This is a genomic window from Microbacterium sp. Beta (assembly GCF_005502545.1).
Taxonomy (GTDB): domain Bacteria; phylum Actinomycetota; class Actinomycetes; order Actinomycetales; family Microbacteriaceae; genus Microbacterium; species Microbacterium oxydans.
Genome location: NZ_SCOG01000009.1, coordinates 1 through 112,863, shown reverse-complemented (window position 1 = coordinate 112,863; position 112,863 = coordinate 1). Strand labels below are relative to the sequence as shown.

113 protein-coding genes and 5 tRNA genes (1 of these 118 only partly in view) are annotated in these 112,863 nt (G+C 66.7%); 45 read left to right on the top strand and 73 right to left on the bottom strand.

Annotation, left to right across the window (positions count from 1 at the left end; all coding sequences use genetic code 11):
• From trpB to FFS56_RS11270, 7 genes are all read left to right on the top strand, one after another.
• Positions 1–488, top strand: partial view of a tryptophan synthase subunit beta gene (gene trpB, locus FFS56_RS11300; RefSeq protein WP_046747124.1) — the 3' end only. Its footprint begins 781 nt before the window's first position; 488 of the gene's 1,269 nt are visible here — the last part of the coding sequence; its start codon lies off the left edge, out of view; it ends in the stop codon at positions 486–488.
• Positions 485–1,288, top strand: coding sequence for a tryptophan synthase subunit alpha (trpA, locus tag FFS56_RS11295; RefSeq protein WP_046747123.1), 804 nt, complete (start codon positions 485–487; stop codon positions 1,286–1,288). The genes trpB and trpA overlap by 4 nt, the downstream gene beginning before the upstream one ends.
• A gap of 10 nt (positions 1,289–1,298) precedes the next feature.
• Positions 1,299–2,324: a prolipoprotein diacylglyceryl transferase gene (lgt, locus tag FFS56_RS11290; RefSeq protein WP_046747122.1), complete on the top strand. Its 1,026-nt coding sequence runs from the start codon at positions 1,299–1,301 to the stop codon at positions 2,322–2,324.
• 143 nt (positions 2,325–2,467) lie between these two features.
• The gene (gene gltB, locus FFS56_RS11285; RefSeq protein WP_127012969.1) at positions 2,468–6,991 is read left to right on the top strand and encodes a glutamate synthase large subunit; all 4,524 of its coding nucleotides are present in this window, start codon (positions 2,468–2,470) and stop codon (positions 6,989–6,991) included.
• Positions 6,984–8,450, top strand: coding sequence for a glutamate synthase subunit beta (locus FFS56_RS11280; RefSeq protein ID WP_046747120.1), 1,467 nt, complete (start codon positions 6,984–6,986; stop codon positions 8,448–8,450). The genes gltB and FFS56_RS11280 overlap by 8 nt, the downstream gene beginning before the upstream one ends.
• A 58-nt stretch (positions 8,451–8,508) precedes the next feature.
• Positions 8,509–9,957, top strand: a complete 1,449-nt coding sequence (gene pyk, locus FFS56_RS11275) for a pyruvate kinase (RefSeq protein WP_046747119.1) — start codon at positions 8,509–8,511, stop codon at positions 9,955–9,957.
• A gap of 109 nt (positions 9,958–10,066) precedes the next feature.
• Positions 10,067–10,723, top strand: coding sequence for an alpha/beta hydrolase (locus FFS56_RS11270; RefSeq protein ID WP_231589651.1), 657 nt, complete (start codon positions 10,067–10,069; stop codon positions 10,721–10,723).
• Between the two features lie 51 nt (positions 10,724–10,774).
• On the opposite strand, the gene FFS56_RS11265 is transcribed toward FFS56_RS11270, so the two are convergent.
• Positions 10,775–10,857 (bottom strand) — tRNA-Leu (locus tag FFS56_RS11265).
• A gap of 101 nt (positions 10,858–10,958) precedes the next feature.
• Between FFS56_RS11265 and FFS56_RS11260 the strand changes: the two genes are divergently transcribed.
• Both FFS56_RS11260 and FFS56_RS11255 read left to right on the top strand, forming a co-directional pair.
• The gene (locus tag FFS56_RS11260) at positions 10,959–11,579 is read left to right on the top strand and encodes a response regulator (RefSeq protein ID WP_017830602.1); all 621 of its coding nucleotides are present in this window, start codon (positions 10,959–10,961) and stop codon (positions 11,577–11,579) included.
• Positions 11,580–11,581: 2 nt separating this feature from the next.
• Complete coding sequence (locus tag FFS56_RS11255) at positions 11,582–12,157, top strand: GNAT family N-acetyltransferase (protein ID WP_046747118.1); 576 nt, start codon at positions 11,582–11,584, stop codon at positions 12,155–12,157.
• On the opposite strand, the gene FFS56_RS11250 is transcribed toward FFS56_RS11255, so the two are convergent.
• Entirely contained in the window at positions 12,132–12,560 is a 429-nt protein-coding gene (locus FFS56_RS11250) for a hotdog fold thioesterase (RefSeq protein WP_127012183.1), read from the bottom strand. The genes FFS56_RS11255 and FFS56_RS11250 overlap by 26 nt on opposite strands.
• A gap of 45 nt (positions 12,561–12,605) precedes the next feature.
• Between FFS56_RS11250 and polA the strand changes: the two genes are divergently transcribed.
• From polA to FFS56_RS11215, 7 genes are all read left to right on the top strand, one after another.
• Positions 12,606–15,239: a DNA polymerase I gene (gene polA / locus FFS56_RS11245; protein WP_171010944.1), complete on the top strand. Its 2,634-nt coding sequence runs from the start codon at positions 12,606–12,608 to the stop codon at positions 15,237–15,239.
• Positions 15,240–15,280: 41 nt separating this feature from the next.
• Positions 15,281–16,957, top strand: coding sequence for a DUF885 domain-containing protein (locus tag FFS56_RS11240; RefSeq protein WP_046747115.1), 1,677 nt, complete (start codon positions 15,281–15,283; stop codon positions 16,955–16,957).
• Positions 16,958–17,011: 54 nt separating this feature from the next.
• Positions 17,012–18,046: an LLM class flavin-dependent oxidoreductase gene (locus FFS56_RS11235; protein ID WP_137771836.1), complete on the top strand. Its 1,035-nt coding sequence runs from the start codon at positions 17,012–17,014 to the stop codon at positions 18,044–18,046.
• A gap of 47 nt (positions 18,047–18,093) precedes the next feature.
• Positions 18,094–19,446 carry an MFS transporter gene (locus FFS56_RS11230; protein WP_137771835.1) on the top strand — a complete coding sequence of 451 codons (1,353 nt, stop codon included), beginning with the start codon at positions 18,094–18,096 and terminating at the stop codon, positions 19,444–19,446.
• 61 nt (positions 19,447–19,507) lie between these two features.
• Entirely contained in the window at positions 19,508–20,263 is a 756-nt protein-coding gene (locus tag FFS56_RS11225) for an SGNH/GDSL hydrolase family protein (RefSeq protein ID WP_171010943.1), read from the top strand.
• Between the two features lie 25 nt (positions 20,264–20,288).
• Entirely contained in the window at positions 20,289–21,035 is a 747-nt protein-coding gene (locus tag FFS56_RS11220) for an SUMF1/EgtB/PvdO family nonheme iron enzyme (protein ID WP_127012184.1), read from the top strand.
• An 81-nt stretch (positions 21,036–21,116) separates the two neighbouring features.
• Positions 21,117–21,929, top strand: a complete 813-nt coding sequence (locus tag FFS56_RS11215) for an arginase family protein (RefSeq protein ID WP_046747110.1) — start codon at positions 21,117–21,119, stop codon at positions 21,927–21,929.
• A 27-nt stretch (positions 21,930–21,956) separates the two neighbouring features.
• On the opposite strand, the gene FFS56_RS11210 is transcribed toward FFS56_RS11215, so the two are convergent.
• Positions 21,957–23,282, bottom strand: a complete 1,326-nt coding sequence (locus FFS56_RS11210) for an MFS transporter (protein WP_127012185.1) — start codon at positions 23,280–23,282, stop codon at positions 21,957–21,959.
• A gap of 72 nt (positions 23,283–23,354) precedes the next feature.
• On the opposite strand from FFS56_RS11210, the gene FFS56_RS11205 reads away from it, so the two are divergent.
• Genes FFS56_RS11205 through FFS56_RS11195 form a run of 3 tightly spaced genes read left to right on the top strand, consistent with a single transcriptional unit; the run spans position 23,355 to position 24,630 of the window.
• Entirely contained in the window at positions 23,355–23,723 is a 369-nt protein-coding gene (locus tag FFS56_RS11205; protein WP_046747108.1) for a VOC family protein, read from the top strand.
• A gap of 48 nt (positions 23,724–23,771) precedes the next feature.
• Positions 23,772–24,059, top strand: coding sequence for a hypothetical protein (locus FFS56_RS11200; RefSeq protein WP_127012186.1), 288 nt, complete (start codon positions 23,772–23,774; stop codon positions 24,057–24,059).
• A gap of 31 nt (positions 24,060–24,090) precedes the next feature.
• The gene (locus FFS56_RS11195; RefSeq protein WP_061015923.1) at positions 24,091–24,630 is read left to right on the top strand and encodes an MOSC domain-containing protein; all 540 of its coding nucleotides are present in this window, start codon (positions 24,091–24,093) and stop codon (positions 24,628–24,630) included.
• Between the two features lie 104 nt (positions 24,631–24,734).
• Here the strand turns inward: FFS56_RS11195 and FFS56_RS11190 are convergent, their stop codons facing one another.
• Genes FFS56_RS11190 through FFS56_RS11175 form a run of 4 tightly spaced genes read right to left on the bottom strand, consistent with a single transcriptional unit; the run spans position 24,735 to position 28,425 of the window.
• On the bottom strand, positions 24,735–25,205 hold the full coding sequence (locus FFS56_RS11190; protein ID WP_127012187.1) for an NUDIX domain-containing protein: 471 nt from the start codon (positions 25,203–25,205) through the stop codon (positions 24,735–24,737).
• A gap of 4 nt (positions 25,206–25,209) precedes the next feature.
• Entirely contained in the window at positions 25,210–27,567 is a 2,358-nt protein-coding gene (locus FFS56_RS11185; protein ID WP_127012188.1) for an excinuclease ABC subunit UvrA, read from the bottom strand.
• 43 nt (positions 27,568–27,610) lie between these two features.
• Positions 27,611–28,021 carry a VOC family protein gene (locus tag FFS56_RS11180; protein WP_046746992.1) on the bottom strand — a complete coding sequence of 137 codons (411 nt, stop codon included), beginning with the start codon at positions 28,019–28,021 and terminating at the stop codon, positions 27,611–27,613.
• A 5-nt stretch (positions 28,022–28,026) separates the two neighbouring features.
• Positions 28,027–28,425 carry a helix-turn-helix transcriptional regulator gene (locus tag FFS56_RS11175; protein WP_046747086.1) on the bottom strand — a complete coding sequence of 133 codons (399 nt, stop codon included), beginning with the start codon at positions 28,423–28,425 and terminating at the stop codon, positions 28,027–28,029.
• Positions 28,426–28,620: 195 nt separating this feature from the next.
• On the opposite strand from FFS56_RS11175, the gene FFS56_RS11170 reads away from it, so the two are divergent.
• Positions 28,621–29,217, top strand: a complete 597-nt coding sequence (locus FFS56_RS11170) for a DUF308 domain-containing protein (protein ID WP_046746993.1) — start codon at positions 28,621–28,623, stop codon at positions 29,215–29,217.
• 67 nt (positions 29,218–29,284) lie between these two features.
• Here FFS56_RS11170 and FFS56_RS11165 read toward each other — a convergent pair whose 3' ends face one another.
• Complete coding sequence (locus FFS56_RS11165) at positions 29,285–30,049, bottom strand: SDR family oxidoreductase (RefSeq protein ID WP_046746994.1); 765 nt, start codon at positions 30,047–30,049, stop codon at positions 29,285–29,287.
• Positions 30,050–30,172: 123 nt separating this feature from the next.
• On the opposite strand from FFS56_RS11165, the gene FFS56_RS11160 reads away from it, so the two are divergent.
• The 4 genes from FFS56_RS11160 to FFS56_RS11145 all read left to right on the top strand — a co-directional run bounded on the left by FFS56_RS11160 (position 30,173) and on the right by FFS56_RS11145 (position 32,865).
• Positions 30,173–30,646 carry an NfeD family protein gene (locus FFS56_RS11160; RefSeq protein ID WP_046746995.1) on the top strand — a complete coding sequence of 158 codons (474 nt, stop codon included), beginning with the start codon at positions 30,173–30,175 and terminating at the stop codon, positions 30,644–30,646.
• A gap of 9 nt (positions 30,647–30,655) precedes the next feature.
• Positions 30,656–31,585: an SPFH domain-containing protein gene (locus tag FFS56_RS11155; protein ID WP_046746996.1), complete on the top strand. Its 930-nt coding sequence runs from the start codon at positions 30,656–30,658 to the stop codon at positions 31,583–31,585.
• A complete protein-coding gene (locus FFS56_RS11150) occupies positions 31,582–32,358 on the top strand; it encodes a glycerophosphodiester phosphodiesterase family protein (protein ID WP_046746997.1) in 777 nt (258 codons plus the stop codon). The genes FFS56_RS11155 and FFS56_RS11150 overlap by 4 nt, the downstream gene beginning before the upstream one ends.
• A gap of 123 nt (positions 32,359–32,481) precedes the next feature.
• Positions 32,482–32,865: an RNA polymerase-binding protein RbpA gene (locus tag FFS56_RS11145; protein WP_021200565.1), complete on the top strand. Its 384-nt coding sequence runs from the start codon at positions 32,482–32,484 to the stop codon at positions 32,863–32,865.
• Here the strand turns inward: FFS56_RS11145 and lnt are convergent.
• From lnt to FFS56_RS11100, 9 genes are read right to left on the bottom strand one after another with little or no spacing between them, the layout of a single operon-like run.
• Positions 32,862–34,385 carry an apolipoprotein N-acyltransferase gene (gene lnt / locus FFS56_RS11140; protein WP_233437417.1) on the bottom strand — a complete coding sequence of 508 codons (1,524 nt, stop codon included), beginning with the start codon at positions 34,383–34,385 and terminating at the stop codon, positions 32,862–32,864. The genes FFS56_RS11145 and lnt overlap by 4 nt on opposite strands.
• A 10-nt stretch (positions 34,386–34,395) precedes the next feature.
• Positions 34,396–36,870 (bottom strand): DEAD/DEAH box helicase, encoded by a 2,475-nt coding sequence (locus FFS56_RS11135; RefSeq protein ID WP_127012190.1) that lies wholly within the window; start codon positions 36,868–36,870, stop codon positions 34,396–34,398.
• Complete coding sequence (gene tatC, locus FFS56_RS11130; RefSeq protein WP_045265395.1) at positions 36,867–37,625, bottom strand: twin-arginine translocase subunit TatC; 759 nt, start codon at positions 37,623–37,625, stop codon at positions 36,867–36,869. The genes FFS56_RS11135 and tatC overlap by 4 nt, the downstream gene beginning before the upstream one ends.
• Before the next feature lie 57 nt (positions 37,626–37,682).
• A complete protein-coding gene (gene tatA, locus FFS56_RS11125) occupies positions 37,683–37,919 on the bottom strand; it encodes a Sec-independent protein translocase subunit TatA (RefSeq protein WP_021200561.1) in 237 nt (78 codons plus the stop codon).
• Between the two features lie 44 nt (positions 37,920–37,963).
• Entirely contained in the window at positions 37,964–38,947 is a 984-nt protein-coding gene (locus FFS56_RS11120) for a WYL domain-containing protein (protein WP_046746999.1), read from the bottom strand.
• Positions 38,944–39,936, bottom strand: coding sequence for a WYL domain-containing protein (locus tag FFS56_RS11115; RefSeq protein ID WP_127012191.1), 993 nt, complete (start codon positions 39,934–39,936; stop codon positions 38,944–38,946). Before FFS56_RS11115 ends, FFS56_RS11120 begins: the two co-directional genes overlap by 4 nt.
• The gene (locus FFS56_RS11110) at positions 39,936–40,847 is read right to left on the bottom strand and encodes a hypothetical protein (protein WP_046747001.1); all 912 of its coding nucleotides are present in this window, start codon (positions 40,845–40,847) and stop codon (positions 39,936–39,938) included. Before FFS56_RS11110 ends, FFS56_RS11115 begins: the two co-directional genes overlap by 1 nt.
• A 10-nt stretch (positions 40,848–40,857) precedes the next feature.
• Positions 40,858–41,877 carry a tRNA (adenine-N1)-methyltransferase gene (locus FFS56_RS11105; RefSeq protein ID WP_046747002.1) on the bottom strand — a complete coding sequence of 340 codons (1,020 nt, stop codon included), beginning with the start codon at positions 41,875–41,877 and terminating at the stop codon, positions 40,858–40,860.
• Positions 41,874–42,557, bottom strand: coding sequence for an HAD family phosphatase (locus tag FFS56_RS11100; RefSeq protein WP_330998334.1), 684 nt, complete (start codon positions 42,555–42,557; stop codon positions 41,874–41,876). The genes FFS56_RS11105 and FFS56_RS11100 overlap by 4 nt, the downstream gene beginning before the upstream one ends.
• An 89-nt stretch (positions 42,558–42,646) precedes the next feature.
• On the opposite strand from FFS56_RS11100, the gene FFS56_RS11095 reads away from it, so the two are divergent.
• Entirely contained in the window at positions 42,647–43,495 is an 849-nt protein-coding gene (locus FFS56_RS11095) for a PAC2 family protein (RefSeq protein WP_046747004.1), read from the top strand.
• A gap of 7 nt (positions 43,496–43,502) precedes the next feature.
• Here the strand turns inward: FFS56_RS11095 and FFS56_RS11090 are convergent, their stop codons facing one another.
• Together FFS56_RS11090 and FFS56_RS11085 are read right to left on the bottom strand one after the other, a co-directional pair.
• Entirely contained in the window at positions 43,503–44,327 is an 825-nt protein-coding gene (locus FFS56_RS11090) for an undecaprenyl-diphosphate phosphatase (RefSeq protein ID WP_017830635.1), read from the bottom strand.
• Between the two features lie 41 nt (positions 44,328–44,368).
• A complete protein-coding gene (locus FFS56_RS11085) occupies positions 44,369–45,664 on the bottom strand; it encodes a M20/M25/M40 family metallo-hydrolase (protein ID WP_058631168.1) in 1,296 nt (431 codons plus the stop codon).
• A 111-nt stretch (positions 45,665–45,775) separates the two neighbouring features.
• On the opposite strand from FFS56_RS11085, the gene FFS56_RS11080 reads away from it, so the two are divergent.
• Positions 45,776–45,858, top strand: a tRNA-Leu gene (locus FFS56_RS11080).
• 112 nt (positions 45,859–45,970) lie between these two features.
• Here FFS56_RS11080 and FFS56_RS11075 read toward each other — a convergent pair.
• Complete coding sequence (locus FFS56_RS11075) at positions 45,971–47,068, bottom strand: VIT1/CCC1 family protein (RefSeq protein WP_058631167.1); 1,098 nt, start codon at positions 47,066–47,068, stop codon at positions 45,971–45,973.
• Between the two features lie 146 nt (positions 47,069–47,214).
• Positions 47,215–48,957: a DEAD/DEAH box helicase gene (locus FFS56_RS11070; RefSeq protein ID WP_058631214.1), complete on the bottom strand. Its 1,743-nt coding sequence runs from the start codon at positions 48,955–48,957 to the stop codon at positions 47,215–47,217.
• A gap of 147 nt (positions 48,958–49,104) precedes the next feature.
• On the opposite strand from FFS56_RS11070, the gene FFS56_RS11065 reads away from it, so the two are divergent.
• Positions 49,105–49,932, top strand: coding sequence for an SGNH/GDSL hydrolase family protein (locus tag FFS56_RS11065; RefSeq protein WP_127012193.1), 828 nt, complete (start codon positions 49,105–49,107; stop codon positions 49,930–49,932).
• Positions 49,933–49,935: 3 nt separating this feature from the next.
• Here the strand turns inward: FFS56_RS11065 and FFS56_RS11060 are convergent, their stop codons facing one another.
• Positions 49,936–50,736 (bottom strand): RNA methyltransferase, encoded by an 801-nt coding sequence (locus tag FFS56_RS11060; protein WP_046747008.1) that lies wholly within the window; start codon positions 50,734–50,736, stop codon positions 49,936–49,938.
• A gap of 120 nt (positions 50,737–50,856) precedes the next feature.
• Here FFS56_RS11060 and FFS56_RS11055 point away from each other — a divergent pair, with 120 nt between their 5' ends.
• Both FFS56_RS11055 and FFS56_RS11050 read left to right on the top strand, forming a co-directional pair.
• Positions 50,857–51,690, top strand: coding sequence for a Sir2 family NAD-dependent protein deacetylase (locus tag FFS56_RS11055; RefSeq protein ID WP_231589650.1), 834 nt, complete (start codon positions 50,857–50,859; stop codon positions 51,688–51,690).
• The gene (locus FFS56_RS11050) at positions 51,687–52,274 is read left to right on the top strand and encodes a histidine phosphatase family protein (RefSeq protein ID WP_046747010.1); all 588 of its coding nucleotides are present in this window, start codon (positions 51,687–51,689) and stop codon (positions 52,272–52,274) included. The genes FFS56_RS11055 and FFS56_RS11050 overlap by 4 nt, the downstream gene beginning before the upstream one ends.
• Here FFS56_RS11050 and FFS56_RS11045 read toward each other — a convergent pair whose 3' ends face one another.
• The 5 genes from FFS56_RS11045 to FFS56_RS11025 are packed head-to-tail and all read right to left on the bottom strand — an operon-like array spanning position 52,275 to position 58,223.
• Positions 52,275–53,081, bottom strand: a complete 807-nt coding sequence (locus FFS56_RS11045; RefSeq protein WP_127012194.1) for a CoA ester lyase — start codon at positions 53,079–53,081, stop codon at positions 52,275–52,277.
• Complete coding sequence (locus FFS56_RS11040) at positions 53,078–53,566, bottom strand: MaoC family dehydratase (protein WP_061015221.1); 489 nt, start codon at positions 53,564–53,566, stop codon at positions 53,078–53,080. Before FFS56_RS11040 ends, FFS56_RS11045 begins: the two co-directional genes overlap by 4 nt.
• A 9-nt stretch (positions 53,567–53,575) precedes the next feature.
• Positions 53,576–54,730 carry an acyl-CoA dehydrogenase family protein gene (locus tag FFS56_RS11035; RefSeq protein WP_269430547.1) on the bottom strand — a complete coding sequence of 385 codons (1,155 nt, stop codon included), beginning with the start codon at positions 54,728–54,730 and terminating at the stop codon, positions 53,576–53,578.
• Positions 54,727–56,658, bottom strand: coding sequence for a biotin carboxylase N-terminal domain-containing protein (locus FFS56_RS11030; protein ID WP_127012195.1), 1,932 nt, complete (start codon positions 56,656–56,658; stop codon positions 54,727–54,729). Before FFS56_RS11030 ends, FFS56_RS11035 begins: the two co-directional genes overlap by 4 nt.
• 11 nt (positions 56,659–56,669) lie before the next feature.
• On the bottom strand, positions 56,670–58,223 hold the full coding sequence (locus FFS56_RS11025; RefSeq protein WP_127012196.1) for a carboxyl transferase domain-containing protein: 1,554 nt from the start codon (positions 58,221–58,223) through the stop codon (positions 56,670–56,672).
• 112 nt (positions 58,224–58,335) lie between these two features.
• Between FFS56_RS11025 and FFS56_RS11020 the strand changes: the two genes are divergently transcribed.
• On the top strand, positions 58,336–58,944 hold the full coding sequence (locus FFS56_RS11020; protein WP_127012197.1) for a TetR/AcrR family transcriptional regulator: 609 nt from the start codon (positions 58,336–58,338) through the stop codon (positions 58,942–58,944).
• Here the strand turns inward: FFS56_RS11020 and FFS56_RS11015 are convergent.
• Genes FFS56_RS11015 through pdhA form a run of 3 tightly spaced genes read right to left on the bottom strand, consistent with a single transcriptional unit; the run spans position 58,937 to position 62,426 of the window.
• The gene (locus tag FFS56_RS11015; RefSeq protein WP_058631158.1) at positions 58,937–60,301 is read right to left on the bottom strand and encodes a dihydrolipoamide acetyltransferase family protein; all 1,365 of its coding nucleotides are present in this window, start codon (positions 60,299–60,301) and stop codon (positions 58,937–58,939) included. The genes FFS56_RS11020 and FFS56_RS11015 overlap by 8 nt on opposite strands.
• Positions 60,298–61,308: an alpha-ketoacid dehydrogenase subunit beta gene (locus tag FFS56_RS11010; RefSeq protein ID WP_046747090.1), complete on the bottom strand. Its 1,011-nt coding sequence runs from the start codon at positions 61,306–61,308 to the stop codon at positions 60,298–60,300. The genes FFS56_RS11015 and FFS56_RS11010 overlap by 4 nt, the downstream gene beginning before the upstream one ends.
• 2 nt (positions 61,309–61,310) lie before the next feature.
• Positions 61,311–62,426, bottom strand: a complete 1,116-nt coding sequence (gene pdhA, locus FFS56_RS11005) for a pyruvate dehydrogenase (acetyl-transferring) E1 component subunit alpha (RefSeq protein WP_127012198.1) — start codon at positions 62,424–62,426, stop codon at positions 61,311–61,313.
• A gap of 171 nt (positions 62,427–62,597) precedes the next feature.
• Between pdhA and FFS56_RS11000 the strand changes: the two genes are divergently transcribed.
• Positions 62,598–63,071 carry an Lrp/AsnC family transcriptional regulator gene (locus FFS56_RS11000; RefSeq protein ID WP_045265266.1) on the top strand — a complete coding sequence of 158 codons (474 nt, stop codon included), beginning with the start codon at positions 62,598–62,600 and terminating at the stop codon, positions 63,069–63,071.
• On the opposite strand, the gene FFS56_RS10995 is transcribed toward FFS56_RS11000, so the two are convergent.
• Positions 63,043–63,942 (bottom strand): alpha/beta hydrolase, encoded by a 900-nt coding sequence (locus FFS56_RS10995; RefSeq protein WP_046747019.1) that lies wholly within the window; start codon positions 63,940–63,942, stop codon positions 63,043–63,045. The two genes, FFS56_RS11000 and FFS56_RS10995, sit on opposite strands and share 29 nt — an antisense overlap.
• Before the next feature lie 138 nt (positions 63,943–64,080).
• Here FFS56_RS10995 and FFS56_RS10990 point away from each other — a divergent pair, with 138 nt between their 5' ends.
• Both FFS56_RS10990 and FFS56_RS10985 read left to right on the top strand, forming a co-directional pair.
• Entirely contained in the window at positions 64,081–64,992 is a 912-nt protein-coding gene (locus FFS56_RS10990) for a helix-turn-helix transcriptional regulator (RefSeq protein ID WP_046747020.1), read from the top strand.
• A 197-nt stretch (positions 64,993–65,189) separates the two neighbouring features.
• Entirely contained in the window at positions 65,190–65,507 is a 318-nt protein-coding gene (locus tag FFS56_RS10985; RefSeq protein WP_046747021.1) for a hypothetical protein, read from the top strand.
• Between the two features lie 94 nt (positions 65,508–65,601).
• On the opposite strand, the gene FFS56_RS10980 is transcribed toward FFS56_RS10985, so the two are convergent.
• Together FFS56_RS10980 and FFS56_RS10975 are read right to left on the bottom strand one after the other, a co-directional pair.
• Positions 65,602–65,862 carry a DUF6458 family protein gene (locus FFS56_RS10980; protein WP_046747022.1) on the bottom strand — a complete coding sequence of 87 codons (261 nt, stop codon included), beginning with the start codon at positions 65,860–65,862 and terminating at the stop codon, positions 65,602–65,604.
• Between the two features lie 116 nt (positions 65,863–65,978).
• Positions 65,979–67,223, bottom strand: a complete 1,245-nt coding sequence (locus tag FFS56_RS10975) for a globin domain-containing protein (protein WP_267901488.1) — start codon at positions 67,221–67,223, stop codon at positions 65,979–65,981.
• Positions 67,224–67,329: 106 nt separating this feature from the next.
• On the opposite strand from FFS56_RS10975, the gene FFS56_RS10970 reads away from it, so the two are divergent.
• The gene (locus tag FFS56_RS10970; protein ID WP_164734095.1) at positions 67,330–67,959 is read left to right on the top strand and encodes a helix-turn-helix domain-containing protein; all 630 of its coding nucleotides are present in this window, start codon (positions 67,330–67,332) and stop codon (positions 67,957–67,959) included.
• Here FFS56_RS10970 and FFS56_RS10965 read toward each other — a convergent pair.
• Both FFS56_RS10965 and FFS56_RS10960 read right to left on the bottom strand, forming a co-directional pair.
• Positions 67,957–68,030 (bottom strand) — tRNA-Ile (locus FFS56_RS10965). The genes FFS56_RS10970 and FFS56_RS10965 overlap by 3 nt on opposite strands.
• Positions 68,031–68,060: 30 nt before the next feature.
• The gene (locus FFS56_RS10960) at positions 68,061–68,597 is read right to left on the bottom strand and encodes a gamma carbonic anhydrase family protein (RefSeq protein WP_046747025.1); all 537 of its coding nucleotides are present in this window, start codon (positions 68,595–68,597) and stop codon (positions 68,061–68,063) included.
• A gap of 130 nt (positions 68,598–68,727) precedes the next feature.
• Here FFS56_RS10960 and FFS56_RS10955 point away from each other — a divergent pair, with 130 nt between their 5' ends.
• A complete protein-coding gene (locus tag FFS56_RS10955; RefSeq protein ID WP_127012201.1) occupies positions 68,728–69,213 on the top strand; it encodes a DNA starvation/stationary phase protection protein in 486 nt (161 codons plus the stop codon).
• Positions 69,214–69,288: 75 nt separating this feature from the next.
• Here the strand turns inward: FFS56_RS10955 and FFS56_RS10950 are convergent, their stop codons facing one another.
• The 5 genes from FFS56_RS10950 to FFS56_RS10930 are packed head-to-tail and all read right to left on the bottom strand — an operon-like array spanning position 69,289 to position 74,176.
• Complete coding sequence (locus FFS56_RS10950; RefSeq protein ID WP_171010942.1) at positions 69,289–70,785, bottom strand: amidohydrolase family protein; 1,497 nt, start codon at positions 70,783–70,785, stop codon at positions 69,289–69,291.
• Positions 70,782–71,429: an FMN-binding negative transcriptional regulator gene (locus FFS56_RS10945; RefSeq protein WP_127012202.1), complete on the bottom strand. Its 648-nt coding sequence runs from the start codon at positions 71,427–71,429 to the stop codon at positions 70,782–70,784. Before FFS56_RS10945 ends, FFS56_RS10950 begins: the two co-directional genes overlap by 4 nt.
• Before the next feature lie 38 nt (positions 71,430–71,467).
• Positions 71,468–72,466 (bottom strand): DNA-formamidopyrimidine glycosylase family protein, encoded by a 999-nt coding sequence (locus FFS56_RS10940; RefSeq protein ID WP_127012203.1) that lies wholly within the window; start codon positions 72,464–72,466, stop codon positions 71,468–71,470.
• Between the two features lies 1 nt (position 72,467).
• A complete protein-coding gene (locus tag FFS56_RS10935; protein ID WP_046747030.1) occupies positions 72,468–72,953 on the bottom strand; it encodes a ribose-5-phosphate isomerase in 486 nt (161 codons plus the stop codon).
• Positions 72,954–72,991: 38 nt separating this feature from the next.
• A complete protein-coding gene (locus tag FFS56_RS10930; protein WP_127012204.1) occupies positions 72,992–74,176 on the bottom strand; it encodes a ferrochelatase in 1,185 nt (394 codons plus the stop codon).
• A 179-nt stretch (positions 74,177–74,355) separates the two neighbouring features.
• On the opposite strand from FFS56_RS10930, the gene pepN reads away from it, so the two are divergent.
• The 5 genes from pepN to FFS56_RS10905 all read left to right on the top strand — a co-directional run bounded on the left by pepN (position 74,356) and on the right by FFS56_RS10905 (position 81,855).
• Positions 74,356–76,908, top strand: coding sequence for an aminopeptidase N (gene pepN, locus FFS56_RS10925; protein WP_046747032.1), 2,553 nt, complete (start codon positions 74,356–74,358; stop codon positions 76,906–76,908).
• A 147-nt stretch (positions 76,909–77,055) separates the two neighbouring features.
• Entirely contained in the window at positions 77,056–78,129 is a 1,074-nt protein-coding gene (locus FFS56_RS10920) for a mechanosensitive ion channel domain-containing protein (protein WP_127012205.1), read from the top strand.
• Entirely contained in the window at positions 78,126–78,575 is a 450-nt protein-coding gene (locus FFS56_RS10915; RefSeq protein WP_127012206.1) for a globin, read from the top strand. The genes FFS56_RS10920 and FFS56_RS10915 overlap by 4 nt, the downstream gene beginning before the upstream one ends.
• The gene (locus tag FFS56_RS10910) at positions 78,572–80,236 is read left to right on the top strand and encodes an FAD-binding dehydrogenase (protein WP_127012207.1); all 1,665 of its coding nucleotides are present in this window, start codon (positions 78,572–78,574) and stop codon (positions 80,234–80,236) included. The genes FFS56_RS10915 and FFS56_RS10910 overlap by 4 nt, the downstream gene beginning before the upstream one ends.
• A gap of 119 nt (positions 80,237–80,355) precedes the next feature.
• Positions 80,356–81,855, top strand: coding sequence for a serine hydrolase domain-containing protein (locus FFS56_RS10905; RefSeq protein WP_208644272.1), 1,500 nt, complete (start codon positions 80,356–80,358; stop codon positions 81,853–81,855).
• Here FFS56_RS10905 and FFS56_RS10900 read toward each other — a convergent pair.
• On the bottom strand, positions 81,786–82,451 hold the full coding sequence (locus tag FFS56_RS10900; protein ID WP_127012208.1) for a hypothetical protein: 666 nt from the start codon (positions 82,449–82,451) through the stop codon (positions 81,786–81,788). The genes FFS56_RS10905 and FFS56_RS10900 overlap by 70 nt on opposite strands.
• Positions 82,452–82,501: 50 nt before the next feature.
• Between FFS56_RS10900 and FFS56_RS10895 the strand changes: the two genes are divergently transcribed.
• Positions 82,502–83,392 (top strand): acyl-CoA thioesterase II, encoded by an 891-nt coding sequence (locus FFS56_RS10895; RefSeq protein ID WP_046747036.1) that lies wholly within the window; start codon positions 82,502–82,504, stop codon positions 83,390–83,392.
• 113 nt (positions 83,393–83,505) lie between these two features.
• Here FFS56_RS10895 and FFS56_RS10890 read toward each other — a convergent pair whose 3' ends face one another.
• The 4 genes from FFS56_RS10890 to FFS56_RS10875 all read right to left on the bottom strand — a co-directional run bounded on the left by FFS56_RS10890 (position 83,506) and on the right by FFS56_RS10875 (position 86,840).
• Positions 83,506–83,991, bottom strand: a complete 486-nt coding sequence (locus tag FFS56_RS10890; protein WP_046747037.1) for a thioesterase family protein — start codon at positions 83,989–83,991, stop codon at positions 83,506–83,508.
• Positions 83,992–83,998: 7 nt separating this feature from the next.
• Positions 83,999–85,678: an energy-dependent translational throttle protein EttA gene (gene ettA / locus FFS56_RS10885; RefSeq protein WP_046747038.1), complete on the bottom strand. Its 1,680-nt coding sequence runs from the start codon at positions 85,676–85,678 to the stop codon at positions 83,999–84,001.
• A 63-nt stretch (positions 85,679–85,741) separates the two neighbouring features.
• Positions 85,742–86,239: a hypothetical protein gene (locus tag FFS56_RS10880; RefSeq protein ID WP_127012209.1), complete on the bottom strand. Its 498-nt coding sequence runs from the start codon at positions 86,237–86,239 to the stop codon at positions 85,742–85,744.
• Between the two features lie 94 nt (positions 86,240–86,333).
• On the bottom strand, positions 86,334–86,840 hold the full coding sequence (locus FFS56_RS10875) for a single-stranded DNA-binding protein (protein WP_127012210.1): 507 nt from the start codon (positions 86,838–86,840) through the stop codon (positions 86,334–86,336).
• 205 nt (positions 86,841–87,045) lie between these two features.
• Here FFS56_RS10875 and FFS56_RS10870 point away from each other — a divergent pair, with 205 nt between their 5' ends.
• Complete coding sequence (locus FFS56_RS10870) at positions 87,046–87,315, top strand: hypothetical protein (protein ID WP_052748636.1); 270 nt, start codon at positions 87,046–87,048, stop codon at positions 87,313–87,315.
• 55 nt (positions 87,316–87,370) lie between these two features.
• Here FFS56_RS10870 and FFS56_RS10865 read toward each other — a convergent pair.
• A tRNA-Arg gene (locus FFS56_RS10865) sits at positions 87,371–87,446 on the bottom strand.
• A gap of 87 nt (positions 87,447–87,533) precedes the next feature.
• Here FFS56_RS10865 and orn point away from each other — a divergent pair.
• From orn to FFS56_RS10850, 3 genes are all read left to right on the top strand, one after another.
• Complete coding sequence (gene orn, locus FFS56_RS10860; protein ID WP_046747041.1) at positions 87,534–88,160, top strand: oligoribonuclease; 627 nt, start codon at positions 87,534–87,536, stop codon at positions 88,158–88,160.
• A 36-nt stretch (positions 88,161–88,196) separates the two neighbouring features.
• A tRNA-His gene (locus FFS56_RS10855) sits at positions 88,197–88,272 on the top strand.
• A 739-nt stretch (positions 88,273–89,011) separates the two neighbouring features.
• Positions 89,012–90,157 carry a site-specific integrase gene (locus FFS56_RS10850; RefSeq protein WP_171010941.1) on the top strand — a complete coding sequence of 382 codons (1,146 nt, stop codon included), beginning with the start codon at positions 89,012–89,014 and terminating at the stop codon, positions 90,155–90,157.
• A 444-nt stretch (positions 90,158–90,601) separates the two neighbouring features.
• Here the strand turns inward: FFS56_RS10850 and FFS56_RS20530 are convergent, their stop codons facing one another.
• The 27 genes from FFS56_RS20530 to FFS56_RS10715 all read right to left on the bottom strand — a co-directional run bounded on the left by FFS56_RS20530 (position 90,602) and on the right by FFS56_RS10715 (position 112,780).
• Positions 90,602–90,892, bottom strand: coding sequence for a hypothetical protein (locus tag FFS56_RS20530; protein ID WP_171010939.1), 291 nt, complete (start codon positions 90,890–90,892; stop codon positions 90,602–90,604).
• Positions 90,893–90,961: 69 nt separating this feature from the next.
• Complete coding sequence (locus FFS56_RS10840) at positions 90,962–91,252, bottom strand: hypothetical protein (RefSeq protein WP_137771832.1); 291 nt, start codon at positions 91,250–91,252, stop codon at positions 90,962–90,964.
• Entirely contained in the window at positions 91,246–93,120 is a 1,875-nt protein-coding gene (locus FFS56_RS10835) for a glycerophosphodiester phosphodiesterase family protein (RefSeq protein WP_137771831.1), read from the bottom strand. Before FFS56_RS10835 ends, FFS56_RS10840 begins: the two co-directional genes overlap by 7 nt.
• A gap of 28 nt (positions 93,121–93,148) precedes the next feature.
• Positions 93,149–93,508: a hypothetical protein gene (locus FFS56_RS10830; RefSeq protein WP_137771830.1), complete on the bottom strand. Its 360-nt coding sequence runs from the start codon at positions 93,506–93,508 to the stop codon at positions 93,149–93,151.
• 2 nt (positions 93,509–93,510) lie between these two features.
• Positions 93,511–93,855: a hypothetical protein gene (locus FFS56_RS10825; protein ID WP_137771829.1), complete on the bottom strand. Its 345-nt coding sequence runs from the start codon at positions 93,853–93,855 to the stop codon at positions 93,511–93,513.
• Between the two features lie 4 nt (positions 93,856–93,859).
• The gene (locus tag FFS56_RS10820) at positions 93,860–94,468 is read right to left on the bottom strand and encodes a hypothetical protein (protein ID WP_137771828.1); all 609 of its coding nucleotides are present in this window, start codon (positions 94,466–94,468) and stop codon (positions 93,860–93,862) included.
• Positions 94,465–94,755, bottom strand: coding sequence for a hypothetical protein (locus FFS56_RS10815; protein WP_137771827.1), 291 nt, complete (start codon positions 94,753–94,755; stop codon positions 94,465–94,467). Before FFS56_RS10815 ends, FFS56_RS10820 begins: the two co-directional genes overlap by 4 nt.
• Complete coding sequence (locus FFS56_RS10810; protein ID WP_137771826.1) at positions 94,755–95,540, bottom strand: hypothetical protein; 786 nt, start codon at positions 95,538–95,540, stop codon at positions 94,755–94,757. The genes FFS56_RS10815 and FFS56_RS10810 overlap by 1 nt, the downstream gene beginning before the upstream one ends.
• A 137-nt stretch (positions 95,541–95,677) precedes the next feature.
• The gene (locus tag FFS56_RS10805) at positions 95,678–96,919 is read right to left on the bottom strand and encodes an O-antigen ligase family protein (RefSeq protein WP_137771825.1); all 1,242 of its coding nucleotides are present in this window, start codon (positions 96,917–96,919) and stop codon (positions 95,678–95,680) included.
• 13 nt (positions 96,920–96,932) lie between these two features.
• The gene (locus FFS56_RS10800; RefSeq protein WP_137771824.1) at positions 96,933–98,606 is read right to left on the bottom strand and encodes a NosD domain-containing protein; all 1,674 of its coding nucleotides are present in this window, start codon (positions 98,604–98,606) and stop codon (positions 96,933–96,935) included.
• A gap of 9 nt (positions 98,607–98,615) precedes the next feature.
• Complete coding sequence (locus tag FFS56_RS10795; protein ID WP_137771823.1) at positions 98,616–99,071, bottom strand: hypothetical protein; 456 nt, start codon at positions 99,069–99,071, stop codon at positions 98,616–98,618.
• Between the two features lie 27 nt (positions 99,072–99,098).
• Positions 99,099–99,734 (bottom strand): hypothetical protein, encoded by a 636-nt coding sequence (locus tag FFS56_RS10790; protein ID WP_137771822.1) that lies wholly within the window; start codon positions 99,732–99,734, stop codon positions 99,099–99,101.
• A 22-nt stretch (positions 99,735–99,756) separates the two neighbouring features.
• On the bottom strand, positions 99,757–100,746 hold the full coding sequence (locus FFS56_RS10785; RefSeq protein ID WP_137771821.1) for a hypothetical protein: 990 nt from the start codon (positions 100,744–100,746) through the stop codon (positions 99,757–99,759).
• A gap of 95 nt (positions 100,747–100,841) precedes the next feature.
• A complete protein-coding gene (locus FFS56_RS10780; protein ID WP_137771820.1) occupies positions 100,842–101,594 on the bottom strand; it encodes a hypothetical protein in 753 nt (250 codons plus the stop codon).
• An 8-nt stretch (positions 101,595–101,602) separates the two neighbouring features.
• Positions 101,603–103,501, bottom strand: a complete 1,899-nt coding sequence (locus tag FFS56_RS10775; RefSeq protein WP_137771819.1) for a tape measure protein — start codon at positions 103,499–103,501, stop codon at positions 101,603–101,605.
• A gap of 53 nt (positions 103,502–103,554) precedes the next feature.
• Positions 103,555–103,872 (bottom strand): hypothetical protein, encoded by a 318-nt coding sequence (locus tag FFS56_RS10770; protein WP_137771818.1) that lies wholly within the window; start codon positions 103,870–103,872, stop codon positions 103,555–103,557.
• A 47-nt stretch (positions 103,873–103,919) separates the two neighbouring features.
• Positions 103,920–104,288: a hypothetical protein gene (locus FFS56_RS10765; protein ID WP_137771817.1), complete on the bottom strand. Its 369-nt coding sequence runs from the start codon at positions 104,286–104,288 to the stop codon at positions 103,920–103,922.
• Between the two features lie 87 nt (positions 104,289–104,375).
• Positions 104,376–104,927, bottom strand: a complete 552-nt coding sequence (locus FFS56_RS10760) for a hypothetical protein (RefSeq protein WP_137771816.1) — start codon at positions 104,925–104,927, stop codon at positions 104,376–104,378.
• A 73-nt stretch (positions 104,928–105,000) separates the two neighbouring features.
• Positions 105,001–105,312 (bottom strand): hypothetical protein, encoded by a 312-nt coding sequence (locus FFS56_RS10755; protein ID WP_137771815.1) that lies wholly within the window; start codon positions 105,310–105,312, stop codon positions 105,001–105,003.
• Positions 105,313–105,371: 59 nt separating this feature from the next.
• On the bottom strand, positions 105,372–105,722 hold the full coding sequence (locus FFS56_RS10750; protein WP_137771814.1) for a hypothetical protein: 351 nt from the start codon (positions 105,720–105,722) through the stop codon (positions 105,372–105,374).
• A gap of 331 nt (positions 105,723–106,053) precedes the next feature.
• Complete coding sequence (locus FFS56_RS10745) at positions 106,054–106,620, bottom strand: hypothetical protein (protein ID WP_137771813.1); 567 nt, start codon at positions 106,618–106,620, stop codon at positions 106,054–106,056.
• A 23-nt stretch (positions 106,621–106,643) separates the two neighbouring features.
• Positions 106,644–107,855, bottom strand: a complete 1,212-nt coding sequence (locus FFS56_RS10740; RefSeq protein ID WP_137771812.1) for a P22 phage major capsid protein family protein — start codon at positions 107,853–107,855, stop codon at positions 106,644–106,646.
• A gap of 57 nt (positions 107,856–107,912) precedes the next feature.
• Positions 107,913–108,428, bottom strand: a complete 516-nt coding sequence (locus FFS56_RS10735; RefSeq protein ID WP_137771811.1) for a hypothetical protein — start codon at positions 108,426–108,428, stop codon at positions 107,913–107,915.
• Positions 108,429–108,503: 75 nt separating this feature from the next.
• Positions 108,504–109,313, bottom strand: a complete 810-nt coding sequence (locus tag FFS56_RS10730) for a hypothetical protein (RefSeq protein ID WP_137771810.1) — start codon at positions 109,311–109,313, stop codon at positions 108,504–108,506.
• Positions 109,297–110,613: a phage portal protein gene (locus FFS56_RS10725; protein ID WP_137771809.1), complete on the bottom strand. Its 1,317-nt coding sequence runs from the start codon at positions 110,611–110,613 to the stop codon at positions 109,297–109,299. Before FFS56_RS10725 ends, FFS56_RS10730 begins: the two co-directional genes overlap by 17 nt.
• A gap of 11 nt (positions 110,614–110,624) precedes the next feature.
• Positions 110,625–112,286 carry a hypothetical protein gene (locus tag FFS56_RS10720; protein ID WP_212742670.1) on the bottom strand — a complete coding sequence of 554 codons (1,662 nt, stop codon included), beginning with the start codon at positions 112,284–112,286 and terminating at the stop codon, positions 110,625–110,627.
• Between the two features lie 8 nt (positions 112,287–112,294).
• On the bottom strand, positions 112,295–112,780 hold the full coding sequence (locus FFS56_RS10715; protein WP_137771807.1) for a hypothetical protein: 486 nt from the start codon (positions 112,778–112,780) through the stop codon (positions 112,295–112,297).
• Between the last annotated feature and the right edge of the window lie 83 nt (positions 112,781–112,863).

Here is a 112,863-nt window from a genome sequence, read left to right as displayed (position 1 = left end):
CCGGCGACGGCGTCGACACCGAGAAGCACGCGGCATCGATCGAGCGCGGCCGCCCTGGCGTGCTCCACGGTGCGAAGACCTACGTCCTCCAGGATGCCGACGGCCAGACGATCGAGTCCCACTCCATCTCGGCCGGTCTCGACTACCCCGGTGTCGGCCCCGAGCACTCCTGGCTCGCCGACATCGGTCGCGCCGAGTACATCCCGGCGACCGACGACGAGGCGATGCAGGCGTTGCGTCTGCTCAGCCGGACCGAGGGGATCATCCCCGCCATCGAATCGGCACACGCCCTCGCCGGGGCACTGCGCATCGGTCGCGAGCTCGGTCCCGACGGCTTGATCGCCGTCTGCCTGTCCGGTCGCGGCGACAAGGACATGGACACCGCGGCCCGCTACTTCCAGCTCTACGACGAGGCCGCTCTGGCCCACGACGTCGAGCAGGAGAGCGAAGAGGAAGAACGCATCGCGAAGGGGGAACCGCAGCTGTGAGCCGCGTCGAACAAGCCATCCAGCGTGCGCAGGACGCCGGCCGCAGCGCCTTCGTCGGGTACCTGCCCGTCGGCTTCCCCGATCTCGAGACGAGCATCCAGGCAGCCATCGCCCTGGCCGAGAACGGCGTCGACATCATCGAGCTGGGACCGCCGTACAGCGACCCGGTGATGGACGGCGCGATCATCCAGGAGGCGACCACCAAGGCTCTGGCTGCGGGTTTCCGGATGGCCGACCTCTTCACGGCGATCCGCGCCATCACGGCGGCCACCGATGTCCCCGTGCTCGTGATGACCTACTGGAACCCTGTTCTGCAGTACGGCATCGATCGCTACGCGGATGACCTGCTCGCCGCGGGCGGTGCCGGGCTTATCACGCCGGACATCACGCCGGACGCGGCAGGGGAGTGGATCGCAGCCAGCGAGCGGACCGGCCTCGACCGGGTGTTCCTGGCGGCGCCGACCTCCTCCGATGAACGACTCGACCTGGTGGTGAAGTCCTCCACGGGGTTCGTGTACACGGTCTCGACGATGGGCATCACGGGGGAGCGCGCCGAACTCGACCGCGCTGCCCGTACCCTCGTCGGACGCCTGCGGGCGCACGGAGCTCACCGCGCCTGCGTCGGAATCGGCATCTCCACCGCCGAGCAGATCGCCGGAGTCTCCGAGTACGCCGACGGCGCCATCGTCGGCACGGCGCTCGTCCGCGCTCTGCGTGATGGCGGAGTACCGGCCCTCGCAGAAGTCACCCGAAACCTGGCCTCCGGCACTTCGTCGGCACGCCCCGATCACGAGAACTAGAATCGCACTCATGTCACTCGCGCTCCACAGCACCTTCACGAACGTGCTCGCCAGCATCCCGAGCCCCACGGTCTCGTATTTCGACCTCGGGCCGATCCGGATCCACTTCTACGCGCTGTGCATCATCGCCGGCATCATCGCCGCGACGTTCCTGACCAACCACCGCCTCACCAAGCGTGGAGCGGAGCCGTGGGTCGTGATCGACATCTCGATCCTCGCAGTGCCGCTGGCGATCATCGGCGCGCGCATCTTCCACGTGCTCACCCACCCGAACGACTACTTCGGCGAGGGTATCAACACCTGGAACCCGTTCCAGCCAGGCTCCGTCTGGGCCATCTGGGAGGGCGGCATCGCGATCTTCGGCGCGCTCATCGGCGGTGCCATCGGCGCGTACCTCGGGTGCCGCTGGACAGGCATCCGCTTCTGGACGTTCGCCGACGCGCTGGCACCCGGTCTGCTGCTGGCACAGGCCATGGGTCGCTTCGGTAACTGGTTCAACAACGAACTCTTCGGGCTTCCCACCGATCTGCCCTGGGGTCTGGAGATCCCGTCCACCAACTCGGCCTTCCCCCCTGGACTTCCCGAGGGCACGCTGTTCCACCCCACCTTCCTGTACGAGGTGATCTGGAACGGTCTCGGCGTCATCGTCCTGCTGTGGCTCGGTCGCAAGCTCTTCTTCCAGTGGGGTCGCCTCTTCGCGATCTACCTGATCTGGTACAGCGCCGGTCGCATCCTCTGGGAGTCGATCCGCATCGACCCGAGCGAGATCATCCTGGGCCTGCGCAGCAACGTCCTCGCGGCCATCATCGGCGTGCTCATCGGTGTCGCGATCCTCATCGTGCAGACGCGTCGTCACCCCGGACTGGAGCCGTCGCCGTACCAGCCCGGTCGCGAACGGACCGACCCGGACGCTGTTGTACAATCGCAGGACAATACCTCTGACTTCGTAGACGTGAGCGAGCCTCCGGCCGAAGAAGTCACCGCAGGAGCCACCGCCACAAGCACTGCTCCCACGAGCGAGGACGGCTCTCGATAACGCCGCCTCGTAGCGGGAGAACCATTGCACTGAACGAGCGGGCCGACGTCGTCCCCGGGTTTCACTCGAAGATCTGAGGACGGTAACTGGTGTACTTCCAGCCCCCTTACGGCGCCTCCGGCGCATACCCCCCGAAGCAGGGCATGTACAACCCGGCGTTCGAGAAGGACGCCTGCGGCCTCGCCATGGTCGCGACCCTGCGCGGCGAAGCCGGGCATGACATCATCGCGTTGGCCCTCGAGGCCCTGCGCAACCTGGAGCACCGCGGAGCCATCGGCTCGGATGCGGGTACCGGGGACGGCGCCGGCATCCTGACGCAGATGCCCGATGCGTTCCTCCGCGCCGTGGTCGGGTTCGAACTGCCGCCGGTGGGGGAGTACGCCGCAGGACTGGCGTTCCTGCCTCGCGATTCCAGCGAGCGCCGCCAGCAGAAGGCCGGCATCGAGAAGATCGCCCGTTCCGAGGGGCTTCGCGTCCTCGGCTGGCGTGAGGTGCCCACGGCCAACGAGAACCTCGGCAAGCTCGCCGATGAGGCGCGTCCCGCGTTCGAGCAGCTCTTCGTCAGCGCGGGCGGAGCGACGCACTCCGATGCACCCCTCACGGGGATCGCGCTCGACCGCGTCGCCTACCGTCTGCGCAAGCGCGCCGGTCACGAACTCGGTGCCTACTTCGTCTCGCTCTCCGCCCGCACCCTCGGGTACAAGGGCATGGTCACCACCCTGCAGCTCGAGCCGTTCTATCCCGACCTGCAGGACGAGCGCTTCGCCTCGGAGCTCGCCGTGGTGCACTCCCGCTACTCCACGAACACCTTCCCGTCGTGGCCGCTCGCGCAGCCGCTGCGCATGCTCGCCCACAACGGCGAGATCAACACCGTCGGCGGCAACCGCAACTGGATGCGCGCCCGCCAATCGCAGCTGGAATCCGAGCTCCTCGGCGACATCACGCCGCTGCTTCCCATCTGCACCGACGGCGCCAGCGACTCCGCCTCGTTCGACGAGGTGCTCGAGCTGCTCACGCTGACCGGGCGCAGCCTGCCGCACGCGATCATGATGATGGTGCCGGAGGCCTACGAGAAGCAGGCCGACATCTCTCCGGAGCTGCGCTCGTTCTACGAGTACCACTCCAACCAGATGGAGCCGTGGGACGGACCGGCCGCTCTCATCTTCACGGACGGGACCCTCGTCGGCGCGACGCTCGACCGCAACGGACTGCGTCCTGGACGCTGGACGGAGACGACCGACGGACTGGTCGTCATCGGATCCGAGACCGGCGTTCTCCAGTTCGAACCGGAGCGCATCAAGCGTCGCGGCCGCCTGCAGCCGGGCAAGATGTTCCTGGTCGACACGTCGCAGCGTCGGATCATCGAGGACAGCGAGCTCAAGCACGATCTCGCCACGATGCACCCGTGGCAGGAGTGGCTCGACGCCGGCGCCGTGCGTCTTGCCGAGCTTCCCGAGCGTGAGCACATCGTGCACCCGCCGGCGTCGATCACCCGTCGTCAGCGGACCTTCGGCTACACCGAGGAAGAGGTCCGCATCCTCCTCACGCCGATGGGTCAGACCGGTGTCGAGCCACTCGGCGCGATGGGCTCTGACACGCCGATCGCCGTGCTCAGCAAGCGTCCGCGGTTGCTGTTCGACTACTTCACCCAGCAGTTCGCCCAGGTGACCAACCCGCCGCTCGACTCGATCCGCGAAGAGGTCGTCACGAGCCTCAAGCTGGGCCTCGGGCCGGAGAGCAACCTGCTCACCTGGGGGCCGGAGCACACGCGTACGGTGTCTCTGGACTTCCCGGTGATCGACAACGACGAGCTCGCGAAGATCCGCCACATCGACAAGGCCATGCCCGGTCGATCGAGCGCGACGATCCGCGGCCTCTACCACTTCGACGCCGGCCCTCAGACGCTCGCCGACCGGCTCACCGAGATGTGCGCCGAGGTGGACGAGGCCATCGAGAACGGTGCCGAGTTCATCATCCTGTCGGACCGTGACTCGAACAAGGATCTGACACCGATCCCGTCACTGCTCATGGTCTCGGCGATCCACCACCACCTCATCCGGCGCGAGAACCGCATGAAGGTCGGTCTCATCGTCGAAGCCGGAGACGTCCGCGAAGTGCATCATGTCGCGACCCTGATCGGCTACGGTGCCTCCGCCGTCAACCCGTACCTCGCGATGGAGACGGTAGAGCACCTCGTGCGCACCGGCTACATCACGGGCATCACGACCGAGAAGGCCGTCAAGAACCTGATCTACGCGCTCGGCAAGGGCGTGTTGAAGATCATGTCGAAGATGGGCATCTCCACCGTGTCGTCCTATGCCGGTGCTCAGGTGTTCGAGGCGGTCGGCCTCAGCCAGGAGTTCATCGACGCGTACTTCACGCGTACCGAGTCGAAGCTCGGCGGCATCGGCATCGAGGAGATCTTCGCCGAGAACCAGGCGCGCCACGACTACGCCTATCCGGAGGATGCGGCAGCACGTGCGCACGAGAGGCTCTGGACGGGCGGCGAGTACCAGTGGCGCCGCGACGGCTCTCCGCACCTTTTCAATCCGGAGACGGTGTTCAAGCTGCAGCACTCGACGCGGACACGACGTTACGACATCTTCCGCGAGTACACGAAGCTCGTCGATGAGCAGGCCGCCGAGCTGAAGACCCTGCGCGGACTGTTCACGCTGCGCACCGGCACTCGCAAGCCCGTGCCGCTGGACGAGGTGGAGCCCGTCTCCGCCATCGTCAAGCGCTTCTCCACGGGGGCGATGAGCTACGGCTCCATCTCCAAGGAGGCGCACGAGACGCTCGCCGTCGCGATGAACAGCATCGGCGCGAAGTCGAACACCGGCGAGGGCGGCGAGGACCCGGACCGCCTGGTCGACCCCGAGCGTCGCAGCTCGATCAAGCAGGTCGCGTCGGGGCGGTTCGGGGTGACGAGCCTGTACCTCACCGAGGCGGACGACATCCAGATCAAGCTCGCCCAGGGTGCCAAGCCCGGCGAGGGAGGCCAGCTGCCGCCGACCAAGGTGTACCCCTGGGTCGCGCGTACCCGTCACGCCACGGCCGGTGTGGGACTGATCTCCCCGCCGCCGCATCACGACATCTACTCGATCGAAGACCTGAAGCAGCTGATCTTCGACCTGAAGAGGGCGAACCCCGAGGCCCGCATCCACACCAAGCTGGTGAGCCAGTCGGGCATCGGCGCGGTGTCGGCCGGTGTCGCGAAGGCGCTGAGCGACGTGATCCTGGTCTCGGGTCACGACGGCGGAACAGGTGCGAGCCCGTTGAACTCGCTGAAGCACGCGGGCACACCGTGGGAGCTCGGCCTCGCGGAGACGCAGCAGACGCTCATGCTCAACGGCATGCGGGATCGCGTCGTGGTGCAGGTCGACGGCCAGCTCAAGACCGGCCGCGACGTCATCATCGGTGCGCTGCTGGGCGCGGAGGAGTTCGGCTTCGCCACCGCTCCGCTCGTCGTCAGCGGCTGCATCATGATGCGCGTCTGCCACCTGGACACATGCCCCGTCGGTGTCGCCACGCAGAATCCGGTTCTGCGCGAGCGGTTCACGGGCAAGCCCGAGTTCGTCGTGAACTTCATGGAGTTCATCGCCGAAGAGGTGCGTGAGCTCCTCGCCGAACTCGGCTACCGCTCGATCGACGAGATCGTCGGCCGTGCCGACCTCATCGAGGTCAACGCCGCGGTCGAGCACTGGAAGGCCGAGGGGCTCGACCTCACTCCGGTGCTGGAAGGCCCGGTGTTCCCGGCAGGCGAACCGCGTCGCAGCGCACGCACCCAGGACCACGAGCTCGAGAAGCACTTCGACGTGAAGCTGATCGACATCGCGAAGGGCGCTCTGCTCAACGGCGAGCCCGTCGTGGTCGAGCTGCCCATCGCCAACACCGAACGTGCGGTGGGGACGATGCTCGGTCATCAGGTGACGTCACGGCACGGAGCAGCCGGTCTGCCGCAGGGCACCATCGATGTGACTCTGCACGGCACCGCCGGTCAGTCGCTCGGGGCGTTCCTGCCGCCGGGTATCGTCCTGCGGCTCGAGGGCGATGCCAACGACTACGTCGGCAAGGGGCTCTCGGGCGGCGACATCACGATCCGTCCGCCGCGAGGCTCCAAGATCGCGCCGCACGAGAACGTGATCGCCGGCAACGTGATCGGCTACGGCGCGACCTCGGGGACGATGTTCATCTCGGGCGTCGTCGGCGAGCGTTTCCTCGTCCGCAACTCGGGTGCGACCGCCGTGGTCGAGGGCGTGGGCGACCACGCTCTGGAGTACATGACCGGTGGGCTCGCGGTGATCCTCGGCTCGACCGGGCGGAACTTCGGCGCGGGGATGTCCGGGGGAGTGGCCTACGTGCACGCCCTCGACACCAGCAAGGTGAACGCGCAGTCGCTCGGGAGCGGCGAGCTGCTCCTCGAGTCGCTCGACCGCGCGGATCTCGAAGTGCTGCGGAGCCTGCTGGTCGCGCACGTCGAGCGCACCGCGTCGCCGCGGGCCGCGGGTCTTCTCGAGAACTTCGAGGCGGCAGCCGCAGAGTTCGTGAAGGTGCTCCCTCGTGACTTCGCCGCCGTGCGGAGCATGCGCGAGGAGGCGCTGGCCGAGGGGATCGACCCCGACGGCGACATCGTGTGGAACCGCATCCTGGAGGTGACCGGTGGCTGACCCCAAAGGCTTTCTGAAGGTGACCGAGCGGGAGCTTCCCGCGCGTCGCCCCGTTCCCGTGCGCATCATGGACTGGAAAGAGGTCTATGAGCCCGGCGACAAGCAGGTCCTGCGCCGTCAGGCAGGGCGTTGCATGGACTGCGGCGTGCCGTTCTGCCATCAGGGGTGCCCGCTCGGCAACCTGATCCCGGAGTGGAACGACTTGACGTGGCGAGGCGAGGGTCGCGCGGCGATCGAGCGCCTGCACGCGACGAACAACTTCCCGGAGTTCACGGGGCGGCTCTGCCCTGCGCCGTGCGAGAGCTCGTGCGTGCTCGGTATCAACCAGCCGGCTGTGACCATCAAGCAGATCGAGGTCTCGATCATCGACGAGGCCTTCTCGAAGGGCTGGGTCGAGCCGGAGCCGCCGGAGCGGCTCACAGGCAAGACGGTCGCGGTGGTCGGTTCCGGTCCTGCGGGGCTCGCCGCTGCCCAGCAGCTCACCCGTGCCGGGCACACCGTCGCGGTCTTCGAGCGTGACGACCGCATCGGCGGACTGCTGCGCTACGGCATCCCCGACTTCAAGATGGAGAAGACGCAGCTCGAGTCCCGCCTTCGTCAGATGCAGGAGGAGGGCACCCGCTTCCGCGCCGGCGTCGAGATCGGCAAGGACATCTCCTGGCCGGACCTGCGCGCCCGGTACGACGCGGTGGTGATCGCCACAGGCTCCACGGTTCCGCGTGACCTCGCGATCCCCGGCCGCGACCTCGACGGCGTCCATTTCGCCATGGAGTACCTCGTCGAGTCGAACCATGCGGTGGCGGGCGACAAGGTCACGGATCAGATCAGCGCCGAGGGCAAGCACGTCATCGTGATCGGCGGTGGCGACACGGGGGCGGACTGCATCGGAACCGCGCACCGGCAGGGTGCCCTCAGCGTCACCAACCTCGCGATCGGCAAGCAGCCGGGCGACACCCGTCCCGACCACCAGCCGTGGCCGATGATGCCGACCCTGTTCGAGGTCTCCTCCGCTCACGAAGAGGGCGGAGAGCGCGTGTTCCTCGCCTCCACCGTCGAGTTCCTCGGCAACGACGTCGGCGAGGTCCGTGCACTGCGCGTGGCGGAGACGGAGTTCGTCGACGGTCGGCGTGTGCCCAAGAGCGGCACCGAGCGGGAGATCCCGGCCGATCTCATCCTGATCGCCATGGGCTTCACCGGACCGGAACAGGACGGCTACACCGAGGAGACGCTTCCCCAGGTGACCGATCGGGGTGCGTTCCGACGCGACTCCTCCTACGAGTCGACGGTGCCGGGCGTGTTCGTCGCCGGCGACGCCGGTCGTGGACAGTCGCTCATCGTGTGGGCCATCGCCGAGGGGCGTGCCGCAGCGGCCAACGTCGACCGGTTCCTGATGGGCACCACCGTGCTCCCGGAGCCGGTGCGTCCGAGCGATGTCGCGATCGGACTCCAGCCCGCGTAGGCTGAGGCCGGCACCGTCGCCTGATTCACCATCCCCCACTTCTACCCTGGAGCAATCTTTGAGACGCGCGAAAATCGTCGCCACCCTGGGCCCCGCCACCTCCACCTATGAGACGGTGCGCGCACTGATCGATGCGGGCGTGGACGTCGCCCGACTGAACCTCAGCCACGGTGACTACTCCGTGCACGAGAACAACTACGCCAACGTGCGCCGTGCCGCTGAGGACGCTGGTCGCCCCGTCGCGATCCTCGTCGACCTGCAGGGTCCGAAGATCCGTCTCGGCAAGTTCGAAGGCGGACCCTACGAACTCGCCAAGGGCGACATCTTCAAGATCACCACCGAGGACATCATCGGCAACAAGGAGATCTCCGGAACGACGTTCAAGGGACTCCCGCAGGACGTCAAGCCCGGTGACTTCCTCCTCATCGACGACGGCAAGGTCCGCGTCGAGGTCGTCGAGACCGACGGTGTGACGGTCACCACCAAGGTCATCGTCGCCGGGGCGGTCTCGAACAACAAGGGCATCAACCTGCCCGGCGTCGCCGTGAACGTGCCCGCGCTGAGCGAGAAGGACGAGGAGGACCTCCGTTGGGGTCTGCGCATCGGCGCCGACCTGATCGCGCTGTCCTTCGTGCGCAACGCCGCGGATGTCATCCGCGTCCACGAGATCATGGCGGAGGAGGGCGTCCGCGTCCCCGTCATCGCCAAGGTCGAGAAGCCGCAGGCGGTCGACGCGCTCGAGGAGATCATCGACGCGTTCGACTCGATCATGGTGGCCCGCGGCGACCTGGGTGTCGAGCTGCCGCTCGAGGCAGTCCCGATCGTGCAGAAGCGCGCCGTCGAGATCGCCCGCCGCATGGCGAAGCCGGTCATCGTCGCGACGCAGATGCTCGAGTCGATGATCAACAGCCCTGTGCCGACTCGCGCCGAGACGTCTGACGTCGCGAATGCCGTGCTCGACGGCGCCGACGCTGTGATGCTCTCGGGCGAGACCAGCGTGGGAGACTACCCGGTCGTCGTGGTCGAGACCATGGCGCGCATCATCGAGTCGACTGAGGAGCACGGCCTGGAGCGCATCGCGCCGCTCACGACCAAGCCCCGCACGCAGGGTGGTGCGATCACCCTCGCCGCGCTCGAGGTCGCCGAGTTCGTCGACGCGAAGTTCCTCTGCGTCTTCACGCAGTCCGGTGACTCCGCCCGCCGTCTGTCGCGTCTGCGCTCGCGCATCCCGATGATCGCCTTCACCCCGGAGCCCGGCATCCGTCGCCGCATGGCGCTGACGTGGGGTATCCGCTCGACGCTGGTCGACATGGTCCAGCACACCGACCTGATGTACCACCAGGTCGATGAGTACCTGCTCGGCAACGGTCTGGCAGAAGAAGGGGACAAGGTCGTCGTGATCTCCGGTTCCCCTCCCGGAATCGTCGGATCCACGAACGACCTTCGCGTGCACAAGGTCGGCGATGCGATCCACGGTGCCGCGCCGATCTACAAGGCCGGCGTCTGACGTACGTCATCCAGAGGGGGTGGGACTTCGGTCCTGCCCCCTCTGTCGTCCGCTTCGGGTAGCTTTCAGGCATGGATACGCATCGCCGTCGAAGGAGGCCGTCATCGGCGTGCTGAGGAACGCGCGATGGTGGATAGCCGATTACGCGTACGCGGGGTACTGGCAGGTCCGTGCGGCATTCGACCGCACCGATCCGTCGTCTTTCGTCTCCGGGGATGCTGCACACATCGTCGTCCTCCCCGGCGTCTACGAGACCTGGCGGTTCCTGCAGCCGCTCGTCGTCGCGATGCATGAACGTGGTCATCCGGTGCACATCGTTGACGCGCTCCACCGGAATGAGCGTCCTGTGGCCGAGATGGCTGCGGTCGTGGCGGCGTTCCTCGAGGAGCGCGGGCTCGAAGACGTGATCCTCGTCGCGCACAGCAAGGGCGGCCTCGCGGGGAAGACCGTGATGACCGGTCCGGCGGGCACGCGCGTGCGGTCGATGCTCGCGATCGCCGCACCGTTCGGCGGGTCGCGCTATGCGCGGTTGATGCTCTCCAGAACGCTCCGTGCGTTCTCACCGGGCGACCCGTCGATCGTGGATCTGGCGCAGCAGGTGACGGTGAACGAGCGGATCGTCTCTGTGTACGCGGCGTTCGACCCTCACATCCCCGAAGGCAGCGAACTGGCCGGCGCCAAGAACGTGCGCCTCGATACGGGCGGGCACTTCCGGATCCTCGCGCATCCACGCGTTCTGGCGGAGCTCGCGATGCTCGCGGAATAGCCGGTCAGTCGCCCGCGCCGGAATTCCCGCGTTCGTTCGATCGATGTTGGGTGCCGGCGGTGGGACTCGAACCCACACGCCCTTTCGGACAAAGCATTTTGAGTGCTCCGCGTCTGCCATTCCGCCACGCCGGCTCGTGTGTCGCGTCTACGACTTTAGCGCAGAGCAGGAGGCACGACCGTCCGCGCCGAGCGCCTGAGGCCTGCAGACAGGGGCACTCCACTAGGATGGGTGTGTGACAGAGCAAGAAGAGCAGGCTGAGCAGCCCACGTCATCCGCACCCCGACGCGTCGTCGTCGCCGAAGATGAGTCGCTGATCCGTCTCGACATCGTCGAGATCCTCCGCGACAACGGCTTCGATGTGGTCGGCGAGGCCGGTGACGGGGAGACCGCGGTCGCTCTGGCCACTGAGCTCCGCCCCGACCTGGTCATCATGGATGTCAAGATGCCTCAGCTCGACGGCATCAGCGCGGCCGAGAAGCTGCACAAGGGGAACATCGCCCCGGTCGTGCTCCTGACGGCGTTCAGCCAGAAGGAGCTCGTCGAGCGTGCCAGCGAGGCCGGTGCCCTCGCCTACGTCGTGAAGCCGTTCACGCCGAACGACCTCCTTCCGGCGATCGAGATCGCGCTGGCCCGCCACGAGCAGATCATCACGCTCGAGGCAGAGGTCGCCGACATGGTCGAGCGCTTCGAGACCCGCAAGCTCGTCGACCGGGCCAAGGGTCTGCTCAACGAGAAGATGGGGCTGAGCGAGCCCGAGGCCTTCCGCTGGATCCAGAAGGCCTCCATGGACCGTCGTCTCACGATGCAGGACGTCGCGAAGGCGATCATCGAGCAGCTCGCTCCCAAGAAGTAGCGGTGAGCGCCGGATCCTTCCGGCTCGATTCCGAGCACATCCTCAGGCCGGTGCGCCTGGGCGACGGGGCCGCCCTTTCGCGTGCCTATCTGGCGAACCGCGAGCATCTCGCGCCGTGGGAGCCGACGCGCTCGGAGGCGTTCTTCACCGTCGCCTCGCAGGAGGCGCATGCACAGCACTGTGTGGACGACGCATCGGCCGGACGCGGCATCCGCTTCGTGATCGAGTCCGACGATGGTGAGATCCGCGGACGGATGAACCTCAACAACATCGTCCGCGGGGCGTTCTGGAGCGCAGACCTCGGTTACTGGGTGGATGCGACGCGCGTGCACCGTGGGCTCGCGAGCCGCGCGGTCGCGAGGGTGATCGAGCACTCCCGCACCGAGCTGCGGCTGCACCGACTCCAGGCGGCCACGTTGCTGCACAACCTCGGCTCGCAGCGGGTGCTGCTCGGAAACGGATTCGAGCGTATCGGGATGGCACCGAAGTACCTCCTGATCGCGGGGGAGTGGCAGGATCATCTGCTGTTCCAGCGCCTGCTGGAGGAACCGCTCAGCGCCCGGCGGGAAGGTCCTTGATCATGTTGGTGATGCGGATGGTCGAGCAACGACGACCCTGATCGTCAGTCACCACGATCTCGTGCACCGTGATGCTCCGTCCCAGGTGCACGGGCGTGCAGACTCCGGTGACCAGGCCCGAGGTCGCCGATCGCGTGTGCGTCGCATTGATGTCCACCCCGACAGCGAGCCTTCCGGCACCGGCGTGCAGATTGGCAGCCATCGAGCCGAGTGACTCTCCGAGCACGACGTAGGCCCCGCCGTGCATGAGTCCGACGGGCTGGGTGTTGCCCTTGACCGGCATCGTCGCGACGCAGCGCTCGACGCTGAACTCGACGAACTCCATGCCCATCTTCTCGGCGAGGGCGCCCATTCCCCGGGCCGTCGCCCAGTCGAGTCCCTCGCTCATCGCGACATCGCCCATGCATCCTCCTCAGCGGGTGTCCGTCGTCCTCGTTAGGCTGACAGGGTGACGGACTCCGCAAAGCCTACCCTCATGGTCGTCGACGGCCACTCGCTCGCCTACCGCGCCTTCTTCGCGCTCCCGGTCGACAACTTCACGACCAAGGACAAGCAGCACACGAACGGCATCTACGGGTTCCTGTCGATGCTGGTCAACCTCATCAAGGCGGAGAAGCCGACGCATCTCGCGATCGCCTTCGACACCTCGCGGCACTCCTTCCGCACCGATGAGTACCCCGAGTACAAGGCCACACGGTCCGAGTCGCCGCAGGAGTTCAAGGGGCAGATCCCGCTGCTGCAGGACTGCCTCGCCGCCATGTCCATCCCGGTCCTGACGAAGGAGGGGATCGAGGCGGACGACATCCTCGCCACCCTCGCGTCCCAAGGTGCCGAACAGGGCTTCGAAGTGCTCGTCGTCTCGGGAGACCGCGACACCATCCAGCTCGTCAACGAAGACGTCACGCTGCTGTATCCGTCGGTGCAGGGGGTCTCCCAACTCAAGCGCTACGACCCGGCGACCGTTCAGGAGCGCTACGGGGTGCGACCCGAGCAGTACCCGGATATCGCCGCGCTCGTGGGCGAGACCAGCGACAATCTGCCCGGCGTGCCGAAGGTCGGCGAGAAGACGGCGGTCAAATGGCTCACGCAGTTCGGCTCGCTCGATGAACTGATCGCCCGCGCCGACGAGATCAAGGGCGTCGTCGGAGGCAACCTCCGCGACCACATCGAAGACGTCCGTCGCAACCGCAAGCTCAACCGTCTGCTCACCGACGTCGAGCTTCCGGTGGGCCCGGCTGACCTCGCCGTCGCACCGATCGATGCGCAGGCCGTGCGCGACATCTTCGCTCGTCTCGAGTTCCGCACCCTGCTGCCGCGGGTGTTCGAGGCCGTCGGTGCCGGCGACGTCGCTGACGACCCTGCCTCCGTCGTGGTGCTCCCGGTGCCCGTCGAGGTGCCTGCGGCCGACCTCGCGAGTTGGGCTGCGGCGCAGGAAGGCGATGTCGCGCTCCGCGTCACGACCCAGGGCGGTGTCCCCGTACGCATCGGTGTTGCCACGCTGACCGAAGTACGTGAAGCCGATTGGTCGGATGAGGCCGCGGGCGCTCTGCGCGGATGGTTGGAGTCCGACGCACCGAAGGTGCTCCACGACGCGAAGCCGCAGGTGAAGGCGCTGATCCGCCAGGGCATCCGCCTTCGCGGGCTCGCATACGACACGAGTCTGGCCGGCTGGCTGCTGCGACCGAGCTTCCCCGACAAGACCCTCTCCGACCTCGTCGAGCGCTACCTGGGGGAGAAGCTCCCCGAGGCCGATCCTTCCCAGCTCGTCCCCGAGACCGAGGGTGCGACGCCGTCTCAGGAGGCGTGGTTCGCTCTGCGAGTTGCCGATGCTCTCCGCGAGGACATCCCGGAGTCGGTCGCGAAGGTCCTCGACGACATCGAGCTGCCCACGCTGCTTACCCTCGCCGACATGGAGGTCGCGGGTGTCGCCGTGTCGCACGACGTGCTGTCGACCTTCTCGGGTGAGCTCGCGGCCCGAGCGGAGGGCCTCGCACAGGAGGCGTTCTCCGTCGTCGGCCGCGAGTTCAACCTCGGCTCGCCCAAGCAGCTGCAGGAGGTGCTGTTCGAAGACCTGCAGCTGCCGAAGACCCGCAAGACCAAGACCGGCTACTCGACCGACGCTGCGGTGCTCGCCGATCTGCAGGAGAGCAACCCGCATCCGTTCCTGAGCCTGCTGCTGCAGCACCGTGAGGCCACGAAGCTGCGCCAGATCATCGAGTCGCTCGATTCGGCGATCGGAGACGACCACCGTGTGCACACCACGTACGCGCAGACGGGAAGCCAGACCGGACGGCTCTCGAGCACCGACCCGAACCTGCAGAACATCCCGGTGCGCACCGAGGAGTCACGCCGCATCCGCAGTGCTTTCGAGGTGGGCCAAGGGTATGAGGCTCTGCTCACCGCTGACTACTCCCAGATCGAGATGCGCATCATGGCGCACCTCTCCGGCGACGAGGGGCTGATCGAGGCCTTCAACAGCGGGGAAGACCTGCACCGTTTCGTCGGAGCGCGCGTGTTCGGTGTCGAGCCGAGCGATGTCACGGCGGCGATGCGCACCAAGGTCAAGGCGATGTCCTACGGTCTGGTCTATGGGCTCTCCGCGTTCGGCCTCTCCAAGCAGCTGCGCATCGAGCAGTCCGAAGCCAAGCAGCTCATGATCGAGTACTTCGCGCGGTTCGGCGCCGTGCGCGACTACCTGCGTGCATCCGTGATGAAGGCGAAGGAGGTTGGCTACACCGAGACCATCTTCGGCCGCCGTCGGCCGTTCCCCGACCTCGCGAGTCCGAACCGCGTGCTCCGCGAGAACGCCGAACGGGCCGCCCTCAACGCTCCGATCCAGGGCAGTGCCGCCGACATCATGAAGATCGCGCTGCTGCACATCCACGACGACCTCCGGTCCGAGAACCTCTCCTCGCGGGTGCTGTTGCAGATCCACGATGAACTCGTGGTCGAGGTCGCGCCGGGGGAGTGGGACGCCACGGAGCGGATCGTCCGCGCGCGGATGGGCGATGCTGCCGAGCTGTCCGTGCCGCTCGATGTGCAGGTCGGTCGGGGTCGCGATTGGAACGAAGCCGCGCACTGACCTCCGGCGGTGGGAGGGGGCCGGGGATTAGGCTGAAAGGTATGACTTCAGCTCCTCGCACCCCCTCTGCCATCGACGCCGTCGCCGATGAATGGGTCGACACGATCGCGGTACTGGCTCCCACACTCGGGACGTACATCGGCCGCGACGAGGTGAACGACCGCTTCGGCGACCTGAGCCCGCAGGGGCACGAAGAGATCGCTGCAGCCACCCGCGCGACACTCGACCGTCTCTCGGCACTCGAGCCCGTCGACGCGATCGACGAGGTGACGAAGACCGATCTCAGCGCCGAGCTCCGCCTCGATCTCGAACTCCACGATGCCAAGTGGCACCTTCGTGACCTCAACGTCATCGCCTCGGCGGCGCAGGACGTGCGCGCCGCCTTCGACCTGATGCCCACTGCGACCGTGGAGGACTGGGACGTGATCGCGACCCGTCTCGCCGCGGTTCCGGATGCGCTCCGCGGATACGTCGAGACGCTCCGCACCGGGATCGCTGAGGGAGTGACGCCGGCGCGTCGTCAGGTGGTCGAGGTCGCGACACAGATCGACCGCTACACGGCCGACGACGGGTTCTTCGCCGCCTTCGTCGCCGAGGCCGACCCGGAGGAGGGCCAGCTCCCGGCCTCCCTCGCACGCACGCTCGCGGACAACTCGGCAGCTGCACGCGTCGCCTACGACGAACTCCGCCGCTTCCTCGCCGAGGAGCTCGCCCCCGTCGCGGGCGAGGTCGACGCCGTCGGCCGCGAGCTGTACGCCCTCAACTCCCGCCGTTTCCTCGGCGCGACGATCGACCTCGACGAGACGTACGAATGGGGTCGTGAAGAGCTCGCCCGCATGGTGGCGGAGCAGACCGCCATCGCGAACGAGATCCTCCCTGGTGCGTCGGTCGAGGAGGCCGTCGCCCATCTCGAGGCCGATCCCGCACGCAAGCTCGTCGGCACCGACGCATTGCAGAAGTGGATGCAGGAGACGAGCGACAGGGCCGTCGCTGAACTGGGCGCCTCGCACTTCGACATTCCCGAGGCGATCCGCACACTCGAGTGCATGATCGCTCCCACCCAGGAGGGCGGCATCTACTACACGGGGCCCACGGACGATTTCTCGCGTCCCGGTCGCATGTGGTGGTCGGTCCCCGAAGGCGTCACCGAGTTCGACACCTGGCGCGAGCTCACCACGGTGTTCCACGAGGGCGTCCCCGGACATCACCTGCAGATCGCGCAGGCCGTCTACAACCGGGCAGAGCTCAACTCCTGGCGCCGTCTGCTCGCAGGCACGTCCGGCCATGCAGAAGGCTGGGCGCTCTACGCCGAGCGCCTCATGGAGCAGCTCGGCTACCTCGACGACCCCGCCGATCGACTCGGCATGCTCGACGGTCAGCGCATGCGGGCGGCCCGTGTCGTGCTCGACATCGGCGTGCACCTCGGCAAGCCCCGTCTCGACGGCACAGGTGTGTGGGACGCGGAGTACGCGCTGGACTTCATGCGCGCGAACGTGAACATGTCGGACCAGTTCGTGCAGTTCGAGGTGAACCGCTACCTGGGTTGGCCGGGACAGGCGCCGTCGTACAAGGTGGGCCAGCGCATCTGGGAGCAGGTCCGCGATGGTGTTCGCGCGGCGGAAGGTGATGCCTTCTCGTTCAAGGACTTCCACAAGCGGGCGCTCGATATGGGCGGCGTCGGGCTCGACACGTTGCGCACCGCTCTGCTCCCGCGCTGACGGGAATGCGGCCGGACGGTCACGTGTTCATTCATCCGAATAGGAAGGGATGACATGGGCATCGAATTCGGACTGGACACGTTCGGCGACATCACGCGAGACGCGGACGGGGAGCTCCTCACGGGGGCGCAGACGATCCGCAACATCGTGCAGCAGGCGGAACTCGCAGACTCCGTGGGCGTGGACTTCTTCGGGGTCGGGGAGCATCACCGCACCGAGTTCGCCGTGTCCGCCCCGGAGATGGTGCTGGCGGCGATCGCCGCGCGCACGGAGAACATCCGGCTGGGCACGGCGGTCACGGTGCTGTCCTCCGACGACCCCGTACGCGTGTTCGAGCGCTTCTCGACGCTGGACGCGCTGTCGAACGGCCGGGCCGAGGTGGTGCTCGGGCGTGGCTCCTTCATCGAGTCCTTCCCCCTGTTCGGCTATGACCTGCGAGACTACGACGCGCTCTTCGAGCAGAAGCTCGAACTGTTCGTGGAGCTCCTGAAGGAGGAGCCGGTGACCTGGTCGGGAACGATGCGTCCGTCGTTGGAGAACGCGAACGTGTTCCCGAAGACCGAGAAGGGTCTGCGTACCTGGGTCGGTGTGGGCGGAAGCCCGGAGTCGGTCGTCCGTGTCGCTCGCCACGGTCTCGGCCTCATGCTCGCGATCATCGGGGGGCCGGCGGTGCGGTTCAAGCCGTTCGTCGATCTGTACCATCGCTCGGTCGCATCGTTCGGTACCACGTCGCATCCCGTCTCGGTGCACTCGCCTGGCCACATCGCCGCGACAGACCCGGAAGCCTGGGATGCCGCTTACTCCGGATTCGAGGCGATGAACAACACCATCGGCCGAGAGCGCGGGTGGCCGGCGTACAGCCGTGCACGTTTCCAGAACGACGTGGGACCTGAGGGGGCGATCTACGCAGGGTCGCCGGACCGGGTCGCTGCGAAGATCGCCGACACCATCACGACGCTCGGCCTCGGGCGTTTCGACCTCAAGTACGCCACGGGCACCCTGTCGCACGAGTCGATGATGCGCAGCATCGAGCTGTATGGCACCGAGGTGATCCCACGCGTGAAGCGGATCCTCGCCTCGCAGGACTGACGTCATCGAGCGCAGGACGCCCGGCGCTCGGCTTTACGATGAGAAGCATGGCCAACACCGCCTTGCCGAGCCGCTCATCGTTGGCTGAGCGCCTGGACGTCCTGCCTTTCACGCGTCGGCATCTCCGCTTGCTCACGGGTTCCGGTCTCGGCTGGGCGCTGGACGCGATGGACGTGGGTCTGATCTCCTTCATCCTCGCGGCCCTCACGCAGCAGTGGGGGCTGTCCAAGGGCGAGGCGGGCTGGATCGCCTCCGTAGGGTTCATCGGCATGGCCATCGGCGCGACGCTCGGCGGTCTCCTGGCGGACCGCTACGGACGACGGCAGGTGTTCGCTCTGACGTTGCTCGTGTATGGCCTCGCCACCGGAGCCAGCGCGCTCGTGGGCGGGCTTGCGGCGCTTCTGGTTCTCCGATTCCTCGTCGGCCTCGGGCTCGGCGCCGAGCTTCCTGTGGCATCGACCTACGTGAGCGAGTTCGCCCCCGCCCGGATCCGCGGTCGCCTGATCGTCGTACTGGAGGCGTTCTGGGCACTCGGGTGGACGGCAGCTGCTCTCATCGGGTTCCTGGTCATACCCGCTTCGGAGGATGGCTGGCGCTGGGCGTTCGCCCTCGGGGCCATCCCGGCGGTGTACGCACTCTTCGTGCGGTGGCGGATGCCCGAGTCGCCTCGCTGGCTCGCGTCGCGGGGACGGATCGCAGAGGCCGACCGCATCGTCTCCGCGTTCGAGGTGGAGGCGCGGGTGGAGGCGACTCCGGCCATCAGGAAGGAGCCGGCATCACGAGCGATCGCCGTCACCGCCCGCGCACGGTTGGCGACACTCTGGAATCGGGAGTTCCGACTGCGCACACTATGTCTCTGGCTGGTGTGGCTCGGTGTGAACTTCGCCTATTACGGAGCGTTCATCTGGATCCCGAGCATCCTCGTCGATGCCGGGTTCGATCTGGTGCGGTCTTTCGGGTTCACGCTCATCATCACGTTGGCTCAGCTCCCCGGCTACGCGGTGGCCGCGTGGCTCATCGAGGTCTGGGGCCGTCGACTGACGCTCTCCGTCTTCCTCCTCGGCTCGGCGGTCTCTGCCGTGGTCTTCGGCACGGCGACGACGGAGGGCACCATCATCGCCGCCGGCATGGCGCTGTCGTTCTTCAACCTCGGCGCCTGGGGTGCCCTGTACGCGGTGACCCCGGAGATCTATCCGACCTCGTTGCGGGGCACGGGCGCGGGCTGGGCCGCTGGAGTGGGGCGCATCGCATCGATCGTCGCACCGCTCTCTGTCCCGATCCTCCTGGTCGGCGGCGGCGCGCCGCTCCTGTTCGCGGTCTTCGGGGTCTGTTTCCTCGGTGCTGCGGCTGCGGCGTGGGGACTCGTCGATCGCGGCGGCCAGGCTCTCGACGACCGCTGAGGCGGGGGCGACCCATCCGGTCCCGGCGCCGTGCGTCGTCGTCCCGCAATAGGCTGGGATGATGGCAGATGTGCGGTTTGTGGCGATCGGCGACTCGTTTACCGAGGGTGTGGGTGATGTCCTCCCGGACGGACGGGAGCGCGGCTGGGCCGACCTGGCGGCTCAAGGGTGGGCCGACGCCGCCGGGCACCCCATCCAGTACGCGAATCTCGCGATCAGGGGCAAGCTCGCCTGGCCGATCGTGGAAGAGCAGCTCGAACCCGCGCTCGCCCTGCGTCCCACGCATCTCTCGTTCAACGGCGGTGGCAACGACATGCTGCGCCCGCGTACCGACGTCGAGCACATCGCCGACGCCTTCAGCCGGGTGCTGCGCCGATGCGACGAGGAGGGGGTGACGATGATCCTGCTCTCCGGCGCGAACCCGAGTGGTCAGCTCCCGATGGGCTCTCTCGTGCAGCGGCGGGGTGATCTGCTGTCCGAGGCCGTGCTGCGTCGCGTCGAAGATCGTCCCGACGTGATCCGTGCGCTCAACTGGCCCGACCGTGAGCTCTCCCGCGGCGCGTACTGGGCGGAGGACAGGCTGCACATGAATGCATCGGGTCACCACCGTGTGGCCGCCCGCGTGCTGCACGCTCTCGGCTACGAGCCTCCGGAGACGTGGTGGGCGCCGAGCGATCGGCTCGGTGCGGGCCCCTCCGGCCTCGCCTATTACCGCGAGTTCGTCGGGCCCTGGGTGCGGCGGCGTGTGACCAGGACGTCGTCGGGAGACGGCCGCGCGGCGAAGTACCCGTCGTGGGTAGAACGGGTTCCCGCATGACGTCGTCCGACAGTTGCCGAATCCGGTGAGTGACTTCGAGCTCGCGGCCATCAGTGCCGGCACCGTGTCGCTGCATGATGCTCGCAGGCAGGAGAGGCGCGATGTCGCTCTCGAACCATTCGAGATCGGTGTGTACCCGGTGACGGAGGAACAGCTCGCCGAGGTGCTCGGCATTCCCGCACGGCATCCCCGCCGCCCCGCCGCGGATCTCAGCTGGTTGCGAGCGGTGCATTTCTGCAATGCCGCGTCGGAGTGGGAGGGGCTGGAACGGAGCTACTCGTTCGACGGCGAGGTCGTCACGTGGGATACGACCGCGGACGGATACCGGCTGCCCACAGAGGCGGAGTGGGAGTTCGCCTGTCGTGCCGGCGCGACGGGCCCTCACTATGCGCCGCTCGCGGATGCGGCTTGGACGGCGGCGGACGGGGTGGCCTCGCCACAGGACGTGGGCGGGAAGCTCCCGAATCTCAACGGGCTCTTCGACACGCTCGGCAACGTCTGGGAGTGGTGCTGGGACCTGCTCGACCCCGCCCGCTACGACGACTACCGGGTGTTCCGCGGAGGCGGCTTCGCCGACGACGCCTGGAGCGTTCGGGCATCCGTTCGTCGAGGGGGAGCGCCGCGTATGCATCACGACGACGTGGGGTTGAGGCTCGCTCGAGGCGGCTTCGACACCACGGATCAGGCACAGGGCTGGTCGGCGCGAAGCGATCGAGAGCGCGCTTTCCAGGATGGCCCGCTTCCATCGGGATGGACTCCTCGCCGCGGCTGAGGCGCCCCGATTCTTCATCGGCGACATATGCGCGAGGAGCGCATTTGTCCCGCTGGCTGTGCTGATGCCAGGCTGAGGGACATGGCATCCTCCTATTCGCTCATCGTCTCCCAGGGCCGGGTGGCCGACCGTACCGACGGCGCCTTGATCGGCGCGCGCAGAGTGGGCGAGGCGGTGTCGTCCCTGATGTCGATCGAAGCACAGACCATCGGCACTCCGACCCCGAGTGTCGTCGATGACTGGACGAAGGCGTTACCGGAGGCGGAGCAGACGCTCCAGGGGATCCGGGCGGCGCTGCAAGACGCCCTTGCCGCTGGGACGACACCCCTGCTGATCACCAACACCTGCGCTGTGAGCCTCGGCACGCTCCCCACGGTCGCGGAGCATCACCCGGATGCGGTGGTGCTGTGGATCGACGCGCACGGCGACTTCAACACCCCGGAGACGACGGAGTCAGGGTACCTCGGCGGCATGGTGCTCGCCGCGGCGTGCGGCCTGTGGGACAGCGGCCACGGTTCCGGCATCGACCCGAAGCAGGTGATCGTCGTCGGTGGCCGGGACATCGACCCCGCCGAGGGGGACCTTCTGGCGGAGGCAGGGGTCACCGTACTTCGGCCGGCAGAGAGCACGCCTGAACGCATCGTCGATATCATCGCCGGACGACCGGTATGGATACACGTCGACTGGGACGTGCTCGAGCCCGGTTACATCCCTGCGGCCTATCGCATCGGGGGCGGGCTGCTGCCGCATCAGATCGCCGGGATCTTCGCCGCACTGCCCGTAGGTGCCGTGCAGGGCGTGGAGCTCGCGGAGTTCGAGGCGGGAGACGCCGAAGTCCCTGAGCATCTCAGCGTGGAGCTCGTGATCGAGACTTTGCAGCACCTCCTGCGCTGATTTTGTGGACGCTGTCCGGGTGCCGCGTCAGCGACCGCGCTCGGGGTCGAGCCCCATGCGGACACGCGTACGTTTGCGCTCGACGAGGATGAAGACGGTGCCGATGATCCAGAGCGGGATCGGCATGAGAAATGCGATCCGGAAGGCTTCCAGCGAGTAGGTCTCCGGCGTGCCGGCGCCCTGCAGATCGAGCGCCAGACCGATGAGGAAGATGGCGATGAGCGCGGCGATGAAACCTCCGGCGTTCGTGACGCCGGTGGCGGTGCTGAGGCGGTGCGTCGGGTTGTGCGTTCTGGCGTGGTCGAAGGCGATCATCGAGGCGGGACCACCGGTCCCGAGAGCGATCGCCAGGAGGTAGAGGAGCCAGAGCGGTGCGGTGTCGGGGAGGGCGATGACAGAGATCCACGCTGCCATCTGAACCCCCACGGCCGGAAGCACGAGGGCGAGAGAGCGATAGTTCGGCAGTCGACGCGACAGGTCGCCGATGATGGGACCGAGAAGCATTCCGGCAACGACATATACGGAGATGATGCCTGCGGCGTGTGCAGCATCCAGGCCCTCCGCCGCTGTGAGGAACGGCATACCCCAGAGGAGCACGAACGCGGTTCCCGCGAACGGCGTGGTGAAGTGCGACCAGAAGGCGAGGCGGGTCCCTGGGTGCGCCCAGGCGGCGCGTATGCCGACGCCGGTATCTATCGCTGAGGTGACGACGCGCACGACTCCCGTGTCGGTGTTCACCGTGACATCGGCGCCGCGCTCGACCGGGTGGTTGCGGATGACGAGCGCCACGAGGATTGTGAACAGCACCCCGAGCCCGGCGATGCTGCCGAAGGTGATCGTCCAGGTGGTGGCGTGCAGCAGCGCGGCGACGGGGACGAGCGCGATGAGTTGCCCTGCCTGGCCGATGATGCCGGTGAACTGCACCATGAGGGGTCCTCGCTGCGCGGGGAACCAGGTGGCAACCAGGCGCAGCACGGCGGGGAAGATGGCGGCATCTCCGGCGCCGAGCAGAACGCGTGCGACGATCGCGATGCCGATGCTGGGGGAGAGAGCCATGGTCAACTGGCCGGCGGCCATGAGCAGCATCCCGATCGTCATGATCGGCCGGGATCCGAAACGGTCGAGCAAGATTCCCACGGGGAGCTGCATCCCGCCGTACACCGCGAGTTGGACCACGGCGAACAGGGCCAGCGTGGAAGCGTCGGCCTGGAACCGGTCGGCCGCTTCGACGCCGACAGCCCCGAGCGAGGTGCGGTTGGTGATCGCGAGCACATAGGCGGCGACGCCGACCGACCAGATCAGCCAGGCCCGCCACCCCGGTGTGGAGACGGGGGAGTGGGAGACCTGCGGCACCCCTCAACGCTACTCCTCTGCGACATCGCAGATGAGATCTGTGATGTCGCAGGTGGGAGCTACCCTGACGCCATGACCAGCACACCTCTGCATCACTCACTCGATTACGTCGAGCTCGTCGTCACCGACCTCGATGTCTCGAAGCGCTTCTTCGCCGATGCGTTCGGCTGGCACTTCAACGACTACGGCCCGGGCTATGCGGGGATCGTGTCTCCGCGCGCCGACGGGAACGAGGCCGGTGGTCTGCTGCTCGCCGACGAGGTGCGTCCCGCCGGCGGCCCTCTGGTGCTGCTCTACTCCGAGGACCTCGACGCCACGAAGGAGGCCATCGTGGCGGCCGGGGGCAAGATCCTGCAGGAGCCGTATGAGTTCCCGGGTGGGCGTCGGCTGCACTTCGCGGATCCGTCTGGCACCGAGCTCGGGGTGTGGTCCGCGCACTAGCGCCCGGTTCGCAGCGTCGGACCTTTCGAGCGTGCGACGATTGCCCGTATGACGGACATCACCGCGGGTACTACCGACGACATCGCGAGATGTGTCGATCTCTGGGTGCAGGCTCTTCGACACCGCGATGGAGAGGTCGACGCGGCCGCAGTCGCCGCCCGCATGCGCAAGCTGTTCGACGGGCCTCTCCTGCGGTTCGCGTTGGCAGGGGAGCCTCTCGCTGGGTTCGCTCTGACGGCACCGAAATCCGGTGACGAGACCATGGCAGTGCTGGAGCGGATCGCTGTGCTCCCTGCTTCCCATAGGGGGACTCACGCCCCGATCATCGCACGGTGAGCGGCTGGATGGCTCGTGGAACAATGAAGACATGCTTGCTCGGGTCGTCGCGGTCCATTCCAGTGCTTCTCACACGTTCAGCAAGGAGACACGGGGATCCATCTCGCTGCTAGAGGGTCTGGGCGTCGACGGCGATGCGCACTGTGGAGCGACGGTCAAGCACCGATCGCGGGTGGCCGCCGATCCGTCCCAACCGAATCTCCGGCAGGTGCACCTGATCCACGGCGAGCTCTTCGAGACCCTGAAGGAGGGTGGCCATCTCGTGGCTCCAGGGGACCTCGGCGAGAACATCACGACGCAGGGCATCGATCTGCTCGCGCTGCCTGTCGGATCACGACTGCGAATCGGAGAGACTGTGGTGACGGTCACGGGGCTTCGCAATCCGTGCCAGCAGATCAACGGATTCCAGTCGGGGCTGCTCAAGCAGGTGGTGCGGAACGCCGGTGACGGCAAGGTCGTCCGCCTCGCCGGCGTGATGGGCATCGTGTCGCGGGGTGGGCGCGTGGCTGCGGGAGATCCGATCGATGTCGAGTTGCCACCGCACCCGCATCTCCCGCTCACGCGAGTCTGAGGGGGACGGGCTGCTTTCGGCTAGCTGACATAATGTGCATTATCGGATATACCTCACGAGTCGAGAGTGGCGCGAAGAGATGGGACTCTGTGCTCTCGGGCCCCTCATGCTCCCTGGGCTGCTGCATGGGAGACGACGTCGCGAATCCAGCGGTTCGCCGCTGACGGGTACAGCGGTGCCGACACATCGTCGTCGTCGAATGGGCGCCATAGGATCGGCGCGATCGATCCGTCGGACTCCGTGAGGGTGCCGCCCTCCAATGCAGGTTCTGGGTGCAGCCTGCCGCAGTACAGCGCAACGATTTCATGACCGAGCTCGCCGTCGTATCGGAAGATGTTCTCAACGACGCCCAGGAAAGCCAGATCGACCACATCGGCTTGGAGCTCCTCCTGGACTTCGCGGAGTATCGCCTTCTCGTGTGTCTCGCCGAGTTCGACACCGCCGCCGATCAGCCGGTGAAAGCCGAGCGGGTTCTCCACCGTCGCACCGTGCTGGCTGACGAGGTGCCGAGCGCCGTCGCTGTGGGTGGCCACAAGCATGGCTTTGACACGAATGTGGGAGCGGTCGACCGGCATGCCCCTACGCTCCGACGTAGGCGGCGAGGTGCTCCCCCGTCAGTGTGGATTTTTGGGATACCAAATCTGCAGGTGTCCCTTCGAACACGATCTTGCCGCCATCATGACCGGCGCCGGGCCCGATATCGATGATCCAGTCTGCATGGGCCATCACCGCCTGATGATGTTCGATGACGATCACCGTCTTCCCGGCGTCGACGAGCCGATCGAGCAGCCCGAGGATCTTGTCGACATCGGCGAGGTGCAGGCCGGTCGTGGGTTCGTCGAGCACGTAGACGTCGCCCTTCTCCCCCATCTGGATGGCGAGCTTGATCCGCTGGCGCTCACCACCCGAGAGGGTCGACAACGGCTGCCCGAGCGACAGGTAGCCGAGACCCACGTCTTCCATCCGGCCGAGGATGGCGGAAGCCGCCGGGAGCTTCGCCTCGCCCTCACCGAAGAACACCCGCGCTTCGGACACAGGCAGATCGAGCACCTCGGTGATGTCCTTGCCGGCGAGTTTGTACTCGAGAACAGCTGCCTGGAAGCGCTTGCCGCCGCAGTCCTCGCAGGGCGTCTCGATCGTGTCCATGAATCCGAGTTCCGTGATGATCACGCCGGCGCCCTTGCACGACGGGCAGGCGCCCTCTGAGTTCGCGCTGAATAGAGCCGGCTTCACGCCGTTGGCCTTGGCGAACGCCTTGCGGATCGGCTCCAGGAGGCCTGTGTACGTCGCGGGGTTGCTTCGTCGCGAGCCCTTGATCGCGGCCTGATCGATCGCCACGACGCCGTCGCGCTTCGAGACCGACCCGTGGATGAGGGAACTCTTGCCCGAGCCCGCGACGCCCGTGACGACCGTGAGCACGCCCGTCGGGATGTCGACGTCGACGTCCTTCAGGTTGTTGGCCGTCGCGCCTCTGACGTCGATCGCGCCGGTGCCGGTGCGCACCGATTCCTTCAACTGCGCCCGGTCCTCGAGGTGATCGCCGGTCTTGGTACCGCTGGCCTTGAGACCCTCGACCGTTCCCTCGTAACAGATCTCTCCGCCGGCGCTGCCCGCACCGGGACCCAGGTCGACGACATGGTCGCCGATCATGATCGTCTCGGGTTTGTGCTCGACCACGAGCACCGTGTTCCCCTTGTCGCGCAGCCGCAGCAGGAGCCCGTTCATGCGCTGGATATCGTGCGGGTGCAATCCGATGGTCGGCTCGTCGAACACGTAGGTGATGTCGGTGAGCGAGGAACCGAGGTGGCGCAGCATCTTGATGCGCTGTGCCTCTCCCCCGGACAGCGTGCCCGAAGGCCGTTCGAGACTGAGATAGCCGAGTCCCAGGGTCACGAAGGCATCGAGGTTCGCGCTGAGCGCCTGAAGCAGTGGACCCGCGCCGGGAAGGTCGAGCCCCCGGACCCAGTCCGCGAGGTCTGTGACCTGCATGCGGCATGCGTCCGCGATGCTCACGCCCTCGATCTTCGACGACCGTGCACCCTCGGTGAGTCGCGTGCCGTCGCACTCCGGGCACACCGCGAAGGTGGCGACGCGCTCGACGAAAGCACGGATGTGCGGCTGCAACGCATCGAGATCCTTCGACAGCATCGACTTGGTGATCTTCGGGATGAGGCCTTCGTAGGTCATGTTGATCCCGGAGATCTTGACCTTCGTGACCTCTCCGTAGAGGAAGAGCTGACGCTGTTTGTCGGTGAACTGCGAGATCGGCTTATCGGCGGGATAGAACCCCGACTGAGAGAAGCCCTTCACCATCCAGCCGTCCGCCGTGTAGCCGGGAACCATGATGGCCCCTTCGTCGAGAGACCGCGACTCGTCGACGATCTGGGCGAGATCGAGGTCGGACACCGCTCCCCTGCCTTCGCATCGCGGGCACATGCCGCCGAGGTAGATCGCGTCCTTCACGATCTTCTTCTCACCGCCAGGGCCCGTCATCACCCCGCTGGCTCTCTGCGTCGGGATGTTGAACGAGAAGGCGGTGGGTCCGCCGATGTACGGCTGCCCGAGTTTGCTGAACAGGATGCGCAGCATCGCGTTGGCATCCGTCACCGTGCCGACCGTCGAACGCGGGTTCGCGCCGAGCCGCTCCTGGTCCACGATGATCGCGGTTGTCAGTCCCTCGAGGACATCGACGTCGGGCCTCGGCACCGACGGCATGAAGCCCTGCACGAAAGCGCTGTAGGTCTCGTCGATCATGCGGCGCGATTCCGCGGCGATCGTGTCGAAGACGAGCGAGCTCTTGCCCGAGCCGGAGACACCGGTGAAGACGGTCAAACGGCGCTTCGGGATGTCGACGCTGACCTCTTTGAGGTTGTTCTCACGCGCGCCCTGGACGCGGATGAGGTCGTGGGTGTCGGCAGGGTGCGCTTCGGTGCTCATCGGGGTCCTTCGGTTCTGCGGTGGAGATATCAGGTGGTCTGGTCTAAGCGGTCTGATTGATACGGAGCAGATTCCCGGCCGGGTCGCGGAACGCGCAATCGCGCACGCCGTAGGGCTGGTCCATCGGCTCCTGCACGACATCGGCGCCGTGCTCGACCAGGCTCTCGAAGAGCGTGTCGAGGTCATCGCTGGCGAGCGTGAGAGCAGCGTAGCTGCCCTTCGCGATCAGCTCGAGGATCGTTTGCCGCTCGGAATCGGTGATGCCGGGATCTGTTGCCGGCGGGTGGAGGACGATCGACGTCTCAGGCTGACCGACGGGGCCGACGGTGAGCCATCGCAATCCGTCGTAGCCGACGTCGTTGCGCACCTCGAATCCGAGAGCGTCGCGGTAGAACGCGAGAGCGGCTTCCGCATCGGTGTGCGGAAGGAATGCGTAGTGGATGCTGATTCTCATGGCTCTCACGTTAGGTGGGTATCGGGGCGCGGCGCTTCTCTATTCCTGATCGGTCTCGTGACCTGCTTCGCCTGGAAGGACGGTATTCCCTCGATGGTGGTGGCGCGTTCACGGTACACGCTGGGAGAGACACCGATGAGCTCCGAGAACCTCGTGCTGAAGGTGCCGAGCGAGGAGCATCCGACTTCGAAGCACACCTCCGTCACCGTCAGGTCGCCGCGCCGCAGCAGAGCCATGGCGCGTTCGATCCGCCTCGTCATCAGATACGAGTACGGGGACTCCCCGTAGGCTTCGCGGAACTGCCGGCTCAGGTGCCCGGCCGACATGTGCACTCCGCGCGCCAGCGCTTCGACATCCAGAGGTCGGGCGTACTCCCGATCGATGCGATCGCGGACCCGTCGCATGACGGCGAGCTCGCGCAGCCGAGCGTGGTCGAGGTCCGTCACGAGGATGATCTTGCCACGTCGGGGAATCGTGTCGGGGAGTTTCCCGACGTGACGAAGAGAAACGCGGGCGGGCGCTTCTCCCCCGCTCCTGCCCTCAGGGGCGCTACCCTGAGGGGCATCCTCACAGGATTTTCTCAGAAAGGGGTCCCCACCATGTCTGAACCACTCGCAGAGGCGAAGTCGTTGTTCAAGTCGATCCGCGTCACGCTGGCCGTCGCCGGCGTTCTCGCGCTGATCGCGGGTATCGTCCTCCTCGTCTGGCCGGTCAAGTCCGCGGTCATCGTGACGGCGATCTTCGCCTCGTACCTGATCGTCGCCGGGCTCGTCTACGTCGGCCTCGGCATCTTCTCGAGTGCCAAGGGCGGGTGGGCGCGCGTCGGTCACATCGTCCTCGGACTGCTCTACATCGCTGCAGGTGTGATCGCGTTCTTCAACCTGAACGTCGCTGCGGCCACGCTTGCCTTCGTCGTCGTGATCTTCATCGGTGTCAGCTGGATCGTCGACGGCATCGTCGCTCTGTCCTTGCTGGGCAGCGACGGATCGCGCGTCTGGACGGTCCTCTACGCGATCCTGAGCATCGTCGCGGGAATCATCGTGCTGTTCTCGCCGCTGATCGCCGGCTTCGCCTTCTGGCTGCTGCTGGGGATCTCGCTGGTCGTGCTCGGAATCATCCAGATCGTCCGTGCCATCACGCTCGGTCGGGATGCGAAGGAGTACGTCTCCGCCGTTCAGGGCGGAGCGACGAGCTGACGCTCATCGCCTGAAACGAGAGCGGCCCCGACTTGCGATGCAAGACGGGGCCGCTCTTCTCGTGCTCTTACTCGGCCGCGAAAGCGCTCACGTCACCGACGAGGCGCGTGTTGTCAGCGGGCACCGCGTCGACGGCCGCCCTGGCGACCTCGGCAGCGAACTCCGAGACGTTGTAGAGCTTGCCCGCCGACTCCCGGCGCTCGGCGATCGCCCCCGGGTTCGCGCGCTCCAACAGCGTCGCCGTGATGGTGCCCTCGATCATGTCGCCCGACACGACCGTGAAGCCGATGCCCTTCTCGGCGAGGCCGGGGATGCGCTCCCGGAGGGCGTCCTCTCCGGCACGCTTGGAGAGGGCGACCGGCTCGTACTCCGGCATGGTCGGTGTGGTGCGGATGAAGTGCGCCTGGTGGCTGGTGACGAACACCACGCGTGCTCCGTCAGAGAGCAGCGGGGTAGCGGCGTCGAGCACGTTGAGCTGCGCGTCGCGGTTCAGGGTGAGCGCGTAGTCCGCAGCCATGCCCGACTCCATGCCCCCTGAGGCGTTGAGCACGAGTACGTCCAGGCGGCCGTACTCGGCGCGGATAGCCTCGAACATCGCAGCGACGGACTCGGGGTCGGTGAGGTCGGCACCCACGACGAGCGCACGGCGACCGAGTTCCCGCAGCTGGGCGGCGAGCTTCTCGGCGCGCGGGGCCTTGTTGCGGAAGTTGATGACGACGTCGGCACCGGCCTCCGCCAGGTAGCGGACGGTGTCGGCGCCGATCCCCCGCGATGAACCGGTGACAAGGGCGACCTTGCCGTCGAGGGATCCTGCGGGAAGAACGTCGGTCACGGTGACTCCTCATGATGCGCGAAAAAAGCCGTGATCGCACGGCCTTCACACCCTACCAAGCGCACGCAGTGGCGCCCTGATCCAGCGCTCTGCGCGTGATACGTTGACCACAAAGGAGGCCGCATGGACAACATCGTGACGTTCGTCACGTTCATCGAGCAATGGGCGTGGATCGGCTGGCTGGTTCTCATCGCCGTCTTCCTGGTGATCGAGATGCTCTCGCTGGACTTCACGTTCCTCATGCTCAGCTTCGGCGGAGTCGTCGGTCTCGTCACGGATCTGGTCGGCGTCCCGGTGTGGCTGCAGGTGATCATCGCCGCCGCCGCTGCCGCCCTGTTCATCCTGTTCCTGCGCCCTCCCCTTCTCAGACGCCTGCACCGCGGCGAGGATCCGACCAGGTCGAACGTCGACGCCCTCATAGACCTTCGCGGGATCGCGCTGAACGACATCACGCAGATCTCCGGCCAGGCCAAGCTCGCGAACGGCGACACCTGGACCGCGCGCACCGCCACCCCCGTTCCCATCCCCCAGGGTGCCCCGGTCGCCGTGACCGCGATCAACGGCGCCACGGCCATCGTCCGTCCCGTGAACGACTAGGAGAACCCCGTGAACGACGCATCGTTCATCCCCACAGCGATCCTGTGGATCCTCGTGATCGCCGTGATCATCTTCGTGGTGGTCACCGTCGCGCGAGCGATCCGCATCATCCCGCAGGCCACGGCCGGGGTGGTCGAGCGTCTCGGGCGCTATCACAAGACGCTGACGCCGGGCCTCAACGTGCTCGTGCCGTTCATCGACAGGCTGCGGCCTCTGATCGACATGCGCGAGCAGGTCGTGTCCTTCCCGCCGCAGCCGGTGATCACCGAGGACAACCTCGTGGTCTCGATCGACACCGTCGTCTACTTCCAGGTGACCGACGCGCGTGCGGCGACTTACGAGATCGCGAACTACCTGGGCGCCGTCGAGCAGCTGACGACCACCACGCTTCGAAACGTGGTCGGTGGCCTCAACCTCGAGGAAGCGCTCACGAGCCGTGACAACATCAACGGTCAGCTGCGAGTCGTCCTCGACGAGGCGACAGGCAAGTGGGGCATCCGCGTCGGCCGGGTCGAGCTCAAGGCCATCGACCCGCCCATCTCGATCCAGGACTCGATGGAGAAGCAGATGCGAGCCGAGCGTGACCGCCGCGCCGCGATCCTGACCGCTGAAGGGACCAAGCAGTCCGCGATCCTCGAAGCCGAGGGTGCGCGGCAGGCGGAGATCCTCCGCGCGGAAGGTGACAAGCAAGCCGCAGTGCTGCGCGCCCAGGGCGAGGCCGAGGCCATCCAGAACGTCTTCAGCGCCATCCACCAGGGCGAGCCGGACGACAAGCTTCTGGCCTACCAGTACCTGCAGATGCTTCCGAAGATCAGCGAGGGGCAGTCCAACAAGCTCTGGATCATCCCCAGCGAACTCACCGAGGCGCTCAAGGGCATCGGCAGCGCGTTCACGCCGAAGCCCGGCCAGGGCCCGTCGAACACGCTTCCCGGCGCGTGACGCACCCGTACTTCTCGAAGACGCGGAATCCCCGAGTCCTCGCCCACCGTGGTCTGATCACCGCGGCGGGCGAGGACTCCGGCGTCTGGGAGAACTCCGCCGGGGCTTTCGCGGCCGCCCATGCCGCCGGCGTCGAGTACATCGAGACCGATTGTCAGGTCACAGCGAGCGGCGACGTGGTGCTCTTCCACGATGACGACATCGCACGACTCACCGGCGACCCCCGGCCGGTCGGCGAGGTGAGTACACGTGAGCTGCGCACCCTGTTCGAGGACCACGGGGGCCTGCTGACCGTCGCAGAAGCACTCGATTCCTTCCCGGACGTGCGGTTCAACATCGACGTGAAGACGTCGTCCGCTGTCGAGCCTCTCGGGAAGATCCTGGTCGACGACACGCACCGGGTGCTCGTGACGAGCTTCTCCGACGCCAATCGACGGGGAACGGTGGCGTCCGTGTTGCGGGCAGGGGCGGCGCTTCGTCCGGCCACGTCCGGAGGCAGCGCGACGATCGCCTCCCTGCGCGCGCTCTCGGCACTCCGCCTCTCCCCCGCGCGCATCCTTCGCGGCATCGATGCTCTGCAGATCCCGGAGCGCCACCGCGCGCTGACGGTGCTGACTCCTGCTCTTCTGCGGGCCTCGCACCGGCACGGGGTGGAGGTGCACATCTGGACCGTCAACGAGGCCGCAGACATGCGCCGTCTCATCGACCTCGGTGTCGACGGCATCGTGTCGGACCGCGCTGATCTCGCCCTGAAGACTCTCGCCCCGCGTTAGCGGCGACCCGCCTCATAACCTCCTCCGCTGGGATTAACCTGTGAGTTCCGCCGAGAACTCGCCCGCGTGGATGAAGCCCACAGGCTGGAGCGTTATACCTGACAGCGACGAGAGGACCACACAATGGCAGATCGCAGCCTGCGCGGCATCCGACTCGGCGCCCAGAGCCTACAGAGCGAAGAGGGCGTCGTTTTCATGGAGCGCCGTGAGACCACCTACACCTGTGACACATGCGGCCACGTCACGAACCTGATGTTCGCGGCGGATGCCGAGCCGCCCCAGACCTGGGAGTGCCGCGCCTGCGGTGCCGAGGCTCGACTGAACGTCGACGGCCAGGCCGTCACGCTCGAGGCGAGCGACGAGAAGGCCGCCCGCACCCACTGGGACATGCTGCTGGAGCGACGTACGCGCGCCGAGCTCGAGGAGCTGCTGGAAGAGCGCCTCGCCTTCATCCGGGCCCGCCGCGGTGCCGGAGAAGACCCGACCCGCGAGAAGATCGGCGCCTAGCGCCTCCTGGCGCGCCACCACCCGACGAGGAGCGCGCCGAGACCGCCCCACAGCACGACTGCCTGGATCCAGGGGCCCAGCACCACACCAGCCGTGAGGCCGGAGCGCAGCTCGACGTCCTCGAGCATGGCTCCGGCCTCATCTGCGTCCAGGCTCGTGACCGTGGAGCCGTCAGCACGGATGATCTGGCTCGTGCCGACGGTCGAGACGTTCACCACGCTTCTGCCGGTCTCGATGGCCCTCATGCGTGCAAAGGCCAGCTGCTGCAGGTTCTCGTCCGTGCCACGGAAGTCGGCATTGTTCGTCTGGAACACCAGCACCTCTGCCCCCGCGTTCAGGCCCTGCCAGATCACATCGTCGTAGATCACATCGAAGCAGATGGCGAGACCGACGCGGACCCCGTCGACGTCGACGATCGGAGGGTTCGAACCCGGCGTGTACTCCCGTTGGATGAGACCGATCAGCTCCGGGGCGAGCGCGTTGAAGAACGGGCGATCCGGCACGTACTCGCCGAAGGGGACGGGGTGCCGTTTGTCGTGCAGCTGCCTCGCGGTGCCGTCGAGGTTCCAGAGCATCGAGGTGTTGAAGAAGCGGTCGTCACGACCTGTTGGCGCGTTGGCGAGGAGCGGTGCGTCGATCCGGTTAGCGATGAGGGTCATCCGCCGCGCCAGCGCATCGCTCTGAAAAGGGTCCGCGTCCAATGACCCTTCCGGCCAGACCAGCAGATCGACGTCTTCGCCGTAAAGAGGGGCGGTCGCCTCTGTCTGCGCCTGGATCACCGCGAACGGCTCGCGATCGTCGAAGTACCCCGTCGGGCCGTTCCCCTGCACGGCGGCGATCCGCATCGAGCCGCTGGTCGCGGTCGGGAAGAGCGGGGTGAACAGCAGCACCACCACGAGGGCTGCCGGCGCGATCAGCCGCAAGGGCCGGCGCCATGCGCGCAGCCGCACGACTTCGATCAGCATCGCCACGACGAGCACCATCAGGAAGCTGAGCCCGCTCACGCCGACCCAGGAGGAGACGGACGCGAGGGGACTCTCGGCCTGACTCATACCGATACGTGCCCAAGGGAAGCCGCCGTAGGGCCAGGAGCCGACGAAAAGCTCGCGGCCGACCCAGAGGGCCGCGACGACCGTCGGGAGCCCCAGAAGGCGCCCCGCTGTCCCGGGGAAGGCTTTCGGGAGCCAGCGATAGGCGAACGCAATCGGGATGAGGGCGATCGCCGTCAGCACGCCCTCGACGACGCTCAGGGCGGCCCACGGGATGGGGCCGAGGTATCGCGATGTCCAGGAGACCAGGAGCCCGAAGAACAGGATGCCGTAGACCAGCCCGACGAGCAGCGCACCCCCGAACCGTCGTCCTATCAGCGCGAGCAGCAGAAGAGCTGTCGCTGGGAAGGCGAAGATCCAGATCGCGGCCTCCGGATACGCCAGATTCATCACCAGGGCGGCCAGTCCGGCGGCGAGCACAGCAGCCCAGAGGGGCAGGAGGGCGCCTTGTGGCGCGGTTTTCGAGGTCATTCCGTCCATCTCACATCGACGAGTAGGCGACGATGCCGCGGCGCACGCCATCGAGCGCGGCCCGTGCCGTTCGTGCGAGTGCGGCATCTTCCGCGACGATGGAGAGCTGATCGAGCAGATCGATCGTTTGCTTGGCCCAGCGCACGAAGTCTCCCGCAGCCATGTCGGCGTCGATCAGGACGCGGTCGAGCATGCCGCCGCGGGCCCAGGAGTGCATCGCCCCGGCCAGCCCTGCCGCCAGCGGCTCACTCCCGGGCAGGTGGTGATCCTGCTCCAGATCGTCGAGCTCGGCCCAGAGCGTCGTCGTCTTCTCGTATGCGGCCCGGAAGGCGCCTCGGGGCAGACCCCGCTCCCCCGAATTCGCCTCGTCACGGCGAGGCTCATAGACGAGGCAGCACGCCATCGCCGCGAGTGAAGGAGCATCCAGCCCCGACCACAGTCCCTGACGGAGCGACTCCGCGACGAGCAGATCCCGCTCGCCGTAGATGCGACGCATGGTGCGTCCCGCTTCGGTCAGCGCCGTCTCTCCGTCGACTTCGGTGAGGTAGTCGAGCGTCTCCAGTACCTCGACCACGCGGTCGAAGACGCGTGCGACCGTGCCGGTGCGCGTCTCGATCTGACGGCGGATCCGATCGGTCTGGCGCTTGAGCTTCCAATACCGCTCCGCCCACCGCGCGTGAGCTTCGCGATCCGGACAACGATGGCACGGGTGCCGCTGCATCTGCGTGCGCAACGACTGGATTCGCTTCATCCGCTTGTCGCGTGAAGCGCGAGGGGCGTTCGAGTCCTGCCGGTTCTTCTTCTCGAGGTCGCTCAGTTCGCGCCGGATGGCCGCGTACTCGGGGTAGTCCCCGTGCTCACAGGCCATCGCGCTCTGGTAGCCGGCCAACGACTCCTCGGCCTCGCGCACCTGGCGTGCGAGCCCGACGACGGCTCGATCTGCTTGGAACTGCGCGAACGACGATTCCAGGATCTGCCGCGCCCTGGGCTTGCCGAACATGTCGATCAGGTTCACGGCCATGTTGTAGGTCGGGCGGAAGCTGGAGTTCAACGGATACGTGCGCCGGGACGCGAGTGCGGCGACCGCCTGCGGATCCATGCCCTCGGTCCACTGCACGACGGCGTGGCCCTCGACGTCGATGCCGCGACGCCCTGCGCGACCGGTGAGCTGGGTGTACTCCCCTGAGGTGATGGCGACGCGGGCTTCGCCGTTGAACTTCTCCATCTTCTCGAGGACGACGGTGCGCGCCGGCATGTTGATGCCGAGGGCGAGCGTCTCGGTGGCGAAGACCACCTTCACGAGCTTGCGCTGATAGAGCTCCTCGACGACCTCCTTGAAAGCGGGCAGCAAGCCCGCGTGGTGCGAGGCGATTCCGCGTTCGAGGTTGTCGAGCCATTCCCAGTAGCCGAGCACACCGAGGTCTTCGTCCTGGAGGGTCCGCGTGCGCTCCTCGACGATGGCGCGGATCTCCGCGCGCTCCTCGTTGGACGTGAGCCTGATACCGGAGCGGCGCACCTGCTGCACCGCGGCATCGCACCCCACGCGGCTGAAGATGAAGAAGATGGCAGGGAGCAGATTCGCGCGTTCGAGCAGACGGACGACGTCGGGCCGATCCATTCGCTCGATGCGGCGCGCGTTGGCAGCACGGACCGGACGTCGTCCCCCGCGCGGCGGACGCTTCGCCTGACGTCCGGCATGGCGGTCGCTGCGGTACGACTGCGCCTGCCGGTTGTTCTCGTATGTCGTGCCCGTCGCGGAGCGGATCCGCATGAGCTCCTGGTTGACCTGCGCGGTGGCCAGACCCGCCCGATCGTCGAACAGCGGCAGCAGGTCGTCACGGACGAGGACGTGCTGTTCGAGCGGCACGGGACGGAGCTCGGAGACGATGACCTCGGTATCGCCGCGCACCGTGTCCAGCCAGTCGCCGAACTCCTCCGCGTTCGACACCGTCGCGCTCAACGACACCAGGCGGACGCGGGCGGGGAGGTGGATGATGACCTCTTCCCAGACCGCTCCACGGAATCGGTCAGCGAGGTAGTGCACCTCGTCCATGACCACGTAGCGCAGATCCCTCAGCGCCGCCGAGTCGGCGTAGATCATGTTGCGCAGGACCTCGGTCGTCATGACGACGATCCGCGCATTGCCGTTGATGTTGGTGTCGCCGGTGAGCAGGCCCACCTGATCGGCGCCGTAGACGTCGACCAGCTCGCGGAACTTCTGGTTCGACAGTGCCTTCATCGGCGTCGTGTAGAAGGCCTTGTCGCTCGATGTCTGCATCGCGAGATGGATCGCGAACTCGCCGACGATCGTCTTGCCTGCACCTGTCGGAGCAGCGACCAACACGCTTCGTCCACCCTCGAGTGCATGACAGCCGGCGACCTGGAACGGGTCGAGATCGAACTTCTGCAGCGCCGCGAACGCCGTTGACTGCGGATGCTCCCCCGCTTCCCGCGCGCGAGCGTACTTCTCCGAAGGCGAGCTCATGCCGGATCCGGCAGAAGCCCTGATGCCTCGTCACGCTTGCGCTTGCGCCGGTCGAAGATGAGCGAGAGACCGGCAGCGGCGAAGAACAGCACGATGAGGATGCCGGCCAGCATCAGCATGCTGACGACGTCTGCCGCGGGTGTCGCGAGCGCGGCGAAGACCGTCGCGATGATGATCGCGACGCGCCATCCCTTGAGGATCGCCCGTCCGGACATCACACCTGCGAGGTTGAGGGCGACGAGGAACACCGGCAGCACGAAGGAGATGCCGATCACGATCATCAGCTTGAAGATGAAGTCGTAATACTCCTGCGCCGAGTACAGGTTCGTCGCGCCTGCCGGGGTGAAGCTCCACATCAGCTCGATGATGTGCGGCATGATCATCACGCCGAGGTAGCAGCCGGCGAAGAACAGCGGAACGGCGGCGACCACGAAGCCGACGGTGTACCTGACCTCCTTGCGCGTGAGTCCGGGCATGATGAACGCCCAGATCTGCCACAGCCACACGGGTGCGGACAGGAAGATGCCGATCGAGAACGCGATGCGCATCCGCATGTCGAACGCGGCCGTGACGGTGCCGAAGTTGAGCGCGCTGAAATCGTCTCCGCGCTTCTCGGCGATGATGCGGACCGGTTCGGTGATGAAGTTGATGATCGGATCGGCGATGAGGAAGGCGATCACCATTCCGACGAGCAGGGCGAGCGCAGCGAACATGAGGCGCTTGCGCAGTTCGACGAGATGCGCGCCGAGCGACATCCGTCGATCCCGATCCGCCTTCGGCATCACGGTCGGTTCGATGGCTGCCACGGCCGGTCAGGCGCGGGGCGGGGTCTCAGGGTCGATGCCCGAGTCCTTCACCGTGGTCGGCTCGGCGGCTGCGGAGTCGGTGCGAGCGGCGTCGTCGTCCTTCATGGCCTTCATCTCGCCCTTGAACACGCGAGCCGACTGGCCCATGCTCTTCGCGAGAGCCGGCAACTTGGCCGCACCGAACAGGAGGAGGATCACGGCGAGCACAATCAGCAGGTGCCAGCCTTGCATTCCAGCGAACATGTCAGGTTTCCCGTCGTCGGTGAGCGTTCGATCCAGTCTACAGATCAAACCTCTGCTTCGGGCTGGTGATAGAGCGCGAGTCCCGCAGCAGCCCACTCCCTCGTCGCGGTACGGCCCAGCGCGGGCTCCAGCACCTCCATCGCCCCGCCGAAGCGCGCAGCGAGCCGCTTGATACCCCGCGGGTCCGCGAGGTGCAGCTGCGCTGTGACCGCACCGTCCACCGCGTCGGTGGTTCCGGTGGGCACGAAACCGCCGAGCAGCGGAGCCAGCCTCTCCGGCACCCGCACCGTGACGGTCCGTTCCTCCTCGAGCCCTGCGAAGGCTTCGGGGACGTGATCTCCCTGATGCGTGATCGGGATGTCGGTGAGCGCCGGCGCGCTGACCCGGTCGAGGTGGAAAGTGCGCATGGCCTTGCGCAGATGGCACCACCCCTGGAGGTACCACTGACCGTTGGTGATGAGGATCTGCATCGGATCCACGGTGCGAGTGGTCGGCGCGGCGTCGGGAGCCTGATACGTGAACGCGATCGCGACGCCCTCATGCAGTCCGCGGGCCACCGCCTCGCGCACCTCGTCGACGGCACTGGGGGCGACGACGACATCGGCGGGCGCGTCCGCCGCGCCACGGGACAGCTTGGAGATCAGTCCGGCGACGAGACCCGAGTCCGAGACGGCCGGGACCGCCGCGACCATCTGGAGCCCTGCGAGCAGCGCCGCAGCCTCGCGAGCGGTGAAGCGCGGGACGCGGCGCAGAGCCACATCGTTCGTGATCTCGATCACGTCTTCCAGATCGAGGAGGTCCCAGTTGATGTCGAACATCTCCTGCGGCTGCTGCCAGTACCCCGCTTCTCCGGGGAGACCGATCACGGTGAGCTTCTCCACCATCCCGCGCATCTCCTGCGGCGTGACGGCGAACTCCGCGGCCGCCTCCTCGAGAGAGACCTGTCCGTGCTCCAGGAGGTAGGGAACCAGTGTGAGATACAGGCGCACGCGATCGGCGGCGAGCAGGGGCTTCGAGCTCGCGCTCACTTTGTCTCCTCCGCTCCGGAGTGGGCGTTCACGACGGCACGCAGCCGCGAGATCACGGCTTCCCGCAAGGGTGCCGGGTCGACCACTCGTACTTCCGGTCCGTACGAGGCGAGCTCGTCGGCGAGGATGTGCAGGTCGACGAAGGGCACGTTGATGCCCTGCGTGGCCGGCGAGGCGCGCCGTCCCAGCCGCAACGCCGCCTCCGTGCCGGGGGTGACCTCCAGAAGGGCCGAGTTCTCGGCGGCGACGCGCTCCAGCCCAGCGAGTGCGCGATCTCCTGCGCCGTCGCGCAGCACCGGATCGAAGCTCTGGGGAGTCATGCGTACGGCCCCGACGATCCGGCTGAGCAGGAAGGTGCGGTCCTCCTCCACATCGACATCGATGCCGTAGACATGCCAGCGTGCCTCGTAGTCGACCAGAGCCAGCGGCCGGATACGGCGGCGGCGCGGCGCATCCTCTCCGGGCTTCAAGTACTCGAACGTGACCACCCTGCACCGCTCGATCGCATCCTGCAGAGGCGAGAACGCCGCATCGCGCGCGGTGATGCGCGGCGCGAACCCGATGATCGGCTCGTCGCCGTCGATGCCGAGGGCGCGAATCTTGCGGACGCCGGACTGCGCGTCCCCGGAGACCGATTCGGAGCTCCAGACGCTTCCGGCGAGCTGCAGCACCGCGAGCTCGGCCGGCGAGAACTCGATGTCGCTGGGGAGGTCGTACTCCGCCTGCGGGATGCGATAGCGCGCCTCGCGGAGATCGTTCGGATCCGCTGCGTCCCCGATGGTCTCGATGGGTACGCCGAGTGAGCGCAGCTCGTCCTTGTCCCGCTCGAACATCTTCTCGAGCGCATCCGACCGGGTACCGGCCTCGGCGCGCTGCCGGTAGCCGGAGACGTTGTCGAGGATCTGCTGCTTGGTCAACCCGATCTCCGTGGCCATCAGCGCCACGACGAGATTCGTCAGACGCTCCTCCGCGGGGATCCGGGCTGCCATCACGGCGTGGGCGCCGTCACTGCGCCCAGGATGTCGACGACGACCGCAGTGGCCGGAGCGTTCTCGGCGGCGGGGAAGACGACGAGGAGCTGGGAGCCGACCGTGGCTCCGACGAGCTGTTCGGCAGCCACGCTGACGCTGGCATCGGCACCCCACGAGCTCGTGGTGACCTTCTTGTCGTCCCAACCGACGCCCATGATGTTGGTGACGACGATGTCGTCCTTCTTCACCTTCGGACCGTCGCCCTTGATCAGCGTCTGCGTGGTGATCTCCTTGGGGGCGGGAACGTCGGGGATGATGACGCCCGGCGTGCCGTCGGGAGCGCGCACCACGGTGGGGAGTCCTCGCGCGTCATTGAACTGCAACGCGCCGGATGCCTTCGCCGGCATCACATCGAGCACGTCGATGACCGCCACGATGTTCTCCCCCTTGTCGAGTCCGAACGCCTGGACGTTCTGCTCGCCGAAGTCCTCCGGGGTGAGCACGGCGAGGACGCGACTGCCCTCGGTCGCGCATTCCAGCACGTCGGACAGACCGGCAGAGCGCTGCGCCCAGTAGTCGATGCTGTGCACGCGGCTCTGGTCGCCGTTGAACTCGGACTGGTAGAGCTTCTCGCCGCTGTCGCCGCCGTAGAAGGCGATATCGAGCACCACGGGCTGGAACTCCGAGCCCAGCGCGAGGCCATCGCCGACCGTCACATCGGCGAAGGCCGTCTTGTCGGACTTGACGGGCCCGAAGACCTCGACGTCGGGCAGCGAACCGAGGTCACCACTCACGTCGGCGACGTTCAAAATCTTGTCGTCACCACCGCGATCACAGGCGGCGACACCGTCGGATGCGGTCGCGGTGCAGCCCGTCAGGGCGAGGACGGCGAGGCTGAGGGAGGCCAGAACGGCGGACGTTTTACGCACGCGCTCCAGTCTATTCCGTCGGGTGCCCGGAATCGCGCGATGCGGCGGCAAGGCGCGCCCCTTCCGCAGCCTTCTCCGCCTCCCGTGCGCGCTTGCGGAGATTCTTGTCGCTGATCTCGCGGTCGCCCACGGCACCGGGGGTCCACGCCTCCACGTCCTCGTCGCCATAGCTGCTCTTGGATGCACGTCGCTTCACGGAGGGCGCGACAGCACCCGGCGCGAGCCTGCGCGCGGTGAGCAGGAAGCCGGTGTGCGCGACCATGCGATGATCAGGCCGCACGGCGAGACCCTCCACATGCCAGCCGCGAACCATCGTCTCGGAGGCATCGGGTTCGGTGAAGAGACCCGTGGCGCGGATGTACTCCGCCACACGGGAGAGCTGAGTGGCTGTCGCCACGTAGCAGAGCACGACGCCACCGGGGGTCAGCGCATCGGCGACGGCGTCCATGCACTCCCACGGAGCGAGCATGTCGAGCACCACCCGATCGACGGAGGCCGGCGTCACCTCGCGGGGAAGGGATTCCACGAGATCGCCGACCACGACGCGCCAGGTGTCAGGGCGCTCCCCGAAGAACGTCTCCACATTGCCGCGGGCGACATCGGCGAAGTCCTCGCGGCGTTCGAAGGAGATCAGCGTTCCCGTCGGTCCCACGGCTCGCAGGAGGGAAAGGGAGAGAGCGCCGGAGCCGACACCCGCCTCGACCACGACCGAGCCGGGGAAGATGTCGGCCTGCATCACGATCTGCGCCGCGTCCTTCGGGTACACGATCGCCGCTCCGCGCGGCATCGACATCGCGAAATCGCGCAGCAACGGACGCAGCGCCAGGTAGTCGTGCCCCGAGCTGTTCGCCACGACGGAGCCGTCGGGAAGTCCGATGAGGTCGCGGTGGCGGAGCACGCCCTGATGCGTGTGCAGCTCGCCGTCCTCGCGGAGCGTCACGGTGTGCAGGCGCCCCTTGGGGCCGGTGAGCTGCACGCGGTCGCCGGCGCGGAAGGGGCCACTCGGCCGGTTCGGGCTGGCTTCGGTCATCGGGCGGCTCCTGTCGCGGTTGCGCGGCTGTCGTAGAGATCGGTCAGGTCCACCGCGCCTCGGCCGTCCAGCGTGTCCCACAGCTCGTGCGCGCCGAGGTGGTCGAGAGGCACGATGTGCGGGACCGCGAGGGTGAGCGCGCCCGAGGCGAGGCCCGCTCGCACCCCGGTCGGCGAGTCCTCGATGACGATCACCTCGGCGATGTCGACGTCCAGAAGAGCCGCTGCCTGCAGGTAAGGCTCGGGATGCGGCTTGGGGTTGTCCACGTCGTCGCCCGCGACCACGATGTCGAACGCGTCGAACTCGATCAGGTCGACCACGTTGAGGGCCATGCGGCGCAACGACATCGTCACCAGCCCTGTCGGGATCCCCGCGTCGCGGAGGTCGCGGAGCAGTTCGCGCGCACCGGGGCGGAACGGGACGCCCTGGGTGCGCAGCGACTCCTGCACGACATCGGTGAGATGCGAGACGATCGCCTCGGCTTCCATGGCGACTCCGGCGTTCTGCAGGATGACCGCGCTGTCGATCAGGCCGCTTCCCACGAGCTGAAGTGCATCCTCATGGGTCCAGGAGCCTCCGAACGACTGGACGAGCGCCGTCTCGGCCGCCATCCAATACGGTTCGGTGTCGACGAGTGTTCCATCCATGTCCCACAGGACCGCGCTGGGCTTTCTGCTCACTGAACCCATGCTAGCCGTGGTGCCGCCCGCATCCCGCCTCCGCGGACTAGCCTGGAAGGATCACGACCGCCATCTCGAAGGGAGCCTCGATGGATGTTCTCGGTCCGCGCATCGTCATCGCCGCCTTCGACGGCTGGAACGATGCGGGTGAAGCAGCGAGCGGCGCCATCGAGGCACTGCGGAGATCCTCGGAGTACGACCTCGTGCATTCCGTCGACCCCGAGCTGTACTTCGACTACCAGTACACGCGCCCATCTACACGCATGGACGCCGAGGGACGACGCCAGCTGACCTGGCCGGAAGCAGGACTGTGGCGGCCGCGCGATCCCGGGCCCGGTCCCGAGATCTGGCTGCTCACCGGCGCCGAGCCCGCGCGCACGTGGCAGGCGTTCGCCTCCGAGTTCATCGACGTCGCGTTGCGTGACGACATCACCGGGCTGGTGACCCTCGGTGCGATGCTCTCCGACGTGCCGCACACCCGACCGATATCGATCTTCGCCTCCAGCCAGAACGAGCAGGTGCGCGAGGCGCACGCCCTGGAACGATCGATGTACGAGGGCCCGGTGGGAATCCTCACGGTGTTCGAGCACTTCGCCGAGAATGCGGGAATCCCCACAGCGAGCCTGTGGGCTAGTGTGCCGCACTACGTCGCTTCGGCGACTCCCTCGCCGAAGGTGACCCTCGCGCTGCTGGATCGGCTCGAGGAACTCACCGGCGTCGATGTCGACCGTCAGGCGCTGCGGACGGAGGCTGCCGCGTGGGAGGCGTCCATCGACGCCGCCGCTTCCGAGGATGAGGACATGGCGGAGTACATCCGCCAGCTCGAGCGCACGCGCGACACGTGGGACTCCCCCGAAGCGTCCGGAGACGCGATCGCGCAGGCCTTCGAGCGCTACCTCCGTCGACGGGACGACGGTCCGGGAGACCGCAAGCGCTGATTCGCGCTCAGGCTGCGATCACGCCGGTGCCGAGCAGCACTAGCAGCACGGTTCCGAGCAGGATGCGGTAGATCACGAACGGCAGGAAGCTGCGCTTCGAGATCCAGTTCATGAAGAACGCGATCACGCCGAGCGCGACGACGAACGCGATGCCGGTCGCGGCGAGGGTGTCGCCGAAGGAGAAGAACGAGGGCTCGTCCCAGCTCTTGAACACCTGGTAGAAGCCGCTGCCGAACACCGCAGGGATCGCCAGCAGGAACGCATAACGCGCAGCCGCGGCGCGCTCGTAGCCCAGGAAAAGGCCCATGGTGATGGTTCCGCCCGAACGCGAGACGCCGGGAATCAGGGCCAGCGCCTGCGCGAAACCGAATGCGATGCCGTGCGGGTAGGTCAGGTCGTCGAGCTTGCGGCGCTTCGCCCCCACGTAATCGGCCACACCGAGCAGGATTCCGAAGACGATCAGCATGACCGCGACGATCCACATCGAGCGCAACACGGTCTCGATCTGATCCTGGAAGAGCAGCCCGAGCACCACGATCGGGATGCTGCCGATGATGATCAACCAGCCCATCCTCGCGTCCGGATCGTTGCGAGGCGCCTTCCCCACGAGGGAGCGGAACCACTGGGTCACGATGCGTACGATGTCTCGCCAGAAGAACACGACGACTGCGGCCTCGGTGCCGATCTGGGTGATCGCGGTGAACGCCGCGCCCGGGTCCTCACCGGAGGGGAGGAACGTCCCGAGGATGCGCAGGTGTGCGCTGGAGGAGATCGGGAGGAACTCGGTGAGTCCCTGGACGACGCCGAGGATCAGTGCTTCGAGCAGGTGCATGGAGGGCTTTCAGGTCGGAGGAGGCACGGAGCGCGCGGCGCTCAGTACGTGCGCAGCAGATCGGTCAGCACCCGCTGGCCGAAGACAAGCGATTCTACGGGTACTCGCTCGTCGACTCCGTGGAACATGCCTGTGAAGTCGAGGTCGGCCGGGAGCCTGAGAGGTGCGAAGCCGTAGCCCGTGATCCCGAGGTACGCCAACGCCTTGTTGTCGGTACCGGCACCGAGCAGATACGGAATCACCGGAACCCCGGGGTCATGACGACCGATGCTGGCGACCATCGCCTCGACGAGATCCCCTTCGAAGGGCGTCTCCATCCCGATGTCACGGACGACCGTCTCGATGACGATCTCGTCTCCGACGATCTGCTGGAGCTCGGCCAGGACCTCGTCCTCGGTGCCGGGGATCACTCGCACGTCGATGAGCGCCTCCGCCCGCTCCGGGATGACGTTGTGCTTGTACCCCGCGGTCAGCGCCGTCGGGTTCGTGGTGGTGCGGAACGAGGAGCGGAGGAAGGCCTCGGCCGGCCCTGCGGCTGCGGCGAGAGCGTCAGGGTCGTCCGCGCTGCGACCTGACAGCGTGCTCAGCCCCTCGAGCAGCGCTCTGGTGGTCGGAGTCAGGCGGATTGGCCACCGGGTGCGTCCGATCGCCGCGACGGCCTCAGCGAGCTTCGTGACCGCGTTGTCGTCGTGCAGGCGGCTGCCGTGTCCCGCTCGTCCCTTCGCCACCAAACGGATCCAGATCAGGGCCTTCTCCCCCACCTGCAGCAGATAGGCGCGGCGGTCGTCGACCGTGATCGAGTAGCCGCCGACCTCGCTGATCGCGGCCGTGGCACCCTCGAACCAGTCCGGGCGGTTCTGCACGACGAGCGCCGACCCCTCGACCCCGCCGTTCTCCTCGTCGGCGAAGAACGCGAGAACGAGGTCGCGCTCCGGCTGCTCACCCGCACGCAGGATCTCGGCGACCGAGGTGAGGATCATCGCGTTCATGTTCTTCATGTCCACGGCCCCACGGCCCCAGAGCATCCCGTCCTGCACCAATCCGGCGAACGGGTCGACGCTCCAATCCTCGGCCATGGCCGGGACCACGTCGAGGTGCCCGTGCACGACGAGTGCGGGCTTTTCCCTGTCGCGTCCCGCCACTCGTGCCATGACGTTCGTGCGGCGCGGGATCGGCTCGTAGTACTCGACCTCGAGTCCGAGCCCCTCCAGGTAGGCCCCGACATACTCCGCGGCTTCCCGCTCGCCCTTCGCGTTGCCGCCGCCGAAGTTGGAGGTGTCGAAGCGGATCAGGTCGCTCGCGATGCGCACGACCTCCGGGAGGGACGGTTCAGTCATGGGTCCAGGCTATCGAAACGTCGCGCCACGCCCGGGCGTGCGCCTCGGTTCGAGAGGCCGCGGAGGACATGGTAATGTCATTCTTCGGTCGGCAACGATCATCCAAAACCTGCGCGGGTGGCGGAATGGTAGACGCGCTACGTTGAGGTCGTAGTGCCCGTAAGGGCGTGGGGGTTCAAGTCCCCCTCCGCGCACAGGAAGAAGAAGGCCCCGGATCCCAGGATCCGGGGCCTTCTTCGCGTTCCGCGATGCGGTTCGTCTTCCGCGATCCGGCGGGGACGCAGCGCCCGCCGGATCGCGGATCGTTCAGGCCGCGCCGACGCCGAACAGCACACCGAGCGCGTAGGTGATCGCGGCGGCCCCGAACCCGATGGCGAGCTGGCGGAGTGCCCGACGAAGGGGCGGGCCCCCGGACAGCACTCCCACCATCGCGCCTGTGCTCAGGAGGGCGATGCCGACGAGCACGAGGGCGACGATGATCGCCGTCGTGCCCTGAAGCCCGAAGATCCACGGCAGCACGGGGATGATCGCCCCGGAGGCGAACAGGAGGAAGCTGGAGATGGCCGCCGTCCAGTCGCTGCCGACGATCTCGTGATCATCGCCGCGCTGGATGTCCACGGGACCGGTCGCCGCCTGACGCACGCCGGCCTGCGCCGCCTTCACGATGCGGCGTGCCCGCGCGAGGGATTCCTCCTGCTCCATGCCGCGGGCACGGTAGACGAGAGCCAGCTCGTTCTCGTCGATGTCGAGATCTCCCGCTGATGCGTGTGCGTCCTCGTTGGCCTCCGTCGCCGCGAGCAGTTCGCGCTGGGAACGTACCGAGACGAACTCGCCTGCTCCCATCGACAGTGCGCCAGCCAGGAGACCGGCGATCCCGCTGAAAAGCACGAAGCCGGAGCTCACGCCCGTCGCGCCGATCCCGAGCACCAGCGCGAGGTTGCTCACCAGGCCGTCGTTGGCGCCGAACACCGCCGCGCGGAACGAACCGGACAACCGCCTGCGACCACGCGCAGCGAGTCCGCGCACGACCTCGTAGTGCACCTTCTCGTCTGCCCTCATGGCCGGAGTGGCGTACTGCTCCGAATCGTAGGGCGACCGTGCCTCAGCGCTCTGTGCGAGGGCGAGCACGAAGATCGATCCGAAACGACCGGCCATCCATCCGAGTAGGCGCGAGCGGACCCCGGCGCGGGGCAGACGCCGCGGTTCCTCACCGAGGAGATCGAGCCAATGCTGCTCATGGCGACGTTCCGCATCGGCGAGGCTCAGCAGGATGTCGCGCTCTTCGCCTTCTCGGCGTGCAGCGAGCTTCTGATAGACGGCGCCCTCGGCGCGCTCCTCGACCAGGTAGCGCGCCCAGCGCCGACGATCGGCGGGGGTCGGGGTGGCGGCAGCGGGGGCTGTCATGGATCCTCCAGAGATGGCGGCGCCCTATGCGTGGGCAACCGTTCAACGCTATCCGCGGATGCTCAGCACGACCTCACCCAGGCGCGGATTGACAGCATTTCGGGGATCCGAAGCGCCGTCCCTGCACGGGCGGGGCGCAGATCATGTCAGGACCGCACGCGCTTCCGAAGAACCTCGATGCGGGATTGCAGCTGCGTCACGGTGGCCTGCGCGACTGCCGGTCCTCCGCAGATGCGGCGGAGCTCGGCATGCACCGCGCCGTGCGGCTCACCCTTCTGGCGCGCGTAGAGGCCGACGAGGCTGTTCAGCAGCTGCCTCTGCTCCTTGAGGGTGCGGTGCAGGGGCGGGGGAAGCGTCGTCGACTCGTCGGGCGGTGTGGAGGCCTCACGTGCCTCCCGCAGGCGTGACTGGCGGGATTGACGCTGCATGAGGAGCTCATGCACGTGCTCCGGCTCGAGGAGACCGGGGAAGCCGATGAACTCCTCCTCCTCCGGGGTCCCCGGTTCGGCCAGCTGACCGAACTCCTGTCCTTCGAAGACCACGCGGTCGAAGTGGGCGACGGACGAGAGCGCCTGGTAGCTGAACTCCTGCGTCAGCGCGTCCGAGGTCTCCTCCTCACGGTTCGCACTCTCGAGCAGCGAATCCTCCAGGCCGTCGTCTTCCTTCGACTGCCGGTCGAGCGCATGGTCGCGCTGTTTGTCCATCTCGTTCGCAAGCCCCATGAGCACGGGGACCTGCGGAAGGAACACGCTCGCGGCCTCGCCACGACGCCGGGCTCGCACGAACCGGCCGATGGCCTGAGCGAAGAACAGCGGAGTGGAGGACGACGTCGCATAGACCCCCACGGCGAGACGCGGCACGTCGACGCCCTCCGACACCATGCGCACGGCCACCATCCAGCGGGAGTCGTTGGCGCTGAACTTCTCGATCCGCTCCGACGCCGTCGCATCATCGGAGAGCACGACCGTGGCCTGCTGGCCCGTGATGCTGTGCAGGATCTTCGCATATGCGCGCGCGACCGTCTGGTCCGTCGCCAGTACGAGACCGCCGGCATCGGGGACGTGGTGGCGGATCTCCGTGAGCCGTCTGTCCGCGGCCGACAGCACAGCCGGCATCCACTCGCCCTCGGGATCGAGCGCCGTGCGCCACGCCTGCGACGTCACGTCCTTGGTGTTGTCCTGGCCCAGGTGCGTCTCGAGCTCGTCGCCGGTGGTGGTGCGCCAGCGCATCTTGCCGGCGTACATGTGGAAGAGCACGGGCCGGACGACGCCGTCGGCCAGTGCCCGGCCGTAGCCGTAGTTGTAGTCGGTGCGCGAGATGCGGGCGCCGGACTCATCGGGGTGGTACTCCACGAACGGGATGGGCGCCGTGTCGCTGCGGAACGGCGTGCCGGACAGCAGCAGGCGCCTCTTCGCCGGCCCGTACGCGTCTCGGATGGCGTCGCCCCAGCTCAGCGCATCGCCGCCGTGGTGAACCTCGTCGAGGATCACCAGGGTCTTGGCGTCCTCCGTGAGATGCCGGTGCACCGAGGACTTCGCGGCGACCTGCGCGTACGTCACGACAGCGCCGTGATAGTGCCGAGCCGGTGCCCAGTCGCTGTTGCGGAAGCGCGGGTCGAGGCGGATGTGCACGCGTGCCGCGGCGTCCGCCCACTGGGTCTTGAGATGCTCGGTCGGTGCGACCACGATGATGCGGTTGACCTCGCCCATGCGCATGAGCTCGACGGCGAGGGTGAGTGCGAACGTGGTCTTGCCTGCGCCGGGTGTGGCGGCGACGAGGAAGTCGCGCTGATCCGCCGCGAAGTACTGTTCGAGGGCCTCCTGCTGCCAGGCACGCAGCTTGTTCGCGGTTCCCCATGGGGCACGCTGAGGAAAGGACGGAGAGAGCATCGAGTCCACGATAATCGCTGCCGGGGACACCGGATCACTCCCCGCGATTCCCGCGCGTGCCCTGCCCCGCACCGAGCCCTGCGGGTAGGCTCGGTCACTGCGTCGCGGTCACCGCCGCGTCGCTGATCGTTCGCGAAGGAGAGCTGGATGACCGACCAGGATTCGACTCGGACCCCTTACATCCCGAACGCGACCGCGCACCCGTGGCGCCGATTCGTCGCGGTCGGCGACTCGTTCACCGAGGGCATCGGCGACCCCGATCCGGCGCATCCGGGGAGCCACCGCGGGTGGGCAGACCGCGTCGCCGAGGTGCTCGCCGCGCAGGTCGACGACTTCGCCTACGCGAACCTCGCCGTCCGCGGCAAGCTGATCGCCCAGATCGTCGCCGACCAGATCGAGCCGGCCGTCGCGCTGCACCCCGATCTGGTCTCCATCTGTGCGGGCGGCAACGATGTGATCAGGCCCGGCACCGACCCGGATGCGATCGCGAGCCAGCTCGACGACGCCGTCGCCCGGCTGTCCTCCACCGGCGCCGCCGTGCTGTTGTTCACGGGCATCGACACCGCCTTCACGCCGGTCTTCCGCGCCTTCCGCGGAAAGGTCGCGATCTACAACGAGAACGTCCGCACCATCGCCGAGCGATACGACTGCATCGTGGCCGACCAGTGGGCGCTCAAGGTCGTGCAGGACATGCGCTTCTTCGACGATGACCGACTGCACTACAACGCGCTCGGCCACCACGAGGTGGCCCGCATGGCGTTGCGTGCCCTGAACGTGCCGAACGATCTCGAGGCCATGCAGCCCGAGCCGTTCCCGCTGCGCACCTGGCGAGAGGCACGCTCGGAAGACCTGGGCTGGGCCAGGGAACACCTGGTTCCGTGGGTGCTCAGAAGGCTCCGTCACCAGTCATCTGGCGACAACCTCGCTGCGAAGCGTCCGGAGCCCTCCCCCGTCGTCCTTCCCGGGAGGGACTGAGCGTCAGGCCTTCATCGCCCAGAGTGCGACCGCTGCCGCTGATGCCACGTTGAGGGAGTCGACCCCACCGGACATCGGGATCGTGACGACGGTGTCCGCTCCGTCCATGGCCTCGCGCGAGAGTCCGTCGCCTTCCGACCCCATGACCAGCGCGACCCGCGCCGGACGTGCGGCCGCATACGCGTCGAGCGTCACCGCGTCGTCGCGCAGCGCCAGCGCGGCGATGTCGAAGCCGTCGGCGTGGAGATCCGCGACCGCGGACTCCCAGTCCGTGATGCGCGTCCACGGCACCTGGAAGACGGTGCCCATGCTGACTCGGACGCTACGCCGGTACAGCGGATCGGCCCCGCCCGGAGACACCAGCACCGCGTCGGCGCCGAGACCTGCTGCAGCACGGAAGGCTGCTCCGACGTTGGTGTGATCCCCGATGTTCTCCAGGATCAGCACGAGGGAGGCGCCGTCGATCACCTCGCGGACGGAGGGCAGCTCTGGTCGGTGCATGGAGGCGATGGTGCCGCGGTGCACCGCGAAACCCGTCACCGCCTCCGCCACCTCGTCCGGAACGACGTACACCGGCACGTCGAGGTCACCGACGATGGCACGGATGTCGTCCACCCTGCGCTCCTGCACCAGGAGGGAGCGGGGACGGTGACCGGAGGCGACCGCGCGCGCGATCACCTTCGTCGATTCCGCGATGTAGAGACCACCGGACGGCTCCGACAGTGCTCGTAGGGCGGTATCGGTGAGGCCGCGGTAGTCGTCGAGACGTCGGTCGGCGGCGTCGGTCACAGGCAGGAGATCCACGATGTCCACTCTGCCACCGTCAGGACACGGCGCAGCACCGGTCGCTGGGGCGTCGGCGGCTCTCGTGGAGGCCCGGGTCGGCCTCGGCACCGTAGACTCGCTCGAGGAGGTCTTGTGAGCGTGTCCAGTCCCGCCGAGCTGTCGGCCACCATCGCCCACGCCGCCGAGCTGCTGCGCGAGAAGCGCATCGCACTCCTCACCGGCGCCGGCATCTCCACCGATTCCGGCATCCCCGCCTACCGTGGCGAAGGCGCGAGGACGCGCAGCGATCCGATGACGATCCAGACCTATCTGGGTGACGAGGCGGCGCGCCGGCGCTATTGGGTCGGCGGGCACCTGGGCTGGCGCGCTTTCGCGCGAGCCGAGCCGAACGCGGGACACATCGCCCTGGCGCAACTCGAAGCATCGGGGAACGTTTCCGGCGTGATCACCCAGAACGTCGACGGACTGCATCTGCGGGCCGGGAGCTCGCACGTCATCGAGGTCCACGGGACCATGCGTCGCGTGCTGTGTCTGCAGTGCGGTCAGGTCTTCGATCGCCGCGACGTCGCCGTGCAGATCGAGGAGCTCAACCCCTGGATCACCGTGCCGGAGAACGTCGCTCTCGCCCCCGACGGCGACGTGCTCCCGGAGAGCACGGAAGGCTTCGTCATCCCCGTGTGCACCGTCTGCGCGGGCATGCTCAAGCCTGACGTGGTGTTCTTCGGCGAGTACGTGCCACAGGATCGCTTCCGCGCAGCGGAGTCGCTGCTGCGTTCGAGCTCCGCCCTGATCGTCGCGGGCTCCTCCCTCGTGGTCAACTCCGGTGTCCGCCTCGTCGAGCGTGCGCGGCGACGCAACATCCCCCTGATCATCGTCAACCGTGAGCCGACGCGCGCGGATGCCTGGGCGCATGTGACCATCGCCGCGGGCACCAGCGACGTGCTCCCCGCCCTCCAGGAACTCCTCTCGTGACCCACCTCACCCTCGTCCGCCACGGTCAGACCGACTGGAACCTCGCGCGACGCATCCAGGGCTCCACCGACATCCCCCTGAACGAGAAGGGACGCGAAGACGCGCGATGGGCCGCGGAGAAGCTCGCGGCAGGAACCCATCACGCCGTCTACACGAGCCCGTTGCTGCGCGCCAAGGAGACCGCGGAGATCATCGCGGAGCGCCTGGGGCTGGAAGTCGCCGGCGTCGTCCCCGACATCCGCGAGCGCGAGTTCGGCGATGGTGAGGGCATGCTCGTGCCGGACTACATCGCGACGTATGGCGACTGGCACGCGGAGGTTCCTGGTGCGGAGTCGCTGCACGAGGTGGGAGAACGCGCGATCGAAGCACTGCACACGATCGCTCGCGAGGCGCGGCGTCGGTCCTCCCCGCGTGCGGAGTCGGTCATCGTCGTCGCTCATGGTGGCGTGATCCGCGCCGTGATCGACCACGTCTCCGGCGGCACTCTCCCGCGCGACGGCGAGGTGCTTCAGAACGGCTCGGCGCACCGGTTCGTCGCCGCACCGGGCTATCTCCGTCTGCTGGAGGAGACGCCCGTCCTCTGATCAGACGGCGCGGGACACGACCGAACGCGCGTGACGGAGGACCGGCTCGTCGATCATCCGTCCATCGAACCGGAACACGCCGCGCTGCGACTCGGCCGCAGTGAGCACGGCGCGCGCCCAGGTGAGCAGCGCGTCGTCCGGACGGTACGCCGCACGGATCGTCGCCACCTGGTTCGGATGGATGCAGGCCGTCGCACGGAATCCCGAAGCGGCGGCGTCGATCGCCTCCTCCTCGAGTCCAGTGAGGTCATCGAGGTCGATGTGCACGGCGTCGATGGCTGCTTTGCCGTGCGCACCGGCTTCGAGGAGGACACGCGCTCTGGCGTACCTGGCGATGTCGCGATACGCGCCGTCCGCGTTGCGCGAAGACGTGCCTCCCAGGGAGGCGACGAGATCCTCGGCCCCCCACATCAACGCGGACACCTGCGGGTCTGCGGCGATGCGGTCGGCTGCCTGGACGCCGCGAGCGGTCTCGCACAGGGCGATCAGCGAGTACCTCCCGTCGAACGCCGACAAGCTGTCCGCACGCTCGGTCTTCGCCACCATCACGGTGCGGAAGTCGGTCTGAGCCAGCGCCGCGAGGTCTGCGGCGAAGGCCTCGGTGTCGGGGGCGTTGACGCGGACGATCACGCGGGCCGGGTCGACATCGGCGGCGATCACGTTCCTGCGCGCTTCGTCCTTCGCCTCCGGGAGCACCGCGTCCTCGAGATCGAGGATGATCGCATCAGCCCGCTCCGCGGCTTTCCGGAAGCGCTCCGGCCGGTCGGCAGGGCAGAACAACAGCGCCGGACCGAGGTCGAACGTCATGCGGGGGATCCTTCCGGACGGCAGTGGACGAGCACCGAGCGGACGGCCGTGGCGACGACGGTACCGTCCTGGTTCCGGCCGGTGTGGGCGATCTTCACGATCCCCTGCCCCGGCCGGGAGGAGGAGAGCCGCTTCTCGACGACCGTGCTCTCGGTGTAGAGGGTGTCTCCCGCGAACAGCGGATGCGGAAACGCGACATCGCCGAAGCCGAGCTGTGCGACGAGGGTCCCCTGCGTCAGCTGCGCGACGGACGAACCCACCATGGTGGACAGAGTCCACATCGAGTTCATCAGTCGCGCGCGGAACGGCTCCTGACCGTCGGCGAAGGCCGCATCGAGGTGCAGGGCCTGCGTGTTCATGGTGAGGGTGGTGAACAGCACGTTGTCGGCTTCGGTCGCAGTTCGTCCTGGGCGGTGCAGGTAGCGGGCGTCGGTCTCGAACTCCTCGTAGTACAGACCCCTCTGGACGACGTCGTGCGTGCTCATACCGCCACGCTACCCGGCGAGTCCGAGACCGCGGGCGATGACCAGCAGCTGCACCTCGGTCGTGCCCTCGCCGATCTCGAGGATCTTGGAGTCGCGGTAGTGCCGTGCCACGGAGAACTCGTTCATGAAGCCGTTGCCGCCGAAGATCTGCGTCGCGTCTCTCGCGTTGTCCATCGCCGCCTCGCCCGCGACCAGCTTGGCGATGGCCGCGGCTTCGGCGAACGGCGTGCCCGCGTCTCGGAGTCGTGCCGCGTGATGCCAGGCGAGGCGTGCCGTGTGCACCCGTGCGCGCATGCGGGCCAGAGTGAACTGCGCGTTCTGCCGCGTGCTCAGGGCGGCCCCGAAGATCGTGCGGCTCTTGGCGTACTCGACAGCGGCCTCCAGGCATCCTTCGGCGGCGCCGGTCGAGAGGGCCGCGATCGCGATGCGTCCTTCGTCGAGGATGCTGAGGAAGCTGCGGAAGCCGCTCCCCCGCGTACCCAACAGGTTAGAGGCGGGAACCCGCGCGCTGTCGAAGGTGAGGGGATGTGTGTCCGACGCGTTCCACCCGACCTTGTCGTACGGCGCTTCGACCGTGAACCCCGGCGTCCCGTTCGGCACGATGATGGTGGAGATCTCCTTGCGCCCATCCTCGTTCCCGGTCACCGCCGTGACCGTGACGAACCGCGTGATGGGGGTCCCGGAGTTCGTGATGAACTGCTTCGAACCGTCGATCACCCACTCGTCGCCGTCGAGGCGCGCCGTGGTCCTGGTCGCACCGGCATCGCTGCCGGCCTCCGGCTCCGTGAGGCCGAAGCCCGCCAGGGCTCGCCCGGCGAGCAGGTCCGGCAGTAGCTCCTGGCGCTGCTCCTCCGAGCCGAAGCGGTAGATCGGCATCGCGCCGAGGCTGACCCCTGCTTCGAGCGTGATCGCGATGGACTGGTCGACGCGCGCGAGCGCCTCGATCGCGATGCCGAGTGCCATGTAGTCGCCGCCCTGTCCGCCGTACTCCTCGGGGAACGGTAGACCGAACAATCCGAGATCGCCCATCTGGCGAACGACGTCCATCGACAGCGTGTGCGTGCGATCGGCCTCGTAGGCCTGCGGTGCGACGACCGTGTCGGCGAATTCGCGCACCATGGCGGCGAGCTCGCGCTCCTCGTCGGTCAGCTCTTCCATGTTCAGCTCTCCTCCGTCGTCACGCGGGCGACCGGCTGGTCACGCCGCACCTGGTCGCCGACCGCGACCAGCAGATGCACCACACCGTCGTGCGGTGCCAGTACCGGGTGCTCCATCTTCATCGCCTCGATCGAGACGAGGGCTTCTCCCGCGGACACCGTGTCGCCGTCGGTCACGTGCACCGCCACGACGCTGCCCGGCATGGGGGCACGGCCCTCCGGCTCGGTCGCCGCAGCTCCCGAGTCGCGTGCGGACAACCGGCGCTGCATCCGCTGTCGCCTGTCGAGAGGGCGCAGGCGTCTCGTGCGACCTTCGTCCGCGACCCAGACCGCTCCCTCGGCATCGACTGCGGCCAGCACGCCCGCTCTGGAGGGGGAAGGAGACGCGTCATCGAGCTCGACCTCGTCGTCGTCGTCCGTGAGCGCGACGAACGGGGCATACGGCGCGTCCTGGGTCCCCAGGCGCCACCCGGGCAGCTCACGCCACAGCGGGCTGGTGCGCACCGATGCGGGGGGAACCGAAACGGCGTCCCGCGCCGCAGCCAACTGAGACGCCGAAGGCTTCACCGTCTCGAGGGGAAGCAGGGACTCGATGAGACCGGTGTCGAGATCGCCTTCGATGACCCGCGCGTCCTGGCACAGCATCCGCAGGAACGCGATGTTGGTCTCGACGCCCAGCACGACGGTGCGCGCGAGTGCCCGGTCCAGTCGTGCCAGTGCCGTGGCGCGGTCATCGGCGAAGGCGATCACCTTTGCGATCATCGGGTCGTAGAATCCGGTGACCTCGCTGCCGCTCTCGATGGCCGCATCCACGCGGACACCCGGCGGTGGGTCGAAGAGGAGCACCGTCCCCGTGGACGGAAGGAAGCCGCGCTCAGGGGCCTCCGCGTACACCCGAGCCTCGACCGCGTGACCGCGCAGGCGAGGTGTGACGTCCAGGGGAAGACCCGCTGCCGCGCGGAGCTGAAGCGCGACGAGGTCGAGTCCGGTGACCTCCTCGGTGACGGGGTGCTCCACCTGGAGCCGCGTGTTCATCTCGATGAAGAAGACCTCGTCCGGGGCGTCGGCGTCCACGAGGAACTCGACCGTGCCGGCCCCCACGTAGGAGACGCTCTCGGCGGCGAGCACCGCGGCGGAGAGCAGGCGCTCGCGCGTGTCGGCCGGGATCCCCGCCGACGGGGCCTCCTCGATGACCTTCTGATGCCGGCGCTGCAACGTGCACTCGCGTTCGCCGAGGGCGATGACGGTGCCGTGCACGTCGCCGAAGACCTGTACCTCGATGTGCCGTGGTCGTCTGATCAGCCGCTCGAGGATGAGCGCGTCGTCTCCGAAAGCGGCGGACGCGACCCGGCGGGCGGAGGCGAGAGCGCCGCGGAGCCCCGCCGCGTCGGCGACGACCTCCATGCCCTTTCCCCCTCCCCCTGCGCTGGGCTTGACCAGCAGCGGATATCCGACGGTCTCGGCCTCTTCGGCGATCTCGGTGTCGGACAGTCCCTTGGCATCGAAGCCGGGGACGACGGGGACCCCGTACCGCAGCACATGATCGCGGGCGCGAGCCTTGTCTCCCATGATCTGCAGGGCGTCGACGGAGGGACCGATGAAGACGACCCCGCTCTCCTCGCAGGCCTCGGCGAGTCCGACGCTCTCGGAGAGGAACCCGTAGCCGGGGTGGATCGCCTGCGCACCGGTGGTGCGCGCCGCGGCGATGACGGCGTCGATGTCGAGGTAGGAGTCGGCAGCGGGCGCTGGCCCGATCCGCACGGCCAGATCGGCCTCGCGGACATGAGGACTCGTCGCATCGGCGTCGCTGTAGACGGCGACGCTGCGGATGCCGAGCGCCCGCAGCGTGCGGATCACCCTGCGGGCGATCTCCCCACGGTTGGCGACGAGGACGGTGTGGAAAAGGACGTCGGACGACGTCGGTGTCGGATTCATGGACAAGGCACTCACATCCGGAAGACGCCGAAGCGCGGTTCGGGCAGCGGGCTGCGGGAGACGACGTCGAGGGCGAGGCCGAGAAGGTCGCGGGTCTGGGCGGGGTCGACGATGCCGTCGTCCCAGAGCCGCGCGGTCGCGTAGTACGGCTCGCCCTGGTGCTCGTACTGTTCCCGGACCGGGGCCTCGAAGGCTGCTCGTTCCTCCGCCGTCCAGGAGCCGCCGCGTGCGGAGAGCTGGTCCTCCTTGACAGTGGCGAGCACCGACGCGGCCTGCGCGCCCCCCATCACGGAGATGCGGCTGGCGGGCCAGGTCCACAGGAACCGCGGCGAGTACGCGCGCCCGCACATCGAATAGTTCCCGGCTCCGAAGGATCCCCCGATGATGACGGTGAGCTTCGGTACACGGGTGCTGGCGACGGCCGTGACCATCTTGGCGCCGTCCTTGGCGATGCCGCCGGCCTCCGCGTCGGAGCCGACCATGAAACCGGTGATGTTCTGCAGGAAGAGCAGAGGGATCCCCCGCTGGTCGCAGAGCTCGATGAAGTGGGCGCCCTTGAGCGCCGACTCGCTGAAGAGCACGCCGTTGTTCGCGACGATGCCGACGGGGTGACCGTGGAGACGGGCGAAGCCGGTGACCAGGGTCGTGCCGTACTCGGGCTTGAACTCGAGGAACGAGTCGCCGTCGACCAACCGCGAGATGACCTCGTGCACGTCGTACGAGGCATTGACGTCGACAGGGACGGCGTCGTAGAGGCTGGAAAGCTCGGAGGGAGCGCGGCTGCCGAGCACCTCCCAGGCCGGGGAGGCGGGAGGAGGGAGCGTCGCCACGATGTCGCGCAGGATCTCGAGGGCGTGCTCGTCGTCTTCGGCGAGATGGTCGACCACACCGCTGCGTCGTGCGTGCAGCTCGCCGCCGCCGAGTTCCTCCGCCGTGACGATCTCCCCGATGGCGGCCTTCACGAGCGGGGGGCCACCGAGGAAGATGGTCCCCTGGCCGCGCACGATGACGGTCTCGTCGCTCATCGCCGGTACGTAGGCGCCGCCGGCGGTGCACGAGCCGAGAACGGCGGCGAGTTGAGGGATGCCCTCCGCGGACATACGCGCCTGATTGAAGAAGATCCGCCCGAAGTGCTCGCGGTCCGGGAAGACCTCGTCCTGCTTGGGGAGGAACGCGCCCCCCGAATCGACGAGGTAGAGACAGGGAAGGCGATTCTCCAGCGCGATCTCCTGCGCGCGAAGATGCTTCTTGACGGTGAGGGGGAAGTACGTGCCGCCCTTGACCGTCGCGTCGTTGCAGACCACCATGACGTGCCGCCCGTGCACGAGACCGATACCGGCGATCACGCCCGCGCCCGGCGCCTCTCCCCCGTACAGGCCGTCAGCCGCGAGGGGCGCGACCTCGAGGAAAGGGCTGCCCTCATCGAGCACACGGGTGACGCGATCGCGAGGGAGCAGCTTCCCTCGCGCCAGGTGACGCTCGCGAGAAGCGTCCGGTCCTCCGCGCGCGGCGGCGGCGAGGCGGTCTCGCAGTTCGTGCGCGAGCGACTCCTGGGATGTCGGCATCGTGATGTCCTCCTCGACCCACGTCCGCCCTGGGCCGAGCCCTGGCGCGGTGCATGCACTTTCGGTTAGTGTTCACTAACCCGTTGATTCAGGTTAGCGAGGATTAACTGAGATGACAAGCCCGGTCACCGCCCGAGACCGCGCCAAGGCCGAACGGTCCGATGCGATCCTGCACGCCGCAGCACGACTGTTCGCCGCGCGCGGGTACAGCGGCGTGAGCCTGGAGGACATCGGCGCTGCCGTCGGTGTGTCCGGCCCGGCCGTCTATCGTCATTTCGCCGGTAAGCAGGCTCTGCTGGGAGCGGTCCTCGTCAAAGTCAGTCAGGACCTCATCCACGGCGGACGCCGCGTCGCTGACGAGGCCCCGACGCCCGACGCGCGGATGCATGCCCTGATCGAGTTCCACGTGGACTTCGCCCTGGGTAACGCCGAGGTGATCCAGGTGCAGGACCGCGATGTCGCGTTCCTGTCCGATGCCGACCGCGCCGAGGTACGCCGCCTGCAACGCGCCTACATCGAATTGTGGATGGCGGCCCTGGCTCCGTTGCATCGAGGCGGCACGGGCGGCGCCGATCCGGACGAGCTGCGTCTGCGCGTGCAGTCCTGCTTCGGACTCATCAACTCCACGCCGCACAGCACGCGTGCGGCGGCCAGACGGCACTCCGCCACCGCGACCGTGTTGATCGCGATGGCGGATGCTGCCGTGCGCGCGACTAGCTGAGGAGCATCGCCCGCCCTGGCTCCTCGAGGAGGTCGGCCACATCCTTCAGGAACCGGGCGCCCTCCGCGCCGTCGACCATCCGGTGGTCGAAAGAGAGACTGAGGGTCATCAGCTGCCGCAGCGCGATCTCGCCCCGGTGTTCCCAGGGCTGACGACGTACCGCGCCCACGGCCAGGATCCCGGACTGACCGGGGGGAAGGATCGGCGTACCGGCATCGACACCGAACACGCCGATGTTGGAGATCGAGAAGGTGCCGCCCGCGAGCTCCGCCGGCGAGGTCTTCCCCGAACGCGCGACCTCGGCGAGGGATTTCACGGCGTCCGCGAGTTCGGTGAGTGTCAGCCGCTCGGCATCTCTGATCATGGGGACGATCAGTCCACGCTCCGTCGCCGCCGCGATCCCGAGATCGACGTAGTTGTGCTGGACGATCTCGCCGGCGGCCTCATCCCAGCGCGAGTTGAGGCCAGGAGTCCGCCCGAGAGCGAGGCAGACCGCCTTCGCCACCACGGCGAGCGGCCCGATCCGATGTGCGCTCAGCGATCGATCTTCGCGGAGACTCGACAGCAGGTCCATGGTCGCGGTCACGTCGACGGTATGGAAGACGGTGACGTGCGGGGCCGTGAAGGCGCTCTGGACCATCGCCGCCGCCGTGTGCTTGCGCACTCCGCGGATGGGGATCCGGGTCTCGCGCTCCTCGCCGGCGAGTGCGGCGGGGCTGGCCGGAAGTGCAGCGGACGACGTGGAATGCACGCCGCCGCCGGCGCGATCGTGCGCGCCGACGCGTTCCGCATAGGCGTCGACATCGTTGCGGGTGATGAGGCGGTCGCCCACTTCTGCCGCAACCAGCACGAGATCGATGCCGAGCCTCTTCGCGTGGGCGCGCACCGGGGGCGTCGAGCGTGGGCGCTCGATCACGGCGTCGACGGCTGACGGAGCAGCGTCGTGCGGTGCCGCCTCGAGAACGGCCGTGTCGATGGTGGCCGGAGCGGACGCGCCGATCCTCCGTGCCCGCCGCGCTGGTCGCCCTGAGCTCGTGGGCGCGGCGCCGTACCCCACCAGGTTCGGCTCGGCCTTCTCCCCAGGCTCCGAGGAGGGCGACGGGGCCGCCGGCTCCTCCCCCACGACATCGAAGGCGATCAGAGGAGCACCGACGGCGATGGTCTGTCCTGCTTCCGCGTGCAACGTCGAGACGATGCCCTCGTAGGGCGAGGGCAGCTCGACGACCGCTTTCGCGGTCTCGACTTCTGCGAGCGTCTGGTTGAGAGTGACGCTGTCGCCGGGAGCGACGAGCCAGGTCACGACCTCGGCTTCTGTCAGTCCTTCCCCGAGGTCGGGAAGGCGGAACTCCGCGATCATGCCTCTGCTCCCGTCAGGCTGTTCGGCCGGTCCAATACCCGGTCGACGGCGTCGAGCAGTCGATCCAGGTCCGGGAGGTGGTACTTCTCGAGCTTCGCGGGCGGGTAGGGGATGTCGTGGCCGGTGACCCGCAGTGGAGCCGACTCGAGGTACTCGAAACAGCGCTCCGTGATGCTCGCGATCACTTCCGCGGCCACTCCCGCTTCCCGCGACGCCTCGTGAGCGACCACGACGCGGCCCGTCTTCCGCACCGAAGCCGCGACGGAGTCATAGTCGACGGGCGAGAGGGAACGGAGATCGATGACCTCGAGCGACGTTCCCTCATCCGCCGCGGCGTCCGCTGCCTGCAGTGCGGTGGACACCATGGCGCCGTACGTGATGAGGGTCGCATCCGTCCCGGTCCGCACCACGCGCGCGAGACCCATCGGCGGCGCGTCGGCCAGCGGGGCTTCGAGGTCGACCTCGCCCTTGTGGTGGTACAGCCGCTTCGGCTCGAAGAAGATCACGGGGTCGTCGGAGGCGATGGCCTGTCGCAGGCTTCGATACGCGTCCTCCGGGTTCGAGACCGTGATCACGCGCAGTCCTGCCGTGTGCACGAAGTAGGCCTCCGGAGACTCCGAGTGATGCTCGGCAGCGCCGATGCCGCCCGCCCACGGGATCCGGATGGTGATGGGCATCTTCACCCTGCCCTGAGTGCGGTAGTGCAGCTTCGCGACCTGAGCGACGATCTGATCGAAGGCGGGATACACGAAGCCGTCGAACTGGATCTCGACGACGGGTCGGTAGCCGCGGAATGCGAGGCCCACCGCCGTGCCGACGATTCCGGACTCGGCGAGCGGCGTGTCGATCACGCGCGCTGCGCCGAACTCGTCGAGCAGTCCGTCGGTGATGCGGAAGACGCCTCCCAGCTTGCCGATGTCCTCCCCGAGCAGCACGACCTTGTCGTCATCGCGCATCGCCTGGCGGAGACCGGCTCCGAGGGCCTTCCCGAGAGTCAGCTCGGTCATGGTCACACCTCGCTCTCGAAGGTGGCGAGGTACGAGGCGTACTCATCGCGCTGCCGCTCGAGTCCGGTGTGCGGCTCCGCGTAGACGCCGTCGAACACGGCGAGTGCCGGCCGTGTGACCATTCCGAGGCACGCGGCACGCATCTCCTTGGCGACGAGATCGGCTGCGGACTGGGTCTCGGCGACGTGCTCTTCGGTGAGCTCCCCGCCGGCGCGCAGGTGTGCCTCCAATCGCGCGATCGGATCGCGGCGGCGCCAGGAATCCAGTTCCTCCTGGTCGCGGTACCGGGTCGGATCGTCGGCCGTGGTGTGCGGACCCATGCGATAAGTGACGGCTTCGATGTAGGCGGGGCCCTTGCCGGACCGTGCGTGATCGAGAGCCCAGCGCATGGCCGCCATGCAGGCGAGCACGTCGTTGCCGTCCACCCGCAGGCTGGGGATGCCGAATCCTGGTGCCCTTCCCGCGATCGGATACTGCGACTGCACGGCCACCGGCTCGGAGATCGCCCAGTGGTTGTTCTGGCATACGAAGACGACCGGCGCCTGGTACGACGCGGCGAAGATCATCGCCTCGTTCACGTCACCCTGGCTGGTGGCTCCGTCACCGAAGTAGGTCACCGCCACCTCGTCAGCGCCGTCGTGCTGGATGCCGAGCGCGTAGCCGACCGCATGCAGTGTCTGCGCTCCGATGATGATCTGCAAGGGAGCGACACCGAGGTCGGCGGGATCGTGAGCCGCACCTTCCTCACCGCGCCACATGCGCACGTAGTCTCCGGGCTCCGCGCCCCGCGCGTAGATGACTCCGGTCTCCCGGTAGCTGGGGAACACGAAGTCCTCGGGAGCGAGGGCACGGGCCGTGCCGATCTGCGTCGCTTCCTGTCCCTGGCAGGGCGCCCAGAGTCCGAGCTGTCCCTGGCGCTGAAGCGCGACACCCTCGGCATCGATGCGGCGGAGGATGACCATGTCCCGGAGCAGAGAACGCAGCTGCTCGGCATCGACGTCGGCGACGAACGGGTCCAACCGGGGGTTCGGGATGCGACTTCCGTCGGGGTTCAGGAGGCGCTCCGAGAGCTCCAGATCCTGTGCCGTGTCTGCGATGGGCGTGGCCTGCGGTGACATCGTCGTCCTCCTCGTCCTCGGCGGCCCTCGTGAGGCTCCGCGCACTGATGCCAGCGTCATCACCGGCATGGTCTGAGAGTACGTCCGCTCAACACCTCGCTCAAGCATTCCAAGAGTGCTTGAGCATGTTGCTCAATTTCGCTCGAGAGAGTGCTGCTAAGGTTTGGCACTATGCCAGGACTGGACCGCATAGATCTCGAGCTTCTCGCCGCACTCGCCGACGACCCGCGCACGACGATCGTCGCGCTCGCGGAGAACCTGGGGCTCTCGCGCAACACGATCCAGGCGCGGATGGCGCGGTTGGAGCAGAGCGGGATCTTCCTGTCCTACGAACGGTCCTTCTCGCCCGACGTGCTCGGTTTCCCCCTGCAGGCCTTCGTGAGCATCGGGGTCCGTCAGACGGAACTGCCCCGCATCATCAACGAGCTTTCCCGGATCCCCGAGGTCGTGCAGGCGCACGGCCTCAGCGGATCGATCGATCTGCTCGCGCGGGTGGCCTGCCGCGATGCGCGGCACCTCTTCGACACGGACGCGCGCATCCTGTCCATCGAGGGCGTCGAACGCACGGAGACGTCGTTGGCGATGGGTGAGGTCATCCCGTTCCGTGTGGCCGGCCTCATCGGCCTCGCGCGACGGGAATCCTGAGGAATCGGCGAACGGCTCCCGCAGCTTCGGCCGGGGTCTCGTAGTGGATCAGGTGTCCGACGTGCGCGATCTCGACGAGGCGGGCGTCCGGGAACATCGTCGCCAGCTTCCGCTCCGCTTCGATGGGTGTGATGTCGTCCCGCTCGGCTGCGACGAGCAGTGTCGGAACGTCGATCTCGGGGGCGAACTCGCGTACGTCGTGCGAAACGCTCGTGACGAAGGCGTCGCGGAGCACATCCCGATCCGAGAATCGGGAGAAATAGGTGTCGTGCTGGTCGTGGATGAACCGGCGGAGTTCCGGATCCCTCGTCTTGGCCATCGTGATGCTCATCACACGGACGATGATCCGGTTGCGCAGCAGGGCCGTCCCGACCTTCTCGGGGAGCCTGGCGCCGAGAGCGTAGTAGAGGACCGCAAGTCGTGTCATCAGTCCCTTCGGCCCCTCGAGCGCCGGCGCACCGATGGGGTTCAGCAGGATCAGGCGCGGGGTCTGCAGTCCGCGTGCCACGGCGGCTGAGGCCACGATCGAACCGAAGGAATGGCCGAGGATCACGGCACCTGGGGCGACTTCGGCGACGAAGTCGGTGAGCCACTCCGCATACTCGTCGAGATCATGCGTGCGTCGTGGCACAGGGGCAGACTCGCCGAAACCGGGAAGATCCGGCGCGATCACCCGCACCTCGGGCAGGAACGCGAGCACCGGTTCGAGGCCGTGGTGCTCCCCTCGGAAACCGTGCACCGCGACGACGGTGGTGTCTGCGTCGTCGGGGCCGTACGCCCAGTAGGCCGTGGTCCCCCCATGCACCTCGACCTCGCGACGCTGCACGGGAAGGCGACGAAGACGGTCCGCATACGGGGAAGGCACGCTCATACTCCCGAGTCTACGAGCGGCCTCGCGGGTTCTGGTGCATCCCGGATACCTGCACGGCGGAGGCTCAGGCATCGTGGGATACGCTCCTGATCGTGCGCTTTCGAGTGGGATCGACGCGCGTAGCACGAGGAGTAGCCCATGCAGTTCACGTCCACCGATCTGGCCCAGGTGGAGTCCACATGGCAGCAGTACGTTCCGTCGTCGTCGCTGCAGGATGCGGATCCGCGCAGCTTCCGCTTCGACTGGCGATCCGAGGAACTCGGCACCGCGTCCCTGATCGACTACCGACTCACCGCCAAGGTGCACTCTCGGGCAGAACCTCAGGAGCAGCTGCTGGTGTGTCGGGTCGACGCTCCCGATGCGCGTGTCTGGTCGGGACGCGAGTCCCTGGATGCAGGCTCGGCCTGGATGTCCGACGGCACCGAGGTCGAAGCCCGATGGGACCGGACAGCGCGCGTACGGGCGTTCGTGTTCGATCATCGCGCCGCCCAGGCGCGCGCGAGGCAGATCACGGGTGATGACCGACGGGAGTTGCGCACGACGGGGTTCGTGCCGCACTCCCCTGCCGACGCTCGGCGCTGGGAGCGGATGTTCGAGTACGTGGATCAGTCCGTGAACGCGGGGCCGACCGATCATCTGCTCCTCGCCGAACTCGAACGGCACGCCCTGGCGATGACGCTTTCGGCGTTCCCGACCACATTCACCGACTCCCTCAGGCGGCCGGCACAGCGAGCCGGAGCGCCGGCCTCGGTCCGTCGTGCGCTCGCCTACATCGACGCGAATGCGCACCTGGCGATCACCATCGATGACGTCGCCGCCGCGTCTTACATCTCCACACGAGGACTGCAGTACGCCTTTCGACGAGCGTTGGACATGACGCCCGCCGACGCTCTGCGGCGGGCGCGCCTCGACGGGGCGCACCGGGATCTCCGCAACGGCGAGGGCCGATCGGTCGCCGAAATCGCGCGCCGCTGGGGCTTCAGCAACTCGTCTCGCTTCACTGCGGCGTATCGTGACGCCTACGGCGCAGCGCCCGTCCTCGCCTCGTGATCGTGACGCTCGCCTTGTGAACGTGACACTGAGCGAACAGATTGTTCGCTCAGTGCAATGTGGTGCGTCAGGCGCAGGGTGCGCGTCGATTTGTTGGCTAGAGTTCGAATTCCCGGACCACTTCCCGGTCCGTCGAGCACGCCATCGAGGAGAACCATGGCCCGCCCCCTGACCGTCGTGTCCCGCCGCCACTGCTGATGGGCAGCCTGTACTACGGCGACACATCGACGCCGATCTACATCGAGGATCGCGCCTTGGCGCACCTCAAGGTGGTCATCGCCACCAAGCTCCGCCGGAACGAGAGCTTCACCCTCTCCTGGCGTCACCCCGAGGGTGAGGCCCCTGGGCGATCGACCCTCTGGCTCCACCCGTCGATTCCTCTGAGGTTCGTCTTCCAGGAACCGGAGTCTCCCGATCTGAGCCGGAGGTGGATCGAGGAGCTCGCGCACTCGGCGAGTTCGAGCGGCGGCATCGTCCTGGTCGAGGAGCACCTCGAGACCATCGCGCCGGACTGATCACCGCTTCGCACTGACGGCGTCGGACACTCTGGTGACCGACGCCGTCACTGCGTGTATTCAAAAGCCGGTGTCGCTCACAGGGCGGCGCAACTCACAGGGCCTCGTCGCCGCTGGAGCTCACGGAGCGACGAGTGGTCGGCTCCCCCGTGGCGGGGTCGACGTATGTGCGTGAGACCGTCTCCGTTCGCCGGCGACGCGCGAGCAGCACGATGCCGATGAGGAAGATGATGACTCCCGCTCCCATCAGGATGTAGCCGACCATGTCGAGGTCGACCCAGGGAACGTCGACGTTGATCGCGAAGACGAGGATCGCCCCGATCACGAAGAGCGCGATTCCGCTGCCGATGCTCATTGTTCCTCCTGTCTCTGCGGCGCGGTGCCGCACTCCGGAAGCATGGCGTGGGGTCGCGGCGCCGAGGAGGGGCTTGACATCGGCGCGAACCCTTCTCCTCCGCGGCGCTCCGCGCGTCAGGCGGCGTCGACGGTCGGCTGCTGCAGCCAGAGGTCGGGGCCGAAGACCTCGTAGGCGATCCGCTCCGCAGGTATCCCCCGGCCGATCAGCGTCGCCCTGACAGAGCGCATGAACTCGAGAGGGCCGCACATGAAGACGACCGCGTCGTCCGGGAGCTCGACATTCGAGAGGTCCATCCGCCCGGGGAGCGCGGGGTGGAGGGTCGGGGCCGCGTCCGCCCCGTCCGCGTACCAGTTCTGCGCCTTGGCATCCTTCATCGCGAGCACCTGTCGCCGCAAGGAGGGATACAGCACATGGGCGTCGTGGTTCCGGTCGGCATGGAAGAGTCGGATGGTGCGTTCCGGGGCGCGACGGGACAGATCCTCGACGATTGCGGTGATCGGTGTGATGCCGATGCCTGCGGAGACGAGGACGAGGGGATGCCCGGTGTCATCGAGCACGACGTCACCTGCTGGTTGGGACACATCGAGCACGGTGCCGGGGTGGGCGTGCTCGTGGAGCCAGGTCGAGACCTGACCGTCGGGGACGCCTGCACTGCCGCGGACGCGCTTGACGGTCACGCGCAGCGCATCGCCTCGCGGACCGGAGGAGATCGTGTACTGGCGGGGCTGTCTGGACCCGTCCGGCAGGTCCACCGCGATGGCGACGTACTGCCCCGTCCGATGTGACGCGACGACGCCGTCGACAGGCGCGAGGAGGAGCGAGACAACGTCGTCCGACTCGACGACGCGCTCCACCACCCGATGCTTGCGCCACGGATGGGCGGGATCGGTGCCGCCCTGCGCGTACAGCTTCGCCTCTTCGGCGATGAGGGAGCACCCGAAGAGCCAGTAGACCTCGTCCCAGGCGGCTCTGACCTCTGTGGTCACCGCATCGCCGAGCACCGTCTGCACCGCATCGAGGAGGTAGTGGCCGACGATCGTGTACTGGCGTGCCTGGACACCCAGCGAGACGTGTTTGTGGGCGATCCGACTCATGATCGGCGTGAAGTCGGGGGCGTCCGGGTCGATGAGGTGCACGGCGAAGGCGACGACCGACGCGGCCAGAGCTCGCGGCTGCTCGCCGATAGCCTGGTTCGCACGGTTGAACACCCGCAGCAGTTCGGGGTGCGCGGTGAACATCTCCCGGTAGAACAGCGTGGTGATCTCATCCGCGTGCGCGGCTACGACTCCTGCGGTCGCACGTACGACCGCCTCGGACTCCGTTGAGAGCTTCATGACTTCCCTTCTCTTCAGCGTCATGGTCGTTCCACCATCGCCGGACCAGACCGAGTGCGCGCGCCCTTTCACCGGGTTATTTCCGGCCGAAACGCGCCCTCCTCTCTGCCGGCGTGCTTATCCTCGCCCCATGCCCCGTCGAGCCCATGACTTCCGAGGTCTGACCCAACCGCGGCGCCTGCGCCTGCTCCGCGCCATCCAGGAGACGCCCGGCCGAGACGCCGGCGCGCTCGCCGAGGAGAGCGGGATCCCGTTGAACACCGCACGTGACCACCTGCGGGTGCTCGAAGACGAAGGCCTGATTCGCAGTGAGCCCGTCAACACCGGCCATCGCGGTCGTCCACCCCTCGTCTTCCACCCTGTGCGTGAGACATCGTCGAGCCAGAGAGCACGGTCACGGGTCGAAGGCGCCGATGTGAGGGGCCGCATGCTCCGCGCAGTGACGTCGGAGAGTCCGCGCCTCGGCGAGCAGGCCCTCCGGCAGGTTGACGTCCTGTACGAGCACCTCGACGATGCCGGTCTGAACCCCGTCGTCGACGAGGAAACGCTCCGATTCGATCTTGCTCCCTGCCGCTACCGCGGCCTGCTCGCCGAAGATCAGGCGCTCGTATGCGCCGTGCATGCGCAACTCGTGCGCGATGTGCTCCGACTGGGCGATGGTCCTCTGGAGATGCGGCGACTCGATCCGTTCGTGACGCCGCATCGCTGCACGCTGCTGCTGTCATCGAGCGAGCAGGGATCCGCTGAGGATCGTGAGTAGGGCGGGTCGGACTTGAACCGACGATCGTTGGGTTATGAGCCCACTGCCTTAACCAGCTTGGCCACCGCCCCGTACGGGTCCCAGCCTAGCGGCCAGGGCGCTCACACCCGCGTCGCCGCCGAGTGCGTCTGCGAGTGTCCGAGATAGATGTCGGCGTTGGCCAGGAGATCCGCTCGCTCCTCTTCGCTGAGCGCTCGACGCACCTTCGCCGGCACGCCGGCGACGAGAGAGCCTGCGGGGATCTCTGCCCCCCCGAGGACGACCGCTCCTCCGGCGATGAGACATCCTTCGCCGATGACGGCACCGCTGAGGATCACCGCCCCCATCCCCACCAGGCTTCCGTCGCCGATCGTGCAGCCGTGCACGACCGCGTTGTGTCCGACCGAGACCTTGGAGCCGATCACCACAGGATGCGCTGCATCGACGTGGACGGAGACGTTGTCCTGGAGATTGGAGCCGGGGCCGATGACGATCTGCGCCGAATCCCCGCGAAGGACGGCGTTGTACCAGACGCTGGAGCCCGCCGCGAGGCTGACGTCGCCGACGATGCGAGCGCCGTCGGCGACGAATGCGGTCGCGTCGACCGACGGCGTACTGTTCGGCAGGGCGAGGATGGAGGCTCCGGACGCGATGCTCATGAGGCGAGACTACCCTCACTTCCGCGGAATCACGCGGAAGTGAGCCGAGCCTCAGCTTGCTTGCGGAATGTCTGACGCTGAGTAGCGTTGTCTTCATCAGATACGAGAAACCGTTCCGGAGGAGCACAAGATGAGCAAGGCACAGACCGTTTCCACCACCGCCATCGACCCGACCGTGGCTGCAGGGGCGGCCCAGTTCCTCTCCCCTGTCGTCCTCGGTCTCCAGGCACTGACCATCAACGGCAAGCAGGCCCACTGGCATGTCCGCGGCGCGAACTTCGTCGGCGTGCACGAGCTGCTCGACACGATCGTCGCCCACGCCGGCGACTTCGCCGACACCGCCGCTGAGCGTATCGTCGCTCTCGGTCTGCCGATCGATGCACGCGTGAGCGCCGTCGCGGAGAAGGCGGGCTCGACGTCGGTCGCGGCCGGCTTCGCACAGTCCGACGAGCTGATCCGCGCGGTGATCTCCGACATCGACGCCGTCCTCGTCGACGTCAAGGCCGCTGTGGAAGGCCTCGACGAGGTCGACCTCACCAGCCAGGACGTCGCGATCGAGATCCAGCGCGGCCTCGAGAAGGACCGTTGGTTCCTCGTCTCGCACATCGCGGCCTGATCGCAGACATCGTCTGAACGTGGCAAGGGCGGTCCTCGGTTCTCCGAGGGCCGCCCTTGCTGCACGAGTAACCCATCAGTGCGCGTGTGTGACGTATCCCCCCAAGACGGTGGAGAGCACGCTCATCGAGCGCAGAGCCGGCCCCGTCGACGTCAGCGGGTCCGCCGCACACAGGACGATGTCGGCGGGCTCACCCGGCCGCAGCGAAGTACGCACGCTCGCTTCCAGTGCCTGGTCGACCGTGATCCGCTCTTCCGGATGCCATGCTGCTCGCGCGTCGGCCGTCCGGGACACCGCTGCGGAGATGGCCTGCCACGGATCGAGCGGGGCCACCGGGGCGTCGGAACCGAAGCGCAACTGTGCCCCTGATGCGCGCAGTGATGCGAGGGGATAGCCGATCGAGGTCTGCTCCGACCAGTGCCGGTCCACCAGATCGCGATCATCGACGGCGTGCTGCGGCTGAACGCTGGCGATCACACCGAGGCGAGCGAACCGCGTGAGGTCGGTGTGTCGCACGAGCTGGACATGCTCTATCGATCCGGCTGCGCCCGTGGTGGTGAAGGCATCCAGCGCCGAGGTGATGGCCCTGTCGCCGATCGCGTGGACCGCCACCCCCAGTCCTGCGCCGGTCGCGCGGGTGAGGAGGTCGACCAACTCGTCGGAGGGCACCGTGAGCATGCCGAAGTTGCCAGGATCTCCCGGGTAGGCGTGCGAGCACGCGGCTGTCCGAGTGCCCAGGGAACCGTCTGTGATGATCTTCAGCGGCCCGACGCGCACAAGCCCCGCCCCGCGGGACGGAGTCTCGGTCTGTTCACGGAGTTCACCCGTGCGGAGCCCGGCGTCGATGGCGCGTTCGAGGTCGAACGGGTACACCGCGAACTCGACGCGATGGGAGGCGAAGCCCGCCTGCACCCGTCGCGGCCACGCTTCCGCACTCCACGCCATGTCGAAGTCGACGAGGCCGGTGACGCCTCGAGCCGCGGCCTGCTCCCCTGCCCGCACCATCGCACGGTCACCATGAGCGGCGTCGACGGCATTGAGGCGCCGCGAGATCTCGAAAGCATCGGTCTCGCGCAGCACGCCGTCCTCGCTGCGGAAGCCCTCACGAGCGAGTGCAGCGCTGTTCAACCAGACGCTGTGGACGTCGGCGTTGATGAGGTAGGTGGGAACGCCGCCGGTGGCTGTGTCCAGGAGTTCGAGTGACGGACGATCCGGCCATAGCGCATCTCGGAAACCGGTCCCGACGCGTCGACCGTCCGCCAGCGGGGGAACACCACTCATCGCACCCGCTGCGGCCGCTGCGGATTCCGCGTGTCCGAGCGGCGCGCGCTCCGATGTCAGCGCCCATTGGACGGTGTGGACGTGGTTGTCCCAGAGCCCGGGAACCGCCCAGGCGCCGTCGGCGGCGAGGACGCGGCCGCGGGCGGACAGAGCACCGGTCGGGGCGATGTCGACTATGCGTCCATCGGCGATGAAGATGTCGACCGGTTCGTCGTCCATCAGGAACTCGCGTCCTGGTCCGGCGATCCGCACGGCTGTGATGGTGTCGATGGCGGCGCCGCGTTCGGTCACTGCTGTACCCCTCCTCGGCGTGCGTCCTGCGCGCGCCGCATCTCCGCGGCGAGGGCCGGGTTCGCGTAGGGTCCGTCGCCGGAGAGCTCCTCGATCACCGTCTCGATCGTCTCCGGCGCCTTGTTCTGGCTGAGCTTCCTCTTGGCGACGACTCGTGTCGGTGTCAATCGGAAACCCACCGTTCCCGCGGCCAGCCGCTCCACGTAGGCCGCGTCGTTGGGGCGCTCCCACATGCGTCGCGGTTCCGGCATCAGGGATTCGAAGTGCGCGACGAGGCGGTCGAGCACGACGAGGTTCTCCTCGGCGCTCAGGATCTCGGGAACGCCGGACAGATGGACAGCGGTGTAGTTCCAGGTCGGTACCGCGGGCACATCGCCGTACCATCCGGGCGAGATGTAGCCGTGTGGGCCATGGAAGGCCACCAGCATCTCTCGGTCCTCCCCCAGCCCGTGGATGAGGTCGTCAGGACGACCCACGTGACCCACGACGGTGAGGTCGTCGTGGGCGTCGTCGAGCAGGACGGCGTAGTGCGAGGCCACGAGCCCCTCCCCGCCAGAGCTCATGATCGTCGCCCAGGGGTTCGCCTCGATCACGCGGCGGATCTCGGGCACATCGGCCAGCGTGAAGCTGGGATTCTGTCGCATTCGATCAGCCTAGATCCGGTGGTGGCGGCGCGGGCGGATCATGCCTGGCAACGCGGGCACCAGTACAGCTTCCGAGCGCCGATCTCCTCCAGCGCGATCTCGGTCCCGCAGATACGGCAGGGCAGACCAGCGCGGTGATAGACCCAGTGACGATCGTCCCGGTTGGCCATGGCGGCGCGGTAGTCCGGGCCGGTCAGACCGTCCATCGTCATCATCTGCCCCGTCTCCACACCGATGGCGAGCAGACGCACCCAGTCGTGCCAGAGCGCGCGCACGACGTCTTCGGGAACGTCGCGACCCGGCGTGTGCGGGTTCAGCCTCTGCCGGAACAGCATCTCGGCGCGGTAGACGTTCCCGATGCCGCTCACGACCGACTGGTCCATGAGCAGGAGTGCGATCACCGTCGGCTTCTTCCTGACAGCGCGGACGAAACGCTCCTCGTTCTCGACCGGATCGCCGACCAGCGGGTCAGGGCCCAGTTTTGCGACGGTCGCGAGCATCTCCTCAGGCGTCTGCAGGACGCACGCGGTCGGCCCTCGGAGGTCGGCCGCGGTGATGTCGGTCATCAGACGCAGTCGAACCTGGCCGACCACGGGCGGCGGCCACTCCATGCCCTCATCAGCGAGCCCCTTCGTCTGCTCGGACATGCGCACGTGCACCCGCGTGCGTCGGGGCGCACCGATCGAGGACAGCGAGTTCTCCCCCGCATCATCGAGGATCGCGTCCTCGAGGATCGTGCCCCGCTGATTGGTCTGGCCCATACGGCCGTTGGCGGAGGCGATGGTCGGGTCGACGACGATCTCACCGGCGAAGTCCCACGCTCCATACAGGCCGAGATGCACCCGGAGCCACAGGTCGCCTTCCGTCTCCAGGAACATCTGCTTGCCGACCGCCTGCACGCTCACCGCGGCACGGCCGTCGAGCAGGGATGCTCCCTCGGCGAACCGACCCTGCGGGCTGGAAGCGCTCAGCGTCTTGCCGACGAAGTTGCGGTCGAACTGCCGAGCGATCCGGTGGACGGAATGACCCTCGGGCATGTCAGGCCCGCGGGTCCGGGAGCAGTGAGCCGTCGCGTTCGAAGTCGGCGATCTGTCCGATGCGCCGCACGTGGCGCTCGTCGCCCGAGAACGGGGTCGTGATGAAGCGGTCGATGAACGAGGTGACCTCGTCGTACGTGTGCTGACGCGCGCCGATGGAGATCACGTTCGCATCGTTGTGCTCGCGGGCCAGCTCCGCGGTCGAGAGGTTCCAGACGAGCGCCGCACGTACGCCCTCGACCTTGTTCGCGGCGATCTGCTCGCCGTTTCCGGAGCCCCCGAAGACGACGCCGAGCGCCTCGACGCCCGCACGCTGATCGGCGATGACGGCCTGCGCCGCGCGGATGCAGAACGCCGGGTAGTCGTCGACCGCGTCGTACTCGACGGGACCGTGATCGACGACCTCGTGCCCGGCGGCGCGCAGATGGTCCTGCAGCTGCGTGGAGAAGTCGAGGCCCGCGTGGTCGGTGGCGATATGGATGCGCATGTGTCCCATCCTAGAAGCGCGCGCCGGTCACCGAGAGGTCACGGAGCGACGCCTGCGGCAGCCGGCTTGAAGCCCGCCCGGATGTTCTCGCAACAACCGGGGCGGCACACGTCGAACCCGCCGGGAAGGGAAGTGACGTGAGCGCGTTCCTCGTTGGGACGCCCCTGGAGGCGCTCCTCGATCAGATCGACGATGCCCGCGACGAATGCCGGCGATACGCCGGGGGTCGGAGTACGGGTGAAGGAGAGTCCCGCTTCCTCCGCGGCCTCCGCCGCCTCGGTGTCGAGGTCCCACAGGACCTCCATGTGGTCGCTCATGAATCCCACCGGCACGACGGCGACGGCCTTGCGTCCGCGCTCGGGCAGCTCGCCGATCACGTCGCAGACATCGGGCTCGAGCCACGGCTGCGAGGCGGGACCGGAGCGGGACTGGTAGACGAGCTCCCACGACACGTCGGCGGCCGCCGGGACGGTCTGGCGGACGCGATCCATGACCCACGCGGCGACGGCGAGGTGCTGCGCGGCATAGGCGCCGCCCTCACCCCACTCGATGTCGCGGGCACCCGAGCGCTCGGCGTCGGCGGTGGGGATGCTGTGCGTCGAGAAGAGGATCTGGATGTCCGCGGCTGCGATGCCTTCGGCGAGGAAGTTCTCGATGGCCTCACGGACACCGGTCTCGAACGCCTCGACGAAGCCGGGGTGATCGTAGAACGGGCGGATCTTGTCGATCGTGACGGTCTCGCCCAGGCCGGTCTCCTCCAGGATGCGGGCGAAGTCCTCCCGGTACTGGCGGCAGCTGGAGAACGAGCTGTACGCACTCGTGGCGAAGGCGAGCAGGGTGTTGTGCCCGTTGCTCGACGCCTCGGTCACGACCTCTTCCAGGTACGGCGCCCAGTTGCGGTTGCCCCAGTAGACCGGGAGCGTGATGCCCCGCTCGGCGAGAGCGTTCTGCAGCGCCTCCTTGAGCACGCGGTTCTGACCGTTGATCGGACTCACCCCGCCGAAGTGGCGGTAGTGGTGCGCGACTTCCTCGAGCCGCTCGTCGGGGATGCCGCGGCCGCGCGTCACGTTCCTGAGGAACGGGATCACATCCTCCTGGCCCTCGGGCCCGCCGAATCCGGCGAGAAGGATCGCGTCATAGGCGACCGGTGCGGTCACGAAAGGTGCACCACCGGAGGCAGCAGGCGAGGCAAAGGGGACGACATTCGGCTCGATCGCAGTCACCCGTCCATCCTCCCACTTCTACGGAGTGCCGGAGTGCGCGCGAGCACCGTTTCTATCCGATTCCCCTGCACCGCGATGGAGATCAGGCATTCCCCGCACTGGCGTAGGCTGTCAGGGTTGCCGTCGGCGCCAACTGCGCCCAGCCCCGGTGACATCCCCTCACCCCTGGGAGTACAGCTGTGCCTGGAGAGAACCTCACCCGTATCGAAGCGCAGGAGCGCCGCGACGTCGTCGACACGCAGTCCTACGAAGTCGCCCTCGATCTGACCAAGGGCGCCGAGGTCTTCGGCTCTCGGAGCGTCGTCCGCTTCACCGCCACGCCCGAGAGCTTCACCTTCATCGATCTGATCGCGCGGGAAGTCCGTGAGATCTCGCTCAACGGGGAACAGCTCGACCCCGACGAGGTCTTCGCCGACTCGCGCATCACGCTCGAGGGACTCCAGGCGGAGAACGTCCTCGTCGTGGACGCCGACTGCGAGTACACGAACACCGGCGAGGGCCTGCACCGTTTCGTCGATCCCGTCGATGGCGAGGTCTACCTCTACTCGCAGTTCGAGGTGCCCGACTCACGTCGAGTGTTCGCGGTCTTCGAGCAACCCGATCTCAAAGCGACGTTCCAGTTCACCGTGACCGCACCGGCCGCATGGAAGGTCGTCTCCAACTCGCCCACCCCCGAGCCCATCGTGCACGACGATGACGTCACCGCCACGTGGGGCTTCGAGCCGACGCCGCGCATCTCCTCGTACATCACGGCGTTGGTCGCCGGTCCCTACGAGTCGACCTTCTCGGAGCTGACGAGCGCCTCCGGCCGCGTCATCCCCCTCGGCGTGTACGGCCGCAAGAGCCTGTGGCAGCACCTCGACGCCGACTACATCTTCGACAAGACCCGCGAGGGCTTCGCCTACTTCGAGTCGAAGTTCGGCGTGCCGTACCCGTTCGCCAAGTACGACCAGCTCTTCGTGCCGGAGTTCAACGCCGGCGCCATGGAGAACGCGGGAGCCGTCACCTTCACCGAGACCTACGTCTTCCGCAGCAAGGTGACGGACGCCGTCAAGGAACGTCGCGTCGTCACGATCCTGCACGAGCTCGCTCACATGTGGTTCGGCGACCTCGTCACCATGAAGTGGTGGAACGACCTCTGGCTGAACGAGTCGTTCGCCGAGTGGGCCTCGACCATCGCCACGGCGGAGGCCACGGAGTGGACCGAGGCATGGACCACGTTCAACGCCATGGAGAAGACCTGGGCCTACCGCCAGGACCAGCTCCCCTCGACCCACCCGATCGTCGCCGAGATCAACGACCTCGAAGACGTGCAGGTGAACTTCGATGGGATCACCTACGCCAAGGGCGGCTCCGTCCTGAAGCAGCTGGCCGCCTGGGTCGGTATCGAGGCGTTCTTCTCGGGCGTCTCGCAGTACTTCCAGAAGCACTCCTGGGGCAACACGGAGCTCAGCGACCTGCTCACCGAGCTCGAAGCCACCAGCGGCCGCGACCTCGGCACGTGGTCCAAGAAGTGGCTGGAGACCGCCGGCGTGAACACGCTGGAGCCGGTCATCGCCGAGGGCCACGACGGCACGATCTCGCGCTTCGCGATCACGCAGACCGCTCCGGCCGACTACCCGACCATCCGTCCGCACCGTCTCGGCATCGGCTTCTACACCCTCACGGACGGCTCGCTCACCCGCACGCACTACCTCGAAGTGGACGTCGACGGCGACCGCACCGAGATCCCCGAGCTGCAGGGTCTCACCCGCCCCGACCTCGTGCTCCTCAACGACAACGACCTCGCCTACGCGAAGATCCGCCTCGACGAGAAGTCTCTGGCCACCGCGATCGCACACCTCGCCGACATCCACGACCCGCTCGCCCGTTCGCTCGTCTGGGGCGCGGCATGGGATCAGACCCGCGACGCCGAGACCGGCGCTTCCGAGTACATCGACCTCGTGCTCGGCAACATCGGGCGTGAGACCGAGTCGACGACGGTGCGCACCACGCTCGCGCAGCTGCGCACCGCGGCGAACCTCTACGTCGCACCGGCCGACCGCGAGGCCGCGCGCCTCAAGGTGGCGGATGGTCTGTGGAGCCTGGCAGAGTCGGCCGACCCCGGCAGCGACAGCCAGCTGCAGTTCGTCACGGCCTTCGCCAACGCTCTGGTCACTCCTGAGCACGCGGGCATCGTCGGACGTCTGCGCTCCGGTGAGGACACGCTCCCCGGGCTGGAGATCGACGCTGACCTGAACTGGCAGCTGCTCGCCGGGCTCGCCACGATCGGCGCGACGGACGCCGCCACGATCGATGCCGCTCTCGCCGCGGACAACACCGCGAAGGGTGGGGAGTTCGCGGCTCAGGCACGCGCGTCCCTGCCGGACTCCGCCTCCAAGAAGGCCGCGTGGGCGTCGTTGATCGAGCGCGATGATGCTCCGAACACGATCGTGCGCTCCGCAGCACTCGGGTTCACCCACCCGGCGGGGGCTGCGGTGCTCGAGGAGTTCGTCCCGGCGTACTTCGACATGCTGCTGCCGATCTGGGAGTCGCGGACCTACCAGATCGCGCAGTACCTGATCGTGGGGCTGTTCCCGACCGCACTGGCGGACATCGCCCTGCGCGACGCGACCCGCGGCTGGCTCTCGGAGCACCAGGATGTCGCCCCTGCTCTGCGACGGCTCGTGCTCGAGAACCTCGCCGATGTCGAGCGCGCCCTGGCCGCGCAGGCCCGCGACGCCGAGGACTGATACCCGAACACCGGCGAAAACGGAGACCATCCGCTCTGATCCCCGTGTGTCCACCAATGACACGCTGCGGTCGGGCCGGATGGTCTCCGTTTTGACGCGGGGTTCCACCCAGCCCGCACAGAGGCCCGCTCGCTAGGATCGGAGGTGATGATTCTTCCCTCCACTGTCACCGAACCACCTGCGGAGATCCCCCTCCCCGACTGGGTGAAGGCGCTGCTCGCTTGGCTCGGCGAGGTCGGCATGAAGGCAATCGCGGTCGCCATCATCATCGTCAGCTGCATCGTGATCGGGCTCGTCCTGCGGCTCGTCATCCGACGTGTGGTGCACCGCATCGTCGACAGCGCGAAGAACAAGGCGTCGGTCGACGACACTCAGGCACTCGAGCGCTCTCCGCTCGCGGATATGCGCCTGGTGCAGCGCACACGCACGCTCGGCACGATCCTGCAGAACATCGTGAACGTGATGCTGGTCGTGATCGCGATCGTGCTCATCGTGAACGCGATCGACAACAGCTTGCTCGGCTCACTGACCCTCCTGACCGCTGCGGTCGGCGCTGGTCTCGGTTTCGGCGCCCAGAACATCGTCAAGGACGTGCTCAACGGCATGTTCCTCGTGGCCGAGGACCAGATCGGCATCGGCGATGTGGTGGATCTCGGTCTCGCGAGCGGTGTGGTCGAATACGTGAGTGTGCGCATCACCCAGGTGCGTGACGTCAACGGCACGCTCTGGTACGTGCGCAACGGTGAGGTGACCCGGATCGGCAACATGTCGCAGGGGTGGGCGCGCTCCATCATCGACATCGGCGTGCCGGCCGACTCCGACCTCGAACAGGTCGAGCACATCATGCTCGAGACCGCGCAGGGACTGTCGAAGGACCCGAAGTGGCGTACGCGCATCATCGAGAAGCCCGAGCTGTGGGGCTTGGAGTCCATCGACGGAGACGCGCTCGTGGTGCGTATCGTCATCAAGGCCAGGGCCAATGCCAAGGACGACGTGGCCCAGGAGCTGCGTCGCCGCCTGCGTGCCGCCCTCCTCGAGAAGGAGATCGGGGTGCCCCGCATGGTCGACGTGGTGCCGACGGGGCTCGACGGGGCTCGGCGGGTCCGCGGTGCGAACCCGCCCAGAACGCGCCCGAACGCGGTGACCGGCGTGCCGGTGGTCCCCGACCGAGGTATCTGGCGGAGGAAGAAGCCGAACGACGACGGGAGCACCCAGAAGTGACCTTCTACGACGAGATCGGCGGGCACGAGACCTTCCGGAAGATCGTCTCCGTGTTCTACCGCGAGGTCGCGCTGGACCCCGTCATGAAGCCCATGTACCCGGAGGAAGACCTCGGCCCTGCCGAAGACCGTCTTCGGATGTTCCTCGAGCAGTACTGGGGCGGCCCCACGACGTACGGTGAGACCCGCGGGCATCCCCGACTGCGCATGAGGCACATGCCGTTCCACATCGATGCGGATGCGCGGGACCGTTGGCTTCGTCACATGCGCACCGCTCTCGACGAGGCGCAGTTGTCTCCCCTGCACGAAACCACGCTGTGGGACTACCTGGAGCGCGCGGCCTATGCCATGGTGAACACACGCGAACCTTCCGGGATCGGCGCCGGACCCGGCGGCCGGCCCACGCTCGAGACCCTCTCACGTCAGGAATCAACGGAGACCCCATGACGACAACGCCCCTGTCCGCAGACGTCCTGGTGATCGGATGGGGGTTGGCGGGCCTGGTCGCCGCCGCCGAGGCGCTCGATGCCGGGCGGCGTGTCATCCTGGTGGATCAGGAACCGCGCACGAACCTCGGTGGGCAGGCCTGGTGGTCGTTCGGAGGGCTGTTCTTCATCGACTCCCCCGAGCAGCGGCGCCTCGGCATCAAGGACTCGTTGGAACTGGCGACCCAGGACTGGTTGGGCAACGCCGGATTCGATCGACCGGAAGACGAGTGGCCCCGGCGATGGGCCGAGGCGTACCTGCAGTTCGCCGCCGGCGAGAAGCGCGCGTGGCTCCGTGAACGTGGGGTCGGCTTCTTCCCCGTCGTCGGCTGGGCGGAGCGCGGCGGCTACGGCGCTATCGGACCTGGCAACTCCGTGCCCCGCTTCCATATCACGTGGGGCACCGGCCCGGGAATCGTCGCGCCATTCGCCGCAGCTGTCGAGCAAGGGGAGCGAGAGGGGCGCCTGACCGTGCTCCCCCGCCACCGCGTCTCCGAGCTGCTGGTGACCGACGGAACCGTCACCGGGGCACGCGGGCAGATCCTCGCGACGAGCGGGTCGAAGCGCGGTGAGCCTTCATCGCGCGACGTCGTCGACGATTTCGAGATCACGGCGACAGCGACCATCGTCTCGTCGGGCGGCATCGGTGGAAACCACGACCTTGTACGCGCCGCTTGGCCCGCGCGCCTCGGCACTGCACCGGAGCACATGCTCACCGGGGTGCCCGCGTATGTCGACGGCTCGATGCACGGCGTGAGCGAAGCCGCCGGTGCCCGGCTGATCAACGGCGATCGCATGTGGCACTACGTCGAAGGCATCGCCAACTGGGATCCGGTATGGCCGTCGCACGGGATCCGCATCCTCCCCGGGCCGTCCTCGCTGTGGTTCGACGCGACCGGCACTCGCCTGCCCGTGCCGCTGTTCCCCGGATTCGACACTCTCGGGACTCTCGCTCATCTGCGCACGACCGGGCACGACCACTCCTGGTTCGTCACGTCGCGCCAGATCGTCGAGAAGGAGTTCGCCCTCTCCGGAAGCGAGCAGAACCCCGACCTCACCGGGAAGGACGTGGGCCTCCTGTTGAAGTCCCGCCTGGCGAAGGGGCCCACAGGGCCGGTGCAGGCGTTCCTCGACGAGGGTGAGGACTTCATCGTGGAGAACGACCTCGATTCGCTGCTGGAGCAGATGCAGAGGCACGCCGGCGGCGAGGTGCTGGACATCGACAACGTGCGGCGCGAGGTGCTCGCCCGCGATCGGGAGATGGAGAACGACTTCACGAAGGATGCGCAGATCGGCATGCTCCGTTCCATGCGCAGCTATCGAGGCGACAAGCTCATCCGAACGGCGGCTCCGCATCGCCTTCAGGATCCGGCCGCGGGGCCGCTCGTCGCGGTGAAGCTGCACGTGCTCACCCGCAAGTCGCTCGGCGGCATCAACACCGACCTCCAAGGGCGCGCGCTGAACGCGGTCGGCGAGCCGATCCCCGGGTTGTACGCCGCTGGCGAGGCGAGCGGTTTCGGCGGTGGCGGAGTGCACGGCTACCGTGCGCTCGAGGGGACGTTCCTCGGCGGGTGTCTGTTCTCCGGCCGCATCGGCGGACGGGCTGCGGCTCTGGCCGGATGATCTCGGTCCCGGGCTTTCCGGGTGAACCTCTTCGGGGCATCCATCCTGCTTGTTCGGGGTAACCCGAAGCGGCGGCGGCGGGTCTCGAGTCGTCGCGTCCTGCTCCCTACCGTGGACTCGTGCGCATCCTCTGCATCCTCGGTCTCGTCTCGGCATCGATCCTCGGCGGTACGCTCTCCGCTGCCGCCGCCGATGCGTCGACGGCGCATGAAAGCGCGGTCAGGAGCTACGCCGAGGCGTTCGCGACGCCCGGGGTCGCGGCAGCGGTCATCTCGAATGGTGACGTCGACCTGATCGTGCACGGCCGTGACGGAGCGGGCGACCCGATCACTCCGCAGACGCCGTTCCGGATCGCGTCGATGAGCAAGTCGATCACGGCGACCGCGATCATGCTCCTCGTGCAGGATGGAGCGCTGGCGCTCGACGACCTCGTCGTCGAGCGGCTCCCTGAATTCACGATGGCCGACCCCAGGCATCGGGACATCACGATCAGACAGCTCTTGTCTCATACGTCGGGGCTCTCGCTGCAGACGAACGACGAGTTCTCGCTGCCGGCGCCGCGCAACACGCGGGCGGTGGTGGCTGAACTCACAGGACGACGACTCGTCGCGGATCCGGGTGCTCGTTTCGAATACCACAACACGAACTACTCGCTGGCGGCCCGCATCGTCGAGGTCGTCTCCGGGCAGAGCCTCGACGAGTTCCTCCGTCTGCGGCTTTTCGCCCCGCTCGGGATGCTCGACTCTCGAAGCGTCGACGCCTGTGATCAGAGCGTCGACGGGCTCACGCCCGGCTACTCCGTGGTGCTCGGGGTCGCCTATGTCATGCCGGAGATGCCCGGCCGATGCGGCGGCAACGGTGGTGTGGTCTCGACGCTTTCCGACATGGTGCAATGGCTGGGTTTCAACCAGGGTGACGTCGGCGCGGACATCCTGGATCCGGTGCTGCGGGAGGAACTGCATTCTGTGCAACCGGGCGCCGTGTCGTATGCCCTGGGATGGCAGAACCTCGGTCCGGACGGAGCACCAGCGCCCGGCGTCCTGTCGCACGGGGGTACTCTCGCGACGTTCGGCGGGTCGATGGCCTTCGACACCACCACCGGTACCGCAGCCGTGGTGCTGACGAACGGGGTGGGCTCCCCCGGCGAGCTGGTGCGTCACCTGATCGAAGGCGACCCGTCCGCGGCGACGTACGAGAATTCGCTGGATATCGCGAACAGGATCCTCCTGGGTGTCACAGCGTTCGCGTCGATCGTTCTGCTCGTCACGACGCTGAGAGGTCCGCGTTGGGCGAGGCGGATGCGCGGAGAGGGGAGGTCGCGTGCCGGTGCCCGGCTCGTTCCGTTCGCGCTCGTCATCGTGGCGGGGTTCTTCGTCCCCCTGGTGCCAGGGCTGCTCGGGGGATCCGTCAACTGGCAGTACTGGGTGATCGACCTCTGGCTGTTCCCGCTCCTGGACGCTCTGGGACTCGTGCTCGTACTGGGTGGCACAAGCGCGCTGGTGAGCAGGATCGTGGCGCTGCGGTTGGACTCGCGGGCGCCCGGAGGATCTCAGCCCGCGGAGCCGGTGTCCCGGACGCTCGTGAGACCCGATGCGACGGGACCGCGCGACAGCACGTGACCACGTCGGAAGGCGAGACGTGTCCACCGCCCCGACTTCGACACGCGGACCTGCTCCTCACCGGAGATGAACCCCATCGCGTCGGCAGCGAAGGCGATTCCCCGAGGGAGGCCGTCGAGGTCCTCGTCGGGTTCGCCCCAGATCGCCGCACGCAGGGCGCGTACGGCCTCTTCGCCGGATCCCGGGGCTGCGCCGCGGGCGACGGCGGAGATTCCCCACTGCGCGCGCTGCGCGATCACAGATGCGTCGAGCTCGCCTACGGGCTCCCAAGAGCCACGGGGCGGAGCCACCCCGGCCCAGGCGGGCGACATCCCGGTCTCCGGGAGACCGAGCCGCTGCGGCTCATCGGTCTGCGAGAGCTGGTCGACCACGATGTCGCACTCGAGCTCGGGGTCGGCGTGCAGGATCCGCATCGCGAGGATCGTCGGTGTCTGGTCGAAGAGTCCATGGGGAGCGAGCGCCGCGGTCGTGAGGGCGAGCACACCGTTCCCCGCCTGCAACCGTACTCCCTCGTCCGTGATCCGTGACGCGCGTCCCACGAACGTGAGGACGTCCTTCGCTGTGTCCGGGTCGGCGAGGAGGAGGTGATGCGGCACGCGTTCTAAACTACCAACGGAGCGGCGCCTCGGGGCGCGGAGAGGAACAGATGAGCACGGACGAGCACGCCACCCGGACCGTCGAGCGACTGCTCGAAGTGCTCGATCTCGATTCGACGCAGGCAAGGACCACGGAGGACATCTTCACGGGTTCTTCGCACCCGATGCCGAGCGGACGGATCTACGGTGGCCAGGTCCTCGCTCAGGCGCTCCTGGCTGCCGAACGCACGCTCCCCGAGGATCGGGCTGCGCACTCGATGCACGGCTACTTCCTGCGCCCCGGCGACGCGAGCCAGGGCATCACGATCTCTGTGGACCGCATCCACGACGGACGTTCTTTCTCGACGCGCCGTGCCCAGGCGTACCAGAACGGTGTGCCGATCTTCTCGATGATCGCTTCCTTCCAGGACGCGGACCCCGGTGTCGAACATGCGGCATCGATGCCGGAGGGCATTCCCGCACCGGAAGACCTGGCTCCGGACGAGGCCCGCGTGCAGGGGCTCCCCGGCGGGACGGCCCGGATGCTGAGCGAGCGGGCAGCGGACATCCGTCACGTCGACTCGCCGTTGTATCTGCCCAGTGACGACGAGCGCATACCGCAGCAGGCCGTGTGGATGCGCCTGCGGGCTCCGCTCCCCGACGACCCGCGTCTGCATCGCGCAGCCCTCGCCTACCTCAGCGACATGACGATCCAGGAGTCCATCCTTCGGGCGCACGGCGTGTACTGGGCGCTTCCCGGTCTCAAAGTCGCGAGCCTCGATCATGCGATGTGGTGGCACCGGCCCGCGCGGGTGGATGAGTGGCTCCTGTACGTGCAGGAGTCGCCGAACGCGCGCGGCGGACGGGGACTCGCCACTGGCCGGATCTTCACCCGAGACGGCGAGTTCGCGGCGAGCGTCGCGCAGGAGATCATGATCCGCGTCCCTGACGATCAGGACTGACGAGCAGCACTGACCAGCAGCACTGAAGCGTCTGCCGGGTTTGACTGGCCCGACCGGCTTGAAGAGCTGGCAGCTCCGGTCGAGGCGCGCTGCGACCGGGACCGCGGCCGGTGTCAGCGGTGGGTGTACTCGATCGATTCGCCGACGTACGGCTCCCAGACGTCGCGCATCTCCTGGGTCAGGCGGGTCGGGCGACCGGTCTGCGCGTCGACCAGGACGATGATCGCCGTCGAGCGCGCGTAGATCTGACGAGGTTCCGCCGTCGGATCGTTGTGTACCTCGTAGCAGACCTCGACGCTGGATCCGCCGAGCTTGCCGAACCACATCTGCACCTCGAGCGGTCGCCGCTGATACGGCACCGGCGCGAGGTATTCGATCTCCTGGCGGGCGATCAGCGTGAGGATCCCCTCTTCGATGCCCGAATCGAGCACCGCCGTCGATGGAGCCTCCTCGCCGGGGCCCGCACGCCAGAACGCTCGCACGCGAGCCTCCTCGAGCAGTTTCAGCATCGAGGTGTTGTTGACGTGGTTGAATGCATCCAGATCGCCCCAGCGGAGCTGGATCGGGATGTGCAGGCGGGGCCCCGGCGTCGCGGTCATGACGGAGTCAGTCGCGCGTCAGCTTGCGGTGGGTTGAGCGGTGCGGCTTGGCGGCATCGGCTCCGAGACGCTCGATCTTGTTCTCCTCGTACGCCTCGAAGTTGCCCTCGAACCAATACCACTGGTCCGGCTTCTCGTCGGTTCCCTCGTAGGCGAGGATGTGCGTGGCGATGCGGTCGAGGAACCACCGGTCGTGGGTGATCACCACGGCGCAGCCGGGGAACTCGAGCAGCGCATTCTCCAGTGAGCTCAGGGTCTCGACGTCGAGGTCGTTCGTGGGCTCGTCGAGAAGAAGCAGGTTGCCACCCTCCTTGAGGGTCAGCGCCAGGTTGAGGCGGTTGCGCTCACCACCGGAGAGCACGCCGGCCTTCTTCTGCTGATCGGGGCCCTTGAAGCCGAACTTCGACACGTAGGCGCGCGACGGGATCTCGGTCTTGCCGACCGTGATGTAGTCGAGTCCGTCGGAGACGACCTCCCACAGCGTCTTGTTCGGGTCGATGTTGGAGCGGGACTGGTCGACATAGCTGATCTTGACCGTCTCACCGATCTTCAGGTCTCCGCCGTCGAGCGGCTCGAGCCCGACGATGGTCTTGAACAGGGTGGTCTTTCCCACACCGTTCGGCCCGATGACGCCGACGATGCCGTTCGGCGGGAGGCTGAAGCTGAGTCCATCGATGAGCGAGCGCCCGTCGAAGCCCTTCTTCAGGTTCTTGGCCTCGATGACCACGCTTCCGAGACGCGGGCCCGCCGGAATCTGGATCTCCTCGAAGTCGAGCTTCCTGGTCCGCTCCGCCTCGGAAGCCATCTCCTCGTATCGGGCGAGACGCGCCTTCGACTTGGTCTGGCGACCCTTCGCGCTGGAACGCACCCACTCCAGCTCCTCTTTGAGGCGCTTGGCGAGCTTGGCGTCCTTCTTGCCCTGGATCTCGAGGCGTTCGCCCTTCTTCTCCAGGTACGTCGAGTAGTTGCCCTCGTAACCGATCAGGCGGCCGCGGTCGACCTCGGCGATCCACTCGGCCACGTGGTCGAGGAAGTACCGGTCGTGGGTGATCGCGATGACGGCGCCCTTGTATGCCTGGAGGTGCTGCTCGAGCCAGAGCACGCTCTCGGCGTCGAGGTGGTTGGTCGGCTCGTCCAGCAGCAGCAGATCGGGCTTCTGGAGGAGCAGCTTCGCCAGCGCCACGCGACGCTTCTCTCCACCCGACAGCGGTGCGATGGCCGCGTCTCCCGGAGGGGTGCGGAGGGCGTCCATGGCCTGCTCGAGCTGCGAGTCGAGGTCCCAACCGTCTGCCGCGTCGATCTCCTCCTGAAGCGAGCCCATCTCGGCGAGGAGAGCGTCGAAGTCGGCATCGGGATCCGCCATCAGAGCGGAGATCTCGTTGAACCGGTCGAGCTTGGCCTTGATCGCGATCCCGTCCTGGATGTTCTCCAGAACGGTCTTGGTCTCGTCGAGTTCAGGTTCCTGCATCAGGATGCCGACCGTGAACCCCGGGGAGAGCTTCGCCTCGCCGTTCGACGGGGTGTCGAGTCCTGCCATGATCTTGAGGATGGTCGACTTACCCGCGCCGTTCGGACCGACCATGCCGATCTTGGCCCCGGGGAGGAACGCCATGGTCACGTCGTCGAGGATGAGCTTCTCGCCCACCGCCTTGCGCGCACGAACCATCGAGTAGATGTACTCAGCCACCGAAAACCGCTCCTTCTGTTGGCGTCGAAGATCGACACTCCAGCCTACCGGCCCCCTGGCATCTCACCAGTCGATCGGACGTGTGGTGCCGACGAGACAGCGCCCCTCCGCGAGCTGCGGGAGAACCGCCGTGATGACCTGACCGGTGGAAGGGCCGACCTGGCCGACGAGGCACTCGTCATTGCCCCAGCGGACCGAGAACTGCAGACTCTCCGCCGGGTTGCCCACCGTGGTCAGGTCCTGGGTCACCTGCATCGAATCGCGATCGAATCCTGCGCCGATCAGCGCGTCGATGTACGCCCGACCTTCGCCGCGCTGCTCGGTCGCCCAAACGCCCTCCGCGGTAGCGGTGAACAGCGGCAGATTGTCGTCGGCGCTACCATCCGGCACGAGAACGGGCCCGACGGGTGCCGTCGATTCCGCGTCCGGTGAGGCGGAGGCCGTGGCGGAGGGAGACGGTGCGGCGGTCGGCGTGCAGCCGGACAGGAGCATGGCGACGACAGCGGCGGCGGCTAGTGCACCGGCTGTGCGCGGCGGAGGAAGGACCGATCGACGAAGCACGTGCCGAGTCTACGTCGCCTTCTCATCACACCTGCGCTGCCCTCGTGCCCCCGTTCACGCGCGCAGCCGTGCGCCGTCGCCGAGGCAGCGCCCGTCACGCGCTCCCGGCCACCTCTACGTCCGGTGCCGACCAGGAGAGTGCGAACGCGGATGAATCTCTCCCCGAGCCCAGCGCATCGACGTCATCCTCGGAGACACGCGTATCCGGTGATTCGGTCGACGTGTCGGGAGCACTCGTCTGCGGACGCGGCTGCGGGCGATACGCCGTGGTTCCCCACCGCAGATCATGGCCGATCGCATCTGCCTCGATGTCGACACTGGTGCCGTGCTTCCCGTTGCTCTCCCAGTTGCGGATCTTGAGACGCCCCGTCACGATGACGCTGTCTCCCGTGCGCAGCGACGCCTTGGCGTTCTCTCCGAGGTGGCGGTACGCCGCCACCGAGTACCAGTTGGTGCCCGAATCCGTCCACGTCTGCGTCGCGGCATCGAAGCGACGGTGCGTGGTGGCAAGGCGGAAGTTGGTGACAGGGACCCCTCCGCCTGTCTGTGTCTGCGTCGGGTCGGTGGCGACTCGTCCCACGATGGTCAGGGTGTCGATCATGTTCGTATCCTCTCGATCGCCGGGTCTCTTCCGGCTTTCTCCAGCTTGCGCGGGAGCATCGGGCCGCGGATGCGGTGAAGACGCGACCGGTGGACAGATTGCAGAAGGCGCGGACGGTGGAGAGAAAGCCCCGATGACAGCGACGGAACCTGCGACGGCGAATGTCGGTGGTCGGTCATATCTTCGAATCGTGAAAGGAGTACCGATGTCCGACCACCTGACCACCTCCCTACCCGACGTCCCGTTCGCGACGCCTCGACTCTCCTCTGCGCGCGAGCATCTGGTCCGCGCTGCCGATCACCTCTGGAGGGTGCAGGATCGCCGGGAGCACATCCTGGGTCATCTCCGGATCGTCGCCGATCCGCTGGGGCTTCGGTACCGCGCCGAACGGCTGCACCTCGCGACGGGCGTGTTCCGCGTCGTCGGCGAGTTCTGGCGTGTGGACGACGCGGTCGCGGCTCTGCGTGCTTCCTGACGACGGCCAGGAGGCCGGTCCCCTTCCGCGTCTCTCACCGGGATTCGATGCTGCGTGGTGCCCCCGGCAGGATTCGAACCTGCGACCAAGAGATTAGAAGGCTCCTGCTCTATCCCCTGAGCTACGGAGGCGCACGCGTCTAGAGTATCGCGCTCCTGCCGAACGATCATGACGCCGGTTCCGGTCGGGGATGTCGGGACCGTCGATAGGATGGCGACATGGTATCTGCGTCCGAGAATGACCGCCTCGTATGGATCGACTGCGAGATGACGGGCCTCGATCTCGCAGTCGACGAACTCGTGGAGATCGCGGTCGTGATCACCGACTTCGAACTCAACCCCGTCGATGCGGGGTTCCAGGTGGTGATCAGAGCCAGCGAAGCGGCCCTCGATCACATGAATGACTTCGTCACGAACATGCACGAGACCTCGGGGCTCATCGACGAGATCGCAGGCGGTCTCTCGCTCGAAGAGGCGGAGGCGCAGACTCTCGCCTATATCAAGCGCTTCGTTCCGCTCGAGCGGAAGGCTCCTCTGGCAGGCAACACGATCGGCACGGACAGGATGTTCCTGGCAAAGTACATGCCCCAGGTCGATCAGTGGCTGCATTACCGCAACGTCGACGTGTCGAGCATCAAAGAGCTGTCGCGCCGCTGGTATCCGCGGGTGTTCTTCCAGGCTCCCTCGAAGGACGGCGGTCACCGCGCCCTTGCTGACATCCTGGAGTCGATCAGGGAGCTCCGCTACTACCGGGAGGCCGTGTTCGTCGATGAGCCGGGTCCGTCCAGCGACGAGGCTCGCGAGATCGCTTCGCGTACGGTGTCAGAGTTCACTCCGAACATGTAATAGACTCGTATGGTTGCCCGCTCCGGTGGGCACATGGTGGGTATAGCTCAGCTGGTAGAGCGCTGGCTTGTGGTGCCGGATGTCGCGGGTTCGAGTCCCGTTACTCACCCCAGTAGGGAGTAGGGCAGGCGGGGGATAAAAACCCCGCCGCCTACATCCCCGCCTACATCGCTTCGGATCACGCCTCAATCTGAGAGGCAGCCGATGTCAGATAGGCAGCTTTACCACTTCACTAGCGAACGGGGCGCACAAGGCATCTCGGAAGATGGAGAGATCCGTCCAGCCCTGCATAACGTTATCGGGGAGCACCTGGTCTGGTTAACTTCCGAACCCTCCCCGAAGGCTTCTGTCCTTGGCCTGACCCGCCGTCGCCGCGGAAGCTTTACTGAGATCGACCGGATGGCCCACCGCTTTGTCGTGAACCCCCCATCCGCCGTCCACTGGCCAGCGGTTCGCGACGACTTCCCCGCCTATGCAGTGGAGATGCTGGAATCCGCCAAGGGATGCGATCCCGAATCTTGGTTTGTCTCGCGCACAGCGGTCCCCGTTTCGCAGCCCGCGGAGCTCGGACATGCCTGAAACTGACCGTCGAGTTTCCATCGTTCGCTATCGAGAAGCTCCGTGGTTCCCAGCTTCAGGGTGGTATTGGCAAGTCGAGGGTGGTGACAGTGGTGTAGCCAGGACGAAAGCCAAGGCGAGGACGCGGGTAGACCTTGAGCTTGCGCGTATCGGTCGCGGGCTCGAGATGTCAGACCCCCCGAGTAGCGTGCCGAATCATGGCTAGCGTCTCTCCCCGCACTCTCGCGTCTGGCGAGGTGCGTTGGCGCGTTCAGGTGCGCGTAGACGGTCAGATGAAACAGACGACGTTCCTTGAGAAGAAGGGCGCCGATCAGTTTGCGGCCATGATCGACCGGGTTGGTTGGCGTGCTGCTGAACAGGTTCGCCTCGATCGCGGCAATAGGAGTGCGGGAACACCGACGCTGCGCGAGTACACCCACCGCTACCTCTCCCCCGACAGCGGACTACTGACAGGCGTGGAGAAAGGCACACGCGAGGGATACGAGGCTGTTGCCGAGCGATCCTGGTTGCAGACGCTTGGAGACATCCCGATCGACCTCATCACGAAGCCGGACGTCGGGTCATGGCTCGCATGGCAGGAGAAGCAACCCGTCTGGCGTGATCGACACAAGCCTCCCACCGAACGGAAGCATGTTTCGTCAAAGACGATCAGGAACTACCACGCTCTCCTGTCGGCGGTCCTCAAGTCCGCCGTCGACGAGGGGTTCCGACCAGACAACCCCGCGTACAAGATGCGCATGACCCGCGGCGTGAAGCGCGAGAACGTGTTCCTCACGCCGACAGAGTTCTCCACGCTGCTCCACTTCATCCCCGAGCGCTATCGACGCATGGTGCTGTTCCTCGCCGGCACAGGGCTGAGGTGGGGCGAGATGAGCGCTCTGACATGGGCGGACGTGAATCTGCATGGCAACCCCCCAACGGTGCGCGTCACCCGAGCGTGGAAGAAGGCCAAGGGGGCACCGATCCTCAGCTACCCGAAGTCCTCGAAGTCCAGGCGGTCCGTCTCCCTGTTCCCGGATCTCGTGGCGATCATGGGCGAACCGGGCGCATCCGACGAATGGGTGTTCCCTGCACCTCAAGGCGGGCACATGTGGCACGGGGCGTTCTACACGCGCATCTGGCGGACGGCCGTACTCAAAGCGTCAGACGCCGAGACGTGCCGAGCTCTGGGACTCGAGCCTCTCCGCCGTGAGCCAACCGTCCACGACATGCGGCACACCCACGCATCCTGGTTGATCGCTCAGGGGATCCCCCTCCCCTACATTCAGGCGCGCATGGGGCACGAGTCGATCACGACCACGGTGGGTGTGTACGGACACCTGGTTGCGGACGCTCACGACCAGATGGCCAGCGCGATCGCGCTCACACTCTCCGGCGCACAATCACCCCTGGCGATCACTCAGAACAACGAAACGTAAAACCGACTTGACAAGTCTGTAATTACGGACACATAATGATGTCATGCACAGGATGAACGACTCGGGCCGGCGGGTAGTGATGATCGCCAGAAGATGCGTAGGGGTCAATGGTGACCCCGCCAACGGCAAAACGCGCAACACCAGCTGAACCGAGACAATGGCGTCTCCCGTATACGCAGAAGAAGCCCCCACCACAATGGCGGGGGCTTCTCTGGTTTCATGCCGCAGTCCTAAGCCTGCGGGCATGTTCTCGGTGTTCGGCGATCTCGCGAACTCGACGTGCTGTGACGGGATCGGCTTTGATTCCGTCGATGGTTCGTGCGGCGCGTGCGAGGAGAACGTAGTAGCGGATTTCGCTGATGCCGAGTTGGCGTCGGATGCACGCGGTCTTGTCGGGTGTGTGGTGTGGGTGTTGGGCTTCGAAGGTGAGGAGTTGGGCGGGTGTCATGTGTCCATGTTCCTCGGGGGCTGGGACATTCTCTGTGTTCCGTTTGGCGGCCCGCTGTGCACGTCGTCCTGTTGTTTCCGGTGTGCGGCGTACAACCGTTCGCAGGCGTGGGAGAGATTGTTTGACCATCCGATGACCTCTCCCCGCAACGTGACCTTGTAGCGGACGACACCTGACACGCGGCGGATCTCGATGCGGCCGAACGCTTCGATCTCGTGGGGTGCTTTCATGACCCACAGGCCGGGTTGTGGCTCGTCGGTCCAGAAGATCGGGTGCCACGAAGTCATGTCACCCATGATGCGGTGAACCAACGACAAAGAGCCCCCACGCGGCTTGCGGCCGAGTGGGGGCTTCTGTCAGTGCTGGTCGAGGTCGGGTTCGATGCGGATCAGGCACTGGCCTTTCGTCGGCGCCGTGCGCGTCTCTCCCGCCTGGGTGATCTCGAGTTCGAGGTAGTGTCTTCCCTCGGCCCACGTCCCGTCGAGGGTGTGTGTGACAACACCGTTCGCCGCGTCGGTCACCGTGTGGTCGAGCTCCTCGAATGCACCCTCGCGGGACAGGTGGCGCACGAGGAGTCGCACGGTCGCCCCGGTGATGTCGTGGTTCACGGTGAACGTCACCGGGAACTTGTCGCCCTGCTTCACCATGTGGCCTCCAATGTGAGTTCCGGCACGGTGGCCGTCAGGTTGAGCGCGTCGATCGACGCTTCCAAGGTCAGGCGTGCAGGCCACTCAACGGCCGGGGTATCGATGACACCCTGCCCGGTGAGGGTGAGTTCTCCGACGCCCGTTCGCGTGATCTCTGCCGACACCGACGCGGCGCCGTCGAGCTCCAAGACACCTGCCCCGGTTCGCTGCACATCAGCTGTCGTCGTGGCCGAGCCGGATAGGCCCAACTCCCCCGCGCCGTGCGTGTTGACCTCGAGACCAGCGACCGCCGTTCCGGTGACTGCGAGCTCGCCAGCGCCGGCACGGGTCACCGAGACAGTGCGGGAGGCTGAGCCGTCGATGCCTAGCGTTCCCACTCCTGTCCGCGTGATGGACAGAGTGCGGGTAGCCGTCCCGGAGAGTTGCAGTGTTCCCGTTCCGGTGAGTGTGGACGCGCCGACAGCGGCGATCCCTGTCACGTTGGCGCATTGCACCATCCGGGCACCGCGACTGATCGCCGTGTTGTAGTTCGCCTGCGATGCGGCGATGTGCCCGACGACCGGTTTCCCGTAGGCGAGGACCGCATCCCACGCGGACTGTGCGGCGTCGTAGTTCATGCCGAGGATCGACCAGTGGGACTGATCCGCCGCGAGTCCACCACTCGTCACGTCCGTGTCGTAGAAGTACCCCCACGTCTGGTACCCGCGGGCGGTGGCGGCGTCTGCGAGTCCCGTCGCGCCCGCGCCGACACCGTAGAACTTGACGACGATCTTCGTGTTGCCACCGTGCGCGTCGAGCAGGTTCAGGAACTCGGTGTTGTAGGCGCCGATCGCGTGCTTCGGGTCAACGATCACCACGTGCGTGCCAGTGAAGTCGTCCAGGAACTGATCGAGCCGATAGTACGGGCGGGGTGTTCCGGCCGCGTTCAATGAGTTCTGGTATGTCTGCACCTGAGCCCACGTCATCGTCGAGATGTCCGGGAGGCCCGTGGTCTGCGACGTGCGGTTCAGGGATGCGTCATGCACACCCACCCACACCCCGTCACTGGTGCGGTTCGCGGAGAACTCCAACGCCCCGTATCCAGCCAGCGCGGCCTGTTCGTAGGCGTACTTGCTCATCTCGGGCCAGTTGGTCGATCCGCCGCGGTGCGCCCAGGTTGCTCCCGGCGTGGCGAGCATCTGCGACACCGACGAGAAGCCCGGAGGGGTGACGGCAGGTGCGGTGCTCGGGATGGCGACCTGCACCGCCCACCCGTTCGAGTCCTGGGCCGACGAGTAGGTGACCGTCAAATCACCCGATGCACCCGCCGCCGACATCGGCTTCTGGTAGATGCCAATGGTCTCGAGGTAGTTGGGGATCTGCTCCACCCACCGCGCCCGCGTCCACCCTGCCGGTGACGTGCCAGTGATCTCATCAGAGGCGACCTGCGCGCTCGTCGCCTCCTGCGTGACCGCGACGACAACCGAGCTCGCCGGCGCCGAAAGTGACGGGGCGATGTTCTGACTGCGTGGCGAAGCGCCAACAGTGGATCGGGTACGTGAGGCACCGACCACACGATTCCCCCAGTCGCCAGTCCCCCACACCACACCGAACGTCATCGCGTTCGACACCGACGTGGTGAACGTGGCCGTGTTGCCGTCGCCGAGTTGCTTGACCCGCCCCCACATCTGGTTGCGGCGCGTGCCCGTCGTCTCGACAGCCTTCAGAACCTCCCACCCGGCAGGTGCGGTGAACGTCGCCGTGGACGATGCGGACATGAGCGACACGATCACCCATGCCCCCACCGGCACGTCAGCGATGTTGACCGCGGGACTCAGAGAGTCATTCACACGGGTGTACGCGGTTCCCAGCACTGCGGCATCAGCCATGACTACCTCCGATGCCCAGGAAGATCGATCAGCCGACCGAGGTGACGTTGACCGTGGGAACCACGTTCACCACTGTCTGACTGGGAAGCGGCCCGGTCGGGGACGAGAGCGCGAAGCCGCCAACGAACGTGCCGCCGGTAGCAGCCGTCCAAATGCCCCCGTGCGAGTAGTTGCCGCTGGCGACATCCACGGCCACGCTGGAGCCGGACACCACACCGTCGACCGCACCGCCAGCCCATGCGGTCTGCTTCCGCGCGTACGCGGGAGTGCCCCCGGTGGCCTCCGATGCGCCCGTTACGCCCGGGTCGGCCGTGTGGAGGCTGATCCAGTTGCCGCGTGCGGTGACAGCGAGAGCGGCCGCTTCCTTCGTGTCGTTCGTGAACGCCATGATCAACCTCGCTTCCGGTCGCGGCGGAGCGTGACCCGCTGCACGGCCATCTCGACGGAGGCCTCAGCTTCGGGCGCGTCCAGCACGGCCTGGCGCACCAGTGTCACGTCGGCGTAGTCCTTCGGGATCCCGTTCGACACGATCGACAGTGCAGACGCGGCACCAGCGAGGACCGCGGTGGCGACGGCGCCGGCCGCAGCAAGGCCGACGCCGAGCAGCGCGTCACCGGTGGTGGGAATCGTGATCGCAGCGATCGGGATCACCGATGCGAGCGACTGGGTAGCGGTGCGGATGAATCCTCGCTTGGCGGCGAGCTTGGTCGCAGCGGGAACGATGGCATCAGTCATGGGGTTACTCCTTCGATGAGTGGTGTTCTGCACGCGCCCGCATCTGCGGTGGTGGAGTCGGTGTAGGTGACGGTCCAGCGGCCGGTGGCGTCGTCGCAGTAGAGCGACTCGATGCCGCGGCCGTCGTTTCCGGAAGGGCCAGCGGCGCCCGCAGGCCCATCGGCCCCATAGGGCCTGGAGAGCCGACCGGGCCGGGCGGTCCTATCGGGCCAGGCACAGTCGAGTCGTTGCCTGCCGGGCCTTGCCCGCCGGCGTCGCCTTTCGGTGCGACGCATGTCCCGGCCTCGAAGCAGGCGCGGATGCCGTCGAGGATCTGCTGGCCGGTGGGTCCGGGGCCACGTTCTCCGCGCTGACCGTCCTGGCCGTTCTGCGGCACGATCGGGGTGACTTCGGCGGGCTCTTCGCCCTCGGGCTCCACTCCCTCGGCGAGCAGTTGCTCGTAGAGCGATTGTGCGTTGGCCTGCGACGCTGCGGTCTGGTCCTGTGAGGCGGCGAGCTGCTCCTGCGATTGCTGGTACGCGGCGGCCAGCCACACCACGCCCGCGAGAGTCGCGATCGAGAAGAGGCCGACAACCGCGACAGTCGCGACGCGCCAGATCCTTCCGTCGTTCATGGCATCCCCAATCTGAGGACCAGCGCGACGCCGAGCGAGACGATCCCTGACACGATCGCCATGACGATCGCGAACCATTGCCGCGCACGTTCCTTCCGCTGGTCTTCTTGTGCCGTCTCGAGATCCTTGATCCGGGCGTTCTGCCGGTCATCGGATTCCTTCTGTGCCTGCTGGTACGCCGCGAACAACGACTGCGACACCATGCCTGCCGTGACCTTGTCGACGGACGCGCGGAGATCGCGCATCGCGCGCATGAGTTCCCAGCCGGTCGGTTCCGGCTCGGTCATCAGCTGGCCAGGGCTGCTTCGACAGCCGCCTTCATCCGTGCCGCGATCTGCTCCAGACGCGGTGTCGGGATCGACTCCGCACCCTGTGCATGGATCAAGCTGTTCAGGTCGGTCGAGTTCATCGTGCACTCGTCGACGAGCTCACCGATCGTCGGCGGCAGGGTGATGAGAGGCTGGCCGTGCTTCTGCCGCTGACCGTTCACGAACGCGATGACCTCCCGCGTCCGGTTGTACTCGTCGACGGTCTCGAAGTTGTGGACGAGGCCACCTTCGGGGATCGCGACGATCAGGCCGTCGTTTCGGCGTGCGTAGATGACCATCTTTCCTCCGTGGGGTGCGGCCTTCTGGCCGGGGGTGGGTGTGGTGGTGCCGGCGGCGGATGCGCCGCGGTGTTTGTCGCGCTCGGGGAAGTACTCGAGGTGCCAGCGTTCGATGAGCTTCCCGTTGCGGTAGACGGTCCAGAACCAGCCGTGCTCGTTCCAGATCCGCATGTGCGCCGTGCTCGTATCGTCCGTGTCGAGGGCGTACCCGCGGCAGTGGATCGACGTCGCTGCGGGGTACGCGAGCGCCGCCCAGGGGCCACGACCGGCCAGGTACGCGACGTAGGCGCGGTAATTCTTGTCGGCCTGTTCCGGGGACCGCCACGCCTCGTTGATGTCCGCGGCACGCCCGAACGCGTACCGGAACGCCGCGTCCACTCGAGCGAGGGACGCGGCGGCCGGCGCGGCAAGGCGACCCCTGCCACCCCCGATGTCGACCGCATCCGCGAAAGCGAGAAGAGACATCAGATCGCCTCGATGCTGGAACTATCAGGGGTACCGATCTTGTTCAACGAGCCGCCCATGCGGTCACCGCCCTTCTGCGTTAACGACGAAACCCCCACCGCAAGGTGAGGGTTTCGATCGATCTTGGATGCGTGCAGCTATACGAGTTCCTTTTCGTCACGCAGCGCGATGTTGATTGCCCCGATGAGGAGGAACACTGCCCAGAAGTGGCCGGGGGCTTGAAGCAGTGGGTTGAGCGAGTTGGCAATCAGCATCGCCAAAGCACCGGAGGAAGCCACAGCGAGCACTGGACGCATCTCCGGGCTTCGACGCTGAGCCATCCACAGTGCTCGCACGACGAAGACAACAACAGCTGCCAGCAGCAGCACCCCGATGATGCCCGTCTGGAACAGGATGAGGTGGTACTGCATCTCGAACGACCACGGCCGATCATTGCTGCGGCTGTACCCCTCGATCGTCGCCCCGATGCCGTGACCCCAGATCGGGGAAGCCAGGAAGCCATCCCAGAGCTCATCCATCTGCTCAAGACGCAGCCGCTCATCGGCGCCCGCACCGCTCCCAGTGATCAACGCCACGCCGCCCTGCGCTGCCTTCTGGCCCACGGGAGACAGAATCCCAAGAACAACCGCAACTGCTGCAACGCAGGCCCCGATCACTGCCGTGAGCATGGCTTTCCGGGAAAGGAATAGAGGAACCGACCGATCGCGAGTCGCGAGATAGCAGATGAGCACAACGATCGGAGCGATCACAACACCTGCCAGCACGGCCCGCCGAGACGACACCACGGTCGACAACAGAGAACCGACTGCGGCCAGCAGGACGAGCCACCAGGGCGGAAGAAACGGCCGACCGCGGAAGAACAGTGCTGTGACCCACATGGGAGCAAGCGCGATGAACGAGCTCATTCCGTACATGCCCACAACTGCTCCGAACCACTGCCCGTGAACGGATACGTTCGCGAACTGGTAACCGATGGGCAACAGTCCAGACCCGGCAACACCGATCGTCACCGCTGAGAGCGCCACGGTCGCCGCGGCGACAGCCACCAGCACAAGACGCACCGTCCGTGCGTCCAACGCCACGGCCCAGACCCAGAACAGCACGGGTGCAGCGACCCAAGCGATCAACGAATGCGACCAGCCCTCGTTACCGAGTCCCACCACGGCACCGAACACGATGATGGCGAGAGACAAGGACGCGGGAACCCAGAGCTCACGAGACAGTCGGCGCGACTCTAGAAAAACGAGGGCAGCCGACGAGATACCGAGGAGACCCAGTACCCCGGTGAGCACAGCCGTGTGCCCGACAGGCAAGAGCACAAGATAGGTGACCGAACCGACGAGTACGACACGAGCAATCAGCTTTAGACGATCACGCACTCGACCACCATACTCAGGGCTGGATCGCCACCTGTTGCGCCGCACCGGTTGGGAAGAGCGCCATCAGGCGGGTCTTGCCCGCACCGTTGTCGTCGGCGTACAGGCGCACGTCACTGCTTGCCGGCGCAGTTGGCGTTGCAGCTTTCGCCATCTGCACGTACGCGCCACGAGAAACCTCGTAGACTCCCTCGTTGCCGAACATCGACAGGAAGTGTGCCGCGCCACGAGGTAGCGTCACCTTCGTGGCGGGGGCGAACGAATTCCCGATCGCCGTCAGCGAGTTGATAGCGAACGCCGTCGCTTCGACGATCTCCAATCCAACTGTTCCGCCAAGGACTGTGTTGCCGATCAGTGAGACGCGCTGGATTGCGATGCCGTTCACTTCGACGAGACGGATCCCGGCAGCGCCTGTCCCCGACACCGTGATGGTGTTGCCTGCGATGATCGTTCCGACGACAGCGGGCGGGGTCGTCGGCTGGTAGTACGGAGTCGGCAGCTTCGACTGGATGCGGATCCCGTTGAGGCACTCCGTGATGGTGTTGCCCGAGATGTTGTTCCCTGTCGATCCGACTGCAAATCGAATCGCAGCACCCGTCGCCGATCCCGTCACCCCGCTGATGTTGTTATCGGCGATCGTGTTGTGCGAGCAGCCGAAGTATCCCTTGATGCCATCGCCCTCAGCGCCAGATCGTGCGGTGCGAAGGGTGTTGCCGGTGATCGAGTTCCGCAGGCAGCCCCAGGCCATGTGGATGCCCGTGGAGTTGAAGTCGCGGATGTTGTTGTTGGAGATCGTGTTGTCACACGCGCGCGGGGACAACAGAATGCCACGGTGCCCAAAGTTCTCCAGAACGTTGTCGGTGACAACACACTGGGCGGCACCCACGAGTGCGACGCCGTGCGTGCCGCCCTTGACGCGATTCCCAGAGATCCGGTGACCGCGCGACAGGTTCGTCGGGTTCACAAAGGTGAGCGTGTTGTTCTGCCCGCCCGACTGGTCATCGACGGTGTTCGAGACGCAGGAGATGCCCACAGCAGACGTAACGGTTCCGTAGGGGTCATCGAGAGTGTGTGTGATCGTGTTGTTCAGGACGCGACAGTCATTGGTGTCCCAGTCAAGCCGAATCGCTGTCGCACTCGTCGTGGGGAACCCGAACGCGGTGATCCCCTCGACTCGGATACGGTCAGCGTCGCGGAGAACCACGGCGCCATAGATGAGACCGTTGACGTCGAAACTGCCACCAACGATGCTCGCGTCCTCGATGTGGCCCGTGCCAAGCCAGGCCGGCGACTCTACGAGGGCAGTCACGCCAGCAGCAGACCTCGCCTTGAGGGTTGCGCCAGATACATCGAGTGTGACGCCGGTCTTCAGCAGCACCTTCGTGATCGAGTAGACGCCTCCGAACGCGAACACGACCTTTCCGCGCACCGCCGCGGCGGCATCGATAGCCGCCTGGATCGCGGCCGTGTCGTTGGCGGTGCCGTCCCCGACAGCTCCGTAGCGCCGGACATTAAACACTGCCCCGAAGCGGTGATCGAGAGCAGTCTGAGTCTCGGAGGATCCCTCCGTTGAGACGTATGCCGCGATCGCATCGTCATTCTCGACGCCATTCACCCCCGGGATTCCCTGGAAGCCTCGGTCGCCCTTCGGCCCCTTCAGGTTCGCGATCGGAACAAGCTCAGCAGCCATTGGAGACCCCTAACTGACCCTCGAGAGGTCACCAGAAACAGAATCGAGAACGAGATCGCCAAGCGACGAGCCCGCCGGCGGTGTGATGACGTTGGCTTCAACCCAGACCTGGAGTGGATTGGGTAGAGGCCTGTACTTGTCCGAGAAGAGGCCTGGACCATCCACGTAGAGGCGGCCGGGCAATCGGTCCACGCTGATGAAGTTCCCTGCTTCGTCTAGCCATTGGATGACAACCTCGTACCAGATCTCCGGACTGATGATCGTCGTCAGCTCCAGGTCGACCGACCATGCACCGGTAGACACTTCCGGTGTCGTAGGGATCTTTCGAGACACGTAGATCACGGACGCCGCAGTGCGGACGCCTGGCCCCGAAGGATGGAACTCGATCACCGGATGAAGATTCCGGGAGGAGTTCGCCAGAGCAGATCGGCTGAGATCCGAGAGCACGCCAGTGATGAGGGCCATGGCCCCTCCAATCGTGAGGTTTCGCGCTCAGGTGAGGCGCCAGAACTTGCCAGCGGAATCGACGTGCACGGCACCTACGAAGCCACCAGGGACGGTCGATGCGGCCTTCGACGCCATCCCAGGAATACGGATCGTGTTCTCGAAGAAGTAGACCGTCTGGGAGCCCACCGAGAAGGTGAACGACGCCGCTCCGCCTACAATGTTGCCGTCGCCTAGCAGGATGCGTGGAGATGAGTAGCTGCTGTCGAGAACGACGTCGCCGCCCCCGCCCTGAACAACGATCTTTCCGCCGCCATTCACGGCGACGGTTCCCTTCTGCGTCGTGTTGCCGGTCTGCGTGACGTTCCCGGAAATCGTCCCCGCACCGTTCAGGTTCCACGGCCCGTTCTGAGTAAGTGTTCCAGTGGAGGTCACGTTGCCTGTGATCGAGACATCACCGGTGATCACACCATTTCCCTCGAGGCGCCACGGCCCGGTCACTTTGAAGTTCCCTGTGACAGTGGTCGTGCCATCGATCGAGAGCGTGCCAACGATCTGCACTGAGCCGCCCGAGTCCACGCGCAACGTTCCACCGATGATGCGGAGTCGTCCGTTCGTGATCGATGCGTTCTCGAGCGGTGCCCCGGATTCGAGGCGATCGATGCGACGGATGATCCGCTGCAACCATCCCCATGCGTCTGAGAGGTCACGAAGCACTCTGCACCTCCACGCTGATCTGGTTGCTGAAAGACCCGGAGCAAGCGATCACGCGCAGTGTGTGCGGTCCGTCTGGGAAGACGACGTGACCGGAGGACTCGAGTACCCATCCGCGGCCGACTGTGGCGAGACCGGCGGGAAACTCGTCGTCTGCGGTGAACGACCCGACCCTCCACTGCACGATCGGATTCCGTGCTGCGGCGAACCAAGCGTTCGTCGCACTCTGCAACTGCGCCCCAGTGAGGTCAGGAAAGGAGCGTTTCGCGTCGCGGATCGGGATGAGATAGGGACCGCTTCCAGACCAAGCGACAGGCTGGTCTTGGCCGCTGCCGGAGCCCAGCCCTTGGCCACCTGTGAGTTGGTCAGCTCCGTTCACCTTGTAGCCGATCCCCCCGAGAGGAGACTTCTCGGCCTGTAGGTGAAAGCTGCTTGAACCGGTGCTCACCTTCGCTGCCACGAGCGTCTCGTAGCGCAGTTGCCGGCCGGCCGTGAGGTACGGGCGGAACAGAATCTCGTAGCCCAGCTCTTCGATCTGAGTAAGCAGATCCTCGATCGTGAGCTTCTTCCAGTACTCCCAAGTGGTAGTGATCGTACCGGCGCCATCTGCGGGGAGATCGATCGGGTAGGACCACTCGGCGGACCACTGCATGAATCGGGAGAGGATCGCCCGGACGGCCCCGCTTGCCGAGCGGTTGGCGATCGCGAGTGTGCCGAGTTCGTAGCTGTTCACGCCGTACGTCATCCGCCACTTGGCTTCGCCGCGGAACTCCACGCCTTTGACGGTGAGTGTGTCGGTGTCTTCCTCATAGTCCCAGTCGTCGATCTTCCACGCGCCGATCACAGACGCGTCGCCCCACCGCAGTGAAAGCGTCCGACTGTTGGGGGTGAACAGCCGGTCGATGTCAGCGCGTGTGAGGCCGGTGTCGGAGTCGTTCACCTTGAACTCGAACGAACACGATCCCGTGCTGGTGAGGTTCATCGACCACGATGCGCTGTTAGCCGGCCATGTTCGCCCGATCTCGTTTCCGGTGATCGAGTCATGAGACCAGAGACTCCACATGGGCGCGCCTCCGATCAGATGAACGTGTCAAGAGCCTTCACTCGCCCGGGAACCGAAAGGGTGAAGAGGACTCCTCGACCGGGGGGCACCGTCCAAAGGTCGCCTCGTCCGACGCCGGGCATCTCCACGCCGTTGCGATATACCCGGCCGCGCCGCATATCCACGGTGTGCGTGCCTCCGGCCGTCGCTCCGGCGACGACGAACGTTTGCCCCGAGGATGTGACCGTGTAGCCAGCGGGCGCGGAGGGGATCTCGACAACCGGGAAAGCTGGAAAGTTGCCGTAGTGCGCCGCGCTGATAGACACGGCCGTACCGGTCTTCGGATACACGTTCTCGCCCCCGTATTTGCGGGGGTCGGCGAAGACGAACTGGAGTTGGTACTCCGCCTCCAGGAATCCGCCTGGGGAATCTTGAACCTCACCGGATACGCGGCGCCCGTCAGCCCACCGGGTCTCTCCACGAGACGTGACCTGGAACCTCATACGATCCCCGGTCGCGCCCAGGCCCGCGAGAGCGTCGGACAGGTGCTCGAGCCGGTCCTCCGACTCGGCGAGCACCCATCCGTCGATCGTGACCACCCGCGAGGGCAGATACACGGGTACGTCATGCTCTCCGTGCTCTACGGCGCGGGCGAGAGCTTCACGGCGCCCGGCCGGAAGCCCGCGCCACCCCTGCAGCCCATCGGGCTTCACCAGAATTGCCTCGCCCTGTGCAGACGGGAGCGGAGCACCAAACAGTTCGAGTCCGCCGACCTGGATCTCAAGCATTGGACCCCCTACGCTCGTGCGCGCTGCGCGATAGCCGCGAACTTCTGACCGGCGAGCTCAACTCCCACAGCGGGATCCTCATGCTCGAAGGTGTTGTACTGGTTCCACGTCTGTCCGCCGCCTCCGCCTAGCTGCGACAGCACGCCAGGCGACAGCGGGACGACAGCCTCGTCGTAACGGCCCTCTCCGACGACGGCGAGCGTTCCACCCTGACGACGGGAGACAACGCCGCCCTCCGCGAGGTGCGGAATCTTGCCGATGCTGAAGTCAATAGCTCCACCTGTCGCGTCTGCGACGAAGTTGCCGACCTCATTGAGGCCACCGAGGAACCCGTTAATCAGGTCGATGATGCCGTTGATGACACCCTTACCGATCGCGACAATGCCCTCGAAGATGCCACCGAAGATGTCCTGGATGCCCTGCCACGCCTTCTCCCAGTTCCCGGTGAACACACCGGTCAGGAAGTCGATTACGCCGCCGAGGATTGCCACGAGCGTGTCGACGACAGGGATCAGCACGGATGCGATCGCATCGACAACACCCTGGATGACCGGGATGAGCGCGGCGATCACCGCTTGCAAGATCGGGAAGATCGCTTCGATGAGCTGCATCAGCGGCGCGATCAGCGGGAGCACTGCCAGGAGCACCTGAGAGATGATCCCGGCAAGCTGCTCGATGATGGGCAGCAGGGGCGGAATGATCTGCGCGACGAGTTGAGCGAACACATCCGCGACCTGCACAAGCACGGGCATGATCGCTTGCAGCACCTGCCCGAGAGCCCCGCCGATGACGGAAGCCACCTGGCCGATCATGCTGACGATCTGCGGCAGGATCGGGCCGAGCACCTGGAACGCGAGCAGGACCGGTGAGAACTGCATGCCGAGCTCGGCGATCTGACCGATCAGTGGGCCAACCGTGTCGAAGATGGTGCGCAGCACTTCGCCGAACTGCATTGCGTTCTGCACCATGCTCAGCGGGAGGAACGAGTCCTCTTCCATCAGGTTGCCGGTGAAACCCACCGAGACAACCTTGATGATCTCGCCGATCGTCTCCCCGAACTGGGATGCCTTCTCCTCAAGCGGCGCCAGCCCCGCAGTGATGTTCTGCAGCATCGGAGCGATCTGGTCGAAGACACCACCGAGGAGACCAGCTCCGATGCGGCCGAGAGATGCCACGAGGTTGTCGAATGAGCCTTGGACGGTCCCGCCCATGGCGGCGGCGACTCCACCGCTGGCGGACTGTGCTGCCGCTTCGAACTCGGCGAACCCGATCTTGCCGGCGGATGCGAGGCTGAACACTTCGTCCGTGCTCACGCCGAGCTGTTCGGCGAGCTTCTGGTAGATCGGGATGCCTCGATCGGCGAGCTGCTGCAGCACATCGTTCTGCGCTTTGCCGGTGGACTGCACCTTCGCGAAAATCGAACCGATATCCGACAGGCCAGTCCCAGCAGCCGCAGCCGTGTTCGCGACCGTGGTCAGAACATCGGCCATCTCCTGGCCCGGCCCAAGCCCCGAAGCTGCGAGCTGCGCGGCGACCGTCGCCGCATCACCCAGACCGAACGCCGTGCCTCGCACCGAGGCGAGGGCATTGTCCATCAGGCCTGCGGTCTCATCCGATGTGAAGCCGAGACCTTCCATCTTCGCTGTCGCCTGATCGATGGCATTCAGACGCTGGAAGCCCTTGGTGAGCGCCGTGCCGAGCGTGACCGCGATAGCAGTGCCAGCCACCGCAGCGGCAGCAAGAGCGCCCCCCTTGACGCCCTTCATCAGTTTGCCGCCGAGGCTGGACCCTGACTTCTCGACCTCCGGCGCGATCGGTGCTCCGAGGGCTTCCGCGATATCCTTCTTGACGTTCGGGAACTTGGCTGTCAGCGCCACATAGGCGTTCGCGATCTCAACAGAAGCCATGCGCACCCCCGGAACGAGGAAAGCCGCCCCGAAGGACGGCTTTCGTGGATGGATCAGGCGGGATATCGATGCCTGCGGAGGAGCGCTTCTGCCTTGCGACGGACTTTCAGATCCTCCGCGCGCTGCTCATGCGCGAACGGCGGCGTCTTCGGGGGTTGCGGCTTCTTCCCCTTGCCCTTCCGGACATGGAAATCGACGACACGGACGGTGTAGTCCAGCATCTGGAGCGCACGCTGATCTTCCGAGATAGCGGCAGGCCCGCCAAACGATCGCCAGACAGGCGAGCCAGCCGGCAACCACGCCACGAGGTCGGCGGTCGTCAACGGCTCATCCAGCGCGTCATCCAGGTCCATGCCGTAGGACAGCATCATTGAGGCCCGCAACGCCCCCTCGTGATAGCGAAGGAGCACCGCGAGCGTCAGAAGTTTGGGCGGGCCTCCGACAGCAACTCGAACACGAACTCGGTCGTGTGACCGATGTTGTACTCGGCGCCGTGTTCGGCAGCGAGTCGTCCGTGCGCCTTCCGCGCGCCGTCGTACCCGAGCATGCGTCGAAGCATCCCCGGAACCCGCATCGCGGCCTCGGAGTTCATCTCCGCAGGAACGGGGACCCCCGACTCCTGCATGTCGTTCACCTCTTGCAGGAACCCGATGTCATCCATTGTGCGCGGGTCACCGAGGCCGGCGATCTGCACGGTGTACTTGTGCCCGCGGACGGTGACGTCAACGCTCTTCACGGCCGGAGCGGCCTTCGGCTTGTGATCCTGCGGCTTCTTCGGTGCAACCATGATTCGACTCCATTCGACTCAGAACACTTCGACTCTGGAAAGGAAAGGTGGGCGGGATGGAGTCGAGGCACCCCGCCCACCGGTCTGTCACTCCTCTTCGGCTTCGAGATCCGTCTCGAGGAAGAAGTAGTCGCCGATGATCTCGCCAAGGAACGGGAACGCCGCGATCTCCGTATTCCCGAAGATGCGCTCACCATCAGGAGCGATCTCGAAGCGCGGGATGATGAACCTGCCACGGATGGTCTCGTCGGACTGGTCGTAGAGGTCGATCACGGCCTGCATGGTGGTCACACGCTGGCCGGCGCCACGAGTCTCCTTGCGCACCCCGGTCGTGATCGTCGAGTCCTTCACGGTGTACCGAAGTCGGTTCGTGAGCTCCTTGGACTCGAGTGCGGCGAAACCGATGGTCGTCCCCGGCTCGTTCACACGAGTACGCACCACACCGTTGCCCTGGTGTCCGCGGATCTTCTCCACCGAACCGGTGGGCGTCTCCGTGATGCCGGCAGGGCTGATCCACCCGACTTCCTCGAAACCCACCGGGGCTTCCAGAGCGGTCGGCAGAGTCGCGCTCAGCGGCCCCAGCCAGATGCTGTCAAGGTCCGACCCATAGATCCGGGCCAGGTCACTGTTCACTCCCATGGGGAGCCTCCAATCGCCCGAATCTGGGCATAAGAAAAGCCCCGCCGGGCGGCAGGGCCAAGATCAGGTGGGGTTACGCCGCGCGAACAGTCAGCCGCACAGTGAACGAGTACCTGTCCTCGTTCGTGTCAGGGTCTGGATCGAAGTACACGCCGGACACGTCCTCGACTCGTCGCACCAACGGCATACCGCTGGACTCGTTCAGGAACGCGAACCGTGCGGCTCGAGCGTCATCGGATGCCGCAACGCTTGTCGCGGCCGTGCACGTCACCGTGATCTGTGGCTGGTCGACGATCCGGTTCAACGCCGACCCTCCTGTGCGTCGCGCCTGCACGAATCGCTTCGGGCGCGGGTTCGGCACCTTAGTTGAGACGGGAGATGTCATGCGAGCCCGGAGGAAAGCCCCAACCATGGCTTCCGCGTCCGGGAAGTCAATCCTTGCCATCATCGCGACCTCGTCCAGTTTTCAACCTGAGCTTGGGTTGCCCAGATGGTCTTGCCGTCGCGTTTCCTGGTGTAGCGAACAAGCGACGAGTCATTCGAGGCTGGAACTCTCGCTCCGATAGCTTTCGTGAGCACCTTGTTTGCGGCTTCCTCGATCCGACCTTCCTCGTTCGTCGCCTGCACATACCCGCGCGCGGTCCACTTATGACGTCGTTGAACGTATTCAAAGTTTCGACCCGCCCTGCCAGAGATCGCCCGCCCTTCCGCGTCAACGATGTCCTGCGCGCTATCGGACCCCATGATGCGGTTGATGCCACGGATGTTCAACTTCAATCCACTGACTGAGCCCATGATCACCCCTCCACTCGGCGCAGCGTCACGACATTGGCACGTCGGGACGAATCAGTCGGATGCACCCACTCGCGAGTGTCACCCTCAACCTCGTACTGATACCCTCGAGCGGTCACACGATCGCGTGACCCGAAAACCGCCTCCGCAGGAAGGTAGAGAGTCGGCTGAACGATCAACCGGTCACCACCTTCCCGGGGTTCCGAGCTCGAGCCCGGATCGAACGCGTACACGCCCACGGAAACGGCTTCTCCCCAGCCTTCGGCGGGATTCCCGTGAGCATCCACCGCTCCGGCGTCGAAAGCCTCATGCTCGACGAACTCACTGATGGGCCTCATGACGGAACCCACACATTCGGCACGCGAAGGCGAAAAGAGTGTGCGACAGCCAGGTCGTCCGGCGCGAGGCGTGTCGCGCCGCCCTGTGCCCACGTCGCGTACGTGTACTGGTCGGTGAACGGACCGGTTGTGGCCGAGTACTGGGTCACGCCTTCGGCAGCGTTCGGGTTGATGCTCAGCACCTGGCGTGTGACGTCCGCGATGGTGAGCCGGACGAGATCCGGAACATCCCCGCCGTGCGAGTAGTCCACGTTCACGAATTCGTGCGAGCGCCGGGGAACTGTAAGCCACCGCGGCGAAAGCTCGAATGGAATCCCGCGCCCGCGATCATCGGTGACCGTGTGAATCACGGTCACCGGCTTCTGTCGCAAGAACACGCGTCCGCCGTTGACCTTGATCCGCGACACGGAGCGGCCGGGCGTGAATTGCTGCCCGGAGGCGAGCCGGAACAACTCTGAAGCCTTGTCCAGAATCGCCCCGACTCGCGCTTCCTCTTCAGGGGTGAGGTCGCGACCAAACGCGGCCTCCACATCCTCTTGGGATGCGAGCTGCACTATTGCCATGACCTCACCCCTTCTCAGGTTGCTTAGACCTTGGTGACGGTCTTGGAACCGCCTCCGGTGATCGCCGCCGAGTTGGCCGTCACAATGACGGTCTTCTGGAAGGTGATCGTCTTGGTGGTCGTACCGGAGACGTTCGCGCCGGCCACGCCGTCGAGCTCGTTGACGGCGTCGCGGATCACCGGGTTGGTCGCGTCGAATGCGATCGGCTCGGTGGACTCGCCGTCAACGGACAGGGTGAACGTTCCGCCCGTGACGCTTCCGGTGTTCGCCAGCGTCCATGTGTCCGACTCGGCCGTGTTCGCGGCTCCGAAGTTGACCTTGACCGCGCGGATGAACTCCATCTGCACTTCGCCGCCCGACTGGACGACCAGACCGTCGTCACCGATCTGCGGGTCCGTGACCACGGATCCGCCGGTGAAGACGCCGAGGATCGACCGGTCGTGCAGCGTGTCGCTGTCGTAGTCGAAGAGCTGCCGGACGGAGAGTCCGCCTTCGATTGCGATGGCCGAGGACGTTGCGCCCTTCGGTGCGGCCGGGGCGACGTACGCGAGAGCCAGCGCCGAGTTGTGTACGAAGTACGACTCGTCGCCGTCCAGGGCGTTCGACTCCACGATGGTGAACCCGGCCAGGCGTCCGACGACACCTTCACGGACGGCCTCGGGGAGGCCGGCGGTGTCGACGTCGAGGAGCTTGTCGAACGACGCGATCTCTGCCGACACCTCGGAGCCGACGATCCAGTAACGGCCGTTCGCCGGGACGTTGGAGTCGTTGAGGAGCTTGCGCGCCTGGATCGCGATCTTTCGGGGATCGGCGCCGGGCGTGTAGTTCACCTCGTGCACGAAGGTCGCGGCACCGAGGGTGTCGGCGATCGTGTTCTCGAAGTCTTCGACGAGTGCGCGCACCTGCGGGACGGTGACGTCCTGCGAGTAGTTCTCGATGTCGAGCGTGAGCTCTTCGTCGGAGAGCTGCACCGGCACGATCGGGTAGCGGGAGAGCTTCACCTGGATGCGCGACTGCACGAGATCCTGGTAGACGATCGGGTTGCGGTCACGGAATCCCGCGTCCTGTGCGACCAGGATCGCCGGGCGCTTGACGTTCACGACGTCGCCCTTCGCTCCCTTGAAGTCCGCGATCCCGTACCGGTTCGAGAACAGGTTCGGGAGGACGATGGTCCGCTGGAGGATGCCGAGGGCGACGCCCGCGATCTTCTCCGCCTTCTCAAAGATGTGTGCCATTGGTAGCACCTTTCTGTGTATGAATGACCGCCACCAACGGACGTTGAGGCGGGAGAGCTAGAGGCGAACGTTGGCCGCGATGTCCTTCGCGTCGGCCTCTTCTTCTTCGATGTCGTCGCCGCGTTCGCCACCCGTTCCAGGCGTGGCGGCCTTCGGCTTCTCCGGGAGGAGTGCCAAGATCTCGTCGGCGTGCGCTTCGAGCTCTTCACGGGTCGAGCCGCGGAGGATCGAAGCGGAGATGGGCGTCTGACGCCCCTCGCTCTTCTCCTTCGCCACCTGATCTGCGAGTGAACGTGCCGCATCAGCCTTCTCGCGTTCCGCGATCTTCGCTTCTGCGGCTTCGGCGCGAGCCAGCGCCTTCTCGAGCTCTGTCTTCTGCGCGTCCTCGAGCTCCTGCGCCTTCTGCGCCTTCGCGCGGAGGTCAGCAAGCTCGTCAGCGGTGACGCCCTGATTCGCCTTGGCATTCGCCTTGGCGCGCTTCTCCCACGTCTGGGCGTACTTCTTCCACTCAGACTCGGGGGCGTCATCTGCCGGCCGCTGCTCAGCAAGTTCCTCATCGGTGATGTCTGGCATCTCTTCCTCTCCCGTTTCGGGGTATAGAAAAAGCCCCACCGTTCGGCAGGGCTCAGAACCGCTTTGTGCGGTCGTCTACTGCAGCGCCTCGATCTGCGCCTTGCTGGTGAACTTCTCGTCACGCCAGGCGAGAGTCGGACCGTACTCGCCATGCGTGCGCGTGACGATCAGGTCCGTGTAGTCGGAGATCGGAGCGTCTCGGACCGTCTTGCCCAGTCCAAGGTCGCGCGCTCCCCTATCGGTGGCACCGAGCTTCTGCTCGATGGTCGCGTGGGTCAGCTCGAGCAGGTCGCTATTGACGGTCTGCTGTTCCGGGTCAAACCCAGGCGGCAGGCGATCGACGGAGCAATCACAGCCAGGGTGAATTGGGCTCAGCTCGCTGGTGAGGTACCGCTGAGTGGATGCGATGACGCACAGCGCGCAGTTCTCATTCCCGGTCAGCACACGGACGAAGGCAGTGATGCCGGCGGACTCAAGCGAGCGTTGCGCCTGCCTGACCTTCGCCATCTGCATGTCGGTGGAGATCAGAGACGCAAGCCGCGCCGCCCCCTCTTCAACCGCGAGTGCCATCGGCTTGTCGTCGGCCAGCGCTGAATACACCGTCGTGGCGGGGCGCCGATAGACCTCTTCGGCCGCGACACCGCGGCCCCCAGTGATGTACCGGACGTCGATCCCCGCCCGCGCACCGACAGCCTGGAAGTAGGCCTCGGTGAGGTTCGCGATCTGGATCTGTCCGGCCTGAACGTGCGGGACGACGAGAGCCACGAGACGGTCGATGTCCGAGTCCCGATAGGAACCCAGGTTCGACCAGAGCCGATTCGATGCCACCAGCAGGCGGTTCCTGACCTGCTCAACCGCCTGCTGATAGCTACGCTGCGTTACCATCGGCCGCTCCGAACAACGTCAGCTGCTCGAACGCGATATCGGTCTCGATCTCCCGAATCTGATCCGCCGACTGGCCCCAGATGTTGCGTGCGATCCAGCGTGTGGGCATTCCGGCAGTCTTGGCAAGGTTCGCCGCCTGCGCCCGTTCGCCGAACGACACGAACGCGGTCGGAGCGAACTCCACCTCGATCGTCTCCCCAGCGTCGACACTCTGGACCCGCATGGCATCAAGGATCGACCCCTCGAACGCGGGACGGAACAACTCGATGCGCTTCTCAGCCTTCGAGATCTCCGCTTCCTTCGCGTTCATCGCCCCCTCGGCCGACTGATTCTGAGAGTCGGAAAGGAAGTTCGACATCGGCGTACCAGTGACGCCGCAGTACTCACGCACGTCTGCTTCTTCGCCCCGGAGCATCGCCTGAATGCCTGCGGAGCCGTCAGAGAGCTCAGTGAGCTTCGCGCCTTCGGGGAGATCCCAGATCGCGCCGGGTGCGGGGTCGAACACCTTTCCGTAGTCGACAGGATCGTCCTCGTCGGGCTCGGGGAGACCTTCGACAACGCGCTGCTTGTACGCCTGCATGGCGACCGTGACGAGCCGCTGCAGCTTCCCGAGGTTGATGCGATCGATCACGTCGCGGTGAGGGGTGACCTCGCCGACGCCATGCGGGTTCTCGAGCACCTGGATCGGGACGCCGCCGTCGTACTCGACGACCTCGCCCGGATCCCACCCATCCGCGTTGAGGCGGCGGAACGAACCGTATTCGGTCTTGGCGCCGCGAGTGAAGCGCTGCTCCAGCCCAGGAACCCAGACGGTCGCGTAGTCGATGCCCTTGATCTTGTCGCGCCACGCCTTCACGCCGGCGATCGCTCGCCACGGCTGCAGAGGGTCGGCGATGGTGATCATCTGTTCAGGGCGCTCGCTGGTCGTCACAGCGCGTCCACCGACATCCTGCGTGAGCAGATATCCGTAGCCCGTCGTCAGAGCGTTCCAGGCGGCGTCCGCGAACACGATCCCCAGACGGTTGTCCCGGTAGTAACGTCGCGCTGCTTCAGCGGCGGCTCCAGTGTTGTCACCGACCCGCACTCCCAGCGGGATGATGCGGCCAGCGAGCGACTCGCAGGTGCGGCCACCGAAGTTCGTGCGCGACTTGCGCTGGAATGCAACCCACGACTCGCGGAGGTTCGCACCCATCTCGGGCAGCGGAGCGTCCCCGTCCACGTACCGCCGTGACAGCTTCACTTCCGGCAGACGCTCGCCAAGAGCCGCCAACAGAATCGGTAGATACTCCTCGGGTGTCACTTGATCACCTCCTACCTGATTCGACGGGCAGCCCGCTTCCGCGCACCGCTCACGCCCTTGCCCACAGCATCAAGCCCGGCGGCGAGAGCCATCATCGACCCCCATGTGAGGTCGATCTTCGAGAAGTCCTGGTCGTCGTCCGGCTTCTTCAACACATACCCAGCACGCCGCGGATCGCGTCGCGCATTGAGGAAGTGGCGAATCATGTCGGGGTGACCATCGAACGTGATTTCCCGATTGGAAATCGATTGGTACATCTGCTCGAATACCTCGCAGGTGCGTGTCACATTCTTCTGTGCCCACCGGATCGGCTCCGCCGTGGTCATTTTCGCCTTGAGTCGCTTGTGGTACGTGGCTTCCCACTGCTTGACCTCGCCGGCCCACCCATCGGAGGGGTCAGCGTAGAAGCCGACGACGTTGTAGTCCTTGAACGCCTGAGCGACTGCCTGCTCGATCTCGAGCTTGGATGGCTTCCACCCGTCGCCCTTCGGACCCTCAGGCTGCTCCCACAGGCCCACCTTGAACAGGTGCTTCTGCGTAACCGAGTACCCGACGAGGACAGTCGAGTCAGCGATGCCGCGTTTGCGACCGGAGGAACCGTCGAAGCCGAGCGTGACCGGCTCGCTCTTCGTGATCACCTTGTCGGCGATGACACCACGCAGCTCGGGGTCGGTGACGAATGCGTCACGAGCGGCGTCGACCTGGTTGAGGAAGTCTGCCCGCATCTGCGCCGGATCATTCGACGTGTCCAGGAAGTCGTCAGCGATGCGTTCAAGATCGGACCACCCTGGTTCGCACGGCGGGTCGTGCAGGACGCACCCACGCGGATCCTTGGACGAGTCGCCGTAGGCGACGCGCAAGCCCTTGATCAGTGACTCGCGATCACCGATGTCCGTCGTGGGAGTGACGCGGTGATCGAAGTAGATCGACTGCACGTCCTCCAACGCCGGGTGCTTGCCCGACTTGATCTTGTCCCAGAACTCGAACGACGCCTCGGCCACTGACCGTTCACCGAGCGTGTATGCGTTCGGTGTCTCGATCGTGACCCCGCCAAGCTTCGTCGCGTTGTTGCGGAGCGTCTGCGCAAGCTTCACGCCACTGTTCGACCGCAGCCACGTCTCGGTCTGATCCATCGACGCCGCGACGGCCTTGAATCCCTTGATCGATAGAGGCGAGGCGGTGATGGGGGCGATGCGTCCACGCTCGAGCGCGACGAACGAGTCCATCGGGTCACAGTTGAACTCATCGGGAGCGCTGCCGTTGCGCAGCATCTCGAGCAGAGGCTCCCATGTGTTCTTCGTCTGCTCCTCCGTGACCGCAGCGATCGCCACATACGGAGTCCGTACAGACGACCACGGCTTGCCAACAGGCTGCCCGTCCGCATCCCAACCATCGGGAACGACGTCAAACAGCCCCTCGGCGATCATGATGCCGCCAACGAAGGGCGACTTGCCCCAACCTCGAGGACGCATCAGCACCGACCTGTGGATCACACGCTTCCCGGTGAACGGATCGAGGCGGTAGAGCTCGTTCAGATAGTCCTGCTGCTCGCGCGTCACAATGAACGGGTCTGACTGCTCATCGTCGCCAGCATCCGGCCGCCCAAGGTACTCTTCCATCTGCTCAGCGACCGTCCACCCGAGAGTGGGGAAGTCGTCTTCAGACAGCGGCACCCAAGGCACTACGCCTCCAACCGCTTCGTGGAACCGTAACGATCGCGCGCGGACGAAACCTTCACCGCGCCAAGGACCGCCTTCGACTCGCCCTCGATCGCGGCCGCCGAGAAGATCCGAAGCTTCGCCCGGTCCTCCGGCGTGAACCCGTACTTCGCCTCACGCAACCGCAGCTCGCCCGCCATCGAAAGGTTGCCCTTCCAGAACGCCGCATGGATCATCGCGGTGTCCAGCAGGTACGCCCAGTCCGTGTCGAAGAACTCGTTCACCAGCGGGTGATGCTGGAGCATGTCCCACCAGCCACGAGTCGCATCCGGCCAGTTGAACGGCACCATGTACGGCTCGCCATCCTTCGGCCGGATCTCCACCTCGAACTCCGGAAGATCCGGCTGAGTGACCGCACGCGCCGGCGTGATGTACCGGACAGGCGCAACATCAGCGTTCTTGCGCGCCCGCTTGCTCGGATTCTTCGGGGCAGGACCGTTGCCAGCCATGTGAGCCTCCAGCCCGTTTCGGGATGCCCGTTCCGGGCAGGAGCACGAAATCCCCCAGACTCGTACGCGGGAGTTTCCACAGC

Excerpts from the sequence above, each read along its gene's own strand:
- lgt (WP_046747122.1), top strand. The coding sequence starts at position 1,299 with ATGTCACTCGCGCTCCACAGCACCTTCACGAACGTGCTCGCCAGCATC.
- gltB (WP_127012969.1), top strand. The coding sequence starts at position 2,468 with ATGTACAACCCGGCGTTCGAGAAGGACGCCTGCGGCCTCGCCATGGTC.
- FFS56_RS11250 (WP_127012183.1), bottom strand. The coding sequence starts at position 12,560 with ATGGGCGATGTCGCGATGAGCGAGGGACTCGACTGGGCGACGGCCCGG.
- FFS56_RS11240 (WP_046747115.1), top strand. The coding sequence starts at position 15,281 with ATGACTTCAGCTCCTCGCACCCCCTCTGCCATCGACGCCGTCGCCGAT.
- FFS56_RS11235 (WP_137771836.1), top strand. The coding sequence starts at position 17,012 with ATGGGCATCGAATTCGGACTGGACACGTTCGGCGACATCACGCGAGAC.
- FFS56_RS11230 (WP_137771835.1), top strand. The coding sequence starts at position 18,094 with ATGGCCAACACCGCCTTGCCGAGCCGCTCATCGTTGGCTGAGCGCCTG.
- FFS56_RS11225 (WP_171010943.1), top strand. The coding sequence starts at position 19,508 with ATGGCAGATGTGCGGTTTGTGGCGATCGGCGACTCGTTTACCGAGGGT.
- FFS56_RS11215 (WP_046747110.1), top strand. The coding sequence starts at position 21,117 with ATGGCATCCTCCTATTCGCTCATCGTCTCCCAGGGCCGGGTGGCCGAC.
- FFS56_RS11205 (WP_046747108.1), top strand. The coding sequence starts at position 23,355 with ATGACCAGCACACCTCTGCATCACTCACTCGATTACGTCGAGCTCGTC.
- FFS56_RS11200 (WP_127012186.1), top strand. The coding sequence starts at position 23,772 with ATGACGGACATCACCGCGGGTACTACCGACGACATCGCGAGATGTGTC.
- FFS56_RS11195 (WP_061015923.1), top strand. The coding sequence starts at position 24,091 with ATGCTTGCTCGGGTCGTCGCGGTCCATTCCAGTGCTTCTCACACGTTC.
- FFS56_RS11190 (WP_127012187.1), bottom strand. The coding sequence starts at position 25,205 with ATGCCGGTCGACCGCTCCCACATTCGTGTCAAAGCCATGCTTGTGGCC.
- FFS56_RS11185 (WP_127012188.1), bottom strand. The coding sequence starts at position 27,567 with ATGAGCACCGAAGCGCACCCTGCCGACACCCACGACCTCATCCGCGTC.
- FFS56_RS11180 (WP_046746992.1), bottom strand. The coding sequence starts at position 28,021 with ATGAGAATCAGCATCCACTACGCATTCCTTCCGCACACCGATGCGGAA.
- FFS56_RS11175 (WP_046747086.1), bottom strand. The coding sequence starts at position 28,425 with ATGCGACGGGTCCGCGATCGCATCGATCGGGAGTACGCCCGACCTCTG.
- FFS56_RS11170 (WP_046746993.1), top strand. The coding sequence starts at position 28,621 with ATGTCTGAACCACTCGCAGAGGCGAAGTCGTTGTTCAAGTCGATCCGC.
- FFS56_RS11160 (WP_046746995.1), top strand. The coding sequence starts at position 30,173 with ATGGACAACATCGTGACGTTCGTCACGTTCATCGAGCAATGGGCGTGG.
- FFS56_RS11145 (WP_021200565.1), top strand. The coding sequence starts at position 32,482 with ATGGCAGATCGCAGCCTGCGCGGCATCCGACTCGGCGCCCAGAGCCTA.
- lnt (WP_233437417.1), bottom strand. The coding sequence starts at position 34,385 with ATGACCTCGAAAACCGCGCCACAAGGCGCCCTCCTGCCCCTCTGGGCT.
- FFS56_RS11135 (WP_127012190.1), bottom strand. The coding sequence starts at position 36,870 with ATGAGCTCGCCTTCGGAGAAGTACGCTCGCGCGCGGGAAGCGGGGGAG.
- tatC (WP_045265395.1), bottom strand. The coding sequence starts at position 37,625 with ATGTCGCTCGGCGCGCATCTCGTCGAACTGCGCAAGCGCCTCATGTTC.
- tatA (WP_021200561.1), bottom strand. The coding sequence starts at position 37,919 with ATGTTCGCTGGAATGCAAGGCTGGCACCTGCTGATTGTGCTCGCCGTG.
- FFS56_RS11115 (WP_127012191.1), bottom strand. The coding sequence starts at position 39,936 with ATGGCAGCCCGGATCCCCGCGGAGGAGCGTCTGACGAATCTCGTCGTG.
- FFS56_RS11105 (WP_046747002.1), bottom strand. The coding sequence starts at position 41,877 with ATGACCGAAGCCAGCCCGAACCGGCCGAGTGGCCCCTTCCGCGCCGGC.
- FFS56_RS11095 (WP_046747004.1), top strand. The coding sequence starts at position 42,647 with ATGGATGTTCTCGGTCCGCGCATCGTCATCGCCGCCTTCGACGGCTGG.
- FFS56_RS11090 (WP_017830635.1), bottom strand. The coding sequence starts at position 44,327 with ATGCACCTGCTCGAAGCACTGATCCTCGGCGTCGTCCAGGGACTCACC.
- FFS56_RS11085 (WP_058631168.1), bottom strand. The coding sequence starts at position 45,664 with ATGACTGAACCGTCCCTCCCGGAGGTCGTGCGCATCGCGAGCGACCTG.
- FFS56_RS11075 (WP_058631167.1), bottom strand. The coding sequence starts at position 47,068 with ATGACAGCCCCCGCTGCCGCCACCCCGACCCCCGCCGATCGTCGGCGC.
- FFS56_RS11070 (WP_058631214.1), bottom strand. The coding sequence starts at position 48,957 with ATGCTCTCTCCGTCCTTTCCTCAGCGTGCCCCATGGGGAACCGCGAAC.
- FFS56_RS11065 (WP_127012193.1), top strand. The coding sequence starts at position 49,105 with ATGACCGACCAGGATTCGACTCGGACCCCTTACATCCCGAACGCGACC.
- FFS56_RS11045 (WP_127012194.1), bottom strand. The coding sequence starts at position 53,081 with ATGACGTTCGACCTCGGTCCGGCGCTGTTGTTCTGCCCTGCCGACCGG.
- FFS56_RS11040 (WP_061015221.1), bottom strand. The coding sequence starts at position 53,566 with ATGAGCACGCACGACGTCGTCCAGAGGGGTCTGTACTACGAGGAGTTC.
- FFS56_RS11030 (WP_127012195.1), bottom strand. The coding sequence starts at position 56,658 with ATGAATCCGACACCGACGTCGTCCGACGTCCTTTTCCACACCGTCCTC.
- FFS56_RS11025 (WP_127012196.1), bottom strand. The coding sequence starts at position 58,223 with ATGCCGACATCCCAGGAGTCGCTCGCGCACGAACTGCGAGACCGCCTC.
- FFS56_RS11020 (WP_127012197.1), top strand. The coding sequence starts at position 58,336 with ATGACAAGCCCGGTCACCGCCCGAGACCGCGCCAAGGCCGAACGGTCC.
- FFS56_RS11015 (WP_058631158.1), bottom strand. The coding sequence starts at position 60,301 with ATGATCGCGGAGTTCCGCCTTCCCGACCTCGGGGAAGGACTGACAGAA.
- FFS56_RS11010 (WP_046747090.1), bottom strand. The coding sequence starts at position 61,308 with ATGACCGAGCTGACTCTCGGGAAGGCCCTCGGAGCCGGTCTCCGCCAG.
- pdhA (WP_127012198.1), bottom strand. The coding sequence starts at position 62,426 with ATGTCACCGCAGGCCACGCCCATCGCAGACACGGCACAGGATCTGGAG.
- FFS56_RS11000 (WP_045265266.1), top strand. The coding sequence starts at position 62,598 with ATGCCAGGACTGGACCGCATAGATCTCGAGCTTCTCGCCGCACTCGCC.
- FFS56_RS10995 (WP_046747019.1), bottom strand. The coding sequence starts at position 63,942 with ATGAGCGTGCCTTCCCCGTATGCGGACCGTCTTCGTCGCCTTCCCGTG.
- FFS56_RS10990 (WP_046747020.1), top strand. The coding sequence starts at position 64,081 with ATGCAGTTCACGTCCACCGATCTGGCCCAGGTGGAGTCCACATGGCAG.
- FFS56_RS10985 (WP_046747021.1), top strand. The coding sequence starts at position 65,190 with ATGGGCAGCCTGTACTACGGCGACACATCGACGCCGATCTACATCGAG.
- FFS56_RS10980 (WP_046747022.1), bottom strand. The coding sequence starts at position 65,862 with ATGAGCATCGGCAGCGGAATCGCGCTCTTCGTGATCGGGGCGATCCTC.
- FFS56_RS10975 (WP_267901488.1), bottom strand. The coding sequence starts at position 67,223 with ATGACGCTGAAGAGAAGGGAAGTCATGAAGCTCTCAACGGAGTCCGAG.
- FFS56_RS10970 (WP_164734095.1), top strand. The coding sequence starts at position 67,330 with ATGCCCCGTCGAGCCCATGACTTCCGAGGTCTGACCCAACCGCGGCGC.
- FFS56_RS10960 (WP_046747025.1), bottom strand. The coding sequence starts at position 68,597 with ATGAGCATCGCGTCCGGAGCCTCCATCCTCGCCCTGCCGAACAGTACG.
- FFS56_RS10955 (WP_127012201.1), top strand. The coding sequence starts at position 68,728 with ATGAGCAAGGCACAGACCGTTTCCACCACCGCCATCGACCCGACCGTG.
- FFS56_RS10945 (WP_127012202.1), bottom strand. The coding sequence starts at position 71,429 with ATGCGACAGAATCCCAGCTTCACGCTGGCCGATGTGCCCGAGATCCGC.
- FFS56_RS10940 (WP_127012203.1), bottom strand. The coding sequence starts at position 72,466 with ATGCCCGAGGGTCATTCCGTCCACCGGATCGCTCGGCAGTTCGACCGC.
- FFS56_RS10935 (WP_046747030.1), bottom strand. The coding sequence starts at position 72,953 with ATGCGCATCCATATCGCCACCGACCACGCGGGCCTCGACTTCTCCACG.
- FFS56_RS10920 (WP_127012205.1), top strand. The coding sequence starts at position 77,056 with ATGATTCTTCCCTCCACTGTCACCGAACCACCTGCGGAGATCCCCCTC.
- FFS56_RS10910 (WP_127012207.1), top strand. The coding sequence starts at position 78,572 with ATGACGACAACGCCCCTGTCCGCAGACGTCCTGGTGATCGGATGGGGG.
- FFS56_RS10895 (WP_046747036.1), top strand. The coding sequence starts at position 82,502 with ATGAGCACGGACGAGCACGCCACCCGGACCGTCGAGCGACTGCTCGAA.
- FFS56_RS10890 (WP_046747037.1), bottom strand. The coding sequence starts at position 83,991 with ATGACCGCGACGCCGGGGCCCCGCCTGCACATCCCGATCCAGCTCCGC.
- FFS56_RS10875 (WP_127012210.1), bottom strand. The coding sequence starts at position 86,840 with ATGATCGACACCCTGACCATCGTGGGACGAGTCGCCACCGACCCGACG.
- FFS56_RS10870 (WP_052748636.1), top strand. The coding sequence starts at position 87,046 with ATGTCCGACCACCTGACCACCTCCCTACCCGACGTCCCGTTCGCGACG.
- orn (WP_046747041.1), top strand. The coding sequence starts at position 87,534 with ATGGTATCTGCGTCCGAGAATGACCGCCTCGTATGGATCGACTGCGAG.
- FFS56_RS10850 (WP_171010941.1), top strand. The coding sequence starts at position 89,012 with ATGAAACAGACGACGTTCCTTGAGAAGAAGGGCGCCGATCAGTTTGCG.
- FFS56_RS20530 (WP_171010939.1), bottom strand. The coding sequence starts at position 90,892 with ATGACTTCGTGGCACCCGATCTTCTGGACCGACGAGCCACAACCCGGC.
- FFS56_RS10840 (WP_137771832.1), bottom strand. The coding sequence starts at position 91,252 with ATGGTGAAGCAGGGCGACAAGTTCCCGGTGACGTTCACCGTGAACCAC.
- FFS56_RS10835 (WP_137771831.1), bottom strand. The coding sequence starts at position 93,120 with ATGGCTGATGCCGCAGTGCTGGGAACCGCGTACACCCGTGTGAATGAC.
- FFS56_RS10830 (WP_137771830.1), bottom strand. The coding sequence starts at position 93,508 with ATGGCGTTCACGAACGACACGAAGGAAGCGGCCGCTCTCGCTGTCACC.
- FFS56_RS10825 (WP_137771829.1), bottom strand. The coding sequence starts at position 93,855 with ATGACTGATGCCATCGTTCCCGCTGCGACCAAGCTCGCCGCCAAGCGA.
- FFS56_RS10820 (WP_137771828.1), bottom strand. The coding sequence starts at position 94,468 with ATGAACGACGGAAGGATCTGGCGCGTCGCGACTGTCGCGGTTGTCGGC.
- FFS56_RS10815 (WP_137771827.1), bottom strand. The coding sequence starts at position 94,755 with ATGACCGAGCCGGAACCGACCGGCTGGGAACTCATGCGCGCGATGCGC.
- FFS56_RS10810 (WP_137771826.1), bottom strand. The coding sequence starts at position 95,540 with ATGTCTCTTCTCGCTTTCGCGGATGCGGTCGACATCGGGGGTGGCAGG.
- FFS56_RS10800 (WP_137771824.1), bottom strand. The coding sequence starts at position 98,606 with ATGGCTGCTGAGCTTGTTCCGATCGCGAACCTGAAGGGGCCGAAGGGC.
- FFS56_RS10795 (WP_137771823.1), bottom strand. The coding sequence starts at position 99,071 with ATGGCCCTCATCACTGGCGTGCTCTCGGATCTCAGCCGATCTGCTCTG.
- FFS56_RS10785 (WP_137771821.1), bottom strand. The coding sequence starts at position 100,746 with ATGAACCTCACCAGCACGGGATCGTGTTCGTTCGAGTTCAAGGTGAAC.
- FFS56_RS10780 (WP_137771820.1), bottom strand. The coding sequence starts at position 101,594 with ATGCTTGAGATCCAGGTCGGCGGACTCGAACTGTTTGGTGCTCCGCTC.
- FFS56_RS10775 (WP_137771819.1), bottom strand. The coding sequence starts at position 103,501 with ATGGCTTCTGTTGAGATCGCGAACGCCTATGTGGCGCTGACAGCCAAG.
- FFS56_RS10770 (WP_137771818.1), bottom strand. The coding sequence starts at position 103,872 with ATGATGCTGTCCTACGGCATGGACCTGGATGACGCGCTGGATGAGCCG.
- FFS56_RS10765 (WP_137771817.1), bottom strand. The coding sequence starts at position 104,288 with ATGGTTGCACCGAAGAAGCCGCAGGATCACAAGCCGAAGGCCGCTCCG.
- FFS56_RS10760 (WP_137771816.1), bottom strand. The coding sequence starts at position 104,927 with ATGGGAGTGAACAGTGACCTGGCCCGGATCTATGGGTCGGACCTTGAC.
- FFS56_RS10755 (WP_137771815.1), bottom strand. The coding sequence starts at position 105,312 with ATGACATCTCCCGTCTCAACTAAGGTGCCGAACCCGCGCCCGAAGCGA.
- FFS56_RS10750 (WP_137771814.1), bottom strand. The coding sequence starts at position 105,722 with ATGGGCTCAGTCAGTGGATTGAAGTTGAACATCCGTGGCATCAACCGC.
- FFS56_RS10745 (WP_137771813.1), bottom strand. The coding sequence starts at position 106,620 with ATGGCAATAGTGCAGCTCGCATCCCAAGAGGATGTGGAGGCCGCGTTT.
- FFS56_RS10740 (WP_137771812.1), bottom strand. The coding sequence starts at position 107,855 with ATGGCACACATCTTTGAGAAGGCGGAGAAGATCGCGGGCGTCGCCCTC.
- FFS56_RS10735 (WP_137771811.1), bottom strand. The coding sequence starts at position 108,428 with ATGCCAGACATCACCGATGAGGAACTTGCTGAGCAGCGGCCGGCAGAT.
- FFS56_RS10730 (WP_137771810.1), bottom strand. The coding sequence starts at position 109,313 with ATGGTAACGCAGCGTAGCTATCAGCAGGCGGTTGAGCAGGTCAGGAAC.
- FFS56_RS10715 (WP_137771807.1), bottom strand. The coding sequence starts at position 112,780 with ATGGCTGGCAACGGTCCTGCCCCGAAGAATCCGAGCAAGCGGGCGCGC.